The sequence below is a fragment of the Nocardia sp. CA-136227 genome, from assembly GCF_050955695.1.
Taxonomy (GTDB): domain Bacteria; phylum Actinomycetota; class Actinomycetes; order Mycobacteriales; family Mycobacteriaceae; genus Nocardia.
On record NZ_CP192081.1, the window covers coordinates 4273100 to 4384841 of the forward strand.

General features: G+C 69.2%; 111 protein-coding genes and 1 pseudogene (1 of these 112 only partly in view). 56 read left to right on the forward strand and 56 right to left on the reverse strand.

Annotation, left to right across the window (positions count from 1 at the left end; all coding sequences use genetic code 11):
• From ACQP06_RS19620 to ACQP06_RS19690, 15 genes are all read left to right on the forward strand, one after another.
• A protein-coding gene (locus tag ACQP06_RS19620) for a hydrogenase expression protein HypE (RefSeq protein ID WP_433665981.1) crosses the window boundary here: on the forward strand, positions 1 to 1025 show its 3' portion. 31 nt of this gene lie to the left of the window's left edge; the window shows 1025 of its 1056 coding nt (coding positions 32–1056); the start codon falls outside the window, past its left edge; the stop codon is at positions 1023 to 1025.
• Between the two features lie 10 nt (positions 1026 to 1035).
• Positions 1036 to 2832, forward strand: a complete 1797-nt coding sequence (locus ACQP06_RS19625) for a nickel-dependent hydrogenase large subunit (protein ID WP_433665982.1) — start codon at positions 1036 to 1038, stop codon at positions 2830 to 2832.
• A gap of 30 nt (positions 2833 to 2862) precedes the next feature.
• A complete protein-coding gene (locus ACQP06_RS19630) occupies positions 2863 to 3762 on the forward strand; it encodes a NifU family protein (RefSeq protein ID WP_433665983.1) in 900 nt (299 codons plus the stop codon).
• Positions 3759 to 4403: a DUF5947 family protein gene (locus ACQP06_RS19635; RefSeq protein WP_433665984.1), complete on the forward strand. Its 645-nt coding sequence runs from the start codon at positions 3759 to 3761 to the stop codon at positions 4401 to 4403. Before ACQP06_RS19630 ends, ACQP06_RS19635 begins: the two co-directional genes overlap by 4 nt.
• Positions 4400 to 5050, forward strand: coding sequence for a DUF6084 family protein (locus ACQP06_RS19640; RefSeq protein WP_433665985.1), 651 nt, complete (start codon positions 4400 to 4402; stop codon positions 5048 to 5050). Before ACQP06_RS19635 ends, ACQP06_RS19640 begins: the two co-directional genes overlap by 4 nt.
• Positions 5047 to 6432 carry a hypothetical protein gene (locus ACQP06_RS19645; RefSeq protein ID WP_433665986.1) on the forward strand — a complete coding sequence of 462 codons (1386 nt, stop codon included), beginning with the start codon at positions 5047 to 5049 and terminating at the stop codon, positions 6430 to 6432. Before ACQP06_RS19640 ends, ACQP06_RS19645 begins: the two co-directional genes overlap by 4 nt.
• Positions 6420 to 6539 carry a DUF6893 family small protein gene (locus ACQP06_RS19650; RefSeq protein WP_379277310.1) on the forward strand — a complete coding sequence of 40 codons (120 nt, stop codon included), beginning with the start codon at positions 6420 to 6422 and terminating at the stop codon, positions 6537 to 6539. Before ACQP06_RS19645 ends, ACQP06_RS19650 begins: the two co-directional genes overlap by 13 nt.
• A gap of 4 nt (positions 6540 to 6543) precedes the next feature.
• Positions 6544 to 7020 (forward strand): hydrogenase maturation protease, encoded by a 477-nt coding sequence (locus ACQP06_RS19655; RefSeq protein ID WP_433665987.1) that lies wholly within the window; start codon positions 6544 to 6546, stop codon positions 7018 to 7020.
• A gap of 3 nt (positions 7021 to 7023) precedes the next feature.
• Positions 7024 to 7266: a HypC/HybG/HupF family hydrogenase formation chaperone gene (locus ACQP06_RS19660; protein WP_433665988.1), complete on the forward strand. Its 243-nt coding sequence runs from the start codon at positions 7024 to 7026 to the stop codon at positions 7264 to 7266.
• On the forward strand, positions 7263 to 9566 hold the full coding sequence (hypF, locus tag ACQP06_RS19665) for a carbamoyltransferase HypF (RefSeq protein WP_433665989.1): 2304 nt from the start codon (positions 7263 to 7265) through the stop codon (positions 9564 to 9566). Before ACQP06_RS19660 ends, hypF begins: the two co-directional genes overlap by 4 nt.
• Positions 9567 to 9583: 17 nt before the next feature.
• On the forward strand, positions 9584 to 9907 hold the full coding sequence (locus tag ACQP06_RS19670) for a HypC/HybG/HupF family hydrogenase formation chaperone (protein ID WP_379277316.1): 324 nt from the start codon (positions 9584 to 9586) through the stop codon (positions 9905 to 9907).
• A complete protein-coding gene (gene hypD, locus ACQP06_RS19675) occupies positions 9904 to 11016 on the forward strand; it encodes a hydrogenase formation protein HypD (protein WP_433665990.1) in 1113 nt (370 codons plus the stop codon). Before ACQP06_RS19670 ends, hypD begins: the two co-directional genes overlap by 4 nt.
• On the forward strand, positions 11009 to 12088 hold the full coding sequence (gene hypE / locus ACQP06_RS19680; protein WP_357085510.1) for a hydrogenase expression/formation protein HypE: 1080 nt from the start codon (positions 11009 to 11011) through the stop codon (positions 12086 to 12088). Before hypD ends, hypE begins: the two co-directional genes overlap by 8 nt.
• 86 nt (positions 12089 to 12174) lie before the next feature.
• Positions 12175 to 12885: a DUF6390 family protein gene (locus tag ACQP06_RS19685; protein ID WP_433665991.1), complete on the forward strand. Its 711-nt coding sequence runs from the start codon at positions 12175 to 12177 to the stop codon at positions 12883 to 12885.
• A gap of 62 nt (positions 12886 to 12947) precedes the next feature.
• Positions 12948 to 13499 (forward strand): CAP domain-containing protein, encoded by a 552-nt coding sequence (locus tag ACQP06_RS19690; RefSeq protein WP_433665992.1) that lies wholly within the window; start codon positions 12948 to 12950, stop codon positions 13497 to 13499.
• 225 nt (positions 13500 to 13724) lie between these two features.
• Here the strand turns inward: ACQP06_RS19690 and ACQP06_RS19695 are convergent, their stop codons facing one another.
• Together ACQP06_RS19695 and ACQP06_RS19700 are read right to left on the reverse strand one after the other, a co-directional pair.
• Entirely contained in the window at positions 13725 to 14369 is a 645-nt protein-coding gene (locus tag ACQP06_RS19695; RefSeq protein WP_433665993.1) for a TIGR03085 family metal-binding protein, read from the reverse strand.
• Between the two features lie 82 nt (positions 14370 to 14451).
• Positions 14452 to 14913: a GbsR/MarR family transcriptional regulator gene (locus tag ACQP06_RS19700; RefSeq protein WP_433665994.1), complete on the reverse strand. Its 462-nt coding sequence runs from the start codon at positions 14911 to 14913 to the stop codon at positions 14452 to 14454.
• A 74-nt stretch (positions 14914 to 14987) separates the two neighbouring features.
• Between ACQP06_RS19700 and ACQP06_RS19705 the strand changes: the two genes are divergently transcribed.
• The 3 genes from ACQP06_RS19705 to ACQP06_RS19715 are packed head-to-tail and all read left to right on the forward strand — an operon-like array spanning position 14988 to position 17125.
• Positions 14988 to 15899: an ABC transporter ATP-binding protein gene (locus tag ACQP06_RS19705; RefSeq protein ID WP_433665995.1), complete on the forward strand. Its 912-nt coding sequence runs from the start codon at positions 14988 to 14990 to the stop codon at positions 15897 to 15899.
• A gap of 37 nt (positions 15900 to 15936) precedes the next feature.
• Entirely contained in the window at positions 15937 to 16773 is an 837-nt protein-coding gene (locus tag ACQP06_RS19710; RefSeq protein ID WP_433665996.1) for an ABC transporter permease subunit, read from the forward strand.
• A 16-nt stretch (positions 16774 to 16789) separates the two neighbouring features.
• On the forward strand, positions 16790 to 17125 hold the full coding sequence (locus ACQP06_RS19715) for a hypothetical protein (protein WP_433665997.1): 336 nt from the start codon (positions 16790 to 16792) through the stop codon (positions 17123 to 17125).
• 118 nt (positions 17126 to 17243) lie between these two features.
• Here ACQP06_RS19715 and ACQP06_RS19720 read toward each other — a convergent pair whose 3' ends face one another.
• Positions 17244 to 18308: a sensor histidine kinase gene (locus ACQP06_RS19720; RefSeq protein WP_433665998.1), complete on the reverse strand. Its 1065-nt coding sequence runs from the start codon at positions 18306 to 18308 to the stop codon at positions 17244 to 17246.
• Between the two features lie 262 nt (positions 18309 to 18570).
• Here ACQP06_RS19720 and ACQP06_RS19725 point away from each other — a divergent pair, with 262 nt between their 5' ends.
• On the forward strand, positions 18571 to 19572 hold the full coding sequence (locus tag ACQP06_RS19725) for a zinc-binding alcohol dehydrogenase family protein (protein ID WP_433673371.1): 1002 nt from the start codon (positions 18571 to 18573) through the stop codon (positions 19570 to 19572).
• A gap of 29 nt (positions 19573 to 19601) precedes the next feature.
• On the forward strand, positions 19602 to 20603 hold the full coding sequence (locus ACQP06_RS19730) for a potassium channel family protein (RefSeq protein ID WP_433665999.1): 1002 nt from the start codon (positions 19602 to 19604) through the stop codon (positions 20601 to 20603).
• 31 nt (positions 20604 to 20634) lie between these two features.
• On the opposite strand, the gene ACQP06_RS19735 is transcribed toward ACQP06_RS19730, so the two are convergent.
• Both ACQP06_RS19735 and ACQP06_RS19740 read right to left on the reverse strand, forming a co-directional pair.
• Positions 20635 to 21429 (reverse strand): ABC transporter permease, encoded by a 795-nt coding sequence (locus ACQP06_RS19735; protein ID WP_433666000.1) that lies wholly within the window; start codon positions 21427 to 21429, stop codon positions 20635 to 20637.
• The gene (locus ACQP06_RS19740; RefSeq protein ID WP_433666001.1) at positions 21429 to 22490 is read right to left on the reverse strand and encodes an ABC transporter ATP-binding protein; all 1062 of its coding nucleotides are present in this window, start codon (positions 22488 to 22490) and stop codon (positions 21429 to 21431) included. Before ACQP06_RS19740 ends, ACQP06_RS19735 begins: the two co-directional genes overlap by 1 nt.
• 358 nt (positions 22491 to 22848) lie before the next feature.
• On the opposite strand from ACQP06_RS19740, the gene ACQP06_RS19745 reads away from it, so the two are divergent.
• The 6 genes from ACQP06_RS19745 to ACQP06_RS19770 all read left to right on the forward strand — a co-directional run bounded on the left by ACQP06_RS19745 (position 22849) and on the right by ACQP06_RS19770 (position 27002).
• A complete protein-coding gene (locus ACQP06_RS19745) occupies positions 22849 to 23103 on the forward strand; it encodes a universal stress protein (RefSeq protein ID WP_433666002.1) in 255 nt (84 codons plus the stop codon).
• On the forward strand, positions 23100 to 24617 hold the full coding sequence (locus ACQP06_RS19750; RefSeq protein WP_433666003.1) for an AAA family ATPase: 1518 nt from the start codon (positions 23100 to 23102) through the stop codon (positions 24615 to 24617). Before ACQP06_RS19745 ends, ACQP06_RS19750 begins: the two co-directional genes overlap by 4 nt.
• Before the next feature lie 76 nt (positions 24618 to 24693).
• Positions 24694 to 24945 carry a hypothetical protein gene (locus tag ACQP06_RS19755; RefSeq protein WP_433666004.1) on the forward strand — a complete coding sequence of 84 codons (252 nt, stop codon included), beginning with the start codon at positions 24694 to 24696 and terminating at the stop codon, positions 24943 to 24945.
• A 569-nt stretch (positions 24946 to 25514) separates the two neighbouring features.
• A complete protein-coding gene (locus tag ACQP06_RS19760; RefSeq protein WP_433666005.1) occupies positions 25515 to 25688 on the forward strand; it encodes a hypothetical protein in 174 nt (57 codons plus the stop codon).
• Entirely contained in the window at positions 25634 to 25834 is a 201-nt protein-coding gene (locus tag ACQP06_RS19765; protein WP_433666006.1) for a hypothetical protein, read from the forward strand. Before ACQP06_RS19760 ends, ACQP06_RS19765 begins: the two co-directional genes overlap by 55 nt.
• 16 nt (positions 25835 to 25850) lie before the next feature.
• Positions 25851 to 27002 carry a site-2 protease family protein gene (locus ACQP06_RS19770; RefSeq protein WP_433666007.1) on the forward strand — a complete coding sequence of 384 codons (1152 nt, stop codon included), beginning with the start codon at positions 25851 to 25853 and terminating at the stop codon, positions 27000 to 27002.
• A 52-nt stretch (positions 27003 to 27054) separates the two neighbouring features.
• Here ACQP06_RS19770 and ACQP06_RS19775 read toward each other — a convergent pair whose 3' ends face one another.
• Positions 27055 to 27324, reverse strand: coding sequence for a DUF1918 domain-containing protein (locus ACQP06_RS19775; protein WP_433666008.1), 270 nt, complete (start codon positions 27322 to 27324; stop codon positions 27055 to 27057).
• A 127-nt stretch (positions 27325 to 27451) separates the two neighbouring features.
• The gene (locus tag ACQP06_RS19780) at positions 27452 to 28852 is read right to left on the reverse strand and encodes a wax ester/triacylglycerol synthase domain-containing protein (RefSeq protein WP_433666009.1); all 1401 of its coding nucleotides are present in this window, start codon (positions 28850 to 28852) and stop codon (positions 27452 to 27454) included.
• A 447-nt stretch (positions 28853 to 29299) separates the two neighbouring features.
• Between ACQP06_RS19780 and ACQP06_RS19785 the strand changes: the two genes are divergently transcribed.
• Entirely contained in the window at positions 29300 to 30301 is a 1002-nt protein-coding gene (locus ACQP06_RS19785; protein ID WP_433666010.1) for an Acg family FMN-binding oxidoreductase, read from the forward strand.
• A gap of 254 nt (positions 30302 to 30555) precedes the next feature.
• Here ACQP06_RS19785 and ACQP06_RS19790 read toward each other — a convergent pair whose 3' ends face one another.
• Positions 30556 to 30816 (reverse strand): SHOCT domain-containing protein, encoded by a 261-nt coding sequence (locus tag ACQP06_RS19790; RefSeq protein ID WP_379279490.1) that lies wholly within the window; start codon positions 30814 to 30816, stop codon positions 30556 to 30558.
• 28 nt (positions 30817 to 30844) lie between these two features.
• Positions 30845 to 31606 carry an SDR family oxidoreductase gene (locus tag ACQP06_RS19795; protein ID WP_433666011.1) on the reverse strand — a complete coding sequence of 254 codons (762 nt, stop codon included), beginning with the start codon at positions 31604 to 31606 and terminating at the stop codon, positions 30845 to 30847.
• Between the two features lie 181 nt (positions 31607 to 31787).
• Here ACQP06_RS19795 and ACQP06_RS19800 point away from each other — a divergent pair, with 181 nt between their 5' ends.
• Both ACQP06_RS19800 and ACQP06_RS19805 read left to right on the forward strand, forming a co-directional pair.
• Complete coding sequence (locus ACQP06_RS19800; RefSeq protein WP_433666012.1) at positions 31788 to 32498, forward strand: SRPBCC family protein; 711 nt, start codon at positions 31788 to 31790, stop codon at positions 32496 to 32498.
• Entirely contained in the window at positions 32495 to 33493 is a 999-nt protein-coding gene (locus tag ACQP06_RS19805) for an Acg family FMN-binding oxidoreductase (protein WP_433666013.1), read from the forward strand. The genes ACQP06_RS19800 and ACQP06_RS19805 overlap by 4 nt, the downstream gene beginning before the upstream one ends.
• A gap of 268 nt (positions 33494 to 33761) precedes the next feature.
• On the opposite strand, the gene ACQP06_RS19810 is transcribed toward ACQP06_RS19805, so the two are convergent.
• The 8 genes and pseudogenes from ACQP06_RS19810 to ACQP06_RS19845 form a co-directional block, all read right to left on the reverse strand.
• Positions 33762 to 35120: a wax ester/triacylglycerol synthase family O-acyltransferase gene (locus tag ACQP06_RS19810; RefSeq protein ID WP_433666014.1), complete on the reverse strand. Its 1359-nt coding sequence runs from the start codon at positions 35118 to 35120 to the stop codon at positions 33762 to 33764.
• A gap of 19 nt (positions 35121 to 35139) precedes the next feature.
• Positions 35140 to 36027, reverse strand: a complete 888-nt coding sequence (locus ACQP06_RS19815) for a universal stress protein (protein ID WP_433666015.1) — start codon at positions 36025 to 36027, stop codon at positions 35140 to 35142.
• A gap of 31 nt (positions 36028 to 36058) precedes the next feature.
• On the reverse strand, positions 36059 to 36649 hold the full coding sequence (locus ACQP06_RS19820; RefSeq protein ID WP_433666016.1) for an Rv1733c family protein: 591 nt from the start codon (positions 36647 to 36649) through the stop codon (positions 36059 to 36061).
• 79 nt (positions 36650 to 36728) lie between these two features.
• Positions 36729 to 38073: pseudogene (locus ACQP06_RS19825) on the reverse strand (SulP family inorganic anion transporter).
• 54 nt (positions 38074 to 38127) lie between these two features.
• Entirely contained in the window at positions 38128 to 38562 is a 435-nt protein-coding gene (locus ACQP06_RS19830) for a hypothetical protein (RefSeq protein WP_433666017.1), read from the reverse strand.
• Positions 38563 to 38564: 2 nt separating this feature from the next.
• Complete coding sequence (locus tag ACQP06_RS19835) at positions 38565 to 39326, reverse strand: sigma 54 modulation/S30EA ribosomal C-terminal domain-containing protein (protein ID WP_433666018.1); 762 nt, start codon at positions 39324 to 39326, stop codon at positions 38565 to 38567.
• 98 nt (positions 39327 to 39424) lie between these two features.
• Positions 39425 to 41794, reverse strand: a complete 2370-nt coding sequence (locus tag ACQP06_RS19840) for a phosphoketolase family protein (protein ID WP_433666019.1) — start codon at positions 41792 to 41794, stop codon at positions 39425 to 39427.
• Positions 41791 to 42726, reverse strand: a complete 936-nt coding sequence (locus ACQP06_RS19845) for a universal stress protein (protein WP_433666020.1) — start codon at positions 42724 to 42726, stop codon at positions 41791 to 41793. The genes ACQP06_RS19840 and ACQP06_RS19845 overlap by 4 nt, the downstream gene beginning before the upstream one ends.
• Positions 42727 to 42956: 230 nt before the next feature.
• Here ACQP06_RS19845 and ACQP06_RS19850 point away from each other — a divergent pair, with 230 nt between their 5' ends.
• A complete protein-coding gene (locus ACQP06_RS19850) occupies positions 42957 to 43163 on the forward strand; it encodes a hypothetical protein (RefSeq protein ID WP_433666021.1) in 207 nt (68 codons plus the stop codon).
• On the opposite strand, the gene otsB is transcribed toward ACQP06_RS19850, so the two are convergent.
• Positions 43148 to 47083: a trehalose-phosphatase gene (otsB, locus tag ACQP06_RS19855; protein ID WP_433673372.1), complete on the reverse strand. Its 3936-nt coding sequence runs from the start codon at positions 47081 to 47083 to the stop codon at positions 43148 to 43150. The two genes, ACQP06_RS19850 and otsB, sit on opposite strands and share 16 nt — an antisense overlap.
• A 172-nt stretch (positions 47084 to 47255) precedes the next feature.
• Here otsB and ACQP06_RS19860 point away from each other — a divergent pair, with 172 nt between their 5' ends.
• From ACQP06_RS19860 to mgtA, 3 genes are all read left to right on the forward strand, one after another.
• Positions 47256 to 48254: an Acg family FMN-binding oxidoreductase gene (locus ACQP06_RS19860; RefSeq protein WP_433666022.1), complete on the forward strand. Its 999-nt coding sequence runs from the start codon at positions 47256 to 47258 to the stop codon at positions 48252 to 48254.
• Positions 48255 to 48327: 73 nt separating this feature from the next.
• Entirely contained in the window at positions 48328 to 48975 is a 648-nt protein-coding gene (locus ACQP06_RS19865) for a response regulator (RefSeq protein WP_433666023.1), read from the forward strand.
• A 339-nt stretch (positions 48976 to 49314) separates the two neighbouring features.
• Entirely contained in the window at positions 49315 to 51999 is a 2685-nt protein-coding gene (gene mgtA / locus ACQP06_RS19870; RefSeq protein WP_433666024.1) for a magnesium-translocating P-type ATPase, read from the forward strand.
• 38 nt (positions 52000 to 52037) lie between these two features.
• Here the strand turns inward: mgtA and ACQP06_RS19875 are convergent, their stop codons facing one another.
• Positions 52038 to 52436 carry a pyridoxamine 5'-phosphate oxidase family protein gene (locus ACQP06_RS19875; RefSeq protein ID WP_433673373.1) on the reverse strand — a complete coding sequence of 133 codons (399 nt, stop codon included), beginning with the start codon at positions 52434 to 52436 and terminating at the stop codon, positions 52038 to 52040.
• 480 nt (positions 52437 to 52916) lie between these two features.
• On the opposite strand from ACQP06_RS19875, the gene ACQP06_RS19880 reads away from it, so the two are divergent.
• The 7 genes from ACQP06_RS19880 to ACQP06_RS19910 all read left to right on the forward strand — a co-directional run bounded on the left by ACQP06_RS19880 (position 52917) and on the right by ACQP06_RS19910 (position 61731).
• The gene (locus ACQP06_RS19880) at positions 52917 to 55187 is read left to right on the forward strand and encodes a heavy metal translocating P-type ATPase (protein WP_433673374.1); all 2271 of its coding nucleotides are present in this window, start codon (positions 52917 to 52919) and stop codon (positions 55185 to 55187) included.
• Positions 55188 to 55380: 193 nt separating this feature from the next.
• Entirely contained in the window at positions 55381 to 56259 is an 879-nt protein-coding gene (locus ACQP06_RS19885) for a DUF302 domain-containing protein (protein WP_433666025.1), read from the forward strand.
• A gap of 82 nt (positions 56260 to 56341) precedes the next feature.
• On the forward strand, positions 56342 to 56896 hold the full coding sequence (locus ACQP06_RS19890) for a flavodoxin domain-containing protein (protein ID WP_433666026.1): 555 nt from the start codon (positions 56342 to 56344) through the stop codon (positions 56894 to 56896).
• Positions 56897 to 56924: 28 nt separating this feature from the next.
• Entirely contained in the window at positions 56925 to 57404 is a 480-nt protein-coding gene (locus ACQP06_RS19895; RefSeq protein WP_433666027.1) for a DUF2267 domain-containing protein, read from the forward strand.
• Positions 57401 to 57577: a hypothetical protein gene (locus ACQP06_RS19900; protein WP_433666028.1), complete on the forward strand. Its 177-nt coding sequence runs from the start codon at positions 57401 to 57403 to the stop codon at positions 57575 to 57577. The genes ACQP06_RS19895 and ACQP06_RS19900 overlap by 4 nt, the downstream gene beginning before the upstream one ends.
• On the forward strand, positions 57570 to 59879 hold the full coding sequence (ppsA, locus tag ACQP06_RS19905; protein WP_433666029.1) for a phosphoenolpyruvate synthase: 2310 nt from the start codon (positions 57570 to 57572) through the stop codon (positions 59877 to 59879). The genes ACQP06_RS19900 and ppsA overlap by 8 nt, the downstream gene beginning before the upstream one ends.
• A 124-nt stretch (positions 59880 to 60003) precedes the next feature.
• Positions 60004 to 61731 carry a sensor histidine kinase gene (locus ACQP06_RS19910; RefSeq protein WP_433666030.1) on the forward strand — a complete coding sequence of 576 codons (1728 nt, stop codon included), beginning with the start codon at positions 60004 to 60006 and terminating at the stop codon, positions 61729 to 61731.
• Between the two features lie 66 nt (positions 61732 to 61797).
• On the opposite strand, the gene ACQP06_RS19915 is transcribed toward ACQP06_RS19910, so the two are convergent.
• The 4 genes from ACQP06_RS19915 to ACQP06_RS19930 all read right to left on the reverse strand — a co-directional run bounded on the left by ACQP06_RS19915 (position 61798) and on the right by ACQP06_RS19930 (position 66042).
• Positions 61798 to 62697 (reverse strand): universal stress protein, encoded by a 900-nt coding sequence (locus tag ACQP06_RS19915; protein WP_433666031.1) that lies wholly within the window; start codon positions 62695 to 62697, stop codon positions 61798 to 61800.
• A gap of 36 nt (positions 62698 to 62733) precedes the next feature.
• Positions 62734 to 63732, reverse strand: coding sequence for an Acg family FMN-binding oxidoreductase (locus ACQP06_RS19920; RefSeq protein WP_433666032.1), 999 nt, complete (start codon positions 63730 to 63732; stop codon positions 62734 to 62736).
• 78 nt (positions 63733 to 63810) lie between these two features.
• Positions 63811 to 64758 (reverse strand): universal stress protein, encoded by a 948-nt coding sequence (locus ACQP06_RS19925; RefSeq protein WP_433666033.1) that lies wholly within the window; start codon positions 64756 to 64758, stop codon positions 63811 to 63813.
• Positions 64759 to 64824: 66 nt separating this feature from the next.
• On the reverse strand, positions 64825 to 66042 hold the full coding sequence (locus ACQP06_RS19930; RefSeq protein ID WP_433666034.1) for a Rieske 2Fe-2S domain-containing protein: 1218 nt from the start codon (positions 66040 to 66042) through the stop codon (positions 64825 to 64827).
• A gap of 201 nt (positions 66043 to 66243) precedes the next feature.
• On the opposite strand from ACQP06_RS19930, the gene hsaA reads away from it, so the two are divergent.
• Complete coding sequence (hsaA, locus tag ACQP06_RS19935; protein WP_433666035.1) at positions 66244 to 67407, forward strand: 3-hydroxy-9,10-secoandrosta-1,3,5(10)-triene-9,17-dione monooxygenase oxygenase subunit; 1164 nt, start codon at positions 66244 to 66246, stop codon at positions 67405 to 67407.
• Positions 67408 to 67424: 17 nt separating this feature from the next.
• On the opposite strand, the gene ACQP06_RS19940 is transcribed toward hsaA, so the two are convergent.
• Complete coding sequence (locus tag ACQP06_RS19940) at positions 67425 to 68384, reverse strand: acyl-ACP desaturase (RefSeq protein WP_433666036.1); 960 nt, start codon at positions 68382 to 68384, stop codon at positions 67425 to 67427.
• 144 nt (positions 68385 to 68528) lie between these two features.
• Positions 68529 to 69290: a sigma 54 modulation/S30EA ribosomal C-terminal domain-containing protein gene (locus ACQP06_RS19945; protein WP_433666037.1), complete on the reverse strand. Its 762-nt coding sequence runs from the start codon at positions 69288 to 69290 to the stop codon at positions 68529 to 68531.
• Positions 69291 to 69504: 214 nt separating this feature from the next.
• Between ACQP06_RS19945 and ACQP06_RS19950 the strand changes: the two genes are divergently transcribed.
• Complete coding sequence (locus tag ACQP06_RS19950; RefSeq protein WP_433666038.1) at positions 69505 to 69909, forward strand: hypothetical protein; 405 nt, start codon at positions 69505 to 69507, stop codon at positions 69907 to 69909.
• A gap of 152 nt (positions 69910 to 70061) precedes the next feature.
• On the opposite strand, the gene ACQP06_RS19955 is transcribed toward ACQP06_RS19950, so the two are convergent.
• The 5 genes from ACQP06_RS19955 to ACQP06_RS19975 form a co-directional block, all read right to left on the reverse strand.
• Positions 70062 to 70319, reverse strand: a complete 258-nt coding sequence (locus ACQP06_RS19955; RefSeq protein WP_433666039.1) for a (4Fe-4S)-binding protein — start codon at positions 70317 to 70319, stop codon at positions 70062 to 70064.
• Between the two features lie 156 nt (positions 70320 to 70475).
• A complete protein-coding gene (locus ACQP06_RS19960; RefSeq protein ID WP_357085479.1) occupies positions 70476 to 70679 on the reverse strand; it encodes a cold-shock protein in 204 nt (67 codons plus the stop codon).
• Positions 70680 to 70794: 115 nt separating this feature from the next.
• The gene (locus ACQP06_RS19965; protein ID WP_433666040.1) at positions 70795 to 71541 is read right to left on the reverse strand and encodes a pirin family protein; all 747 of its coding nucleotides are present in this window, start codon (positions 71539 to 71541) and stop codon (positions 70795 to 70797) included.
• 131 nt (positions 71542 to 71672) lie between these two features.
• A complete protein-coding gene (locus tag ACQP06_RS19970) occupies positions 71673 to 72557 on the reverse strand; it encodes an alpha/beta fold hydrolase (RefSeq protein ID WP_433666041.1) in 885 nt (294 codons plus the stop codon).
• Between the two features lie 101 nt (positions 72558 to 72658).
• Positions 72659 to 73141: a nitroreductase/quinone reductase family protein gene (locus ACQP06_RS19975; protein WP_433666042.1), complete on the reverse strand. Its 483-nt coding sequence runs from the start codon at positions 73139 to 73141 to the stop codon at positions 72659 to 72661.
• Between the two features lie 442 nt (positions 73142 to 73583).
• On the opposite strand from ACQP06_RS19975, the gene ACQP06_RS19980 reads away from it, so the two are divergent.
• The gene (locus tag ACQP06_RS19980; RefSeq protein ID WP_433666043.1) at positions 73584 to 74120 is read left to right on the forward strand and encodes a hypothetical protein; all 537 of its coding nucleotides are present in this window, start codon (positions 73584 to 73586) and stop codon (positions 74118 to 74120) included.
• 207 nt (positions 74121 to 74327) lie between these two features.
• Here the strand turns inward: ACQP06_RS19980 and cbiE are convergent, their stop codons facing one another.
• Complete coding sequence (gene cbiE / locus ACQP06_RS19985; RefSeq protein ID WP_433666044.1) at positions 74328 to 75599, reverse strand: precorrin-6y C5,15-methyltransferase (decarboxylating) subunit CbiE; 1272 nt, start codon at positions 75597 to 75599, stop codon at positions 74328 to 74330.
• The gene (locus ACQP06_RS19990) at positions 75596 to 76357 is read right to left on the reverse strand and encodes an SDR family NAD(P)-dependent oxidoreductase (RefSeq protein ID WP_433666045.1); all 762 of its coding nucleotides are present in this window, start codon (positions 76355 to 76357) and stop codon (positions 75596 to 75598) included. The genes cbiE and ACQP06_RS19990 overlap by 4 nt, the downstream gene beginning before the upstream one ends.
• A gap of 67 nt (positions 76358 to 76424) precedes the next feature.
• Here ACQP06_RS19990 and ACQP06_RS19995 point away from each other — a divergent pair, with 67 nt between their 5' ends.
• Positions 76425 to 76853, forward strand: a complete 429-nt coding sequence (locus tag ACQP06_RS19995) for a PPOX class F420-dependent oxidoreductase (RefSeq protein WP_357283913.1) — start codon at positions 76425 to 76427, stop codon at positions 76851 to 76853.
• Positions 76854 to 76874: 21 nt separating this feature from the next.
• Here the strand turns inward: ACQP06_RS19995 and ACQP06_RS20000 are convergent, their stop codons facing one another.
• On the reverse strand, positions 76875 to 78002 hold the full coding sequence (locus tag ACQP06_RS20000; protein ID WP_433666046.1) for a M24 family metallopeptidase: 1128 nt from the start codon (positions 78000 to 78002) through the stop codon (positions 76875 to 76877).
• A 260-nt stretch (positions 78003 to 78262) separates the two neighbouring features.
• On the opposite strand from ACQP06_RS20000, the gene ACQP06_RS20005 reads away from it, so the two are divergent.
• Entirely contained in the window at positions 78263 to 79240 is a 978-nt protein-coding gene (locus tag ACQP06_RS20005) for a 5'-3' exonuclease (RefSeq protein ID WP_433666047.1), read from the forward strand.
• A gap of 78 nt (positions 79241 to 79318) precedes the next feature.
• On the opposite strand, the gene ACQP06_RS20010 is transcribed toward ACQP06_RS20005, so the two are convergent.
• The 14 genes from ACQP06_RS20010 to dop all read right to left on the reverse strand — a co-directional run bounded on the left by ACQP06_RS20010 (position 79319) and on the right by dop (position 94457).
• Positions 79319 to 79726 carry a hypothetical protein gene (locus ACQP06_RS20010; protein ID WP_433666048.1) on the reverse strand — a complete coding sequence of 136 codons (408 nt, stop codon included), beginning with the start codon at positions 79724 to 79726 and terminating at the stop codon, positions 79319 to 79321.
• 137 nt (positions 79727 to 79863) lie between these two features.
• Complete coding sequence (locus ACQP06_RS20015; protein ID WP_433666049.1) at positions 79864 to 80589, reverse strand: DUF4333 domain-containing protein; 726 nt, start codon at positions 80587 to 80589, stop codon at positions 79864 to 79866.
• 112 nt (positions 80590 to 80701) lie between these two features.
• Positions 80702 to 83455, reverse strand: a complete 2754-nt coding sequence (locus ACQP06_RS20020) for a DEAD/DEAH box helicase (protein WP_433666050.1) — start codon at positions 83453 to 83455, stop codon at positions 80702 to 80704.
• Positions 83456 to 83474: 19 nt separating this feature from the next.
• Positions 83475 to 84617 (reverse strand): RNA-guided endonuclease InsQ/TnpB family protein, encoded by a 1143-nt coding sequence (locus ACQP06_RS20025; protein ID WP_433666051.1) that lies wholly within the window; start codon positions 84615 to 84617, stop codon positions 83475 to 83477.
• 64 nt (positions 84618 to 84681) lie between these two features.
• Entirely contained in the window at positions 84682 to 85656 is a 975-nt protein-coding gene (gene tatC, locus ACQP06_RS20030; RefSeq protein WP_433673375.1) for a twin-arginine translocase subunit TatC, read from the reverse strand.
• A 122-nt stretch (positions 85657 to 85778) separates the two neighbouring features.
• The gene (tatA, locus tag ACQP06_RS20035; RefSeq protein WP_357085454.1) at positions 85779 to 86051 is read right to left on the reverse strand and encodes a Sec-independent protein translocase subunit TatA; all 273 of its coding nucleotides are present in this window, start codon (positions 86049 to 86051) and stop codon (positions 85779 to 85781) included.
• A gap of 64 nt (positions 86052 to 86115) precedes the next feature.
• On the reverse strand, positions 86116 to 87147 hold the full coding sequence (locus tag ACQP06_RS20040) for a 2-dehydropantoate 2-reductase (RefSeq protein ID WP_433666052.1): 1032 nt from the start codon (positions 87145 to 87147) through the stop codon (positions 86116 to 86118).
• Positions 87144 to 88136 carry a helix-turn-helix transcriptional regulator gene (locus ACQP06_RS20045; protein WP_433673376.1) on the reverse strand — a complete coding sequence of 331 codons (993 nt, stop codon included), beginning with the start codon at positions 88134 to 88136 and terminating at the stop codon, positions 87144 to 87146. The genes ACQP06_RS20040 and ACQP06_RS20045 overlap by 4 nt, the downstream gene beginning before the upstream one ends.
• A gap of 122 nt (positions 88137 to 88258) precedes the next feature.
• A complete protein-coding gene (locus ACQP06_RS20050; protein WP_433666053.1) occupies positions 88259 to 89251 on the reverse strand; it encodes a helix-turn-helix transcriptional regulator in 993 nt (330 codons plus the stop codon).
• A gap of 133 nt (positions 89252 to 89384) precedes the next feature.
• On the reverse strand, positions 89385 to 90743 hold the full coding sequence (gene pafA, locus ACQP06_RS20055) for a Pup--protein ligase (RefSeq protein WP_357085449.1): 1359 nt from the start codon (positions 90741 to 90743) through the stop codon (positions 89385 to 89387).
• Positions 90744 to 90944: 201 nt separating this feature from the next.
• A complete protein-coding gene (gene prcA / locus ACQP06_RS20060; protein WP_433666054.1) occupies positions 90945 to 91715 on the reverse strand; it encodes a proteasome subunit alpha in 771 nt (256 codons plus the stop codon).
• Entirely contained in the window at positions 91712 to 92572 is an 861-nt protein-coding gene (gene prcB / locus ACQP06_RS20065; RefSeq protein ID WP_357085445.1) for a proteasome subunit beta, read from the reverse strand. The genes prcA and prcB overlap by 4 nt, the downstream gene beginning before the upstream one ends.
• On the reverse strand, positions 92569 to 92763 hold the full coding sequence (locus tag ACQP06_RS20070; protein ID WP_033089305.1) for a ubiquitin-like protein Pup: 195 nt from the start codon (positions 92761 to 92763) through the stop codon (positions 92569 to 92571). Before ACQP06_RS20070 ends, prcB begins: the two co-directional genes overlap by 4 nt.
• Positions 92764 to 92957: 194 nt before the next feature.
• Entirely contained in the window at positions 92958 to 94457 is a 1500-nt protein-coding gene (gene dop / locus ACQP06_RS20075; protein ID WP_433666055.1) for a depupylase/deamidase Dop, read from the reverse strand.
• Between the two features lie 132 nt (positions 94458 to 94589).
• Here dop and ACQP06_RS20080 point away from each other — a divergent pair, with 132 nt between their 5' ends.
• Positions 94590 to 95816, forward strand: a complete 1227-nt coding sequence (locus ACQP06_RS20080; RefSeq protein WP_433666056.1) for a DUF418 domain-containing protein — start codon at positions 94590 to 94592, stop codon at positions 95814 to 95816.
• On the opposite strand, the gene ACQP06_RS20085 is transcribed toward ACQP06_RS20080, so the two are convergent.
• Both ACQP06_RS20085 and ACQP06_RS20090 read right to left on the reverse strand, forming a co-directional pair.
• Complete coding sequence (locus ACQP06_RS20085; RefSeq protein WP_379107098.1) at positions 95813 to 96130, reverse strand: hypothetical protein; 318 nt, start codon at positions 96128 to 96130, stop codon at positions 95813 to 95815. The genes ACQP06_RS20080 and ACQP06_RS20085 overlap by 4 nt on opposite strands.
• Before the next feature lie 23 nt (positions 96131 to 96153).
• Positions 96154 to 96864 carry a TetR/AcrR family transcriptional regulator gene (locus ACQP06_RS20090; RefSeq protein WP_433666057.1) on the reverse strand — a complete coding sequence of 237 codons (711 nt, stop codon included), beginning with the start codon at positions 96862 to 96864 and terminating at the stop codon, positions 96154 to 96156.
• A gap of 93 nt (positions 96865 to 96957) precedes the next feature.
• Between ACQP06_RS20090 and ACQP06_RS20095 the strand changes: the two genes are divergently transcribed.
• Positions 96958 to 97875, forward strand: a complete 918-nt coding sequence (locus tag ACQP06_RS20095) for an AurF N-oxygenase family protein (protein ID WP_433666058.1) — start codon at positions 96958 to 96960, stop codon at positions 97873 to 97875.
• Positions 97872 to 98219, forward strand: coding sequence for a DUF4873 domain-containing protein (locus ACQP06_RS20100; RefSeq protein ID WP_433666059.1), 348 nt, complete (start codon positions 97872 to 97874; stop codon positions 98217 to 98219). Before ACQP06_RS20095 ends, ACQP06_RS20100 begins: the two co-directional genes overlap by 4 nt.
• Positions 98220 to 98238: 19 nt before the next feature.
• Here the strand turns inward: ACQP06_RS20100 and ACQP06_RS20105 are convergent, their stop codons facing one another.
• Positions 98239 to 98928 (reverse strand): TetR/AcrR family transcriptional regulator, encoded by a 690-nt coding sequence (locus tag ACQP06_RS20105; protein WP_433666060.1) that lies wholly within the window; start codon positions 98926 to 98928, stop codon positions 98239 to 98241.
• Positions 98929 to 99055: 127 nt separating this feature from the next.
• Between ACQP06_RS20105 and ACQP06_RS20110 the strand changes: the two genes are divergently transcribed.
• A complete protein-coding gene (locus ACQP06_RS20110) occupies positions 99056 to 99508 on the forward strand; it encodes a nitroreductase family deazaflavin-dependent oxidoreductase (protein WP_433666061.1) in 453 nt (150 codons plus the stop codon).
• A 121-nt stretch (positions 99509 to 99629) separates the two neighbouring features.
• Here ACQP06_RS20110 and ACQP06_RS20115 read toward each other — a convergent pair whose 3' ends face one another.
• Both ACQP06_RS20115 and ACQP06_RS20120 read right to left on the reverse strand, forming a co-directional pair.
• Positions 99630 to 99989, reverse strand: coding sequence for an arsenate reductase family protein (locus ACQP06_RS20115; RefSeq protein ID WP_433666062.1), 360 nt, complete (start codon positions 99987 to 99989; stop codon positions 99630 to 99632).
• A 93-nt stretch (positions 99990 to 100082) separates the two neighbouring features.
• The gene (locus tag ACQP06_RS20120) at positions 100083 to 101717 is read right to left on the reverse strand and encodes a hypothetical protein (RefSeq protein WP_433666063.1); all 1635 of its coding nucleotides are present in this window, start codon (positions 101715 to 101717) and stop codon (positions 100083 to 100085) included.
• A 354-nt stretch (positions 101718 to 102071) separates the two neighbouring features.
• Between ACQP06_RS20120 and ACQP06_RS20125 the strand changes: the two genes are divergently transcribed.
• Positions 102072 to 102287 (forward strand): type II toxin-antitoxin system VapB family antitoxin, encoded by a 216-nt coding sequence (locus ACQP06_RS20125; protein WP_433666064.1) that lies wholly within the window; start codon positions 102072 to 102074, stop codon positions 102285 to 102287.
• On the forward strand, positions 102284 to 102727 hold the full coding sequence (locus ACQP06_RS20130) for a PIN domain-containing protein (protein WP_433666065.1): 444 nt from the start codon (positions 102284 to 102286) through the stop codon (positions 102725 to 102727). The genes ACQP06_RS20125 and ACQP06_RS20130 overlap by 4 nt, the downstream gene beginning before the upstream one ends.
• A 12-nt stretch (positions 102728 to 102739) precedes the next feature.
• Here the strand turns inward: ACQP06_RS20130 and ACQP06_RS20135 are convergent, their stop codons facing one another.
• Positions 102740 to 103195: a hypothetical protein gene (locus tag ACQP06_RS20135; protein ID WP_433666066.1), complete on the reverse strand. Its 456-nt coding sequence runs from the start codon at positions 103193 to 103195 to the stop codon at positions 102740 to 102742.
• The gene (locus tag ACQP06_RS20140; RefSeq protein WP_433666067.1) at positions 103183 to 103308 is read right to left on the reverse strand and encodes a hypothetical protein; all 126 of its coding nucleotides are present in this window, start codon (positions 103306 to 103308) and stop codon (positions 103183 to 103185) included. Before ACQP06_RS20140 ends, ACQP06_RS20135 begins: the two co-directional genes overlap by 13 nt.
• A 303-nt stretch (positions 103309 to 103611) precedes the next feature.
• On the opposite strand from ACQP06_RS20140, the gene helR reads away from it, so the two are divergent.
• A complete protein-coding gene (gene helR, locus ACQP06_RS20145) occupies positions 103612 to 105789 on the forward strand; it encodes an RNA polymerase recycling motor ATPase HelR (RefSeq protein ID WP_433666068.1) in 2178 nt (725 codons plus the stop codon).
• A gap of 149 nt (positions 105790 to 105938) precedes the next feature.
• Here helR and ACQP06_RS20150 read toward each other — a convergent pair whose 3' ends face one another.
• Positions 105939 to 106853 (reverse strand): MBL fold metallo-hydrolase, encoded by a 915-nt coding sequence (locus ACQP06_RS20150; protein WP_433666069.1) that lies wholly within the window; start codon positions 106851 to 106853, stop codon positions 105939 to 105941.
• 15 nt (positions 106854 to 106868) lie between these two features.
• On the opposite strand from ACQP06_RS20150, the gene ACQP06_RS20155 reads away from it, so the two are divergent.
• Positions 106869 to 107471: a helix-turn-helix domain-containing protein gene (locus ACQP06_RS20155; protein ID WP_433666070.1), complete on the forward strand. Its 603-nt coding sequence runs from the start codon at positions 106869 to 106871 to the stop codon at positions 107469 to 107471.
• A gap of 242 nt (positions 107472 to 107713) precedes the next feature.
• Here ACQP06_RS20155 and ACQP06_RS20160 read toward each other — a convergent pair whose 3' ends face one another.
• Positions 107714 to 108331, reverse strand: a complete 618-nt coding sequence (locus tag ACQP06_RS20160) for a DUF4145 domain-containing protein (protein WP_433666071.1) — start codon at positions 108329 to 108331, stop codon at positions 107714 to 107716.
• 1473 nt (positions 108332 to 109804) lie between these two features.
• On the opposite strand from ACQP06_RS20160, the gene ACQP06_RS20165 reads away from it, so the two are divergent.
• The 3 genes from ACQP06_RS20165 (at position 109805) to ACQP06_RS20175 (ending at position 111711) form a co-directional block, all read left to right on the forward strand.
• Complete coding sequence (locus ACQP06_RS20165; RefSeq protein WP_433666072.1) at positions 109805 to 110755, forward strand: light-mediated development protein DET1; 951 nt, start codon at positions 109805 to 109807, stop codon at positions 110753 to 110755.
• Positions 110756 to 111100: 345 nt separating this feature from the next.
• Positions 111101 to 111283: a hypothetical protein gene (locus tag ACQP06_RS20170; RefSeq protein WP_433666073.1), complete on the forward strand. Its 183-nt coding sequence runs from the start codon at positions 111101 to 111103 to the stop codon at positions 111281 to 111283.
• Positions 111284 to 111330: 47 nt separating this feature from the next.
• Positions 111331 to 111711: a tyrosine-type recombinase/integrase gene (locus ACQP06_RS20175; protein ID WP_433666074.1), complete on the forward strand. Its 381-nt coding sequence runs from the start codon at positions 111331 to 111333 to the stop codon at positions 111709 to 111711.
• Positions 111712 to 111742 lie beyond the last annotated feature (31 nt).

Below are 111742 nucleotides of genomic sequence, written 5' to 3' on the forward strand. Positions count from 1 at the left end.
AGACGCTGATCCACGTCCTGTGGATCAACGCAGGCCTCAGTTGTGACGGTGACTCGGTGGCGTTGACTGCCGCCACCCAACCCAGTGTCGAGGAGATCGCTCTCGGATCCCTTCCGGGACTGCCGAAGGTCGCCGTCCACTGGCCGTTGATCGATTTCGAATGTGGCCCCGCCGGGGGCGCCGATGACTTCCTGGAATGGTTCTTCAAGGCCGACCGCGGTGAAATCGAGCCGTTCGTGCTGGTCGTGGAGGGCTCCATTCCCAACGAGCAACTGCACACCGAGGGCTACTGGTGCGGGTTCGGCAACAATCCCGAGACCGGTCAGCCCATGACCACCAGCGAATGGCTGGATCGCTTGGCGCCCAAGGCAACCGCGGTCGTGGCGGTGGGCACCTGCGCCACCTACGGCGGCATCCACGCCATGGCGGGCAATCCGACCGGAGCCATGGGCGTCCCGGACTATCTGGGCTGGGACTGGAAGAGCAAGGCCGGGATCCCGATCGTGTGCGTGCCGGGCTGCCCGATCCAGCCGGACAATCTCTCCGAGACTCTGACCTACCTGCTGTACATGGCGACGGGCCAGGCGCCGATGATTCCACTCGACGAAGCGCTGCGCCCGAAATGGCTTTTCGGCGCGACCGTGCACGAGGGTTGCGACCGGGCCGGCTATTACGAGCAGGGCGATTTCGCGCACGAATACGGTTCGCCGAAGTGCATCGTCAAACTCGGCTGCTGGGGTCCGGTCGTGAAATGCAATGTTCCCAAGCGCGGTTGGCTCAACGGCGTGGGCGGGTGCCCGAATGTGGGCGGTATCTGCATCGGCTGCACCATGCCCGGTTTCCCGGACAAGTTCATGCCGTTCATGGACGAACCACCGGGCGGAAAGCTGTCCTCCGCCGCCTCCGGACTGTACGGATCGGTGATCCGCAGCCTGCGCCACATCACGGCGCGCACCGTGGACAAGGAGCCGCACTGGCGGCATCGAGGCACCGAGCTCGAGACGGGTGCGCGACGCACCTGGTAGGAGAATTCCGATGACTCAGATCATTCCGGAACCCTCGCACAAACTCATCGAGCCCGATTCGCTCGTGGAAATGGCGTGGGATCCGATCACCCGCATCGTCGGCAGTCTGGGCATTTACACCAAAATCGATTTCGCGAATCGCGAAGTGGTCGAATGCCACAGCACGTCGTCGATCTTCCGCGGCTACTCCATCTTCATGCGCGGCAAGGATCCGCGTGACGCGCACTTCATCACCAGCCGCATCTGCGGCATCTGCGGGGACAATCACGCCACCTGCTCGTGCTACTGCCAGAACATGGCCTACGGCGTGAAGCCACCGAACCTCGGCGAATGGATCGTGAATCTGGGCGAGGCCGCCGAATACATGTTCGACCACAATATCTTCCAGGAGAATCTGGTCGGCGTGGACTTCTGCGAGAAGATGGTCTCCGAGACCAATCCCGGCGTGCTCGCGCTGGCGGAGAAGACCGCCGCGCCGCACTCCGACGCGCACGGCTATCGCACCGTCGCCGACATCATGCGCGCGCTCAATCCCTTCACCGGCGAGTTCTATCGGGAGGCGCTGCAGGTCAGCCGGTACACGCGAGAAATGTTCTGTCTCATGGAGGGACGTCATGTCCACCCGTCGACGCTGTATCCCGGCGGTGTGGGAACCGTGGCGACGATCCAGCTGATGACCGACTACATGACGCGGCTGATGCGGTACGTGGAGTTCATGAAGAAGGTCGTGCCCATGCACGACGACCTGTTCGACTTCTTCTACGAGGCCCTGCCCGGCTACGACAAGGTCGGTCTGCGGCGCACGCTGCTCGGCTGCTGGGGCTCCTTCCAGGACCCCGAGTTCTGCAACTTCTCCTACCGTGACATGGAGGACTGGGGTCGGCACATGTTCGTCTCACCGGGCGTGGTCGTGGACGGCAAGCTCCTCACCACCTCGCTGGTCGACATCAACCTCGGCCTCCGAATCCTGCTGGGCAGTTCGTATTACGAGGACTGGACCGATCAGGAGATGTTCGTGACCCAGGATCCGCTGGGCAATCCGGTGGACCGGCGGCACCCGTGGAACCAGCACACCAACCCTCAACCGCAGAAACGCGATCTGGAGGACAAGTACAGCTGGGTGATGTCGCCGCGCTGGTTCGACGGCACCGACCATCTGGCCCTCGATACCGGCGGCGGACCGCTGGCCCGGCTGTGGGCCACCGCGCTGGCCGGGCTGGTCGACATCGGCTACGTGAAGTCCACCGGCCACAGCGTGCAGATCAACCTGCCCAAGACCGCCCTGCGCGGGCCGGTCGAATTCGAGTGGAAGATACCGGCTTTCGGCTCGAACACCATCGAGCGGAACCGGGCTCGCACTTATTTCCAGGCCTACGCTGCTGCCTGCGCCCTGCATTTCGCGGAGCAGGCGCTCGTCGAGATCCGGGCGGGCCGGACCAAGACCTGGGAGGCGTTCGAGGTCCCCGACGAGGGCATCGGATGCGGATTCACCGAAGCGGTCCGCGGGGTGCTGTCGCATCACATGGTGATCCGCGACGGCAAGATCGCCAACTATCACCCGTACCCGCCGACGCCCTGGAACGCGAGCCCGCGCGACAGCTTCGGCACGCCGGGTCCGTACGAGGACGCGGTGCAGGGTCAGCCGATCTTCGAGGAGAACGACCGGGAGCACTTCAAGGGGATCGACATCATGCGCACCGTGCGCAGTTTCGATCCGTGCCTGCCGTGTGGCGTGCACATGTATCTGGGCGGTGGCAAGTCGCTGGACCTGCTGCACTCCCCCACCCAGACGCCCGTCACCGAGTGACGAGGACCCCGACCGTGAGGAGGGACATCGATGGGAGACGATCGTCCGGCGGCGCGCGACGACCATTGGCGGCACGCCGGCGACCGGATCGAAGACCTCCTCGACGCGAGCTCCGCGGGCGGGCCGATCGCCCGCGAGCGCGCCGAACAACTCGTCGGTGAACTCGTCGAGTTGTACGGCGCCGGGCTGCACCGGATCGTCGAATTGCTCGCCGACGACGCGGTGCGGCGGCTGGCCGCGGATGAACTGGTGGCCAGTCTGCTGATCGTGCACGGGCTGCATCCCGACGACGTCCCCACCCGGGTGCGCGCCGCGCTCGACAGCGTCCGCCCCTATCTCGGCTCCCACGGCGGCGATGTCAGCCTGGTCCGGGTCGAGGACGGTGTGGTGTGGCTGGAGCTCTCGGGCAGTTGCCGCGGCTGCCCGTCGTCCTCGGTGACCCTGGAACTGGCGGTCGAGGAAGCCGTCCGTGCCGCGGCGCCGGAGATCGAGCGCATCGAAGTCGTTGCCGCGCAGACCGATTCGACCGCGGCCGTGATTCCGGCCGAGTCCCTGTTCACCCGGGTGCACGCCGCGCCCGCCGCCGACTGGGTCGCGGTGCCCGAGCTGGCGGAACTGCGTCCGGGCGAGGTCGCCGGATACGAGGTCGCCGGGCAGGCCCTGCTGGCCTGCCGCGTCGGCGACAACCTGCTGGTGTACCGCGACACCTGCCCGGCGTGCGGCGGCTCGCTCACCGGCGCCCAGCTGCATCGGCGGCCCGGGTACCCGGTCGGCGACGCCGTGCTGCGCTGCCCGTCCTGCCGGGCGCACTACGACGCCGTGCACGCCGGGGACCGGCTGGACGGCGAGGGCCACCTGCGGCCCCTGCCGGTGCTGCTGCGCGACGGCGTGCCCACGGTGGCGGTGCCCGCGCTGGAGCCCACCGCATGAGCGCCTCGTTCTCGGTGCTGCGCCGACTCGCGAACCGGCCCGATCCCGGACCGGCCGGTGAGCGCTGCGAGATGTGCGCCGAGCTCATCGGCGCGCCGCATCGGCATGTGGTCGATGTGGAGAGCCGCCACCTGCAATGTGTCTGCACCAGTTGCTATCTGCTGTTCACCGAGCCGGCGGCGGCGCTGCGCTACCGCGCGGTCCCGGACCGGTATCTGGCGTTCGGGCAGACCGCGATCACGGCCGCCGAGTGGGACGCGCTCGAGATTCCGGTGGGTCTGGCGTTCCTGTTCGCGAATTCCGCGCAGGGCCGGACGGTCGCGTTCTATCCGGGCCCGGCCGGCGCGACCGAGTCGGAATTGCCGCCCGAGCACTGGCGGGACCTGTTGCGCAACCATCCCGAGCTCGACGTGCTGGCCGACGATGTCGAAGCGTTGCTGATCCGGATGCCCGGCAGCGCCGGCCGCGAGAGCCCCGGCGACTGCCTGCTGCTGCCCATCGACACCTGCTACGAGTTCGTCGGGCGAATGCGGTTGCTGTGGAAGGGATTCGACGGCGGCTCCGAGGCCCGGCACTACATCGACGAGTTCTTCGCCACCATGAACGCCCGCGCTCTCGCCCGGGGCGGTGGGCGGCCGTGAGCCCCGCCTACTCGATCACCTTCGCGGTGCTCGACATCAAACCCGAGCCCTACGCCATCGGGCCGACGCTGTCGGCGCGCGTCGGGATCGCCGCGCTCGGCGAGGAACCGGTGCACGCCATCGCCTTACGGGCCCAGGTCCGCATCGAACCCAATCGGCGCGCCTACACCGAGGCCGAGGGCAGCGGGCTGCTCGACCTGTTCGGCACCCGCGACCGCTGGCACGACACCCAGCGAACGTTCCTGTGGATGCACACCACGACGACGGTGCCCGGCTTCACCGGCGGCGCCGAGGTCGATCTGCCGCTGCCGTGCACCTACGACCTCGAGGTGACCGGATCGAAGTACCTGCACGCCCTGCGGGACGGGACGGTGCCGCTGTTGTTCCTGTTCAGCGGGACCGTGTTCTTCAAAGGCGCGTCGGGTTTCTCGGTGCAGCAGATCCCGTGGGATCGCGACGACCGCTTCAACATGCCCGTGTCGGTGTGGCGGCAACTGATGGACACCCACTACCCCGACACCGGCTGGGTGCGGATGCGACGCGAGACCGTCGACGCCCTCACCGCCTACAAGTCCGGGCACGGATTCCTCGACTACGACCAGGCGGTCACCGAACTGCTGTCGGCCCCGTCGCGGGAGCCGTCGTGAGCGGGCACGAGCCCGGCAGCGTCCGCGACCAGGCGCGGGCGGTCGCCGATGCCGTGCTGTACGAGGGCTACCTGCTGTACCCGTATCACGCGAACGCGCGAAAGAACCAGTCCCGCTGGCAATTCGGGGTCCTGGGTCCCGAGGGCGCGGACGCGGCGGGCTTCGGTGAGGAGTCCGCGCTCGCCGCGCAGTTCCTGGTCGACGCGGGCCCCGCCGCGACCCTGCGCCTGACCGTCCGGTTCCTGCAACTGCAACGCCGCACCGTCGAGGACGTCACCGGGCAAACGGTGCCGGAACTACGCGCGGGCGCACGAGTCTGGACCGGCTGGGACGAGGCCGTCGAGCAGGAGATCGACTCGGGGCCGAGACCGTTGTCGGACACCACGTTCCGCATCGACGTGGACGGCGGGGTGGACATCGAGGACTTCGCCGACGACGACGGCACCCCCTTCGGCAGCCTCGTGCGCACCCGCCGCACCCTGACCGGTCTGGCCGAGACCGTCGTCGAGCCGGTCGGCCGCTATCAGCGGATCAGTGTCACCGTCCGTAATCTCGGTGTCCCCGCGATCGACAAGGACGACGCCGTCACCCGATCCTTCCTCGGCGCGCACGTGCTCTGCGAGCTGCGCGGCGGGGTCTTCCTGTCGCTGATCGACCCGCCGGAGGACGCCGTCGACGCGGCCGAGGCCTGCACCCAGCGCCGCTGCTTCCCCGTGCTCACGGGTCCCGAGGGCACCGAGGACCTGCTGCTGATCTCACCGATCATTCTCTACGACCATCCCCGCATCGCCGAGCAGAGCGCCGGTCCGCTGTTCGATTCCACCGAGATCGACGAGATCCTGACCTTGCGCGTGCTCACCCTCACCGACGAGGAGAAGGATCAGGCCCGGGCCACCGATCCGCGCGCCGGCGAGCTGATCGACCGCTGCGAGGCCATGACACCCGAGAGCATGCAGGGGCTGCACGGACTGCTCCGCGACGACAGCCTGCTGCGCGACGACAACCAGCTCGTGGACGCCGTACCGGGATCGCCACGCGTCCTGCCCGCCCTCGACCCGGACACCCCGTGGTGGGATCCGTTGTCCGACAACGCCGTCGACCCCGACTCCGACACCGTCGTGATCGGCGGCACGCCCGTCGCCCGGGGCAGCCGGGTGCGGTTGCATCCCTCCCGCCGCGCCGACGCGCAGGACCTGTTCTACGCGGGCCGCACCGCGCGCGTCGCCTCGGTGCACGAGGACGTCGACGGGCAGCTCCACCTGGCGGTGGTCGTCGAGGACGATCCCGCCGCCGAGATGCACGAATGGTACGGCCGCTACCTGTATTTCGCGCCCGACGAAGTCGAACCGATCGAGAAAGGAATCCCGCCATGGAAATCGTAGGTGTGATCGCCGTCGTGCTCGTGGCCCTGGCAGCGCTGTTGGTGGCAGCGGTCGGCATCCGGTCGATACCGGATGTGCGCCGATACTTGCGAATCCGGCACATGTAGCGGGGTGATTCCCACGACGAGAGTGCTGGTCGCCGGCATCGGCAACATCTTCCTCGGAGACGACGGGTTCGGCTCCGAGGTGGTGCGGCGCATGCCCGCGAGCAGCGAACCCGAGGTGCGCGTGACCGATTACGGCATCCGCGGCCTGCACCTGGCCTACGACCTGCTCGACGGCTGGGACGCGCTGGTGCTCGTCGACGCGCTGCCCGACCGCGGCGCGCCCGGTCAGGTGGACGTGTTCCACGCCGATCCGGGCGGCGGCGCCGTCGGCCTCGACGCGCACGCCATGCACCCGGACGCGGTCTTCGCCGTAGTACGGGCGATGGGCGGAACCATCCCGCCGACGGTGATCGTGGGCTGCCAGATCAGCTCGGTCGCCGACCGCATCGGCCTGACCGAACCCGTGGCCGCCGCGGTGGACCCCGCGATGGCCGCCGTCGAATCCGTGGTGACCGCGCTGCGGCACCCGCAGGAGGTGTGAGCGATGTGCCTGGGCATCCCCGGCCGCGTCGTCGGACCGGTCGAGGGCTATCACGGTCAGATCGCGCTGGTCGACGTCTCCGGCGAGCAGCGGACCGTGAATGTCGGCCTGCTGGAGGATGATCCGGCCGAGCCCGGCGACTGGGTGATCATCCACATGGGGTTCGCGGTCGAGAAGACCGACGCGGCCGGGGCCGCCGCCGCGCTGGCGGGCCTGCGGCTGATGGGGTCGGGTGAGGAGCCGTGACCGGGGCCCGGGTCCGGCGGCGGATCATCGTCGGCGGCGTGGTGCAGGGCGTCGGGTTCCGGCCCTTCGTGTACACCACGGCGGCCGAGCTGGCGCTGACCGGATCGGTGTGCAACGACAGTTCCGGGGTGGTCATCGAGATCGAGGGCGCGGCGGACGGCGTGGACGCCTTCGTCGCTCGCCTGCGGGACCGCCCGCCGCCGCTGGCGGTCGTCGAGACCGTCGAGCAGACCGCGATCCCGGTCCGCGGCGGGACCGGATTCCACATTGCCGGCACCACCCGGGGCGAGGGGCGCACCCTCGCGTCGCCCGATGTCGCGATCTGCGCGGAATGCGCCGCCGAACTCCAGGATCCGGCCAACCGGCGCTACCGGCATCCGTTCATCACCTGCACCAACTGCGGCCCGCGGTTCACCATCATCGCCGCGCTGCCCTATGACCGCCCGCAGACCTCGATGGCCGGATTCGCCATGTGCGAGACCTGCGCGCGCGAGTACGCCGATCCCGGCGACCGCCGCTTCCACGCGCAGCCGATCGCCTGCAACGAGTGTGGGCCGACCCTGACCTTCTCCGACCCCGAGGCCGGGGAGCCGTTGCGCGCGGCACGGAACATGCTGCGCGACGGCGGAATTCTGGCCGTCAAGGGCATCGGCGGCTATCACCTGGCCTGCGATGCCGCCGACAGCGCCGCGGTGACGGAGCTGCGCCGCCGGAAACGTCGCGGCGACAAGCCTTTCGCGGTCATGGTGCCCGATCTGGCGACCGCCGCGGCCATCGCCGAGGTGGATGCGACGGCCGCCGCCCTGCTCACCGGCCCGGCCCGGCCCATCGTGCTGCTGCCGCGCCGGACCTCCGCGCCCGAGGACCCCGACGCGCCGCCGCTGCCCGTGGACGCGGTCGCGCCGCACAACCGCGATCTCGGGGTGATGATCGCCTACACGCCGCTGCATCTGCTGCTGTTCGGTCTGCCCGGCGACGCCCCCGGCCCGCGCGTACTGGTGATGACGTCGGGCAACCTCGGCGGAGAACCGATCTGCCACACCGACTCCGACGCCCGGGAACGACTGTCCGGGCTCGCCGACGCCGTCCTGTCCCACAACCGCCCGATCCTGGTGCCGTGCGACGACTCGGTGGTCAAGGTGGTCGACGGCGTCGAGGTGCCGTTCCGGCGCTCGCGCGGCTACGCGCCGCTGCCGCTCGCCCTGCCGATGCCCGCCGCGCCGACCCTCGCCGTGGGCGCGGACCTGAAGAACACCTGCGCCGTCGCCGACGGCCGCTACGCCTGGCTGAGCCAGCACATCGGCGACATGGACGACGTCGCGACCCTGCGCGCGTTCACCGCCGCCGAAAGGCATCTGGAGAAACTCACCGGCGTCGCCCCGCAGCAGCTCGCCGCCGACGCCCACCCCCGCTACCGGTCCACCGCCTGGGCCGCCGAACACGCGGGCACCCGGCCGATCCGGCTGGTGCAGCACCATCACGCGCACGTGGCGGCCGTCATGGGCGAGCACGGCCTCGACGCGAGCGCGACCGTCCTCGGATTCGCCTTCGACGGCACCGGTTACGGGCCCGACCGCGCCATCTGGGGCGGGGAGGTGCTCGCCGCGAGCTACAAGGGTTTCCGCCGCCTGGCGCACCTGCGCTACGTGCCGCTGGCGGGCGGCGACCTGAGCGTGCAGCGGCCGTATCGAATGGCGCTGGCGCACTTGCGGTCCGCGCACCTCGACTGGTCGCCGGATCTGCCGTGCGTCCAAGCCTGCCCGCCGCGCGAGCGGCAGGTGCTGGCGCATCAGCTCGACACCGGGCTGGGCTGTGTGCCCACCTCCAGCATGGGCCGATTGTTCGACGCCGTCGCCTCGCTGTGCGGGGTGCGGCACGAGGTCGACTACGAGGCGCAGGCCGCCATCGAATGGGAGGGCCTGTCCCGTGACGCCGACCCGGGCGAGGTCCCCTACCGGTTCGCCCTGCCCGGCAACCCCGGCGACGAGACGGCCGCCATCGATCCGGCGCCCGTGCTCGCCGCGGTGATCGCCGATGTGCGCGGCGGGGTGCCCGCCGATGTCGTCGGCGCGCGGTTCCACGCGGGCGTCGCGCATCTGGTCCTGGATCTGGCGTTACGCTACGGCGATCCGGAGCAACCGGTCGCGTTGTCCGGCGGCGTGTTCCAGAACGCGCTGCTGCTCACGACCGTGCTGCGGCTGCTGCGCGAGCACGGTTTCCACGTCCTCACCCACCATCGCGTGCCACCCAACGACGGTGGGATCGCGTTCGGCCAGTTACTCGCCGTCGCGGCGAGCTGAGCGGAAGGAGAACAGCGATGTGCCTGGCAGTTCCCGGCAAAGTTCTCAGCGTCCACGAGCGGGACGGCACGCGGATGTCGGTGGTCGACTTCGGCGGCGTCCAGAAGGATGTCTGCCTGCAGTACATCCCGGACATCGCCGTCGGCGACTACGTGATCGTGCACGTCGGCTTCGCCATCCAGCGGCTCGACGAGGAGTCGGCCATGCAGACGCTGGCCGAGTTCGAACACCTCGGCGTGCTGAAGGAGGAATTCGGCGACGGATTCGCGATCGCCGCAGCCCAGGCCGGAGTGGCCAACCCGGACACCACCCCGACCGCCGATCCGGAGGTGACACCATGAAATACCTCGACGAATTCAGTAATCCGGAACTGGCGAAGCTGCTGCTGGATCGGATCCGCTCCACCACCACGCGGCGCTGGTCGATCATGGAAGTCTGTGGCGGGCAGACGCATTCGATCATCCGCCACGGCATCGACCAACTGCTGCCGGAGCAGATCGAGATGATCCACGGCCCCGGCTGCCCGGTCTGCGTGACCCCGCTGGAGTTGATCGACAAGGCGCTGGCCATCGCCGCCCAGCCGAATGTCATCTTCTGCTCGTTCGGCGACATGCTGCGCGTGCCGGGCAGTTCCAAGGATCTGTTCCGGATCAAGAGCGAGGGCGGCGACGTCCGCGTCGTCTACTCACCGCTCGACGCGCTCGAACTCGCCCGCGCCAACCCCGACCGTCAGGTCGTGTTCTTCGGCATCGGGTTCGAGACCACCGCCCCGGCCAACGCCATGACCGTCTACCAGGCGCAGAAGCTCGGCGTGCACAACTTCTCGCTGCTCGTCTCGCACGTGCTGGTGCCCCCGGCGATCGCCGCCATCATGGAATCGCCGAGCTGCCGGGTCCAGGCCTTCCTGGCCGCCGGGCACGTGTGCACGGTGATGGGCACCGCCGAATATCCGCCGCTGGCCGAGAAGTACCGGGTTCCGGTGGTGGTCACCGGATTCGAGCCGCTCGACATTCTCGAGGGCATCCGGCGCACCGTGGACCAGCTCGAACACGGCCGCCACGAGGTGGAGAACGCCTACCGCCGCGCGGTCACCGCCGAGGGCAATCCGGCCGCCAAGGCCATGCTCGAGGACGTCTTCGAGATCACCGATCGCGGCTGGCGCGGCATCGGGGTGATCCCGCAGAGCGGCTGGCGGCTCTCGCCGCGCTACCGCGAGTTCGACGCCGAACACCGGTTCGCGGTCAGCGATCTGCACACCGAGGAATCGCCGATCTGCCGGTCGGGCGAGGTGCTGCAGGGCCTGATCAAACCGCACGAGTGCGCGGCCTTCGGCAAGGAGTGCACACCGCGTAATCCGCTCGGCGCCACCATGGTGTCCTCCGAGGGCGCCTGCGCGGCCTACTACCTGTACCGGCGGCTGGACCTGCCCGCGGAGGTGGCTCATGCCTGACGTGGTCGGAACTGGCAATGGCGCCGTCGATTTCGAGAACTGGGTGTGCCCGATGCCGTTGCGGGACTCACCCACCATCGTGATGGGGCACGGTGGTGGCGGCGCGATGTCCGGCGAGCTGATCGAGCATCTGTTCCTGCCCGCGTTCGGGGCGGCGGCGCAGGCCGGGCTCGGCGACTCGGCGGTCGTGACGGTCGGCGAGACCCGGCTGGCGTTCAGCACCGACTCGTTCGTGGTGAAGCCGTTGACGTTTCCCGGCGGATCCATCGGCGATCTGGCCGTCAACGGCACGGTCAACGATCTGGCGATGTCGGGCGCGCGGCCGCTGGTCCTGTCGACGGCGTTCATCCTCGAGGAAGGCACGCCGCTGGTGCGGATCGCGGAAGTGGCGTCCGCCATGGGCACCGCGGCGCTGGGCGCCGGCGTCGCGCTCGTCACCGGCGACACCAAGGTCGTCGACGCCGGGCACGGGGACGGCATCTACGTCAATACCGCGGGCATCGGCGTGCTCGATCCCGGAGTCGACATCCGGCCCGAACTCGCCGCGCCGGGGGACGTGGTGATGGTCAGCGGGGAGATCGGATTGCACGGTGTCGCGGTACTGTCCTGCCGCGAGGGACTCGAGTTCGGGACCACCGTGTGCAGCGACACCGCTCCCCTGCACGGTCTGGTCGCGGCGATGCTGGCGACCGGCGCGACCGTGCACACCATGCGCGACCCGACACGCGGTGGACTGGCCGCCAGCCTGAACGAGATCGCGCGCGCCGCGGGCGTGGGAATCGCGCTGGACGAGAACACGATTCCGATCCCGCCCGGGGTCCGCGACGCGTGCGGGCTGCTCGGACTGGACCCGCTGTACGTGGCCAACGAGGGCAAGCTGGTGGCCTTCGTGCCCGCCGCGGACGCGGATCGAGTACTCGCCGCCCTGCGCGCGCACCCGCTCGGGGTGCACGCCGCGATCATCGGCCGCTGTGTGGCCGAGCATCCCGGCATGGTGACCGCGCACACCGCGCTCGGCGGCACCCGAGTCGTCGATCTACCCGCAGGAGAACAGCTTCCCCGCATCTGCTGACCCCCTACTCATGGAGGCCCGCCATCACCGTCCCCCACCCCGATTCCACCCGGTCCCAGCCACCCGCCCCGGGGGCCGGGGAGACGATGTTCGCGCGTTACGCCTACCCGCCGAACGCGCTGGGCTACTGCGGACCACCCGACACGACGGCTCTGTCCGACGGATCGCCCGCGCTGATCCGCGCCGCCGCCCGCCGCTTCACCGGCGCCTGGCCCTACCTCCAGGTCATGTCTGCCATGACCGGCATCGCCGACCCCCTCGACCTGCGCCTGGTCGAATCCTATTGGCACGGCGGCGGAATCGGATCGACCCTCGATCCGGCAGCCTTCTGCGCCGAACTGCTCGCCATCCTGGGCCCGGCCGCAGGCCTGTACTGGACCCACCTGACCCCCCGGCTCGCCCCCGAAGCCGCCCCCAACCACTGCTTCCACGTCTTCGGCGTCTACCCGTGGAGCCGCCTGCTCGGCACGGCGGCAACCCCCACCGCCCTGGAGGTCCTCGACAAATGCCGCATCACCCCGGCGCGCGTCGCGGCCCGCGACGGCTCCCGCGTCCGGCTGGAAGCCAGCCACCTGACCTGGGACGGCCACCACCTCGACCTGGGCCCACCCGGCACCCGCACCGCGACCCTCACCGCCGACGGCCGCCTGACGACGGACCCACGACCCGGCGATCACGTTGCCCTCCACTGGGATCGTCTGACGGCGCTGCTGGACAGCACCCAAACCGCGAACCTGACCGACAGCACCCTCCGACAGCTGGCCGCCACCAACCATCGCCTAGACATCGACACATAGCCGTGTCGGTACCGCCGACCGCTATCGAAACATCCGGGAGCAACACGACAATGGGAGCATCAGTGGTGTATTTCAAGCGATCCGCCACCGTCATCACCTGCGTGATGGCCGGGGCAGTGCTTTCCCATGCCACTGCCCTGTCGGACCCGCCCGTGTGGATCGGAACCGGCTCGTCCCAGGGACCCGACGTCGGTTCGGCGCAGCCGCCCGCTCCGTCCGATCCACAGACCGACGCGGCGCGAGCCGGTGTGCTCGAACTCGTGAACAACGAACGCGCGCAGCACGGATGCGGCGCACTACGGCCCGACGGGCGCCTGCAGAACGCGGCACAACGCCATTCCGATGATATGGCCGCTCGCAGCTACTTCGATCATCGCGACCCTGACGGGTGGATGCCGCACCAGCGAGTCGTGGCCGCCGGCTATCTGTGGCGCACCATCGGCGAGAACATCGCCCACGGCCAGGCCGACGCCGCCGAGGTGATGGCCGAGTGGCTGTCGCGCCCCGGCCACCGCGGCAATATCCTCAACTGCGCATACACCGATATCGGCATCGGAGTCCACTTCGGCACCGACGGACCCTTGTGGACACAAGATTTCGGCGCCCCGCTATGACCCGCCACTCCGATCACGGTGGGATCGTCACTGCCCAGGATTCCTCCATCTCTCAAAGCAACTCGTCGATCGCGTCCACGTCGTCGAGGTCATCCGCGACGAGCAACGCCCGCTCCTGCTCCGCAGTAATGGCGAAGTGCACTCCCAACATGGATTCGACAGTCCTCCGAGCGAATCGACGCAGCTTCACGAGACATGTTCGACCAAGGAGGTTTTCCGGAGGTCTCACATGCCGAAATGCGTTCGCTCGACGGCGGCGACGGCCTGTTCCGGTCCGGTCACCTCGATCCGTGCCGCGGCCCGTCGACCGAACAGATACAGCAGAAGCTCTCCTGGGGAACCGCTGAGCCGAACGGTAGGGCCGGCGCGGTGGATCGTTCGAGTGTGGGCTGTTCCGGTCCAGGCGATCTGCAGGTCGACCCCACGCAATCGGCGGCTCAGGTAGCGGCTGCCGCGATCGACGTTTCGCCACAGCGCGGCGTCCATCGCAGGGGGCAGGGTGCGAGGCCCCAGGGCATTGGCCCGGCGCAGGTCTTCATGGTGGACGAAGAACTCGTTGAGGTTCGCCAGTGAGCGGACCCAGCCGACGCGGAAAAACCCGCGAGGCGGACCTGACCGGATTCGGGCGACCAGCCATCCGAACTCGTGTCGCCGTGACAGCCGTACCCGTCGCCGCTCGGCCACCCGTTGGAACGGTCCCGGCAGTACCAGGCAGGGGCCGGCGAGGAGGTCATGCTCACGCAGCACGAGGTGGGCGGCGAGGTCTCGCGCGGTCCAGGTTCCGAGCAGTGTGGGCGCCTCGGCGCCGAGCGTCTCGAACAGGTCGCACAGCGCACGCCGTTCCCGGGAATCGAGCGGAATATCCACCATTCCTCATGGTGACAAACTGGTCCGGTTCCCATGCCTGGAACGGTTTCCGATTACATGAAGATCCGAGCTGCCCGGAGAGCTGTCAGCGGCGGTATTGCTCGCGCCAGCCGTCGATGAGCGGCGGCAGCTCACGTTCCATGTAGGCGTAGAAATCCTGCATCTCGTGCAGCCTGGCCGCGGTCGGACTGTCGTTGCCGGTGACGTCGAGGCCGTCCTGGGCGGCCTCGCGCATCACCTCGAGCATGATGTTCTGCTGCGAGAACAGATCCGCCCACACACCTTTCGGGAATCGGTAGTGCTCGCGCCGACTGCCGGGAGCCGGTACCCGTTCGACCATGGCGGACTGGGTCAGCTGCTTGATCGCGGTCGACACCGCGCCGGTGCTCACCGACAACTGCTCGCACAGGTCGGCGGCGGTCATCGTGTCCTGCTCGGTATACAGCAACGCCGTCATCACCCGCGCGGTGGTCTTCTGCATCCCGCCCTGGGCCAGGGTCAGCGCCAGCCGTTCGGCCGCGTCTCGAAGTCGCTGCTTGGAATCCACATCCCCCACAGTACAGACAACTCCGAGAATTTTGAATCTTCACACATCTCTGAAATTTCGATAAGTTGTGAGGCATGCTCAACGCCATCGAAATCCGCGACCTCACCAAGACCTACGGCAGCCGCCGCGGTCTGGCCGGGCTCACCCTCGACATCCACCGCGGAGAAGTATTCGGCTACCTCGGCCCCAACGGCGCGGGCAAGTCGACCACCATCCGGCTGCTACTCGACCTCATCCGCCCCACCAGCGGCACCATCAGCGTGCTAGGCCTCGACCCACGCCGCGACGGCCGCGAACAGCGCCGCCGAATCGGCTACCTCGCAGGCGATTTCGTTGTCGACGGACGGCAAAGCGTGCGCGAATGCCTGCGCTTCCTCGCTCAGCTCAGCGGCGGCGTCCCGGTCGCGCGTATCGACGAGCTTACCGACCGGCTGGGCTTGGACCAGACCGCCACCATCAAAAACCTGTCCAAGGGAAACCGGCAGAAACTCGGCCTGGTGCAGGCGTTCATGCACACCCCGGAACTGCTGATCCTCGACGAACCCACCTCAGGGCTGGACCCGCTGCTGCAGCAAACCTTCCTCGACCTCGTCACCGAAGCGGCCCGCAACGGGCAGACGGTGTTCATGTCCAGCCACATCATGGACGAAGTCGAAGCCGTCGCCGACCGCATCGCCATCCTGCGCGACGGAAAGCTGGTCGCCCTCGACACCGTCACCGACCTACGCGCCTCAGCCACCCGACGCATCGAGATCCGCTTCGCCACACCGGTTTCCCTCGACCAGTTCCACGACCTGCCCGGCGTGAGCGAACCCGAACTCGACACCACCGGCACCATCCTGTCTGCACGGCTCACCGGCACCCCGGACGCGGTCGTCAAAGCCGCAGCCCACCACACCGTTACCGCACTGCGCACCAGCGAACCGCACCTCGACGAGATCTTCCACGACCACTACACCGACCCCACCCCGCGCAACGCCGCGTGACCCGCCCAAGCACCGACTCCCGAGGACAACGATCGTCATGACCATCATCACCGACACCACACCGAACGCTGAGACCAGCACTGTCATCCACACCGAGGTGCTCGTCAAAACCTTGCGCGATGGCAGGCGCGGCCTCACCGGCTGGGCCCTCGGCATCACCGCCGCAGCCACGATCTACGCCGGGTTCTACCCACAAATGGCGAAAAATGGTGCCGCGCAAGCCCAGAACCTGCCCGAAGGGTTGCGCGAGGCACTACGGATGGACGACATCACCTCCGCACCCGGATACCTCGGATCAACCGTATTCGGACTGATCGTGCCGCTGGCGGCAATGTTCTTCGGCGCCGCGGTCGGTGCCCGCGTCACCGCCGCGGACGAGGAAACCGGAACCCTGGACCTACTGCTCGCGCACCCCCTCACCCGCACATCGCTGATCCTGCAGCGTTTCGCCGCTCTGGTCCTGGCCGCGGTCGGCATCAGCGCGCTCATCTGGCTGGCGATGCTCGCCATCCGCAGCGGCGCCGACCTCACCACGATCACCCCCACCCGCTTCGCGGCCCAATGCGCGAACCTGGCCCTGCTGATGATCGTGTTCGGCGCTCTCGCAACCGGAATCGGCGCGGCCACAGGGCACCGAGGCGCCACGTTCGCCCTCACCGCGGCCGTCGGCGTCGCCGGCTACGCAATCCATTCCTTCGCCACACAACTCGGCATCGACGCAGCCGCCAACCTCTCGCCGTTCCACTACTACATCGACGGCGAACCCCTGCGACACGGATTCCAATGGACCGACATGGCCGCACTCGCCCTCACCGCAACGGTTCTCGTGGCCGCTGGCACGTACCGCTTCAACAACCGCGACCTCCGAAACTAGAAGGATCGCGGCCAGGGTGCGAGGACCCGCTGACCGCGGCGCCGATCGGTTCGACCAGATCCTTCTCTATGTCGTGGGCCTGATAGTCATCTGCTCGGGAGAATTCGGCGCGACCGGTGACGACGTCCCGGATGACATCGCCGATGCATATCGTGCTGCGTTGCCCGAAGCGCTGACTCTGGCCACCGAGCAACTGGCTACCCCTCAGCCGACAGCCACCACCCGCTATCTACTCGCCGCCACCGCGGCTCTGCAGGGGCAGGTCGACCTGGGCGAATTCCTCAACGACCTGTATCCGGGTGCCGAATGCGAATCCTGCGGGGAGTCCTACTACCCCGCCGGGCGCCCATGATTCACCAACCGGGACGGACCAGACCGGTTTCGTAGGCGTAGACGATCGGGCTGGGAGCTCGAGAAGGTGGTGAATCCGGTCCGCACCATGGCCTGGTCGTCGACAAGAAGAACGGTGATCATCGGCGTGCGTCGGATTCGATCGGAAGCGTTGCGGTGACCACGAATTCGTCACCCATGCGCCCAGCCTGGAAGGTGCCGCCGAGCATGGCGACGCGTTCTCGCATGCCGATCAGGCCGTGCGCGCACGAGGTGCGGGAGAACTCCGGCCGGTGTGACCGCGAACCGCCGACTCGATTGCGGACTCGCAGATGGCGGCCGTCACCGGAGTGCGTCAATTCCACCGCGATAGCGGTTCCCGCCCCGTGCCGCATCGCATTGCTGACCGACTCCTGCAGGATTCGGTACGCGGTGAGTCCGACCGTCGCGGGCACATCGCCCACTATGTCGGGTGCGGAGCCCGGTGCGACACCCGACACAGCGACGGTGACTTCGAATCCGGCATGAGACGCGGTGGCAACCAGCTCCTCGAGCAGATGCAAGCCCGGCTGTGGCGCGCTGGGGCCCGCGTCGCCGTGATCGCGCAGGATCCCGAGGACCTGGCGCATCTCCACCAGTGTCCGCAGCGACAGTGCCCGGATCTCGGCCAGTCCCTCCGCCAATCGGCCCGGATCGGCCTCGGCTTGCAGCGGCACCGCCTCGGCTTGGATGGCGATCACCGAGATGTGGTGCGCCACAACGTCGTGCAACTCGCGGGCGATTCTGGCTCGTTCGGCCAGCACAGCCTGCTCGGCCAGCGCGTCCTCGGCGCGCCGTTCCTCGTCCGCCAGTTTCCCGGTGGCCAATCGTCGCGCCCGGACATTGTGGCCGAACAGGACCGCGACCGTCAGCGCGATGGCGGCCGGCAGCGCGGTCCTCGAGTCCACGAGTGCCGCTACCGCGATCGAGATCAGCCATACGCCCGCGGTGACCTCGCCGCCGCTGCGGACCGCGGCGGAGTAGGTCACCAGCACCGCGACCGTGATCACCCCCGGCGTGTGGGGCGGGTGCAGGAAGTCGCCGACGATCCACGCACCGGCGAGCACGGCCACCACTGCGAACCGCCAGGCGGCCAAGGGCCAGCGGGTGCGCAGTGCCAGCGGCAGGGAGCAGCTCAGCGAGACGAGTACCCAGATAGCGCGCATCAACCGGCCCGGACGCGGCGGCCGAACCTTCCATGTAGGCGACTCCCCCGGCGAAGCACACGAAAGCCAGCACGCAGTGGTGATGAACAGCATGATGCTTTGCAGGGTTATGCGCATTTCGGATCCATTTCGAAATCCAAGGCTCGAGGCTGCGAGCTCGGCATGATTGAAGATTCAAGCGAATTGAACTTTTTCAAACGGGGTTTTGACGTTCACAATGAAGGGACTCCGTCGACGCCGAAGGGGGTATCCGATGAACTCGATGCGAGCGTGGCGGGTGCGGAAACCGGGCCGGATCGACGGCGAGCCGTTGAAGGCGGAGCCCATCCCGGTGCCGGAGCCCGGTCCGGGCGAATTGCAGGCGCGGGTGCTCGCGTGCGGGGTGTGCCGGACCGATCTGCACGTGACCGAAGGCGACCTGGCCGTGCACCGACCCGATGTGGTGCCGGGCCACGAGGTGGTCGGTGTGGTGACCGCGCTCGGGCCCGACCCCGGGACCGAGTTCCACGTCGGTGACCGGGTGGGGATCGCCTGGCTGCGGCACACCTGCGGGCGGTGCCGGTTCTGCCGCCGCGGTGACGAGAACCTGTGCCCGCGTTCGCGATACACCGGCTGGGATGCCGACGGCGGCTACGCCGAGTACGCGGTGGTTCCCGCCGACTTCGCGTTGCCACTGCCGACGGGCTACGCCGATATCGAACTCGCTCCCCTGCTGTGCGCCGGGATCATCGGCTATCGGGCGCTGCGGCGCGCCGCGCTCCCGCAAGGCGGGCGGCTGGGGATCTACGGGTTCGGCGGCAGCGCGCACCTCGCGGCGCAGGTGGCCCTGGCCCAAGGCGCGCAGGTGCATGTCATGACCCGCGACTTCGCGGCCCAGCGGCTCGCGCTGGAGCTCGGTGCGACCTCCGCGCAGGGAGCGGTGGAACCGCCTCCGGAACAACTGGATTCGGCGATACTCTTCGCACCGGTCGGCGAGCTGGTGTTGCCCGCGCTCGAGGCCCTCGATCGCGGCGGCGTCCTCTCCATCGCGGGTATCCACCTCTCCGACATCCCGTCGCTGAACTATCAGCGACATCTGTTCCAGGAACGCGAGATCCGCTCGGTGACCGCGAACACCCGCGCCGATTCGCGCGAGTTCCTGGCCTTCGCCGGCGCGCATCACCTGGAGGTCATCGCGCACCCGTACCCGCTGGCGGAAGCCGATCGCGCACTGCGGGATCTGGCGCACGGGCGGTTCGCGGGCGCGGCCGTCCTGGTTCCCTGAACCGGCGCCGGTACTGCCACACTGCACGGGTGACCCTGTTGCGCCGCGTCATTCGCGTTCTGTCGGCCTTCCTGCTGGTGACAGCCGTCGGTACGATCGGCTACCGGTTACTGGGTTTCGGATACCTCGACGCGCTGTACCAAACCGTCACCACGATCACGACGGTCGGTTTCCGCGAGGTCCATCCGCTCGGTCCCCTCGGCCAGGTATTCACCATGGCGCTCATCCTGTTCGGCGCGGGCACCGTGTTCTATATGTTCGGTGTCCTGCTCGAGGCACTCATCGAAGGTCATGTACACCAACACCTGGAACGGCGGCGCATGAACAACCGGATCGAACGACTGCGCGGACACGTCATCGTCTGCGGCTGGGGCCGCGTCGGGCATTCGACAGCGCAATACCTCAGCGGTCTCGGCAAGGAGATCGTGGTGGTGGATCGTGACCCGCAACGCCTGGAGAACCTCGAATTCCCGTACATCCTGGGCGATGTCACCGATGACGCCGTTCTGGAGGCCGCGGGCATCCGGCACGCCCAGGCCCTCATCGCCGCCCTGGACAGCGATGCCGACAATGTCTACGTCACCCTGTCGAGCCGGGCGCTGCGCGGCGATCTCATCATCATCGCCCGCGCCCGCACCGAGAGCTCCAAATCCAAACTGCTGCGCGCGGGCGCCAATCGCGCGGTCAATCCGCAGCTCATCGGCGGCAGTCGCATGGCCGCCTTCGCCCTGCAACCGAATGTCGCCGAATTCCTCGATGTGGTCATGCACGACGAGAATCTCGAATTCCGCATCGAGGAGATCGAGATCGGCCCCGACTCACCGCTGCTGGACCGCACCGTCGCCGATGCCGTGCCCCGGCACGGTGGCGGCGCGCTCGTCCTCGCCCTCCGCGCCGACGCCGGCCGATTCGTCGCGAACCCCGTCGGCGACAGCCGGCTTCGGCTCGGAACCGTCCTCATCGCGCTCGGTACCCAGCCGCAACTCGATTCGATCCGTGACAGCACCCGGGCCACCGACGGGGCGAGGTGACCTCCCGACCGAACCGGCCGTCCAGGCTCCCTCACACCCCCGAGATGTCCCGGCGGGTGAACACCGGCACAGCCAGCGCCAGGAACACGACGGCGGCCGCGATCAGGGCGAGATGACCCAGGCGCACGCCACCGCCCATCGGGCCGTCGGCGAGCGCCTGGTGAAACGGCGACCACGGTCCCCACGGCCGCACCGCCTCCACGATCCTCGAGGCCGCGAACAGTACGTAGGCGCCGACGGCGGCGACACTCGCGCCCGTGAGGGCCACCCGCCGTCGGCCGGTGGCCGCGCCGATCGCCAGGGCCAATCCTCCGAACGGCGCGGCCAGTGCGATCATCGCGACCGAGCCGGTCGCGGCCGCGCCGATGCCGACCTGCATCCCGAACACCGCGGAACAGCCGATCACGGCGGCGAACAGGACGGCTCCGAGCACGGTGAGCCCGGTCAGCAGCACCGCGCTCTGCTCCAGCAGCAGGCGCGTCGGCGTCACCCGGGTGATCAGCAGCACCTCCAGCGTGCCCGACTCCTCCTCGCCCGCGATGGCGCGAGCGCCGCGCGAGATCGCGAACACCAGGAACAGGATGGGCAGCATCACGCTGTACAGCTCGGTATTGAGAAATCCGGTGCCGCTGGTGAATTCGTCGATCGCGAAGAGCTCGCGCAGGGATTCCGGATAGCTGTCCAGCATCTCCTTCAGGCCCGGGATGCGTGAGATCGACGGCCACAGCGCCGATTCCAGCAGCACCAGCGCCACGATGCCGATGCCCCAGCCGATCAGGCCGCGACGTTGATCACGCAGACATTTCAGATACACCGTGGCGAACATCAGCGATCCTGTCCGTAGTAGGTGAGGAAGACGTCCTCGAGGTCGGGTTCGTGGCTGACGATGTCGGACACGCCGTACGGGGCGACGACCTTCAGTAGCTCCGCCGTCGATCCGTCGACCTCCAGGTGCAGGACGTGGCCGGCCCCGGGCTCCACCGATCGGACCCCGTCCACCGCCCGCAGCAGCGTCGGATCCGGTAGCGCCGCATCGAAAGTCAGGTCGATCCGGCGCAGCGACTGCGCGGTCAGCTCAGCGACCGACCGCACCTCCACCAACCGGCCGTGACGCAGGATCGCGACCGTGTCCGCGACCGCCTGCACCTCCGAGAGCACGTGCGAGGACAAGAACACCGTGCGCCCGGAATCCCGGACTTCGCGCAGCATCGTCAGGAATTCCCGCTGGACGAGCGGGTCCAGGCCCTGCGTGGGCTCGTCGAGCACCAGCAGGTCCGGCTCGGTCATGAAGGCCTGCACGATGCCGACCTTCTGCCGATTGCCGTGCGACATGGCGCCGATCCGCACCGAGGTGTCGAGATCCAAGCGCTCGACGAGGCGCTCGAGCACCGCGGCTTCGACGCCGCCACGCAACCGGGCGAGGTAGCTCAGGTACTGCCGGGCGGTCAGGTCCGGATAGGCGACGAACTGGCCTGGGAGATAACCGATATGGCGCTGCGCTCTCGACCGCTCGCGCACGACGTCGGCCCCGGCCACGGTGATCGAGCCGCGTGTGGGGCGCATCAGTCCGACCAGCATGCGAATGGTCGTCGTCTTGCCCGCGCCGTTGGGTCCCAGGTAGCCGAAAACCACACCGGCGGGAACCTCGAGGCTCACCTCCGCCAGCGCGGGCGAGCGGCCGTAGGACTTGGTCAGGTCCCGCATCACGATCATCACCGGAGTCTGCCCGGGCCGCCGCGCGGTGGCCGGTAGCGGCACGCCACTCGGCGCCGAACCGTGAGGATGGTCCTTCGGGAATTCGCGCCGGTAGGAGGTCTGGGAGCCGTCCACCCCGACGACGATGGGCCACGGGTTCGAATCCGATCGGGGGGCCGCGGTGTCCGGCATGATTCCTCCTGGTCACGATGGATGTATCGAGCATCTCGCCGGCGCGGATCGGGTCCCAGAGACCAAGGTCACGGCCCGTCCGGGTCCTCGGGCTCCGATTCCGGGGCAGCCCGGCCGTCCAGAGGCGCCGCGGCGGCTGCTGATCGGCGAGGTTGTCGCGGGTGGTGGCCGGCCGATGTCAGGACCGACATCGGCCATCTACTCGGGTTCCGGCGGGAAATGTTCTGACGCAGCCGATTTCACGCCCGGTCGGGGTCGAACGGTAGGGCACGGGGTAGTCCCCGGCCGGGACCGTCGTCGTCTCGGGAGGGACCGAAGTCCTCTGTTTCCCCGGCGACCCGAGCGCGACGCTGAAGGCATGGATACCGACTGCCGGCGCGACTTTCCCGACGTCGGATTCCGGCCGGTGACCGTGGTCGGTGATGTGCCGAGCGCGGTCGAGCGGTTCAGCGCCACCGCCCAGCTCGTGGTGGTCACCCACGATGGCGAGGCCATCGCGCCCACGCGGCTCGGCCGGACGACCCAGGATCTGGTCTGCCATGCGTCCTGCCCGGTGCTGGTGCTCCCCGACGGACCCGCCCCGGACGTGAACTCCGAAGCGGTCCAGCGATGACCGCCACGACCGAGCCGCCACTCGACAAGGCCGACCGGACCCAGCTGTCGCCGGAGATGCGAGAAACCCACACCGGGCTCGTGGTGCTGTTCGGCGACCGCGCGTACAAGGTGAAGAAGCCGGTCTCCACCGACTTCCTGGATTTCTCCACCGTCGTGGCCCGCGACCGCGCGCTGCGGCGGGAACTCGAACTGAACCGGCGCTGGGCCGCGGACGTCTACCTGGGACTGGCCCATCTCACCGATCCGCTGGGCGGTCCGGCCGAACCGGTGCTGATCATGCGGCGCATGCCCGAATCACGTCGCCTGAGCACACTGGTGGCCACCGGGGAGATCGGACGCGATCACCTCGCCGAACTGGCCGTGATGCTGGCCCGATTCCACCGCACCGCGGCCCGCGGCCCCGCGATCGATCGCGCCGGAACGCCCGACGCGCTGCGCCGGCGATGGGAAATTCTGCTGGACGGCTTGCGATCCCAGCCGCCGGACGAGCTCGAGACCGCAGTCGTCACCCGGATCGAGCGGCTGGCACTGCGATTCCTCGACGGCCGCGCGCCGCTGCTGGCGGGGCGCATCGCCGCGGGCCGGATCCTCGACGGTCACGGCGATCTGCTGACCGAGGACATCTTCGCGCTGAGCGACGGATTCCGGATCCTGGACTGTCTCGACTTCGACGACTCCCTGCGCTACGTCGACGGTCTCGACGACGCCGCGTTCCTGGCCATGGATCTCGAATTCCGCGGGCGGACAGCGCTGTCGGAGGCCTTCCTCGACGAGTACCTGCGTGCCGCGGGCGATACCCCGCCCGCCTCGCTGCGCCACCACTATCTCGCCTACCGGGCCACCGTGCGCGCGAAGACCGATCGCATCCGGTCCGCACAGGGCGAACCGGAATACGCGGCCCACGCCCGCCGGCACGTGGATCTGGCGCTGCGGCATCTGGCAGCGGGCGCGGTGCGGCTGGCGCTCGTCGGCGGACTGCCGGGAACCGGAAAGTCCACCATCGCAGCGGCTTTGGCGCACGAGACCGGCGCGGAGGTCATCTCCAGCGATACCGTGCGCGCGGAGCTTCGCGCCCGGGGAGCGATCACCGGAACCGCCGGCGTCCTGGACGAAGGGGCATACGTCCCCGAGGCGAAGGCGCTCGTCTACTCACGCATGCTCGAACTCGCGCACCACCGACTCACCCACGGTGTCTCGGTCATCCTCGATGCCGCGTGGATCGACGCGAAGGAACGCGCCCGCGCCCTGGCCCTCGCCACGCGGACCCATGCCGATCCGATCGAACTGCGCTGCGCATGCCCGCCGCCGATCGCCGCCGCCCGCATCGAAAGCCGCCCCCGCGGCGACTCGGACGCCACCCCGCACATCGCGAACGCCATGGCCGCCGGCGCCGCACCCTGGCCGACGGCCACACCGCTGGACACCACCGCACCGATCGACGCCACCATCGCACGGGCGTTGCTCGTGTGGAACGTGACCGGCACCGTGCGCGAAATTCCCCGAACCGCGTAGCTGACCTCGAGCTGACCGATACCGTTGTCGAACGGTTGTCGTGGCTCTTCCGGAGCCCTGAAAGGTTCGGTGTCGTATGACCGCTTTGGGCCGCGATCAGGACTCGACGTTCTTCGGATTCATCCAAACTTCCGACGGCGAATGGCTCGCCATCGACGACAACGGCACACCGGTTCCAATCGAGGATGCCGAGGAGTGGGCGCTGGAAGTCGCCGCCGAGCGCGCCGAACTCGAAGCGATGCGCCACCGGCAACTCGGGCTACCCGTGGTGGACGTGGAGCCGCTCGCGGTATACGACAGAGAACCGCGTGACAGTGATCTGTGTTAGACCCACCGGCACGTCGGATTCCCTTCCCGCGTATCCACGGTTGGCGGGAGTGGTTGCATCGCAGAGGCTACAGCCGCCATGCCCCCTAGGACGTATCACGTCACCACGATGAAGCGCTGGCGGATCCCTGGGACTCGAATTTGGTTGCGGCCTCTCGACCTCGAACGGGCCGATCGGGTGCCGCGCAGATCGATCCCATCGTCCGCCCGGCCGACGAACCAGAAATACCCCGTCCAGACAGCGGCGCGCGGACTCCCAGGTGAATTCCCGGCACGCCATCTCGTACGCCATGAGATTGGCTTCGGCTCGCTCGCGCGCGGTCTTGTCGATCGGTTCCCAGCGCATCGTCTCTCGCACCGGCCTGCCCTGGTGGTTCGCGGTCTTCATCGGTGCCTCCCGTAACCAGTCAACGACCGCGACCCCGGCGGGTGGCAGGGCGTAAAGACCATCGCCGCGAGGACCTCCGTCGCCGGTGCTGTGGCACGAGTCCTCTGCCCGGTGCGTCGGTGCGCGGCGCAGGCTCGAGCCAGTACTCGACTGCCCGATCACCGTTCGAAAGGCCGTGTCCGATGAGCCATCACACCGATCCGTTCGCACCCAGCGTGCACACCGCCCACGAATGGCTGGCGGCCGTCGCCGAGGGCATCGATGCCGAGGACCGCTTCGTCGCCCACCGTGCCCTGCGGGCGTGGCTGCACACCGTGCGCGACCGCCACAGATCGAGGCGCTCGAACGCCGCGTGAACGCGCTCACCGAGGCGGTGACGGCGCTGGTGCACGGACTCGAGTTCCCCGCCGAGGGCGAATTCGACACCGGCGCGGGGTTGTCGGCGGCGCAACGCGCCCACCGGATCCTGCTCGCCGAGGGCCTCGCCGGCCCCGGCCACTGACCCGGACGAGGACATCATGCCGATCCGATCCACCCTCCCGCTCGGCCACGTCGCCGGCATCCGCCTCGGCGCGCACTGGTCGGCCGGGGTGACCGTGGGACTGTTCACCTGGGTGCTGGCCTCCTACCTGCACGGCACCGCCGGCACCGGAATCATCTGGGCGGCAGCGGTTCTCGGGGCGCTGACGCTGATCGCGTGCCTGCTCGCCCACGAGCTGGCGCATTCGATCGTGGCCACACGGCACGGAGTCCGGGTCGAACGCATCGTGCTGTGGCTGCTGGGCGGGGCGTCCGAGCTCGCCGACGAACCCCGCGACGCCCGCACCGATCTCCGGGTCGCGCTGGCCGGGCCGGCCACCAGCCTGCGGCTGGGCATCGTGGCATACGGCGCGGCGGCGCTCGCCGCCGTCTTCTCTCCCGGCGGGCCGGTGACCGCCACCCTGCTCTGGCTGGCCACGGTCAATGTCGTTCTCGCCGTGTTCAATATGCTGCCCGGAGCGCCCCTCGACGGCGGCCGGGTGGTGCGCGCGCTGTTGTGGCGCCGCAGCGGTGACCGTCTGCGCGCCGAGACCACCGCCGCCCGCATCGGCCGATTCGTCGGCATGATCCTGGCCGGTCTCGGCGTCGCCGAGATCCTCGCCGTCGGCGACTTCGGCGGCCTGTGGCTGATGCTGCTGGGCTGGTTCCTCTACACCGCCGCCAACAGCGAACTGATGCTCGCGGGTCTGCGACACCGCTTGGGCGACACCACGATCGGCGAGATCATGACACCCCATCCGATCTCGATCCCCGCCGATCGCACCGTCGAACAACTGCTCGGCTCGGACGTCGTCTACACCCATCACCGCGTCTTCCCCGTCGTCGACGCCGACGGCCGACCCCGCGCCGTCCTGGCCTGGGCCGATCTGCTGCGCCCCCGCACCGCCGTCCACCCCGGCCTGCGCGTGTCCGAATTGGCCCGCCCCCTCCAGCCCGCCGCGATAGCCGGGCTCGACGCTCCCCTCAGAGATGTGATCGCCCGAATAGTCCTGCGCCCCGATCTGGACGCCATCGCCGTGGTGCACCCCTCTGGCCGGCTCGCGGGCGTGGTCACCGCCACCGACCTCGCCCTCGCCTGCGACCGCTCGGCCCTCGGCCTGCCCGCCCACCCCACGCAGACCTCCTCCTGACCACCACCCAAGCTCGCGAGTGGTTGGACTCCGCGATGCCGTGCCAGTCAGCTCACGCCGGGCGGAGGTGCGGATTCGGGCGGTGCTGCATTGAGGACAGGCGCGCGGACTCGAGATCTTCCCGGGTTCGCAGGTCCTCGGCGCTCAGCACGTAGGAGTCGGGCCCCGGAAAGATCAGGGTTCGGTGCCCGGTATCGGTCCAGTGCACCAGGTAGGGCGGTTCCCCGTCCTTGCCGTGGACTTCCTCGATGAGACCGCGGCGAGGCGTGCCGCCGGTGGTGCGATGCTCGGCGATCAGCCAGTCGCCCTGTGTAGCAAACATGATTCGAACCTTCCTGTCTCCTCGGCACTCGATGTCATCCTCGTCCGGCTCCCGATTCGGGGGAAGGGCCGGAGGTCCCGGCGCGGAGGTCAGGCGGCACTGACGCCGCGACGCTGTTCCTGGCGGCTCAGGATTGATCCACCGGCGCCGGGCTTTCGTGTCCACCGCCGTCGAGCTCGGCGACCACACGGAATCCGCCGGCCAGACACTCGGCCAGCACCGCCGGATCGGGCACCGCGGCGGTGTCGGAATTGATTCCGATACAGCAGGTTCCGGTGTGCGAGATCAGAGTGATGTTGAACGCGGTGCCGGTCGTGGGCCCGAAGGCGAAGACGCGCTCGACCTTCGCGCCGGCGACATAGAGCGCGACCGGGGACCCCGGGACGTTGGAAGCGATGAAATCGACGTGTTTGAACATGCTCGTGAGCAGGCCGACCGGCAACCTGTTGAAGGCGGCCGCGACGGCGTTCGACAGCGGGATCGCGGGTTCGCGTCGCCACCGCTCGACCGTGCTGCCGAGGGCGCGCATGAGATCGACCACACCGTCCACAGCGACGGGGACAACGAACCGGGCGATGGTGATGCGGTTGCCGCCGACCGGATCGCCGGTGCGCCGCAGGCTGATCGGCATCGCCACCCGTAGCTGCTCGACCTGATGCCCGTGCCGGCTGTGGTAGACGCGCAAGCCGATCAGAATCGAAGCCAGAAAGGCGTCGTTGACCGTGCAGCCCGCCCGGCGCGCCGCGCCGTGCAACGGCTCCAGCGGCACCTCCAGCACCGTCAGCCGCCGCCCCAGACTCCGCCCGGTCATCTGGGGTGACAGCGTTCTGGTGATCGGCCGGGCGAACCGGAGCAGCGATTCGGCCATCGCGACACCGTCGCGGACCGCACCGACAGGGTTGGTGACGGCCCGCCGGGCGATCGGCGGTAACGCCGCCCAGCCCGCGCGCACCAGGTCCGCGCCCGCCGACCAGTTCCACGCGACGATGTCGCCGAGCACCCCGCCTTCCGATCGCGCCGGGGCGGGGACCGATGCGTGCGCGGTGCCCGCACGGCTGAAGTCCAGGATCTCACCGGCTATCTGGATGCCGCCGACACCGTCGGTGAGGCTGTGGTGCACCTTCAGCACGAGCGCGCCCCTCCCCCCGTCCAAACCGCCGAGCACGGTGAGCCGCCACAGCGGCCGGGCCGGATCGAACGCGGACATGACCTCGGTGCGGGCGAACTCGATCACCGACGCCAGGTCCGCGGGCTCCGGAAGGGCGAAGTGGCGAACATGCCAGCGCAGGTCGAAATCGGGATCGGGGGTCCACCGCGGCGGTGTGAGCCCCCACGGCGCCGCGACCAACCGGTGTCGGAATCGCGGCACCACTCGTGTCCCTCGATCGAGCATGCGCAGCAACCGATCCCAGTCCGGTTCGGTGTCGAGGAGCATCACCGTCACGATCGTCGAACGCAGATTCGGGTCCTGTTCCATGCTCCATGCGAACAGGTCCGACTGGGTCATGTGCGAGTCGTGTGCGGTCATTGTCCCTACCATCCCGGAATGCGCGAATCCTTTACTCGCCGGGCGATTTCACTGTCTTCACTGTGACGGGCCGACCGGGTGATCGGCAGGGGCGAAGGTCATCCCGACAGCGAGCCTTCGGCCACCGCGGCCCCGGCTCGGGGAGTGCCGGAGCGACGACCGGATGGGGACCATCGGCCCTACGGCACGGAATGCCGCCGCGCACGACGCTGGTCGACGCCGGGCTGGAACTGTCGGACAAGCCCGACAGCGACCAGCGGTGATTCACACCGCGAGCACCCATCCGTGAGGGACGCGCGGTGGTCGCGGCCGTTGGGTCGGCGGCCTCCGGGCGGTGTCACCGGTTCCGGTCGTCGACCACCGCCGGGCAGCCGGGTGCCGAAATACCCTGTCACACAGGAAGAACGACCGTATCCGCCGGATTCGGACCACCCCGACACTGATGATATGAGCGTCAACGATGATGTAGGCGGCCGCCCGGCGCCCGATCCGGTCACAGTCTCCGCGGTGATCGAGCTGGCGGCGCGGGCGCCGTCGGTGCACAACTCCCAGCCCTGGCGGTGGCGGTTCGACGGCATCCACCTGAATCTGTTCGCGGACGCCGAGCGCCTCCTCTCGGCCGCGGACCCGCTCGGACGCCAGCTGGTGATCAGCTGCGGCGCGATGCTGCATCATGTCCGGGCGGCCTTCGCCGAGCGCGGCTGGCACACCGACATCGTCCGGGTGCCGCAGGCGAAGCGCCCGGACCACCTGGCGGCCATCGGATTCCGGCCGTGGGTGGATCCGCCACCCGAGAACCGCGCGCACGCGCACGCGATCGCCCGGCGCCGGACCGATCGGCTGGCGCTGCTGGAGCCCAGCGGCTGGGAGGACCTCGTTCCCCGGCTGCGCCAATTGGCCGCGGCACAGGACGTCCGGGTCGACGTGCTCGCCGAATCCGCTCGCCCACGGCTCGCCGCCCTGTCCCGCGAGTACGCGACCCTGCGCGGTCACGACCAGTTCTACGACCTCGAACTCCATGCGTGGGCAGGGAATTCCGACACACGCGACGGCGTTCCGGCGGCGGCCCTGGCCTCGGACGCGGAGTTCGCCCGGGTCGGCGTCGGCCGGGTCTTCCCGGCGGGTTTGCGTTCCACCCGCCGCGGTCCGCGCACCGACCACGCCCGGCTCGTGGTCCTCAGCGCGTTGCCGGACTCGGTCCCGCAATGGTTGCGCATCGGCGAGGCCCTCTCCGCGGTACTGCTCGAGTGCACCGCCGCCGGCCTCGCCACCTGCACCCTGACCAACATCACCGAATTGCCGCCCGGCCGAGACCTTCTCGCGCGCATGATCGGCGGTCCCGGCATTCCGCAAGCGGTCATCCGGATCGGCTCCGCCCCACCCGATGAGACCCCCACGCCCCCGCTGACCCCCCGTCGCCCGGTCACGGACATCCTCACCGTCGGGTGAGGCCGCGGCCGGGCCGGGTGGAATCACATCGTCATCGGGTGCAGGATGCCCTGCTGGTGCAGCCACATCATGACCGTGTGGCACATCCGCATCAGCGGCGACGACATATGTTTCCCCACCCGAACGCGAGGAGTTGAGATCGATGGACATGAACACCATGGAAGACCACTGATCCGTCGGTCGCGACGATGACCGACGGATTCAGCTGTCCGCCTGGGGAATCGGCGGCAGCGCTCGCCGGGTCGGTCCGCTGCTCATTGCCGCGCACCCGATGCCCGCAGCGCGGTGAGCCGCGACGTGTACTCGGCCTCGTCGATCTCGCCGCGCGCGAAGCGCTGCGCGAGAAGTTCTTGCGGCGACGGGGATTCGTAGCGCGGCGCGCCGTCCCGGTCGGGGACCGCGAACCGGATCGCCAGGACGATCCCGCCGATGACGAGAGCCCAGAAGATCAGCATTCCGACGCCCATCCCGGCGTAACCCCAACCACTCAAATCGTGGTCGTTCCAATACATCATGGCGACGCCTCCTTCTGTCGTTCCGCCATCACCGGTAGTCGGCACCGGATGCTTCGAGGACCCCGGCCTGGCCGGTGGTCGCGCCGCCGTCGACCACGAATTCCGAACCGGTGGAGAAGGTCGCCTCGGTGACCAGGAATCGCACCATCGCGGCGACCTCCGCCGGCTCGCCGAACCGCGGCAGCGGCTGGGTGGCGGCGACGGACTCGTCCATCCCGGCGGTCATCGCGGTGTGGATCGGGCCGGGGTGCACCGAGCACACCCGGATGCCGGACGAACCCAGTTCCAGCGCAGCGGCTTTGGTCAACCCGCGCAGCGCCCACTTGCTCGCGACGTACCCGCTGATCCCCGCGTAGCCCATGAGCCCGGCGGTCGAGGACACATTGACGATGGTCCCGCCGCCGGCGGCGCGCAGGCGGGGCGCGGCCAGCCGCATCCCCAGCCAGGACCCGACGACGTTGACCTCCAGGACATGCCGGAACAGGTCGGGCGATTCCGTTTCCACGGTCCCGAAGTCGACGATTCCGGCGTTGTTCACCAGCGCGGCGAGTGGGCCGAATTCGCGTTCGGTCTCCTCGATCACTCGCTGCCAGCGGGCCTCGTCGGTGACGTCGAGGTGATGGAACCGCACCTGCGGCGCGAAGCTCTCGGCGAGTTTCAATCCCTCCTCGGTCAGCAGGTCGGCGATGACCACGCCGAAGCCCGCCTTCACCAGTTCCGCGACCACCGCCGCCCCGATTCCCCGCGCCCCGCCCGTGACGATGGCGCTCCGGTCCGCGAACTCGGTCATGGCTGGTCCTCCGATCCGTGCGAAATCCGTTGTTCGGTCACAGCATCCCGCGTGCGCCCACCGGCCCGAGACGGCCGAAAGTCACCGGTTGTGAGGGCGATTGCCGGGCCTTCGGTCCCTGCGGTAATCGCATCGGGCGGCCCAGGATCGATATCGACGCCCATCGAGAGGAATCCACCCCATGAGAACAGCGACCGCGACCGGCATCGGCATGGCCTCGGCCCTGGCCGGACTGGCGATCGGCTATCGGCTCTTCGCCCGGAAGACGTGCGTGACCTGGGGCTCGACCGCCGAGGAGGTCGCTCGCGTCATGCCCGGTGACGAGCTGCTCCCCGATGCCGGCACCGTCACCACCCGCGCGATCACGGTCGCGGCCACGCCCGAACAGATCTGGCCCTGGCTGGTGCAGATGGGTCCCGGCCGCGGCGGGGCGTACACCTATGACAGGATCGAGAACCTGCTCGGCCTGGACATGCACAGCGCCGACGAAATCCTGCCGGAGTACCAGCGGCTCGCGGTCGACGACGTGCTGCCGATGGGCGCGTCCGGTCCCGGCATGCGGGTGGCCGTGCTGGACGGCCCGCACGCCTTCGTCCTCGCCTCGACCGACCATCACTGGGTGTGGGCGTTCGGGCTGTATCCGACCGCCGAGGGCACCCGGCTGATCAGCCGCAATCGCATCGCGCTCCCGGACGCCGGTCTGCCGCGACGCCTGTTCTACATGCTGATCATGGAGCCCGGCAGCCTCGTCATGGAGGCGAAGATGCTGCGCGGGATCAAGGAGCGCGCCGAACGCACCGTCGCGCCACTCACCCCGGTGACCAACGTCCCTGACCAGCGGGCGGAAAGCCCGTATGTTCCGCGCCGGCCGGCGAGAACACTCGGAGGATGACCACCATGAACGCCACCCCGCTCGTCCCCGACCATCGCACCCTGATGTCCGCGATGCGCCTGGCGTCGCGCGCGCCCTCGGTGCACAACACTCAGCCCTGGCACTGGCGCTTCGACGGCGCGCACCTGCACCTGCACACCGACCCCGACCGGGCGCTCGTCACCGCCGACCCGCAGGGCCGGCAGCAGGTGATCAGCTGCGGGGCCATGCTGCACCATGTGCGCACCGCGTTCGGCGCGCACGGCTGGCACACCGACACCACACGCTTGCCCGACCCGTCCGATCCGGGCCGCCTCGCCGAGATCGGCTTCCGGCCCTGGCCCGACCCCCCGGCCGGGCTGGTGGCGCGGGCGCGCGCGATCGACCATCGCCGCACCGACCGCCTGCCGCTGGACCCGCCCGAGCACTGGGATGACGTGGCCCGCCGGCTGCGCATGCTGGTGTCCCCGCATTACGTGGACATGGAAGTTCTCGACGAATCCGTGCGGCCCAGGCTGGCGGCGGTGTCCGAGCAGGCGGCCGCGCTGCGCCGGCACGACCAGATGTACCAGGCCGAAATCGGCTGGTGGGCCGGTCATTCCGGTTTCCCCGAGGGGGTCCCCACCGACGCGCTGATCTCCGACGCCGAGCGCGCCCGGGTCCGGGTGGGACGGACGTTCCCCTCCGCGCCGCACTCCGCGCGCCGTCCCGACATCGAGGACCGGTCGCGGCTCGTCGTCCTCAGCACCCCCGCCGATTCGGCCTCCGACTGGCTGGCCACCGGCGAGGCGCTTTCGGCGATTCTGCTCGAATGCACCGTGGCCGGTCTGGCCACCTGCGCCCTCACCCACATCACCGAATTGCCCACGGGCCGAAACATTCTCACCGGATTCCTGCCCCGGCCCGGCCACCCACAGCTGGTCGTGCGCATCGGCGCCGCCCCCGCCGACGAACCCGAGCACCCGCCGACACCGCGTCGACCCCTCGCCGACACCCTGACCATCGACCGGCACTGACCCGGTCACGATCCTCACCGCGCAGCTCTACAGCCCCGGCGATATCGTCGCGATCGGCCTGGCCGACAGCCGATTGGCCGCCGCCGCGATGATCGCCCGCACTCCCGGATCCGGTCAGGTGGCGAGGATCGCGAGCAGGATCGCGCCGGCCAACACCACCACGAGCGCTGTCGCGAAGGCGATGAGGGCCCAGTGTTCTTGTGTGCGCGGGAATTTGATTGTCACGGCAGTTCTCCTTCGGCGGTGGCTTCGGCCCGGTGGGAACCGCTCAGCCGACCGGGTGTTGTGGCCTGGCCCGCGCCGCGGCGAGCAGGTCGGCGATGGCGGTGTGGATTCCGTCGGCAATCTTCTCCAGATCCGGGGTCGAGTCGTAGTCGCCGGTGATGCCGAAGGTCAGTTGGTCGCCGTAGCTGAGGATGGCGATGCCGGTGCGCAGGCGCATGGCGATGGGGATGGCCGGAATCAGTTCCAGCACTTCGCGTCCCAGCACCGACAGGGTACGGCGGGGGCCGGGGATGTTCGTCGCGACCGCGGTCACGCCGCGCTGCGGCAGGCGCGACCACAACCGCATGCCCCAGGCGACCGGCGCGAACGGTAGCCGCCCGGCCAGGTCGAGCAGTGACTTCTCGGCCTGCGCGGCGCCGCTCGACTTGTGCCGGGCCATACGCTGATGGATGGTGATCAGGCGTTCCACCGGGTCGTCCAGATGCAACGGCAGCAGGGACAGGACCGCGGAAACACGATTGTCCAGCAGGGATTTCGCATCGGCGGCCCGCATCGACACCGGCACCAGAATGCGCACCGTCTTGCCCGTGGGTTGCTCCCCGCGGCCCAGCAGGACGCCCCGATACGCCGAGGTCACCGCGGCGAGGACGACATCGTTGACCGTCGCGTCGAGACCGCGGCCGATCTCGCGGATCTCCGTGAGGGAGGCGCGGGCGATCGTGTAGCGCCGCTGGCGCCCGATCGGGCCGTTGAGCGAGGAGGCCTCGGGTACCGAGACGAACGCGGCCACCACCGGGATCAGGCTGCGCATCATCCCGACCGCGTAGCGCGGCACGTCCAGCGGCAGTCGCAGCCCGGCGACGACGCGGTCGAACCAGTCCGGTCCCGCGGCCGTGTCGGCCGGGGGCGCCGCCCGCAGCCGCGGATCGGATTCCTGTGCATCACACAGCCTTTCGAACAGACTCACGCCGGAGACGCCGTCGACGAGGCTGTGGTGCGCTTTCACGATCAGCGCCCAGCGCGCATCCGCCAAGCGCTCGACGACGACGCATTCCCACATCGGATGATCGCGATCCAGGCGTTCGACGAGCTCGCCGGCGACGAACTCGCGCAATACCGTCTCGTCGGCGGGTTCGGGCAGGGCGGCCCATCGAATGTGGTGGGCCAGATCGAAGTTCGGGTCCTCCTCCCGGACCGGGGCGGTCAGATCCAGCGGCGCGCGCCGGATTCGCTGTCGCAGGCGCTGGTTCGCCGCGACACGCTCGGCCAGCATCGCCGCGAACTCGGCTCGTGCGGGTGGCCGCCCGGCCAGGATCGCCACCGCCGCGATGCCGAGGCTGACGCGGCGGTCGGCATCCTCGAGTTCGATGAATCCCGCGTCCAGCGGCTGTAATTCGGTCATGACCGACACCTGATCCCGGTTATGCGCGGACGACGATCGTCGGGGTTTCGACGTTGTGCAGAACGGTGGAACTGGTGGATCCGAGCAGCATGCCCGTGAAGCCACCCCGGCCGCGGCTGCCGACCACGACCAATTGCGCGTACTCCGACTCCCGCAGCAGCGCCTGGTGCGGGCGTTCCATCACCAACAGGCGACGGACCGCAACGCCAGGATAGCGTTCACCGAATCCGGCGAGCCGCTCGGACAGCAGTTCGTTCTCCTGCACGCGCAGCGGCTCCCAGCCGATCAGCGGCACGTACGAGCCGAGAATGTCGGTCCAGGCGTGCAGTGCGGTCACCCCGACCTTGCGCGCGGCGGCCTCGGCGAAGGCGAGTTCGAGCGCGGGCACGCTGTTCGGTGTGCCGTCGACGCCGACCAGCACCGGCTTCTCGGCGGAGAGCGGATCGGTCGCCGCGGTCGCGTGGATCACCGCCACCGGGCATTCCGCGTGCCGGACGACCGCATCGGCCACCGAACCGAGCAGCCCGGCGCGGATCGCGCCGAGACCGCGGCTGCCCACGACCACCGTTCGCGCGGTCCGGGACTGCTCGATCAGGTGTCCCACGATGGGTTCCCAGATCACTTCGGTCGTGATGGTGACCGCCGCCTCCGGCGCTCCGGCGCGGGCGACGCGACTGGCCTCATCCACGATTCGCTGCCCGTCCCTGGCCAGGAACTCCCGATCGTCGGGCCCGAGCACGTCGACCGGGACCTCGCCGACAGGCAGTGAGATCGAATTGACGATGTGCAGCTCGCAGCCGTGCAGTCCGGCTGCCACCGCGGCCCACACGGCGGCCTGATAGGAGGTGGCCGACCCGTCGACGGCGGCGATGATCCGTGCGGCCCGGGGTTCGAGAGCAGCGGTCATGGTGGGTGTCCTTTCGATTGATCCGGGGGGCTTACCTGCCGATGGGACGGTCGAGCCCGCGTAGCTCGGCTTCCCAGTGCAGGCCGTGCAGGCGTTCCAGCAACCGGGTCAGACACCAGAGCATCGCCAGCAGCGCGAAGCCCACGCCGACCAGCAACGCGAGGCCGGTGCCGATGCCGTCGAGCACCGCCGATCCGGGTTGCCGGGGCGAGGCGCCGGGCAGGCCGTCGGCTCCGAGCCAGGTCTGCACGGTGGAGCCGACCTTGGTGTCACGGCGCGCCTCGACGGTTCCCTTCCCGAGGCTCCCGTCGTGTTTCCACTGGATCTGGACCTCGTAGTGCGCCGCCTGCGCGGGCCCGGCGGCCGCCACGGTCTGCTTCGGCTCGGTCAGCACCGTCGCGAGCACCTCGGTCTTCGCGGCGTTCTCGGCGCTGATCCGCTCGGCGGATCCGCTGTAAGCCGCGGTCCCGACAGCGGCCGCCACCGGGATCGCCAGCAGGAACAGGGCCACGGCCAGTAGGTGGCCCAGCGCCTCCCAGCGATCCGAGGCGCGCATGAGCGGGTTCGAGTTCCACGGTCGCAGCCGCCACACCCGCCACGCCAGTGAGCAATTGCGCGACATGGTCTTTCACCTCGCCTCCGGAGAACCGATCCGTCCATCCAGCATCGCGTGACCGAGCCCACCGGAGACGGGCCTAAAGTCACCGATCCGCCGGTCCGAGGTCGTCGGTCTCGCGCCGATAGGCGGCCAGGGCGGTCGGCAGTGTCGGGAACAATCGCTCGGCGCCGATGCGGTCGGTGAGTCCGGCGGCATCGAGGGCCGCGCGCAGATCCTTCTTGACCCGCGCCATCGCGAAAACGATGCCCCGGGTATGCAATTCGGTTCTGAGCTGCTCGACGGCGTCGAGAGCGGTCAGGTCGACCTCGACATTGGCCTCGGCATTGAGGACGAACCAGCGGATCGGGTCCGCCGCGTCGTCCACGGCCGCCAGCGCACGGCGGCGGAAGTCCTCGGCGTTGGCGAAGCACAGGGGTGCGTCGTACCGGTAGATCACCAGCCCGGGAACGGTCGTCGCCTCCGGATAGTCGTCGATGTCGTGTGCGACTGCCACTACAGCTGACCGGAAATCCCTGCGAGACACCGGCGGTCAGGTTGACCGCGCCCATCGCGAACAGTTCCCGGTTCGCGTCGACGGCATCGCCGTGGCGGGCCGCGAACGCCCGCGCGACCAACACCATGTCGGAGAACCCGACCAGGGCGATGCCGACGGCGGGCAGCAGCAGCCTGCCCACGTCGCCGGCGGCGATGTCCGGCAGGCTCGGCGCCGGTAGCCCCGACGGGATCGCGCCGACCACCCGAATTCCGTGCTCCCGCAACGAGAAGACAGCCACCACCGCCGTCGCTCCCAGTACGGCGATCAGCGGGCCGGGAACCCGCGCGGCCCACGTCGACGTCAGCAGTAGCACCACGAGCGTGGAGGCGGACAGAGCGACTGTCGGCCAATGCAATTCATCGAGGTTCGAGGCGAAGGACCGCAACTGGGCCGACAGGGACTCCCCCTCCACACGCACCCGGCTGACCCGCCCGAGCTGGCCCACGATCATGACGCCCGCGGTCCCTGCCAGGTACCCCACGAGCACCGGTTTCGACAACAGATCGGCGAGCACCCCGAGCCGGGCCGCCGCACCGGCCACACAGCAGACTCCGACCACCAGGGCCAGCATGGCCGCGAGCGCCGCGTACCGGCTGGAATCCCCCGCGGCCAGCGGGGCCAGCGCCACCGCCGTCATGAGCGCGGTCGTCGACTCGGGCCCGACCGACAGCTGCCTGGACGTCCCCAGCAGGACGTACACCGCCAGCGGCCCGAGCGTCGCCCACAAGCCCGCGATCGGAGCCAGACCCGCCACGGTCGCGTAGGCCATGACCTGGGGAATCAGATAGGCCGCCACGGTGACTCCGGCCACCGCGTCCGACCGTAACCAGGCCCGCCGATAGCCCCGGAACTGTCGTGTTCCGGGCAGCCACCGTTCCGCGGCCGCGCCCATCACTGCACGGTACCGCGCGCGATCACCCCACCGCGGGTTTCGAGACGAGCGCGCTTACGGCATCACACCGGTCAGGACCAGCACGCCCGCGGTGAGCAGGGCGACCGCTTTCACCACTTCCAGCGCGACGTAGGCATAGTGGCCGCGCGACCGCGGGCCCTCCGCGCCGGCGAGTACCGCGTCACTGCGCCGGGTCAGCCGGGGACGGACGAACAGCAGCTGGATCGCCAGCGCGACGATCGCCACCGCGAGGGTGATCGTTGTGGCGAGTCCGGGCGGATCCGCCCAGACCGCCGCGAGAATCAGTATGGCGAACAGGGATTCGACGCCGTTGAGGGCACGGAAGACCAGGCGGCCGATGCCCAGGCCGATCGCCAGGGTGACGTTCGGGGCACGGAACTTCAGCGGCGCCTCGATGAACGAGATGGCCAGCACCATGCCGAGCCACAGGAAATCGGCGGCGGTGAGGAAGGCACGGGCGGTGGTCATGGCTATCTCCCTCTCGAGACATCCGGTCCCGCGACGAGTCCCAGATCACCGTCGTAGCGGCGGTACAGCAGGCGGCCGCGGTGGTCGGACGGGTCGGTGAAGAACAGGAACGGCAGGCCGTAGGCGCACAGCCGGGCCGCCGCCTCGGCTTCGGTGAATTCCCTTGTCGGACGGGGGTTCATGGTGACCGGCCGCCAGGTGGCAGAGGCCGGCGGACGCGTTCGCCGTTGCCGGGCCATCCGGACGCCCAGTGGCCCCGCCCAGTACACGATCGCGTCCTCGCCGGTCTCGACGTCGGTGAACAGATGGACGTCATAGTCCATGGCATCCATGGCCGCGGCCGCGCCGACCGGATCGAGGACCTGAAGACAGCACTGCTTGCGCCGGACGATGGGACGCGCGTCGCTCACGGCCGCCAGCGGCGCGCGGCCGGGATCGGGAGACCACCGCGGTTCGGCCTTGCCGGTGAGCCGGTCGAGTTGGCGGTCGAGGCGCTCGGCGGCGAAGGTGAGTGCGAAGCCACCCGGTCCGTCGGCCTGCACCCGAATCGCGTTGCCGGCGAACCGCGCATTCACCTCCGCCACGGTCGTGTTTCCGAAACTCCCGTTCCGGGTGAGCCGGACAGTCGCGGGCGACTCGAGGTGGTGGCGGCGCAGCACCCGCCGGATCACGCGGTCGGCCCGGCTCTTCTCGGCAGCGGTGATCGGACCGGACGACTGCACCGCGACCCCGGGCGTCATCGTCGCCACTCGCTTCGTATTCATCGAAGAATGCCCCTCGTTCCTTGCCGATTCCGCCGAATGACAACGCCCATGCCATCATCCGGCGATCGGCCCGGAACAGGGTCCAAGGTCCTCCCGGGTCACTTCCCGGCGGGCCACCGCCAGTCGGCGATCTCGGGCGGGTCGATGCCGTGGTGGCGGGCATAGGCGTCGGCGGCTTCACGCTGCGTGGTCAACCGCTCGGTCAGGGGCGCGAGCCGGTCGGCGAGGCGGGGCACCTCGGCGAGGGCGGCGGCCGCGAGGGTGAAGCGGTCGATGCCGTTCATCGCGCACATGCTGAACGGCGTGGTGGTGGTGCCGTTGTCGGTGAAGCCGTGGACGTGCATGCGATCGTGGCCCGGACGACGGTAGGCGATGCGGTGGACGAGCCACGGATAGCCGTGGAAGGCGAAGATCACCGGGGCGTCGGTGAAGACGGCGCGATAGTCCTCGTCGGCGATGCCGTGCGGGTGACGATCCGGCGGGAACAGCCGCGCCAGGTCCACGACATTGACCACACGAACCGCCAAGTCCGGCACCATGTCCCGCAGCAACGCGGCCGCGGCCAGGGTCTCCTGGGTGGGGACATCGCCCGCACAGGCCAGCACGACCTCGGCGGGACGACCGGAATCGCTGCTCGCCCACTGCCAGACACCGAGCCCGCGTTCACAGTGCACGCGCGCCGCGTCGTCGTCGAGGTATTGCAGCGCGGGCTGCTTGCCCGCGACGACGACATTGACCCGGCCCCGGCTGCGCAGGCAGTGGTCGAAGACGTGCAGCAGGCAGTTGGCGTCCGGCGGCAGATACACCCGGCTCACCTCGGGCCGCTTGCTCAGCACGTGGTCGATGAAGCCGGGATCCTGATGGGAGGCACCGTTGTGATCCTGCCGCCACACATGCGAGGTGATCAGGTAGTTGAGGCTGGGAATGGGCTCACGCCAGTCGAAGTCGGCCGCCATGTGCAGCCATTTCGCGTGCTGCACCACCATCGAGTCGATGACGTGCGCGAACGCCTCGTAGGTGGAGAACACGCCGTGGCGGCCGGTGAGCAGGTAACCCTCGAGCCAGCCCTGGCACAGATGTTCCGAGAGCACCTCGAAGACGCGGCCGTCCGGAGACAGCCGATCGTCGCCCACGATGCGTCGCTCGCGCCAGCGACGGCCGGTGACCTCGAGGATGGCGTCCAGACGGTTGGAGGTGTGTTCGTCCGGGGAGAAGAACAGCAGATTGCGGGGGTTCTCGACCAGGGCGTCGCGCAGATAGCGGCCGAGCACGCGGGTGGCCTCGGCCGATTCTGTTCCGGGCGTTGCGAATTCGACCCGGTAGTCGGTCGGGCACGGGAGCCGCAGGTCGACACTGTCATGCCCGTGTGCGGCGCGGTTCGCGCTCATGCGCAGGTGCCGCGGGTGCAGGTCCGCGATCCGGCCGACCGGGTGGCCGGCGGCGTCGAAGAGCTCCTCGGGCCGGTAGGAGCGCAGCCAGTCCTCCAGTTGCGCAAGGTGTTCGGGGTTCTCTCGGACGCCTGCCAACGGCACCTGGTGGGCCCGGAAGGTGCCCTCCACACGGACGCCGTCGACCATCGCCGGACCGGTCCATCCCTTGGGGGTCACCAGCACGATCATCGGGCGGCACGGGTCGCGCGGCCCGAGCCCGCGCTCGGCGTCGTCGCGGATCTCGCGGATTCGTTCCATCGCCTCGTCGAGCACCGTCGCGTAGCGTTCGTGCACTTCGGCCGGATCGGCGCCCTCCACGTACATCGGCTCCCACCCTTGCGCGGTGAGCAGAGCGTCGAGGTCCCCGCGCGACATACGTGCCAGCAGTGTCGGATTCGCGATCTTGTAGCCGTTGAGGTGCAGGATCGGCAGCACGGTCCCGTCGGTCACGCGGTCCAGGAACAGCGATCCGTGCCAGCTGGTGGCCAGTGCCGCGGTCTCGGCCTCGCCGTCGCCGATCATGCAGGCCACCACCAGATTCGGATTGTCCAGGGCCGCTCCGGTGGCGTGCGCGAGCGAGTAGCCCAGTTCGCCGCCCTCGTGGATGGACCCCGGCAGATGCGGCGAGGCGTGACTGGGCACGCCGCCGGGGAAGGAGAACTGCCGGAACAGTTCCCGCATTCCGGCCAGATTCTGCCCCACCTCCGGATGCCGCAGCGAGTAGGTGCCTTCGAGCCAGGTCGCGGCGGTGAGCGCCGCCGCGCCGTGCCCGGGGCCGAGCACGAACAGCATCTGCTGCCCGGTGCGCATGATGACGCGGTTGAGGTGGGCGTAGGTCAGGGTCACCCCGGGCACGGTGCCCCAGTGCCCGATCAACCGCGGCTTGATGTGTTCGGGCCGCAGCTTTTCGGTCAGCAGTGGGTTGTCCATGAGGTAGATCTGGCCGGCGGCCAGATAGTTCGCCGCCCGCCACCACGCGTCCAGATCGACCAGGTCGTCCCGGATGCGGGTCGCGGAACCGGGCATGGTCCTCGTCATCGCTTCGTCTCCTCGGGGTCGGCGTGCACCACCATCACCGGGCAGTGCGCGTGCTGTACCAGGTGGTGGGCGGTGGATCCGAGGAGCAGGCCCGCGAATCCGCCGCGGCCGCGGTTGCCGACCACCATCAGTTGCGCGGTCTTCGACAGCTCGGTGAGCTGGGCCGCGGGCCCGGCGGTGCAGACCTCCCGGGTCACCTCGACGTCCGGGTACTTCTCCTGCCAGCCCGCCAGCCGCTCGGCCAGCACGGCCGTCTCGACATCGTCGAGGTTCCCGGTCATCGAGGTCACCTCGCCGGCGAACTGCCCGGTGTCCCAATCGCTCCAGGCGTGCATCGCGACCAGGCCGGTGCGCCGCTCGGCGGCCTCGGCGAACGCCGCGGCGATGGCGGCCTCGCTGGTCCGGCTGCCGTCCACACCCACCACCACCGGCCCGGAGGTCCGGACCGCGTCGCCGGTGTCGGGGTCCGGCCGCACCACGATGACCACGCCGTGCGCGTGGCTGGTGACCGCCAACAGGGTCGAGCCCAGGTGCGCGAGGGTGCCGGCGGTGCCGGACGCGCCGATCACCACCGCGAAGGCGGTCGCGCTGTCCTCGATCAGCAATTGGGCGGCGGTGTCGCCGGACATGGACGCCGAGAGCGGGACCTGGGGGTCGTACTCGCCCGCGGCCGTCACCGCGCGCGCGACCATCGCCCTGCCCGCCGCTTTGACGCTGTCGATCAGCGGCTGCGTGGCGACCGCGTAGGTTCCCACGCCGCGGCTCACGCCGACCAGGTCCAGCCCGTGGACGATGTGCAGCCGCCGCCGATGCTGCGCGGCGTACTCCACCGCCCACCGCAGCGCCCGTGCCGCACCGTCCGAGCCGTCCACCCCCACGACCACGGGCGCGGAGGCCAGCCGATGCGGATCGTCGTACTGCTGCTCTGTCATCGTGACCTCCGGGGTGAGGTGAAATCATCGGCGCCCGAACCGGGCTGGTCCTCTCACGGTAGAAATGCCCCCGCCCCCGCTGCTGCGGGCGATCGTCCTCGAACCGGGGACCAAAGGCCTCTGCGCTGCCGTCCGCGATCACCGAACCGGGACTTCGCCGCCGTTGGTCACTCCCGGGTCGGGAACAACGGCCCTGCTGCCCGCCTCGCGCCGGGACGAGACTGATCACCATGGATTCTCCCGCACCACCGCACGCCGTGGCGATAGCGGCGCTGGTACTCGGTTCGGTGATGGTCGTCGTGATCCCCGCGGCTACCGACTCTCTGACCGCCTGGGCGCGGTTGTACGGCGCGGTGCTGGTCTACCTCGCGTTCGCCGAATACCTGGCGGTCGCGGTCGGGCTGGTCCGCTGGGGCGCCGCTCAGCTGCGTTCCTGATCGCGGCCCGCCACGAAATCCCGCGCGTCCAGCGGTACCCGCACGGTCGCCCCCGCCGCCAGCATCTCGGTGACGCCGTCACAGTGGATCTCGACCGGATCGGCGCGTCCCGGATCCGCAGCGACCTCCAGCGCGCGAGCGGTGATCCGGATCGCCAGACGATGTCCGCGATAGACGATCGAATAGCGCAGCTCCCCCAGCTCCGACGGCCAGCAGGGGTTGAAGATCAGCCGGTCGGATCGGATCTCCATCCCGGTGAAGCAGCGCTGCACCAGGTCGATGCTTCCGGCCATGGCTCCCAGGTGAATTCCCTCCTCCGTGGTGCCGCCCTGGATGTCGGCCACATCGGAGTCCAGCACCCGGTCGAAGAACTCCATCGCCCGCGCCCGGTGCGCGCGAGCCAGCACCCAGGCGTGGACCAGCGCGCTCAGGGTGGAGCCGTGCGACGTCCGGGCCAGGTAGTAGTCGATGGTGCGGGGAATCATCTCCCCCGGCAGTTCGTATCCGAGGCGCTCGAGCAGGTCGCGCAATTCGTCGGCCGAGAGCAGGTAGAACAGCATCAGCACGTCGGCCTGTTTGGCGGCCCGATACCGGTTGACGTCATCGCCCTCGGCCTCGAGGATCCGATCGAGCCGCTGGATCTCGCCGTAGCGCTGTCGATAGCCATCCCAATCGAGTTCGGCCAGGAGCTCGTACCCGTCGAACTGACTGAGCACACCGTCGTGGAACGGCACGAACATGCGGCGGCTGACGTGCTCCCACCGGGCCAGCTCTCGCGGCGAGACGCGCAGTGACTCCAGCAGTTCCGCGCGGGCCCGCGGCGTCAGCCGGTCCAGGGCTTCCTGAGCGCGCACCAGCGTCCACACCGCCATCATGTTCGTGTAGGCGTTGTCGTCGACACCGGTCCCGGGCGCGGTGGGCGAACCGGTGTGGAATTCGTCGGGCCCGATCACACCACGCAGGTGAAAGCGATCGTGGCGCGGATCGTACTCGGCCGCACTCGCCCAGTATCGGGCGATCTCGACCAGCAGTTCGGCTCCGTAATCGGTGAGGAATTCGATGTCACCGGAAGCCTGATAGTACTGCCACACGGTGTAGGCGATCGCGCTGCCGATGTGATGGGCGCGCGGGCTCGGATCCGGATTCCAGTGCCCCGACAGCGGATTCAGATGCAGCAGTTGACTCTCCTCACGGCCGTCGGAGCCCGACTGCCACGGGAACATCGCTCCGCGCTGACCCGCCGCGGCCGCGGCGCGGCGCGCCTCCGGCAGCCGCCGGTAGCGGTAGCGCAGCAGCGCCCGCGCCAGGCGTGGGAAGCGCGGGTTCACGACCGGGTAGACGAACAGCTCGTCCCAGAAGACGTGCCCGCGGTACGCCTCGCCGTGCAGGCCGCGCGCCGGGACGCCGACATCGAGATCCGCGGTGTGTGGTGACAGGGTTTGCACCAGATGCAGCAGGTGCAGCCGGAGCACGCGGGTCGCCCGATCACCGCCGTCGAGGTCGATGCGCAGCCGATCCCACAGGTGTTCCCAGGCGGCCGTGTGGGATTCGAGCAGATCCGCGAACCCGCCGGCCGCGTGCAAGGACCGCGCGGCCTCGTCGTCCGGGGCCGAGACGGCGTGGTCGCGACCGGTGACCACGGCCGCGATCTTCTCCAGCACGACGGTGTCCCCCGTGGTCAGCACGACACCGTGGTCGTGTCCGATCGAGTCCTCCGATTCGACGAGTTCGGTTGCGGGGCACAACTTCACCCCGTCACGGTGCAGGGTTCCGCGCGCGGCGGTCGCCACCGGAATTCCCGACTGCCCGGTACGCACGACCAGCAATACCGATTCCGGCGACAGTTCGCGCGCCGACACCGGCACGAGATGATCACCCGACAGGTCGCGATACCGGGCCACCAGCGCATTGCGCACGCCGCCGTCCACTGTCGAGCGGAAGATCACGGTGCCCGACCAGTTCTCGGCGGTCACCTCCGTCTCCAGCGCGCACAGATGCGGGGCGTGCATGGCCGCGAAGCGACGCTGCCGCACCCGCGTGACCCGCCCGGTGGCGTCGCGGAAACGGAACCGCCGCGACAGGACCGCGCGGCGCAGATCGAATTCCTGCCGATAGGACAGCAATTCGACGGAGTCGATGTCGAACCAGTCGCCGTCGCCGACCCGGAAGGTCACCGGCAGCCAGTTCGGCAGGTTCACCAGGCTCTCGTTGTCGACGGTACGCCCGGCGACCTGATCGAAGAGCCGGTTGTAGGTCCCCGCGACATACGTCCCCGGATAGTGATGCTCGCTCGCCGCGCGGTCGGGCGCCGCGCCGCGGGTGGCGAGGTAGCCGTTGCCGACCGTGCACAACGCCTCCCGCAGCCGCTCGTGCGCCGGGTCGTAGCCGTCGAAGGCGAGCACCCACGAATCCGACACCGCCCCGGACGATTCGGCTTCGAACAACCCGGCCAGGTCGTCGAGGAACACGCGCACGCCTTCCGGGCCCGACAGCGCGAACCGGGCGGCGGTCCGGCGGTCGCCGTTCTCGTCGTGGCGGACGACCACCGGCAGTCCCTCGGCCTCGATCGAGTCGAAGGCGTCCTCGTCGGTGAGATCGTCGCCCACGTAGATCGGCAGGGTGGAGGTGGTGAGGTGGCCCAGGATCCAGTGCAGCGCGGTTCCCTTGTCCCAGTTCACGTCCGGTCGCAGCTCCACGACCTTCCGCCCGCCCGTCACCCGCAGGCCCCGGTCGTGGGCTCGAGCGTGAACCGCGGCGGTCACCGCGGGCACCTGTTCCGGCGACACGCGCCGGTAGTGCACCGCGACGGCGAACCGCTTGTGCTCCACCAGAATTCCCGGGACGTCGCCGAGTGCCCGCTCGAGTTCCGCGGCCGCCGCGGCGAGAGCCGCCTCCGCACCCGGTGCCGCGTCGTGCACATAGGTCGTTCCGTCCGGGGCCAGCAGCTCGAATCCGTGACACCCGGCGTACCAGAGTCCCTCCACGCCCACCCGATCGCGCAGGTCCGCCAGTTCACGCCCGCTGATGATGGCCACCGGGCACCGCGTCGCCAGCCGCTCCAGGGCCGCTACCGCGCCGTCGACCAGGGTCGCGGCGGCCGGATCGGGCACGATGGCCGAGAGCGTGCCGTCGAAATCGAGCAGCACCGAGGCCTTTTCGGTGTCGAGTAGGTCGCCCAGGCGCGCCACGGCCGCCTCGGGCAGTTCCGACATCCGCCGGAAACCGTTGCGCAGCCCCACCTGTCCGAGATCGGCGACCACGACATCGGCGCCGTGTTCGGCGAGCCGGTCCCCGTTCCCGCCCCGATCGACGCCGATCACCAGGCCGAAACCACCCGCGCGCCCGGCGGCCACGCCGGCCTCCGCGTCCTCCACGACAATGGTCCGCGCCGGTTCGGCCCCGAGCCGGCGCGCGGCCTCGAACAACATCGCGGGATCCGGTTTGCCCGCCAACCCCAGTTCGTCGGCGACCACCCCGTCCACGCGCACACCGAACAGATCACCGATGCCGGCCGCACGCAGGACCTCGGCGCAGTTGCGGCTGGCGGAGAAGACCGCGACGCCGAGTCCCGCGGCCTGCAAGCGGCGCACCAACGCCACCGTGCTCGCGAACGCGGGTATCCCGTCTCGGGTGAGCCGATCCAGGAACAGCCGGTCCTTGCGATTGCCCAGCGCACAGACGGTCTCCACGTCATCACCATCGCCGGGATCCCCATAGGGCAGTGAGATACCGCGAGCGGCAAGGAAATTCGTGACGCCCTGGTATCGGGGGACGCCATCGACATATCGCAGATAGTCGTCGGCGGAGAACGGTGACCTATCCTCGCCGGGCACGATGGGACGGTGTGTCAGGAAATCGTCGAAGGTCTCCTGCCACGCCGCCGCGTGGACCGCAGCACTGTCGGTCACCACGCCGTCCATATCGAAGATCACCGCATCGTGACGCCGCGCATCGATCAGCGGCGTGGCCTGTGTGTGCTCGTCCACCCCTTCAGCGTGCGTCGCGCCCGGCGTGTCGCCAAGGGTCCTGTAGCACCGCACCGAGGACCAATGGCCCCTGCGGCCATGACCGCGCGCGTCCTAGCGTGAGTCCATGAGCCCACTACCCAGCGGCGACACGATCGAGCAGGCCGTCCGGCTGTCCGGTCGAGCGCCCTCGCTGCACAACAGCCAGCCCTGGCGCTGGGTCTTCGACGGCGCCGCCCTGCACCTGTACTCGGTCCGCGAGCGCATGCTGCCCGCCACCGACGCCTCCGGACGGCAACTGCTCCTCAGCTGTGGTCTGGCCCTGGGTCACCTGCGGTCCGCGCTCGCCGCGGCCGGGTGGCAGACCCGGGTCGCCTACTTCCCGAATCCGACGCGCCACGAACACCTGGCGACGGTCACTTTCGAGCCCGCGCGCATCGTCACCGACGCCGACCTGGATCGCGCTGCCGCCATCGAGGTCCGCTACACCGACCGGCTGCCTTTCAGCGCGCCGAACGACTGGCGCGACTTCGAACCGGTGCTGCCGGTGATCGTCGACCCGCGCGACGCGGTGATCACCGTGCTGCCGCCCGAGGCCCGCGCCGAGCTGGCCCACGCGTCGCGGCTCACCGCCGCGGTGCGCCGCTACGATTCCAGCTATCAGGCCGAATTGCAGTGGTGGGCCGGGCATTCACTGGCAGCGGAGGGCATCCCTCCGGAAGCTCGGATCTCGACCGAGGAGCGTGAGCGCGTCGAGGTGAGCCGGGTCCTGCCCGCCATCGGGGGCGAATCGCGCCGCACCGAGATCGACGAGGACCGATCGGTCGTCGTGGTCCTCTCCGGCGGCGACAGCGCGATCGAATTCCTGCGCTGCGGTGAGGCACTGTCGACGATTCTGCTCGAGTGCACGGTCGCCGGCTATCACACCTGCCCGCTCACCCATGTCACCGAACTGCCGCGCAGCCGTGCCATGATCCGGGCACTCACGGGCCGCGAGGAGCAGCCCCAGGTCCTCGTCCGGATCGGGAGCGTCCCCGTCTCCGAGCGGCGGCAACCCCCCACGCCGCGACTGCCGCTCACGCAGATCCTGGCCGTCACCGCACCCGCCACCGCGGTATCGGAGTGAGTTCCGGCGTTTCCGGGCCGCGAGGCCCGCGAGCTATCGTTGACCTGACCACCCAAGAAGATGGGAACCGGCCATGACCACCGTTTTCCTCGTGGACGACCACGAGATCGTCCGCCGGGGGCTCGTCGACTTGCTCGAGAGCGACCCCGACATCACCGTCGTCGGCGAGGCCTCCGACGCCGCCCAGGCGCTGGCGCGGATTCCCGCCCTCAACCCCGATGTCGCGGTGCTCGACGTTCGGCTGCCCGACGGCAACGGCATCGAATTGTGCCGCGATCTGCTATCCCGCCTGGACGGGCTGCGCTGCCTGATCCTCACCTCGTTCACCGACGAGCAGGCCATGATGGACGCCATCCTGGCCGGGGCCAGCGGCTATGTCGTCAAGGACATCAAGGGCATGGAACTAGCCAAGGCCATCAAGGAGATCGGGGCCGGCCGCTCACTGCTGGACAATCGCGCCGCCGCCGCCCTCATGGACCGGCTGCGCCGCAGCACGCAGACCGACGGCCCGCTCACCGGACTCACCGAACAGGAGCGCAAGCTCCTCGATCTGCTCGGCGAGGGCCTGACCAACCGTCAGATCGCCGAGCGGATGTTCCTCGCCGAGAAGACCGTCAAGAACTACGTCTCCCGGCTGCTCGCCAAGCTCGGTATGGAACGTCGTACCCAGGCCGCCGTCTACGCCTCCAAGCTGCGCGGCGACCACCCCCATCCGGTGTAGCCCGAGATCGACGACCCCCGGGGCCGGAGCGATTACGCAGCGAAGGCGCCCGGAAGGGCGTCTCCGGCTGCGCCGGTCCGGTCACCGTCTCCCGTGACTGCAGGTGTCACGTCGCGGCGGAGACTCGATTCGACCGGTGTACAGCGCAATCCGGTGTGCGGACCACCCATGCCTCGCTCCTGGAGCCACCCCTGCCCCCGGGGATCGACCTGCCAATCATGCGGGGCACCGCCCGGTCGCCGCAGCGGCGGCAAGTCCTCGGCTACAGGGCCTTTGGTCCTCGACCCGCGTGCGGCCGGGCCCTATCGATTCCCGCGTTCCAGCGCAACCCTCGAAGGCATGTCGATGCACGCTCGCGCGACTGTCGCGAATACCGGCCCGCGCCAACCGGTTCACTCCCTCTCGGCCACGCTCGCCGCGTCGCGACCGATCGAGCAGGTGATGACCGCGCTGGACAGCGGCGATACCGGTCTGACCGAAGCCGAGTACACCCGCCGGGCGGGCGTGTTCGGCCCCAATGCCGTTCGGAACCATCGGGTTCGGCTCGGATCGGTCGTCACCAGGCAATTGCGTTCCCCGCTCCTGCTGCTGCTCGCCGTGACAGCCGCGGTCGCCTTCTTCCTCGGCGAGCGCACCGACGCGGTGGTCATCGGCGTGATCGTGGCCATGTCGGTGGGTCTCGGCACCGTCAACGAGTTTCGCGCCGGGCAGGCCGCCGACGCGCTGCGCGACCGCATCCGGCACCGGGTCGTGGTGGTGCGCGACGATGTGGCCCGATCGATCGACCTGGTGGAACTGGTGCCCGGAGACATCGTCGATTTGCGGGCCGGGGAACTGGTGCCCGCGGATCTGCGGCTGCTGTCGTCCACCGGGCTGCACTGCGATGAATCGGTGTTGACCGGCGAGCCCGAACCGGTGCGCAAGTCACCGGACGCGGTGCCCGCGGGCAGCCCGATCGCGGAACTGACGTCCTGTGCGCTCATGGGTACGGTGGCCGCCTCCGGCACCGGCCGCGGCATGGTGATCGCGACCGGTGGTGACACCGAATTCGGGCGTATCGCGGCCGGTTTGGCGCACCGGGAGCCCGAGACCGAGTTCCAGGTCGGACTGCGCCGGTTCTCGATGCTGCTGGTCCGAGTGGCCGCCGTCCTGACGATCGGCATCTTCGCGGTGAACCTGGTCCTGCACCGTCCGCTGCTGGACGCGCTGATGTTCTCGCTGGCGATCGCGGTCGGGATCTCACCCCAGCTGCTCCCCGCGGTGGTATCCACCGGCCTGGCGGCCGGGTCGCGACTGCTGGCCCAGCGCAAAGTGCTCGTGAAGCGGCTGGTCTGCATCGAGGACCTCGGCGATATCGAAGTGCTGTTCACCGACAAGACCGGGACGCTGACCGAGGGCCGGATCGAGTTCCTGCGCGCGGTCGCCGCGGACGGGGCGGACAGCGCCGACGTCATCGCGCTCGGCCTGGTCTGCACCGACGGCTCGATCGAGAACGGCGCTCTGGTCGGCGGCGACGCGCTCGACACCGCACTGTGGGCGGCGCCGGGCGCGCCCCGGGCAGCGGTGCGGGAGTATTCGTGGTCGGCGACACTGCCTTTCGATCATCGGCGCCGCATGGTGTCGGTGCTCGTCGATTCACCCGCGAGCGGACGCGTCATCGTCACCAAGGGCGCGCCCGAGGCCGTACTCGCCCGCTGCGAGCAGGTGCCCGAGTCCGCGATCAGAGCCCTCGACGCGGAGTTCGCGGCCGGGCACCGGGTGGTCGCCGTGGCCACCCGTGCCGCCCCCGGGACGACTTCGTTGAGGGCCGCCGAGGAGACCGGCCTGCGGCCGGCCGGCTTCCTGGTCTTCCTCGATCCGCCGAAATCCTCTGCGGCCGCGGCGATCAGCCGCCTGACAATGCTGGGAATCACGGTCAAAGTGATCACCGGTGATCATCCGGGCGTGGCCGCGCAGGTGTGCGAACGATTGGGTCTGCCGGTGAACAGCGCCCTCTCCGGCGCCGAGGTGGACCGGCTCACCGACCGCGAGCTCGCCGAGAAACTGCCCACCACCACGGTTTTCGCGCGCATCGACCCCGAGCAGAAGGCGCGCATCGTGCGCGCGCAACGCTCGCTCGGCGTCGACGTCGCTTTTCTCGGCGACGGCGTCAACGACGCGCTCGCCCTGCACGCCGCCGATGTCGGCATCTCCGTGGACGCGGCCACCGATGTGGCCAAGGACGCCGCCGATGTGGTGCTGCTGGAGAAGGACCTGCAGGTGCTCGCTGACGGCGTCACCCAGGGCCGCCGCGTCTTCGCCAACACCATGAAATACGTCCTGATGGGAACGTCCAGCAATTTCGGCAATATGTTCAGCGCGGCGGGCGCCTCGGCGTTCCTGCCCTTCCTGCCGATGCTGCCCTCGCAGATCCTGCTCAACAATCTGCTCTACGACGCCGGGCAGCTCGCCATCCCCACCGACCATGTCGACGAGGAGCAACTGGCCCGCCCGTCGCGCTGGGATATCGCGCTGATCCGGCGGTTCATGCTGGTGTTCGGCCCGATCAGCTCGATCTTCGACTTCGCCACCTTCGGCGTCATGCTGTGGGTCTTCCACGCTGGCGAAACCCTGTTCCACACCGGTTGGTTCGTCGAATCGCTGGCCACCCAGACCCTGGTGTTGTTCGTGATCCGTACTCGCAGAACGCCGTTCTTCCGCAGTCATCCCAGCGTCGTGCTGCTGGCCGCCGCTCTGATCTCGGTCGGGATCGGCGCGCTGCTGCCCGTGACTCCGCTGGCGCCCGCGCTCGGTTTCGCGCCGCTTCCCGCCGGATTCTTCGCCGCCCTCCTCGTCATGATCATGGTGTATCTCGCGCTCGCCGAGGCCGCGAAACGCTGGTTCTTCCGAACGCCCCCGCCCGTCCCCACCGCCCGCGACCGCCGCACCGATCACCGATTGCGCCGTCGCGCAGCACGTTTCGCCGCCGGAGCCCATTCCGGGCCGGGGACTTCCGCACAGCCGGTACAGGCATCTGGTCCCTAGAGCCTCCGTGGCCGGGTGCGGCGTGCTTCACGCATGAACTAGCCCGCCCGCTTCGCCACGAGCCGCACCCCGGTCACCAGGGTCGGCTCGATGGCGACGATGGAATCCATCGTCCCGTCCACCCACGGCTGCAGCATCTCCTCATACCGGGCGACGCGTTCGGGATCGGTCACCGGGCGGGCGATACCCGTCACCACCACCGACCATCCGAGCTGCTCGACGGGATCGATGTCATCGGCTTCGTAAGCTACGACGACATTCTCGTCCGCGCGCACCGTCGAGGTGAGGCGTGAGGTGAGGCGAGTTCGCACGATGACGATCTCGCCATCCTCGACCAGGTGGTTCACCGGCCGCACGGCGGGCAGCGCGTCACGGGTGAAGATCACCCGCCCGAACGGCACGCTCGCCAGCAGCCGCAGCGCCTCGTCCCGCCCCATGGCCACGGTCGCGCGGGGACCGAACGAACGCTCGGCGGGCCCGTTCACGCGAAAGCTCCGGACACCCGGCGCGCCCGCGGGCCGAATGCCTCCGGCCACAAGCGCATTCGGACCGATAGAGCTTCGTAGGCGCGCATGAACTGACAACCCTTTCTCACGGCCCCTGGCATGATGCGTTCCCCCGGATCAATGTCATCACCGATACCCGTCGGCCCCACAGGGTCGAAGGTCCCATCTCGGACGTCCTTCCGGCACCGGGCGCGTTCAACGAACACCCAACCCGTTCCGGACTGCGGGCCGCGCGGTCGATCACCGGCCGACGGGTCCAAAGGCAGTCTTTCCGAGGGACTGTGGCCCTGTGGTGTGCCGCGTTCGTGCGATGCACTTCAGAGGAACACGATCCCGGCGGGAAGGGAGCATCCTGTGCCCGATCCAGAAGAACGACACCGGTGGGAGCGGTACACCGGTGTCGCGAGCGCGTTGCTGCTGGCCGGCACCATCGTGCCGCTGCTGGCGGGTGTGATCGCCCGGGTGGCCGGTGCGATCACCGTCGCCGACTGGTGCTGGGCCGCGGGCACGGTGGTGGCCATAGTGCCCGCGCTGTGGTGGGTGGTCTCGGCGCTGCGGCGCGGGCGGGCGGGCGTCGACCTCATCGCCGTGCTGTCGCTGGGCGGCACGCTGCTGGTCCACGAATACCTCGCCGGGGCGTTGATCGCGGTCATGCTCAGCGGCGGGCACGCCCTCGACGCGGCGGCCGAACGCCGGGCGACGCGGGATCTGCGAGCGCTCCTCGAACGGGCCCCGCGATCGGCGCGGCGCCGACGCGGAGCGGTGGTGCGGGTCGTCGGCCTCGACGAGATCACCGCGGGCGACATCCTGGTCATCGCTGCCGGAGAAGTGGTGCCGACCGACGGCAGGATCCTGGATTCGGTTGCGGTACTGGACGAATCGGCGTTGACGGGGGAACCGTTGCAGGTCGAACGGGCCGCCGGGGAACCGGTCCGCAGCGGCGTGCTCAACGCCGGTGCGGTATTCGAGATGCGGGCCACCGCGACCGCCGAGGAGAGCACCTACGCCGGCATCGTACGGCTTGCCCGGGAGGCCGGGGCCGACACCGCGCCCACCGTCCGCCTGGCCGACCGCTACGCCGCCTGGTTCCTCCCCCTCACCCTGGCCGTCGCCGCCGCGGCCTACTGGTTCAGTGGTTCCCCGACTCGCGCGGTGGCGGTGCTCGTCGTCGCCACGCCTTGTCCGCTGTTGCTGGCCGCGCCCGTCGCGATCGTGTCGGGACTGTCCCGCGCCTCCCGCGTCGGCGTCGTGGTCCGCGGCGGTGGGGCATTGGAGAACCTCGGCCGCGCAACCACTCTGGTGATGGACAAGACCGGAACCGTCACCGCCGGGCGGCCCGTCGTCACGGAGGTGGCCGCGGCCCCCGGCACGGATCCGGCGTCGCTGCTGCGGCTGGCCGCCTCGGTCGATCAGCTCTCACCGCACGTGCTGGCCGCGGCGATCGTGACCGAGGCGCTGACGCGGGGCCTGCGATTGGAGGTCGCCACCGAGGTTTCCGAGCGGGCGGGGCACGGCGTGAGCGGCGTGGTCGACGGTCGCCGCGTGCAGGTCGGCAAGCTGCCCGACGCCGCGGCCGTTCCGGGCTGGGCCCGGCCGGTCATGAATCGCGCCCGGCTCGATTCCGCCGCGATCGCCTGGATCACCGTCGACGACGACCCGCTCGGGGCCGTGCTGCTGCGCGACCCGTTGCGGCGGCACGCGCCCCGCACGCTGCGGCGACTGCGCGAGGCGGGACTGAACCGGCTCGTCATGCTGACCGGTGATCGCCCCGAACCCGCCCGGGAAGTCGCCACCGTGCTGGGCCTGGACGAGGTGTACGCGAACCAGAGCCCCGCCGACAAGGTCGAGGCCGTCCGGCCGGAGAGCGACGAGCACGTGACGGTGATGGTCGGCGACGGCATCAACGATGCCCCGGCGCTGGCGGCGGCGACGGTCGGCGTGGCCATGGGCGCACGCGGATCGACCGCGTCGTCGGAGGCCGCCGACATCGTTCTCACCACCGACCGGTTGGACCGGCTCGCCGATGCCATGGACATCGCCCGCCGCTCGCGCCGCATCGCGGTGCAGAGTGCGACCGTCGGGATGGGGCTGTCCCTGCTGGCCATGGTCGTCGCGGCGGGCGGGTGGCTGCCACCCGCGGCGGGCGCGCTGCTCCAGGAGGCGATCGACGTCGCCGTCATCCTGAACGCGCTGCGGGCCTTGCGCTCCGGTCCCGCGAGCGGGCACGCCGTGCCGGTCGACACCGACGAACTGCTCCGGCATTTCGCCGCCGAACACGAGACCCTGCGCGACACGCTCGCGTCGCTGCGGGCGGTGGCCGATCGAATCGCGGAACGCCCCGATGCCGAAGCGCTGAAGGCGCTCGAGACCGCGCACCGCTTCCTGGTCGAGGATCTGCTGCCGCACGAGCGCGCCGAGGAGACGAAGCTCTACCCCGCGCTGGCCGGGCCGCTCGGCGGATCCGAGGCGACGGCGACCATGAGCCGGGCGCACGCCGAGATCCAGCGATTGACCACGAGAATCGGGACCCACCTCGAATTGGCCCGGGCGCGTGGCGATTTCGATCCCGACCAGATCGACGATCTGCTCGCCTGCCTCTACGGGCTGCACGCCGTCCTGCGCCTGCACTTCCTGCAGGAGGAGGAGAACTACTTCGTCCTCGCCGCCGACGAACGGCTGTGATGGTGGCCGGCGTGCGCGGAGCTCTCGACCTCGCGCGCAACTCCACGGTGGGCATGATCCCAGGACCTCGGCCTCTCGGACACTCGGCACGGCAAGGTCATCGACTTGTTCCCGCCCTGCCGGGACCTTCTCCTCTGGAACCACGACCGGCCGATGCGCAGGCTGATGGGACTGCTATCGAAGGAGGCGTGCGATGGAATACCGGGTCAACGTGTGCGAGACACCGCCGCAGGCGATCCTGCGCATCCCGTTGGAGATCCGCCCGGACCTGTTGAGCGAGGGCATCGTCAGCGGGATGGGCCAACTGAGCGAGGTCGCCGAGAAGGCGGGTCTCACCGCGAACGGCGCACCGACGATCACCTTCCATCGGGAGCTACCTGCCGAGGACGCCATCGTCGTCGACTTCGGGCTGCCGATCGAGGCGGCCCCGGCGCTGGGACCGAGTTCCGGGGCGGAACTGGTCATCCAGTCCCCGATCCTGGTGGCCCGCACCAGCCACCGTGGCGGCTACGGCGATATCGACGCGGCCTATCGCGCCCTGCGGGAGTGGCTGCGGCTGGCCGGTTATCGTCCCGTGGGCCCGCCGACCGAGGCATATCTCGTCGGGCCGGACGAGGTGAGCGATCCCCGGCTGCTGATCACCGAGATCCGGATCCCGGTGGCGCCCGCCCCGGCCATCGCGGTCCATCTGGCCACCACGTTCTCCGAAGCGGTGGACCGAACCCGGACAGCGTTGCGAGAGCGCGGATTCGAGGTCGTCACCGAATTCGACGTGCAGGCGTCGCTGCGCGAGCGGACCGGCGAGCACATCGAGGAGTACCTGATCCTCGGCGTCTGCAATCCCCAGCTCGCGGGTCTGGCCCTGGCCACCGACCGCGAGGCCGGGCTCCTGATGCCCTGCACCGTGGTCATCCGCGCCGAGGACACCGGCGTCCTGGTCGAGGCCGTCGATCCGACCGTGCTCGTCCAGGTCCTGGCCCGGCCCGAATTGGCCTCCTCGGCCGAGGAGATGCGCCGGATGCTCGCCGGGGCGCTGTCGGGACTGGATCAGCCCGCCGCCGCGGCGGGCTGACGGCGAGGCCGGGACCATGGTCCCGACCGACGCGGGTACGAGTCCTCTCACCGAATTTCGCCCGCACGAGCACGCTCGACACATGGAGACCACAGCCCCCCGCATCGCCGTCGTCTACGCCTCCGCGCAAGGGTCGACGCGCGAGATCGCCGATTTCATCGGCGCCTCGCTCTCGGCCCGCGGCGCGACCGTCGAGATCGCCGACGCCGAACACGCCCCCGACCCGACCCGCTTCAACGCCCTGATCCTCGGCAGCGCCGTCCACGACCGCGCCCTGCTGCCGGAGCTGGAGGGCTTCGTCCGCGACCACCGTCATGAACTGCGCGCACGGCCGGTCTGGCTGTTCAGCGTCGGCCTCGGCCCCGCCCTGGTCGGCCCGATCGGGCACCTGATGGGCCGGGCCGTCCCGAAGCGGATCGCCGAGGTCCGCGACGCGGTCATGCCGCGCGGATACCGCGCGTTCGCCGGTCACTACGAACGCGCGGGCGTCTCACTCCCGGCCCGCGCCCTGTATCGCCTGCTCGGCGGCAGCCGCTACGGCGACCTGCGCGACTGGACCGCCATCACCGCCTGGATCGACACCGTCGCCCAGGACCTGAAACTGCCTCGGCCGCAGGCCATCCCGACCCACCCCTGACCTTCCCTCCGCGAGAGAGTCCACGCCGATGAGCCATCACACCGACCCGTTCGCGCCCACGATCCATACCGGCCGCATCTGGCTGCGCACCATCGCCGACCGCCTCGGCACCGACGACCGGATGGCCGCGCACCAGGCGCTGCGCGCCTGGCTGCACACGGTGCGCGATCGCCTCGACATCGGTGCGGCAGCGCATCTGAGCGCACAACTGCCCACGCTGCTGCGGGGCGTCTACTGCGAGGGCTGGATGCCCGGGCGGGTGCCGGTGCCGCACGATCCGCCGTCGTTCCTGCTCCAGTTCGCCCGGTCGGCGGACCTGTCGGAGGAGGAGGCGCGGCGGTCCGCCGCCGCGGTGACCGACGCGCTGGCGCAACTGTTCTCCCCCGGCCAGCTCGACCACGTCCTCGCCCAGCTGCCCGCCTCGCTGTGCCGCGTGCTGCTCGGCTCCGACTTCGGCGGCATCCTCACCGCGGCAGGCGTTTTCGAATCCCCCGAGGCCCGTCCGTGACCATCCGGCACGCTCCCCTGTTCGTTGTCGCACTGCCCTTCGTCATCACCGGCCTCGAACTCGCCGGCGCAGCACCGACGGTGCTGCTGGGCGCGTTACTCGTCCTCACCATCCCGATCCTGCTGTTGCTGCTGCTGCCGGGGTCGAAGAACACCTGGAGTAATCATGGGTGACTATGTCGCTACCTTCGACGAACTGCGACTGACCGACGCCGACCGCGCCGGCGGCAAGGGCGCCAATCTCGGCGAACTGGTCGCCGCGCGGCTACCCGTGCCAACGGGTTTCGTCGTCCTCGCCTCCGCCTACGAGGAGGTGATCCAGACCGGCGCGCACGGCCCCGAACTCGACGAGTTGCACACTCGGGGGCTCACTGTGGCGGCCGGGGCTTCGCGCATCGACACGCAGCAGCTCGACGAGCTGTGCCACCGCATGCGCGAACTCGTCCACGACACCCCGATCCCGCCCTCGGTCCGCGACGCGGTCCTGTCGGCGTACCACCGGCTCGGCGACAACGTCGCGGTGGCTGTCCGATCCTCGGCCGTCGGCGAGGACAGCGCGAACGCGTCATTCGCGGGAATGAACGTGTCGCGCACCAATATTCACGGCGACGACGCGGTGATCACCGCCCTGACCGACTGCTGGGCCTCCCTGTTCACGCCGCGCGTGCTGACCTATCGGGCGCGACGCGGCATGCACGATCGACCGGAGATGGCCGTGGTCGTCCAGCGCATGGTCACCGCCCGCTCGGCGGGAGTCGCGTTCACCGCCGACCCCGCCACCGGCTCGCTCGACCGCATCGTCATCGACGCGGCGCGAGGCCAGGGCGAGGTGGTGGTGTCCGGGGCGGTCACACCCGATACCTATGTCCTCGACGCCGCGGGGCCGACACTGCTCACCGGCCAGATCGGCCGTCAGAGCTTCGTCATCGTGCCGGGTCCCAGCGGCGACCGGCGCATCCAGCTCTCCGAATCCGAGGCCCAGGCCCCCGCGCTCACCGAGGACCAGGCTGTCGCCGTGGCCCGGCTCGCGCTCGAGGTGCAGGCCCACCACGGCGGCCGCCCCCAGGATGTCGAATGGGCCTTCGACGACGAGCACCTGTGGCTGGTGCAGGCCCGGCCGATCACCGTGCTACCCGACGACGCCGACGCGAAGCCACCCATGGCGCATACGGTCGAGGGCCGGGTCCTGGTCCGCGGCCTGGCCGCCGCGCCCGGCCGCGCCAGCGGACCGGTCCGCGTATTGCGTTCGCCGGCAGAGGGTTCCGCCCTCGGGGACGGTGAGATCCTGGTCGCTCCGATGACCAACCCCGACTGGCTGCCGACGCTGTCGCGGGCCGCCGCGGTGGTGACCGACAGCGGCGGCATGACCTGCCACGCCGCCATCGTGGCCCGCGAACTCGGCATTCCGTGCATCGTCGGAGCCCGCACCGCGACCGCTCAGCTGGCCACCGGCGAGGAGGTCACCGTCGACGGTTCCGCGGGCCAGGTGTACACCGGAAACCCGCTCCCGGCCTCGATCACGGCCGTCCCGCGCCCGGTCGCCCCGGTCGCCGCACCCGAGGCCACCGCGACGCGCGTCTACGTGAACCTGGCGCTGCCCGAAGCGGCCGAACGCGTCGCCGCCACCGGTGCCGACGGCGTCGGCCTGCTGCGCGCGGAGGTCCTGCTGACCCAGGCGCTGGGCGGGCGGCACCCGCGTGACCTCATCGCCCGCGGCGAGGACGAGAAGTTCATCCAGAGCATGACCGCCTCGATCCACCGGATCAGCTCCGCGTTCGGCACCAGGCCGGTCATCTATCGCGCCAGCGATATGCGCAGCAACGAATTCCGCGCACTCGAGGGCGGCGGCCGCTACGAACCCACCGAGCACAATCCGATGATCGGGTTCCGGGGCTGCTACCGCTACGTCCGCCAACCGGAGATGTTCCGGCTGGAGCTGGCCGCCCTGGCGCGTGTGCGCGAGCAAACCCCGAACGTGCACTTGATGATTCCGTTCGTCCGCACCCGCTGGGAGCTGGAGGCCTGCCTGGAGCTCGTCGACGCCAGCCCGCTCGGCCGCCAGCGCGGACTGCACCGCTGGATCATGGCCGAGGTGCCCTCGGTGGTGTACCGCATGCCCGAGTACGTGGGACTGGGGATCGACGGGATCTCCATCGGCAGCAACGATCTCACCCAGCTCGTGCTCGGTGTGGACCGCGATTCCGAGGAGTGCGCCGAACTGTTCGACGAATCCGACGAAGCCGTGCTCGACGCCATCGAACAGATCGTCACCAGCGCGCGCACGCTGGGCATCACCTCCTCGCTGTGCGGCCAGGCGCCCTCCACCAAACCGGAATTCGTGGAGCACCTGGTGCGGGCCGGGATCACCTCGGTCTCGGTCTCCCCGGACGCGGTCGAGCGCACCCGGCGCGCGGTCGCGGCGGCCGAGCGCCGAGTCCTGCTGGACCACGCGCTATCCATGCCTTCCGGCAGGTGATCGCGGCTCGGCCTTCGATGTACGGGACTCGCGGCGCTCCGCACTAGAATCGGGACCGACCTAGAATCGGGGCAGGCCGTAACGGACAAATCGTGCGCGGATCCCTCACGTACAGGAAGACGATATGACCGTTGAGCCCCAGGACGGCTCCTACTCGGTGCGCGATACCCTCTCGCAGCTCCGGCTACGGGAATTGCTGGTAGAGGTCAAGGACCGGGTGGAGCTGATCATCGACGCCCGCGACCGCATGGACGGTCTGGTCGAGGCCATGCTCGCGGTCACCTCGGGGCTCGATCTCGATCAGACCCTGCGCACCATCGTGCACACCGCCATCAGCCTCGTCGACGCCCGCTACGGGGCTCTGGGCGTACGAGGACAGGATCAGCACGGGCAGGATCCGCTCGAGCAGTTCATCTACGAGGGCATCGACGAGGCGACCCGCGCCGAGATCGGCGAACTGCCCGAGGGCCGCGGCGTGCTCGGGCTGCTGATCACCCAGCCCAAGACCATCCGCCTGGACAACATCGCCGACCATCCCTCGTCGGTGGGCTTTCCGGCCAACCACCCGGCGATGCGCACCTTCCTCGGCGTCCCGGTCCGGATCCGCGACGAGGTCTTCGGCAATCTGTACCTGACCGAGAAGGCCGGCGGGCAACTGTTCACCGAGGACGACGAGGTGATCGTGCAGGCGCTCGCCGCGGCCGCGGGCACCGCCATCGACAACGCGCGGCTCTACCAGTCCAGCCGCACCCGCCAGGCCTGGATCGAGGCGACCCGCGATATCGCCACCGAGTTTCTGGCCGGAACCGCCCCCCAGGAAGTTCTCGCACACGTCGTGGCGCACGCGCGATCGCTCACCGACTCGGTGTGGGCCTTCCTGGCCGTCGACGACGAACCCGACCGCGACCCCGGCGATGTGGAAGGCCTGCGGATCAGCCAGTGTTCGGGCCCCGACGGCAAGACGCACAGCGGATTCGTCCGGACCTCCGGGACGGTGGTCGGGCAGGCGTTCCGGAAGGGCCTGCCCCAAAGCCTGGACCGCAGTGACGATCTCGGCCTCGACATCGCGCTCGACGCCGGGCCGGCGATGGTGCTGCCGCTCCACGCACAGGACTCGACGTTCGGGGTGCTGGTCATGGTCCGCCCGGCCGGGGCTGCCCCGTTCTCGGACGAATTGCAGGGGTTGGCGGCGGCTTTCACCGATCAGGCCGCCCTGGCCATCCAGCTGTCGGAAGCGCAGCAGCGCATGCGGGAACTCGATGTGCTCACCGACCGCGACCGCATCGCCCGGGATCTGCACGATCATGTCATCCAGCGACTGTTCGCGGCCGGGCTGAGCTTGCAGGGCACCGTGGCCCGCGCCCGGTCCGCCGAGATCCGGGAACGGATCTCCGACGTCATCAACGACCTCCAGGATGTGGTGCAGGAGATCCGCACCTCCATCTTCGACCTGCACGGCGGCGCCGAGGGCAGCACCCGGCTGCGGCAGCGGATCGAGGACGTCATCCGCAAGCACACCGCCGACACCGGACTGCGCACCTCGTTGCGCATCTCCGGACCGCTGTCGGTGGTGGCGGCCGAGTTGGCCGATCACGCCGAAGCCGTTGTGCGCGAAGCGGTCTCCAACACGGTCCGGCACGCGCACGCCGAGACGGTCGCCGTGACCATCGACGTCTCCGACGATCTCACCGTGCTGATCGCCGACGACGGCCGCGGCATTCCCGCCGCCATCACCCCCAGCGGTCTGCAGAACCTGGCCCGCCGAGCCGAACAGCTGGGCGGCACGTTCTCCTTCGGCAGCAATCCCGACGGCGCGGGGACCCTGCTGCGCTGGGCAGTGCCGTTGCAGTGACCGGACCCGAGCGCGGGTGCGCCGCCGACCCCGTACCGGGTTGACCGCGCATCCGCTGCGGCCGGATCACTCGCCGCGCACGACGATGATCGGGCAGTCCACGGCGTGCAGCAGGGCATTGCTGGTGGAGCCCAGCAGCATGCCGAGGAACCCGCCCCGGCCGTGGCTGCCCACGACCACCAGCTGCGCGTGCTCGGCCTCGTCCACCATCGAGCGAACCGGCCTGTCCTTCACCAGGATTCGCCGGACGGGCACATCGGGGTAACGCTCGGCGTATCCGGCCATCTCCTCGGCGAAGGTCGCGTGCTCCTGCTCCTCGACCGTCTCCCAGCCCGCCATCGGCATATAGGGCCCGCTGACGTCGCTCCAGGCGTGCAGGGCGGTCAGGCCGGTCTTGCGCAGCGACGCCTCCTGGAACGCGAGCTCGAGCGCGGCGACGCTGTTCGCGGATCCGTCCACGCCGACCAGCACCGGCTGCCGGGCCGAGATCGGATCCGCCGCCGCGGTCGAGTGGATCACCGCGACCGGGCAGCGCGCGTGGTGGGTCACCGCGGTGGTGACCGAGCCCAGCAGTCCGCGCCGCAGCGCTCCGAGCCCGCGGCTGCCGAGCACCACCATGCGAGCGTGCCGCGAGAGCGCGATCAGATGCGCGATGATCGGCTCGGTCGTGACCTCCGAGGACATCGGAACGCCTTCGCCGGGCAGTGTCTCCGAGGCGATCCGGGTCGCCTCGCCGACGACCCGCTCGCCTTCGGATTCCAGCCACGCCATGTCCTCGGCGCTGAGCACGACGGTCGGCGACGGCCCGACCGGCGCGCAGATCGAGGTGACGATCCGCAACGGGCAACCGTGCCGCGCGGCGTCGAGCGCCGCCCACGCCACGGCCTGGTACGAGACGGCCGATCCGTCCACCGCGACGACGATCGCGGGATTCGGATCCGCCTGCGGGACAGTGTTCTCGGTCATGATGATCTCTCCTGTTTTCTTGTCCGTAGCGGGTTCTCAGCTCTCGCCGGACGGGATCACGGGCTCGAGCGGCCGCACCACGTCCTCCAAGGGCAGCCGGGGTGTGGCCGGTACCGGATCGGCGCTGGTCGCCGCCCAGCCCAAGCGAATGATCAATTGCGGATAACCGAAATCACCCAGCAGATCCCGGCGGATCCTCGACCGCACTCCGGCGATCTCGAGCGGCTCACTCAGCGCGCAGGTGGCCAGTCCGCGCACCGTGGCTTCGAGCAGCACCGCGCTGGCCGCTTCGCCGGCGCCCAGCCAGGCGTTCAGGTCGTCGGCGGCGGTGCACACCAACAGCATGCGGGCCTCCTCGTCGGTGTCACGAACCACCGCCTCGCGCAGGCGCGGGTCGCCGAACGGCCGCACGGTCGGGTCCGAGGACGCGACCGCGTTGCGCGCGGGAACGCCCTGCGGGTCGGCGTGATGCCCGCTCCACTGCGCCAGTTCGGCGCTGTAGGCCGCATCACCACGGTGTGCGGTCGCCGCGTCGACGAACGCGCGCAGCAGGCGGGCGTGCTCACCGTTCGCGTCGACTTCGCGGACCTGGACCCCGGATGCCTCCGCACCGGCGGCGGCGATCGCCGACACCTGCGCCGACGGCACCTCCCACGAGGTGAAGCGGCGACGGTCGCTGCGTCGCTGCGCGATCGCGCGGGCCGCCCGGACGGCTGTCTCGTCGACGGTGCCCGGCCGCAACTCCACCGATGCGAGGTGCCGCGGTTCCGCGGGGTTCGGGAACCGGTGCACGACCGGCTCCCAGCCGAACGCACGCAACGCGACCTGCAGATGGTGCAGTGCCGCACCACAACTCACGACGAGCTCACGACTGTCGGGGTCGGTGTAGGGCAGGCGCCGGCTGTCGTCGGCGTACAGGTGCACCGTGGTGTCCCCGACCCGCCACAGCCACGGCTGGGTGTTGTGCACCGACGGCGCCCGCACCGCCAGCGCCAGGGCGGCGCGGACGGTATCGGGATCGGGGTGTTTCGACATCGCTTGTCCTTCCTCGGAATTCGCGTTGCTGTTGCCTTCAGCATGGCCCGATCACGGGCGGCCGGTGACGGCCGAAGGTCACCGTCCCGCGGGTTCTTCGGCCCGGTTTCGCGAGGGCTGACGGACCACCACCACCGGGCACGGCGCGGTGTGCAGCAGGGCGGTGCTCACCGAGCCCAGCACCATGCCGGTGAACCCGCTGCGGCCGTGGCTGCCGACCACCACCAACTGGGCCGACTCGGCATGGTGGAGCAATACCCGAGCCGGGGTGTCCCAAGCCACCACCCTGTGCACCGTCACCTCCGGCCACCGCGCGGCGTATCCGGCCAGCGCCGATCCCAGCAGCACGTCTTCGGTCTTCTCGATCGACTCCCAGCCCATGACGGGCGCGTCGAAGCCGGTGGCGTCGTTCCACGCGTGCACCGCGATCAGGTCCACCTTGCGGCGCGCGGCCTCCTCGAAGGCGAACTCGACGGCCGGAGCGCTGTTCGGCGATCCGTCCACGCCGACCACCACCGGCTTGGCCACCGACTCCGGCTCGGTTTCCGAAACACCGTGCACGATGACCGCCGGGCACTGCGACTGCCGGGCCACCACGGTGCTCACCGACCCCAGCACCGCCCGCCGCAGCGCACCGAGCCCCCGATTGCCGACCACCAGCACCTGGGCCCTTCGCGAACGGTCGAGCAACGCCGTGGTGATCATGTCGAAGATGAGTTCGGTTCCGATGTGGAGGCTTTCGCCGGGCACGGTGTGGCGGGCGATCCGCGCGGCGTCGGCCAGGACCTGCTCCCCCCGCACGCGCAGATCTCGCGTTTCGTCGGGCCCCAGCTCCGCCGCTCCGGGCACGATCGGATTCGCGTACGAGGTGACGATATGCAGCCCGCACCCCCGCAGATCCGCTTCGGCGGCGGCCCAGGCCACCGCCTGATACGAGATCTCGGACCCGTCCGTGCCGACGACGACCCCCAGGTCGTCGTCACCGGCGGGGTCGAAAGTCGTTGCGGGGCGGGCGCTGTCTTCCATGGCATCTCCTGAATCGGTGGTGCCCCGAGCATCCCGCCCGCGCCGGATCGGCCACAGAGAACAACGTCACACTCCGGCGGGACGTCCTCCCCCACCGCCCGGGGACCCGGCCGCCACCCCGGACTCGCGCAGGTTCGCTGCCACTTCGGCCTCCCACACCTCGTTGGCCCGGGACGTGTCGACCTCGAATTCGAAGCGCTGCCGCGATCTCGGGTCGACGGCGGCGACATCGGTGTAGAACTGCTCGTACCAGCGTCGCAGCTGGTAGATCGGCCCATCCTCGTCGCACAGCAGCGGATTCTCGATCTTGGTCTTGTGCTTCCAGATCTCCACGTCCTGCAGGAAGCCCGCGGCGATGCCCTCGGTCATCTTGGCGGCCAGGCGGTCGGCCGCGTCATCGGACAGGCCGCGCGGCTTCTCCAGGCTGACGCCGTACTGCAGGACGAACGAGTCCTGGCCGACCGGGTAGTGGCAGTTGACCAGGACGCTGCTCACCTCGAACCCGCCGTAGTTGTTGAGCAGTGTGTTGATCATGTACGAGGGCCCGAAGTAGGACGCCTGCGATGTCAGCAAGGTGTCGCCGCCGTACTTGGCGCCGGTCGCCACGTCGGGGCGACCCTTGGTCTCCAGGTACTGGGTGGCGACCTCGCCCTCGAAGACGTTCTTGAAGAAGGTCGGGAAGGCGTAGTGGATGTAGAAGAAGTGCGCCATGTCCACGATGTTGTCGATGATCTCGCGGCAATGGGAGCCCTCGATGCGGATCGAGCGCCAGGTCCACGGCGTCCAACCGGGGTTCATGGCGTCGAGGTTGCCGCCCGCGGCGTCGATGTACGCACCCGGGGCGTAGGGGATCGTCACCCCCGGCGCGGGCGGATTGCCTTCGTGGTCGTGCCACACGAACAGCTGGCCATTGCGTTCGAGCGTGAGCCACGAGCGCGTGCGAGCCAGAGGCGGGACCCGCCGCGCATAGGGGATGTCCTTGCACTTGCCGTCACCGCCCCAACTCCAGTCGTGGAACGGGCACGCGATGTTGTCGCCCTTGATCTTTCCCGTCGCGAGGTCCCCGCCGAGATGGCGGCAGTAGGCATCGAGCGCCCGCAGTTCGCCCGTGCTGTCGGCCCAGACGACGAGCTTGGTCCCGAACGCCTCGACCGGATGCGGTCGACCGTCGCGGAAGGAATCGGCGAGGCCGAGGCAGTGCCATCCCCGGGCGTACCGGCTGGGCGCGGAGCCCACGTCGATGTCGCGGACCTTGCCTCCGTAGCCCTGAGGGTTCGCCACCATCACACACTCCTCGCAATTAGAACATGTTTCAGAACAGCGTCAGCTTCGAACACGATCGACCACGGCGACAATGGCCTAAAGTCCCTACTATTCGGTCATTTGCTCCACTAGCCCTTGCCGGAACCGTGCTCGATATTGACGAGAACGTGTTCTACAAATGGCGGCCGGACAGCCGCCCGACAGTCAGGAGCATTCCGCGACATGACCCAGGAAATCACCGACCGCGTCGCAGCGGCACTTCCGGCACTGCGCGAACGAGCCCATGAAACCGAGCGGCTGCGCCGGATCCCGGACCAGTCCATCAAGGACCTCCAGGAGACCGGGTTCTTCACCTTGCTCCAGCCCCGTCAATGGGGCGGAACGGCAGCCGACCCGGTCCTCTTCTACGACACCGTGCGCACGATCGCGAGCGCCTGCGGTTCCACCGGGTGGGTGGCCGGCATCCTCGGCATCCACAACTGGCATCTGGCACTGTTCGAGCAGCAAGCGCAGCAGGATGTCTGGGGTACGAACACCGACGCCCGCATCGCCTCCTCCTACGCGCCCCTGGGCGCGGGCACGAAGGTCGCGGGCGGCTACCTGGTGACCGGGGCGTGGGCGTGGTCGTCCGGCTGCGATCACGCCGACTGGGTGTTCGTCGGAGGCCCGATGCTCGACAACGGCAAGCCCGTCGACTTCGGCTCGTTCCTCATCCCTCGCGACGACTATCGCATCGAGGACGTCTGGCATGTGGTCGGACTGCGCGGCACCGGATCCAATACCGTGGTCGTCGAACGGGTCTTCGTCCCCGAACACCGCTTCCTGAGCTTCCAGACCATGAGCGAGCTGAAATCGCCCGGCCTGCAGGTCAATCCCGATCCGGTGTACCGGATGCCCTGGGGCACCATCCATCCCACCACCATCTCCACGCCCATCGTCGGCATGGCGTACGGCGCCTACACCGCGCACGTCGAGCATCAGGGCACGCGGGTGCGCGCGGCGTTCGCGGGCGAACAGGCCAAGGACGATCCCTTCGCCAAGGTGCGTATCGCAGAGGCCGCCAGCGATATCGACGCCGCCTGGCGGCAACTGTCCGGCCACGTGTCCGAGGAATACGCCCACCTCGTCGCGGGCCGCGACATCCCGTTCGCGCTGCGGGCCGCCGCTCGTCGCGACCAGGTCCGGGCCACCGGGCGGGCCATCGCGTCCATCGACCGGCTGTTCGAGGCCGCGGGGGCGACGGCACTGACCGAAGGTACGGCGCTGCAGCGGTTCTGGCGCGACGCGCACGCCGGGCGAGTCCACGCGGCCAACGACGCCGAGCGGGTCCACGTCATGTACGGCAACCACGCCTTCGGGCTGCCGCCGGGCGACACGATGGTCTAGCCCGGCGGCGTTCACGGTCAGACCCGGGCCGCGTCCCGCGCGAGTGCGCGGTCGCGCTGTTCCTCGAAACGCGGAATCTGGTTGTTCGCCAGGTTGTCGAGGAATCCCGCGAGGCGTTCCCGGGCCTGTTCGCCGCGCGGCCCGAAATCGTCGCGGCCGAAGATGTTCCACTGCCGCATGACCGGCTCGAGCACTTCCTCGAGATGCTGGCGCAAATCGTAGATGCCGTGCTTGGCCATGAGCACGCCGTGCCGCCGGAAGTTCGGCATCCCGGCACCGGGCATGCGGAAGTTCTCCACAATCAGATCGATGGCCTCCATCGCCTGATCGGGAACGAGATCCAGGGCGGCACCGCACAGGGTGCGGTAGAAGATCATGTGCAGGTTCTCGTCCAAGGCGACGCGCTGCAGCATCCGATCGGCGATCGGGTCGTCGCACACCGCGGCGGTATTGCGGTGGCTGATCCGCGTTGCCAGCTCCTGGAACGACACGTACGCGACCGAATACAGGAATCCCGCCTGCCCCTGTGCGGTGAGCTGATCGACGGGCGGGGCGAAACCGTTCGTCATGTGCGCCATCCGGTCGTTCTCGAGCGCGACGGGATCGACGCCACGCGTCACGACGAGATAGTCGCGCAGCACGATGCTGTGCCGGGCTTCCTCGGCGGTCCATCGCCCGACCCAGGAGCCCCAGGCGCCGTCCTGCGAGAAGTTCTCCGCGATCTCCCGGTGGTACGAAGGCAGATTGTCCTCGGTGAGCAGATTGGTGATCAGCGCCGCCTTCGCCACCTCGGACAGCTGCGATTGCTCGGGCTCCCAGTCGGTTCCGCCCAGTTGCGCGAAGTTCCGGCCTTCGTCCCACGGGATGTAGTCGTGCGGATGCCAGTCCTTGGCCATCGACAGATGCCGGTTCAGCGCCGCCGCGGCATCGGATTCGAGTTCGGTCAGGATCTCCAGCTGAGTCAGATCTCGCGCCAATGGATTGTCCGCCTTTCATTTCCGGAAACAGGAATGGGAGTGGGTGAAGCACGGCCGCCTACCCCGCATGCGCGTGCGAAGCGGACACGCATCGGGGTGTGACAACCGATATGGGAAGAGAACTGTGAGGCTCGAGGCTCGCGGTTACCCGCCGTCAGCGGTGACGAGACCCAGATCGCCGTCGTAGCGGCGGTACAGCAGCCGACCGCGACCGGTGGCCGGATCGGCGAAGAACAGGAACGGCAATCCGCTCTCGCAAACCCGCTGCACCGCATCGGCTTCGGTGAGGGTGGGGGCCGGGCGGGGGTTCATGACGAACGGGCCGGCCACATCGCCGTCCGCGCGCGGCGGATGGACACTGCGTTGGCGCGTGAGCCGGAGCCCCGAGGGACCGGCCCGGTAGACGACGGCGTCCTCGCCGGTTTCGATGTCGGTGAACACGTGGGCGTCGTAGTCCATCCGGTCCATCATCATGGCCGCGTGCGACGGCGAGAGAGTCTGCAGCGGAACCGATTTGCGGCGGGCGACGATTCCCGGCCCGGGCGCGTCCAACGGTCGACGATCAGGCTCGGGCCAGGTGCGCGGCTGCCATGCCGTGCGCAGAGCCAGAATCCGGCGTTCCAGCCGCACGACCACCGGCAGGGCGTCTCCCGCGCCATGGGTCAGTGTCTGAACCCGCACCGGGATTCCACCGACCGACAGATTCACCTGAGCCAGATAGGGGCCGATATCGCAGTTCGGCCCGGTGATCCGCAGCCGCGCACCGTCTTCCGCCCGCATCCGCCGCAGCTGCCGGCCCACCGCCCCGGCGTACCGCTCGCCTTCGAGCACCGGTACCCGGCCTCGGGCGACGACGACCACTTCCGGAAAAGCCATCGAGGTCCACGCCTCGGACGCCCGTAGCATCGCACCACCTCCACCCTCTCGGCACACCGGACACATCACCGTTCCTGCCGAGAGTGCCGGTCCTCGCATGGTGCCGAGAAGGGCCGAAGGTCACCGATGCGCGGACTTTCTGCATGGCCTTCTTCTGCGATCAAGGCGGAGTGGAGTTGCCTGGCGGCTGCGGTTCCGGCGGTCCTGGGACGGCTTCACCCGGTCGCTGCTGGGACTGTCGTTCGTGCGGTTGATCCTGCTGGCGACCCCGTTCAACAACTGGGACAAGGACGAAACCCCGGAAGGCTACGGCGTCGACCGCAACGTCCCGCTGCTGGCCGTGGGCGCGAGCGAGATCTACCTCATGCGCCGCGAGGCCACCCGCACCGGCGACCGCACCTTCCGTTTCCTCTCCGACGCCATGGCGGCCTCCTTCGCCTGCTACCTCCCGGTCATCCTGTGGGCCCGCCGCATCCCGCAACTGGGACTGCTGATGATCCCCAAGACCATCGCGTACCTGGCCATGGCTTTCCGGGTCTACCGCGACTTCTTCAGCGGCGCAACAGAATCGGCGAATCCAGAGTCACAGCGGTTCGATCGCCCCGATTCCCGTGATCAGGGGAAGGTCCTTCACTCCGAGGGCCGTTGACCAGAGCCACCGCGGCACGCTGCCGGGCTGCGCCCGGCATTATTGTTAGCCTTGGCAATTAACTACTCGGAGGGCCGCCACCGTGTTCCTCGCCGCCGCCATCGGCGCGATCCCGGCCGCGGCCGATCCGGTCGACACCACGCGGGTCCGAGCTACTCCGGCGGGGCGGTGCGGGTGCGGCCGTCGTCGGTGCGGTAGCCGAGGGCGTAGCTCGGGCAGCGGTCGATCACCTCGACGATGTCGTCGACCGAGGCGGCGGACGGGTCGATCCAGGGGCGGCGGTCGCGGTCGAAGACCGAGGGGAGGCCGTGGATGCACTCCTGGGCGTGGCGGCAGCGGCCCGGCTCCCAGGTGATGGTGACGCCGGGGGCGGAGTACTCGCGAATCGCGTCCGACTTCTCGTGGGGCATGGGATCTCCTTCAGTCGGCGGAGCCTGGGCGAAGGTGGTGCGCACTTCCCGGATCAGCATGCCCGAACGCTCGCTGTCGAGGTTGCCCCGGGGTGGCCGGACGCGGGCACAAAAAAGCCCGCGCGGTGATGCGCGGGCTTCCTCGTGGTCGACGACTTAGATGGCGCGGACCTGCTGGGCCTGCGGGCCCTTCTGGCCTTCGCCGATTTCGAACTCGACGCGCTGACCCTCATCGAGCGACTTGAACCCGGAGCCGGTAATCGCGGAGTAGTGGACGAAGACATCGGCGCCGCCACCGTCCTGGGCGATGAAGCCGAATCCCTTTTCGCCGTTAAACCACTTCACAGTGCCTTGCGTCATTACTGAATGCGTTCTTTCTGTAGCGAGCCGGGCGATCAGTTCGACAGCCCGTTCTCAGCCTTAAAGAATGCCACCTTTCGGAAATAATCTCTAACAATCGTGCCTGAGCACACACTCAGGCAAGTGCGGTATGCATCTCCCAGATCAGCACCTCGGCAGGCTCGAGCGCGGTCACAATGTGCCCGCCACCTGCGGATATGCGCACCGCATCGCCCTGCGACAGCCTGCCGGAGCCCTCGAAATCCACCGATCCGCGGGCCACGAAGACATGGCCGTACGGCGCGTCGGGGACCTGGATGGCGTGGCCGGGGTCGAGCCTCGCCACATGGAAGGCGGCTCCACTGTTGCCGATCGCGATGGCCGTCCGATCGCGGTCCCGGCGCATCCCGGACGCGACGGTGACCAGACTGTTACCGGTCAACCGGTCGGCGATATCCAATTCCTGATAGCCGGGGGTCACCCCGGACTCGTCGGGCGGCACCCACATCTGCACGACATGCAGCCGCTCCCGCTCCAGATAGCCCGCGCCATTGCGCTCCGAATGCATGATTCCGGCGCCCGCGCTCATGCGCTGCGCCATGCCGGGATGGATCAGGCCGGAATTGCCCGCCGAATCCTGGTGCACGACAGTGCCTTCCAGCACCCAGGTCACGATCTCCATATCCCGGTGCTGATGGGTGTCGAACCCCTCGCCGGGAGCGACGATGTCCTCGTTGTGGATCAGGAGCAGGCCGTGCGCGTTCGCCGCCAGATCGAAGTTGCCGGTCGCGGGAAACGACTGCCGGGAATCGAGCCACCCGCTCCGCCACCGCCACCGATCCGCGGCCGGGACCACCCGGACCTCCGATTCACGCACCGCCATCGCTCACCTCCACCAGCCGACCCCTCCCGCCTCTGTAAGCCGGACGGGCGGCCGGGCATTCCCGGCCGAGCCACGCCTCACACCGCACCACGGCGGTGATCGCCGGCGTGGCCCGGCGCGGGCGCGGCGGCTCAGGACAGATCGGCCCGCAAGGAGGCCAGTATGTCGGCGGACCGTTCGACGAACAGCAGGTGGCCGGCTTCGGGCACGAGGTGCAGGCGGGCTCGCGAGAGGGCCGCGGCCAGGCGGGTGCCATCGGCCGCGGGGACGTTGCCGTCGGCTTCGCCGTGCCAGACCTGGACGGGGGCGGTCACCTCGGTCAGGTCGAAACCCCAGTCACGGGTGAAGACCAGGCGGATGTCGGCGGCGAAACCGCGGCTGCCCTGTTCGAAGCTGCGGCGCAGGTTTGTGTCGAGTTTGGCGGAGAGCTCCGGGTCGGCTTCGACACGGTCGCGGTCCACGGGGGCCATCTGCGAGACCAGGCCCGCGACGCCGTTGCGGCGGCGGATGACCACCGACATCTCGAGGGCCATGGGGTGGACCAGGAATGGGACGCGCCGCAGGACGTTCAAACCCTTGCGCCGGCGCAGCGCCACCGGGTCGAGATCCTCGGCGGCGGGTTGTTCGCTAGTCGGGGCGGGAGCGGACACGAGGGCCACGCCGGTGACGCGATCGGGCAGGCGTGCGGCGATGGCGAGGGCGAACGGGCCGCCGCCGCTCACGCCGATCACACCGAAACGGTTGAGGCCCAGCCGGTCCGCCAGGGCGGCCACGGTGGCCGCCCAGTCGGCGACCTGCTCCCCCGCCGGTAGCGAGGATTCCGCCATGCCGGGGCGGTCGACCGCGATGACGCGGACCCCGGCGGCGGCTCCGGCTTCGTCGAAAGCCTCACCCTCGACATGCGTTCCGGGGACGCCGTGGCAGTACAGCACCGGCATCCCATCCCCCGCACCGTACTCGGCGTAACTCACCCGGCAGTGCGGCAAAGCAATCGTTCGCGACACGGCAGCACTCACGTCGGCCAGCCTAGGCGAAACCCGCCCCCAACAGGTCAAACAACGTTGTTCCACACGGGGGCAGGGCAATTCGGACCGAACGGACAGCCCGGCGCGGGACCTCACCGCGGCTCGAGCAGCACCACCGGAATCAGCCGTCCGCCCGCGCGCTCTTGATAGAACGCGAAGTCCGGCATCGCCGCCACGAACCGCGGCCACCACCGCTCCCGTTCGTCCGCGGTCGCAACGCGCGCCCGCACCGGCCGCGCCGTGCCGCCGACCCGCACGACCGTGTCCGGGTGCGCGAGCAGATTGTGGAACCAGGCGGGATTCGCCGGCTCCCCCGCCTTGGACGCGGCGACCGCCAGCACGTCATCCGCCTCGACGTACATCAGCGGGGAGGTCCGGCGCACGCCGCTGCGCGCGCCGATGTGGTCCAGCAGCAGGATGCGGCCACCCCGCCAACCCGGCACGCGCCCGCCGATCCGGCCGCGCGACCACCGATAGACGCGCACGTGCACTCTCGTGGATCGACGACCCAGGTAGATGCCGCGACGATTCGCGAATCGCGAACCGGCCGAGACCATTCGACCGAACAGCGCCATACCGTCAGTAAACACGACACCCGGCCCCCGAGCCCGGCCCCCAGCCAGACCGACCTGTTCCGCCCACCGGGGATTCGAGACACGTCACCAATGCGCCTGCGTCCCACTGACGCCGCCTCGAGCGACTTTTCCGTTACCGGCGCACATGCGCCTGACCAGTGTCGTTGCCGGATCCGCGAAACACCGGGACTATCGAAGAGGAGGGCTCAGTGCCGTCGAGATGCGTTGGGGCAGGGTGGCCCGAAGGTGACGAGTGGCGAAACTCAATGAGCGGCCCAGTGTGTCGCTCTTGCGCGGACCGGTTGGACCGACCGACAGTGAGAGGGTCGCCGCCTGATGAGCGAATACACGGCAAACGCCGTGTTGGTGCCGAACCGCACCGGCTCGCGCGCGCCCGACACCGAGCCCTGGCAGAGGAACCGGCACGGAAGGATCGAAGGCGATGACCGATATGACCATCGACGCGGCGGTCGGCCGCACCCCGTTCGCACGACCCACGGTGGCCGTGTCGGCCATACCGGACCGGACCATACCGGCCCAGGCCGCGGCGGCACGGCCGTCGACGGTCTGGGAGAAGGCCAAGACCGCACTGGTCACCCGGACTCTCGGACACCGCCAACTGGTCACCGCCCCGCGGCTGGTGATTCCCTTCGGCGACAACGGCCTCGCTTTCCGCGTCTCGTCGTTCGCCGCGGAAGCCGAGCAACTCGCCCTCGACCCCCGCGTCCTGGTCCAGCCCGGCGACTGGCGCGGCAACCCGGCCGTCGGCAGCCGTCAGCTCATGGGCCACGCCAACCTGGTCCCCGAGGGTGATCTCCTCACCAAGGTGGAGGCGGCGATCGACGCGAAGTACGGCTGGCGCACGTCACTGGCCAAGGCCGCCCACCGCCTCGCCAACGGCTCCGCCCCCTACGGCAATATCGTCGTCCTGGTCACCGTTTTCGAACCCGGCCCCCTCGCACTCCCTCCGGTCGGCTGACCGCGCGGGCCGACGCCGCATCCAACCACCTCGTCACACTCAACCCACGCCGCGCCCAAACTCGCGGCGTGGGTGGCCGCGCGTCACGCACCGCCTCGCATCGCGCCGATTTCGAGGCGACGCGCACCGCACGTCAGGAACCTGCCCACGACACCGCCGACATTGCGGCGCCTATTTCGCTGCGCACCATGGAGCCTCGCGGCGTGGCTAATCTTGTGGCGCGGCGGGTTTCGTCGTCACCCAATGGGTGACGGGGAGTTGGGGGCGCCAGGCGGTGAAGCCGCCGAGGGGTTCGGCGCGGTAGATCTGGAAGCGGCGCAGGATGCCGCCGTGCTCGTCGGCCAGACGCAGGAGCAAGCTGTCGGATTCGGCGGTCACGGCGCTCGCGACCAGACGGCCGCCGGGACGCAGGCGGGACCAGCAGGCGTCGAACATTCCGTCCTGGGTCAGGCCGCCGCCGATGAAGATCGCGTCGGGGGCCGGGAGGTCGGCGAAGGCGTCGGGGGCCGGGAGGTCGGCGAAGGCGTCGGGGGCCGGGCCGTGGACATCGACGCCGGGGACGCCGAGGGCGGCGGCATTGGCGGCGATCTGCTTGCGGCGGCTCTCGACCCGTTCGAACGTGACCGCCCGGCAGGACGAGTGCGTGCGGCACCATTCGATCGCGATGGTGCCGGACCCGCCGCCGACATCCCACAGCAGTTCGCCGGGCGCGGGGGCCAGCGCCGACAGGGTGAGGGCCCGCACCTCCGATTTGGTGAGCTGGCCGTCGCCGTCGTACACCTCGTCGGGGAGGCCGGGCAGGCGAGTCAGCCGCGGTGCCGACGGGTCCGCCACGCAGTCGATCGCGATGATGTTCAACGCGTCACCGAGAGGGTGATCCCAGCGGGTGGCAGTGCCAGCCACCAGGCGTTCGGCGGGACCGCCGAGCTGTTCCAGGACCGTGAGAGCCGACTCGCCGAATCCATTGCGCGCCAGTAGCTCCGCCACCGCGGCCGGGGTGTGCTCGTCGGAGCTCAGGACGAGAATCCTGCGGCCGGACGACAATTCCGGGAGCACGGTCTCCACGCGACGGCCGACCGCGCTGACGACCGGCGTCGCATCCAGCGCCCAGCCCAGGCGGGCGCACGCCAGCGACACCGACGACGGCTGCGGCAGCACGCGCAGCGCCTGGGCCCCAACCAGTTTCGTCAGGGTCACGCCGATGCCGAAGAACATGGGGTCACCGCTGGCGAGGACACCCAGCTTGCGGTCCGCGTACTCGCGTAGCAGGCCCGGGAGGGCGGGCACCAGCGGCGAGGGCCACGCCACCCGCTCCGCACCGGTCTCGCCCTCGGGGATCAGCGCCAATTGCCGTGTGGAGCCGAGCAGTACGTCGCAGGCGGCGATCTCGCGCCGCGCCGGACCGCCCAGGCCGTCCCAGCCGTCGGCCCCGATCCCGATCACGGCGATCGGGACCGACGGCACGGGCAGGTCGGTCATCGGCGGGCCCGCCGCCACAGCGCGTGCGGGGTGAAGCGCATGGCGATGAACAGCAGCCGAATGCGCCGCGGCACATCGACGTTGCGGGCGCGCCGGTACAGGCTCGCCACCACCGCGTCGGCCACCTGGTCCGGGGTGCTCGACATGATGGCGGGCTTCATGCCCGCGGTCATGCGGCCGATCACGAACCCGGACCGCACCATCAGCAGGTGCACACCGCTGCCCTCGAGCGCCATCTGCAGGCCGGTGGCGAAGCCGTCCAGGCCCGCCTTGGCCGATCCGTACACGTAGTTGGCGCGCCGCACCCGCACGCCCGCGATGGAGCTGAACACCACGATCTGCCCGTCGCCCTGCTCGCGCAGCAGGTTCGCCAGACTGGTCAGCACGCTGACCTGCGCCACGAAGTCGGTCTGCACGATCGCGACCGCGTGTTCGGGATCCTGTTCGGCCAGTTCCTGATCCCCGAGGATTCCGAAGGCCACCACCGCGACACCGATGCGCCCGTGCTCGGCGATGATCTTCTCCAGCAGCGGCTGATGCGAGGCCATGTCGTCGGCGTCGAACTCGACGCAGTGCACCGCCGCCGCCTCCGCGATCAGCAGCTCCTTGGTCTGTGCCTGTAACCGGTCGGCGCCGCGCGCCGCGAGGATGACCTCCCGGCCCGGCGACAGCCGGCGCGCCACTTCCAGCCCGATCTCACTGCGCCCACCCAGCACCAGTACGACGCCCTTGTCGACGTCCCGCGATCCGAAACCCATGGCCCACAGTGTGCCACCCGGGCACCGCCGCCCGATGCGCCCGACGGTGGATTGCTAGCGTCGAATCATGACCAGCACCGCCGCACGCCCCGAACTGTCCCCCGCCGCCGCCGACTTCGTCACCGAGCGTCACCTGGCCACCCTGTCCACGCTGCGCGCCGACGGCACCCCGCACGTCGTCGCCGTCGGCTTCACCTGGGATCCGGAGGCCGGGATCGCCCGCATCATCACCAACGACGGCTCGGTGAAGGTCAACAATGTGCGCCGCTCCGGGTACGCGGCGGTGAGCCAGGTCGACGGCCCGCGCTGGATCACCCTCGAGGGACCGGCCACCGTGCTCGACGACCCGGCCGCGGTGGCCGACGCCGTCGACCGCTACGCCGGCCGCTACCGCCAGCCCCGCGAGAACCCGACCCGCGTGGTCATCGCCATCCAGGTGCAGCGCGTGCTGGCCAGCAGCGTGTTCAAGCCGGGAGCCCCCGCCCTCGGCCACTGACCTGCCGCGGGGGCTCGGCGGTCATAGCCGGGTCAGCCCGTGGGGACGCTTGTTCATCGACTCGCAGCCGTCGGCGGTGACGATGACGATGTCCTCGATGCGGGCACCCCACTGGCCGGGGAAGTAGATGCCCGGCTCGATGCTGAACGCCATGCCCTCCTGCAGGACCAGGTCGTTGCCCGCCACGATGTAGGGCTCCTCGTGCACCGACAGGCCGATGCCGTGGCCGGTGCGGTGCACGAAGTAGTCGGCGAGCTCGGCCGCGGCCAGCACGTCGCGGGCGGCGGCGTCGATGGATTCGGCGGTGACGCCCGGGCGGACGGCCGCCACCGCGGCGGCCTGGGCGCGTTCCAGTTCCGCGAACTGGGCCGCCACCTCCTCGTTCGGCTCACCCAGCACGTAGGTGCGGGTGGAGTCGGAGAAGTAGCCGGGTTCGACCGGTCCGCCGATATCGATGACCACCACGTCACCGGGCTCGATCACGCGGTCGGACACCATGTGGTGCGGGTCCGCGCCGTGCGGGCCGCTGCCGACGATGACGAAGTCGGCCTCGGTGTGGCCCTCCTCGACGATGGCGGCGGCGATGTCCGCGCCCACCTCGGCCTCGGTGCGGCCGGGGCGCAGGAACTCACCCATGCGGGCGTGCACCCGGTCGATGGCCGCGCCCGCGCGCCGCAGGGCCTCGGTCTCGCTGGGGTCCTTGCGCATTCGCAGTTCACGCAGCAGCGGGGTGGCCGAAACCGGTAGCGAGCCAAACTGATCGGCGATGGGCAGCAGGTGCAGGGCGGGCATCACATCGGTGACCGCCACGCGCGCACCGGCATTGAGCACGTTCTTGACGATGCGGTACGGATCGACCCCGTCGACCCAGTCCACGATCTGCAACCCCAGCTCCCCGGCCGCCGACCCCTTCAGCGAGGCCAGCTCCAGCTTCGGGATCACCACCGAGGGCGTCTCCCCGCTGGCCGGGATCACCAGGCACGTCAGCCGCTCGAACGACTGCGCCCGCGACCCCATGAGAAACCGCAGGTCAGGCCCGGGGGTGATGAGCAGCGCGTCCAGATGCGCATCCCTGGCCAACCGCGCGGCGCGCTCCAACCGCGCCCCATAGACCTCCGCCGCGAACCGTGACTCGTCATGAGAGCTCATGCCATCCGACGCTACTCCCCCGCCCCGCCACCCTCCAGCCACCACCGAACTTCGCACCCCCACCGCCGGGTGCCACCACCGCCGCAGCACCCGACCGCCCTGCCGCCGAGCAGCTTTCGACCCGCGAATGCCCCACGTGTGCGCCGCGTCGTACTGTTCGGCCCGCCCGCGGCCCATGCGCCGCAACCAGCCCGCGAGCCCGCCGACTCCCCGCGGCGCTGTCCCCGCGTTGTCGGCGGCGAACGGTAGGGTCGTGCGCTATGAGCAACCCTGCCGCCGGTCCGCTGTTGCTGCTCGATGGGGCCAGTCTGTGGTTCCGGGCGTTCTACGCGATCCCGGAGAAGATCACCGCGCCCGATGGGCGGCCGGTGAACGCGCTGCGCGGGTTCACCGACATGATCGCCGCGCTGGTCAAGCAGCACGCCCCGAGCCGGCTGGTGGTGTGCCTGGATCTGGATTGGCGGCCGCGGTTCCGGGTGGACCTGCTGCCGTCGTACAAGGCGCACCGGGTGGCCGAGGACGCGGGCGAGCCGGTCGCGGGCGTGATCGCGGAGGAAGTCCCCGACACCCTGACACCGCAGGTCGACATGATCATGGAGCTGCTCGAGGCCGCGGGGATCGCGACCGCGGGCGCTGAGGGTCTCGAAGCCGACGACGTCATCGGGACGCTGGCCACGCGGGAGGGCGTCGACGAGGTGATCGTCGTCAGCGGCGATCGCGATCTGCTGCAACTGGTCCGCGATACGCCGACGCCGCCGGTGCGCGTGTTCTATGTCGGGCGCGGCCTGGCGAAGGCCGAGCTGTGGGGTCCGGCCGAGGTGTCGGCCAAATACGGTGTGCCCGAGGACATCGCGGGTCCCGCGTACGCCGATATGGCGACGCTGCGCGGCGACGCCTCCGACGGCCTGCCGGGTGTGGCGGGAATCGGCGACAAGTCCGCCGCCCAGCTGATCACCAGGTTCGGCTCGGTGGAGGCGCTGCGGGAGGCGGCCGCCGACCCGGACTCCGATCTCGCGAAGGGTGTGCGCGCGAAACTCGTTGCCGCCGATGACTATCTGAAGGCCGCGGCCCCGGTGGTCCGGGTCGTCCGCGACGCCACCGTCGAATACTCCGGCCCCGACCTGTTGCCGCTCACCCCGGCCGATCCGGAGCGACTGGCCGCGCTGGCCACCGCCTACAACGCCGAGAGCCCGGTCAAACGACTGCTCACCGCCATGGCCAAGCGCTCCGCCTCCTGACCGAACTCGTTCGCTGTCACACAGCGGTAGCGGGCCACTCTGGTGTGCGATCGGCGGCCGTGGTCGAGCCGCCCGCGATCAGCGGCGAATCGGTCCTACCGGCCAGGTTTCGGGCTTGCCGTCGAGATCGGTGATGGCGGCTTCGGTGAAGTAGCCGTCCTGCACCTTGCGCAGCGTCACGTGGGTGGCGCCGCTGGCCGTGTGCCCGGCCGCGCAGCTGGGCTCGCACACCCGCCGGTATTCGGTGCCGTCACCCTCGGCGGTGTCGGGACCCCAACTGCTCCAGGTGATGTCGCGGACGCTGAGCCCGCCGTCACCGCAGGCGAGCAGCATGCCGCCGGGTTTCTCCACGGTGTGGTTGGTGATGCAGTCGTTCACGACCGGGGCGGGTCCGTCCGCCCCCGCGAACGGCGTGGATGCCAGGCCCACACTCGCGACGACAGCCGCGGTGGCGGTCCAGCCGATGGTTCGAAAAGTCGAGTTCATAACGCCCCCCGATCACGATCAACCGAAAGAATTTCGGCCCACATTACCCGCCGAGCGCGGTCAGACAACCCCTGGCAAACAAATAGGCCCGGCCGCGATCCCAATCGCGCCCGGGCCCAACGACTTTGCCCCGAAAATCAGTTCGGGCGGCCGACCTCGTAGGTGCCGTCATCCTTGGTGATCTTGATGGTGACCTTCTTGCTCTCGCCACCCACCTTGAGCGTGCAATCGAAGGTCTTGTCGACCTCGACCTTCTGCCCCGACGGGCACTTCACGTCCTGCACGTCGTCGATGCCGTAGGTGTCCTTGAGGACCTTCTGCACCCCGGACTGCACGGCGCTGTTGTCGAGCTGGTCCTTGCTCAGCAGCCAGGCCAGACCGCCGCCGACCGCGGCCAGCACCACGACGACCGCGGCCACCACGCCGATGATCACACCGGTCTTCTTCTTGCCCGCGGGCGCCTGCTGACCGGGCTGCGGCCACTGCTGCCCGGCCTGCTGGTTCCAGTCCTGCTGGCCGGGCTGACCCTGCTGCGGCCACTGGGGCTGCGACTGCCCCCACTGCTGATCACCCTGCGGCTGCTGCCACTGCGGCTGGCTCTGCCCCCACTGCTGGGCCGGCTGCTGCGGCTGCGACTGCCCCCAGGGCTGGGCGGGCTGCTGCGGCTGGGACTGGCCCCACGGCTGCTGGCCGGGCTGCTGCTGAGACGGATCGCCCCACTGCGCGGTCGGCTGGGCCGGCTGCTGACCGCCCCACTGCTGAGTCGGTCCGGCGCCGGGCGCGGGCTGCTGTCCGCTCCACTGCAGGGTCGGATCGTTGTTGCCCCCCGCCGGGGCGTCATTCGGTCCGTACGGGCCGCTCATCTGCTTGCCTCCAATAGCAATCCGTTGTACTCACGCTAGCCCCCCGAGCGGGAACACGCGCATGCTCCCGCTGCGGTCGGTACATCCAAGAATCAAAGCACAGTCGTATCTACTACGCCGCGTCCACGGCTACGACACCCCGGCGGATGGCGCGCACCGCCTTGCTGGCCGTCGCCGCCACCTCGACGTCGTCGGCGGTGCTGTGAATCTGGTCGAGCAGGTCGATGACCTGGCGGCACCAGCGCACGAAATCGCCCGCGGAGAGCGCGTTTCCGCGATCCCCGCTGGCGAGCAGGGCGTCGGCGAGGTCGTCGCCGCGCGCCCAGGTGTAGACGCCCGTGACGAAACCGAGGTCGGGTTCCCGGGTGGGCTGCAGCCGGTGCCGGGACTCGTCGGAGCGCAGCTGCGACCACACCCCGATGGTGGCGTCCACGGCCCGCCGGATGGGCGCGGTGGGCCCGGACGCCCCCAGGTAGCCGCCCTCCTGCCGGGACTCGTACACCAGGATCGACACCACCGCGGCCAGCTCGGCCGGGCCGAGCCCGCGCCACAGCCCCTGCCGAAGGCTTTCCGCGACAACCAGATCCGCCTCGGCGTAGATCCGGGCCAGCCGCCGCCCGTCCTGGGTGACCTCGCCGTTCTCGACGTAGCCGCGTTCCTCGAGCAGCCCGAGGATGCGGTCGAAGGTGCGCGCGAGGGAGTTGGTGGTGGCCGCCACCTGCTGGCGCAGGTGCTCGGTCTCGCGTTCGAGGCGGTTGTAGCGTTCCCCGATGCGCGCCAACTGCTCTCGATCCGGCCGCGAGTGTGCCGGATGGTTGCGCAGCGCTCGCCGCAGGGTCTGCAGGTCGCGGTCGTCGGCGGCCTTGGACTTGCCGGCGGTGCGGGGGCGGCGCGGCATGGTGATGCCGGTGCTGCGCAGCGCCGAGGCCAGGTCGCGGCGGACCCGCGCGGTGCGGTGGTCCACGTGCTTGGGCAGCCGCAGCCGGCCCAGCGATTCGGCCGGGGTCGGGAAGTCGGCGGCCGAGACGCGACCGGCCCACTTGTCCTCGGTGAGCACCAGCGGACGCGGATCACCCGGTGTCGCATCGGGTTCCAGGATCACCGCCAGCCCCTGCCGGCGGCCCGACGGAATCGCCACCACGTCGCCGCGCCGCAGCGCGGTCAGCGACGACACCGCGGCCTGCCGCCGGTCGGTGCGGCCCTGCCGTTCCAGGTTCCGTTCCCGGTCCCGGACGCGTTCGCGCAGCTGGATGTATTCGAAGAAGCTCTCGTCCCCGAGCTGCGAGCGCAGCTTGCGCAGCTGCGCCTCGTTGCGTTCGATGCCCCGCACCAGGCCCACGACCGACCGGTCCGCCTGGAACTGGGCGAAGGAACGCTCCAGCAGCGCACGCGATTCCACCGCGCCCATACGATCGACCAGATTGATCGACATGTTGTAGCCCGGCCGGAACGACGACCGCAGCGGATAGGTGCGCGTCGAGGCCAGACCCGCGACCGCGCTGGTATCGACCTCGGGCTGCCACAGCACCACCGCGTGACCCTCGACGTCGATGCCGCGCCGCCCCGCGCGCCCGGTGAGCTGCGTGTACTCCCCCGGCGTCAGTTCGGCGTGGCTCTCGCCGTTGAACTTGACCAGGCGTTCCAGCACCACCGTGCGCGCGGGCATGTTGATGCCCAGTGCCAGTGTCTCCGTGGCGAACACCGCGCGCACCAGTCCGCGCACGAACAGGTCCTCGACGGTGTGCCGGAAGGCGGGCAGCATGCCCGCGTGATGCGCGGCGAAGCCGCGGTGCAGCGCCTCGCGCCACTCCCAGTAGCCGAGCACCTCGAGGTCGCTCTTGGGCAGGTCCCCGGTGTGCTTCTCGATGATCTCGTCGACCACCGCGCGATCGTCCTCGCGGGAGAGGTCCAGGCGCGAGCGCACGCACTGGGCCAGTGCCCCATCGCATCCCGCGCGGCTGAAGATGAAGGTGATGGCGGGCAGCAGCCCCTCGTCGTCGAGCCGGGCGATCACCTCGGGGCGCGGCATGGGCCGGAACGAGCGCCGCGGCCCGCCGCGACCGCGCCCGGGCACACCCCAATTGTCCATCCGGTCAACGGCTTCGCGGTGCTTGATGTAGCGCTGCAGATCCTGGTCCACGACCACCTTGGCGTCGCTGGACTTGGGGTCGAACAGGTCGAACATGCGCTTGCCGACCATGACGTGCTGCCACAGCGGCACCGGCCGGGTCTCGTCGACGATGACCGCGGTGTCGCCGCGCACGGTCTCCATCCAGGCACCGAACTCCTCGGCGTTGGAGACCGTGGCGGACAGGCTGACCAGGCGCACCTCGGGCGGCAGGTGCAGGATGACCTCTTCCCACACCGCGCCGCGGAAGCGGTCGGCCAGGTAGTGCACCTCGTCCATGACGACGTAGGAAAGCCCGCGCAGCGCATCCGATCCCGCGTAGAGCATGTTGCGCAGCACCTCGGTGGTCATCACCACCACCGAGGCGTCCGGATTGATGGACTGGTCACCGGTCAGCAAACCGACCTCGTCGCGCCCGTAGCGGGCGGTGAGGTCGGCGAACTTCTGGTTCGACAGCGCCTTGATGGGCGTCGTGTAGAAGCATTTGCCGCCCGAGGCCAGGGCCAGGTGTACCGCGAACTCGCCGACCACCGTCTTGCCGGCGCCGGTGGGCGCGCAGACGAGCACACTGTGCCCGCCCTCGAGCGCCGCGCACGACTGCCGCTGGAACGGATCGAGCTCGAATTTCAGTTCGGCGGTGAATGCCGCCAGTTCGCCAGTGAGCGACCTTGATTTGACTTCCCCCCGGCCCTCGAAGACCGGGACTTCCGCCCTCGCGGGGGTGCTTTCCTGTTTCATCGACGGTTGCCTTCCCGCATCAGCTGCGGGGCGGTCTCACACCATCTCCGCAGGCCAAGACCGCCAGCCCGGCGGCCTGTATGTTCTTGGCGGCATTCACATCCCGGTCGTGGACCGCACCGCACGGGCATCTCCATTCGCGAACACCGAGTGGCAAGCGATCGACGATACGGCCACACGCCGAGCAGGTTTTGCTCGACGGATAGAACCGGTCGATCGCCACAACGGTGCGGCCGTACCAGTCCGCCTTGTACTCCACCATCGACCGGAACTGGGACCATGACGCGTCCGAGATCGCTCGCGCCAGTGAACGATTCCGAACCAGGTTCCGCACACTCAGATCCTCGATGGCGATCACTTGGTTTTCGCGCACCACACGAGTCGAAAGTTTGTGCAGATGATCCCGCCGCCGGTCCGCGATCCGAGCATGGATGCGAGCGACGTTCGATCGCGCCTTCGCGCGATTGTTGGAGCCCGGCTGCTTCTTCGCCAGCACCCGCTGCGCCTTCGCCAACCGAGCACGGTCCCGCTTCTCGTGTCGAGGATTGGATACCTTCTCCCCCGTCGAGAACGTGTACAGCGACGAAATGCCCGCATCGATTCCGACTGTCACATCCGTCGGCGTGTGCTCGCGGACCAAGTCCTCCACCAGGATCGAGATATGGTAGCGACCCGCACCGTCGCGACTCACCGTCACCTGTGACGGCGCCGCACCCTCGGGCAAGGGGCGAGACCAGCGGATGTTCAGCGGCTCCGACTGTTTCGCCAGCTTGATCCGGCCGTCGCGATAGCTGAAGCAGTTCGAGAAGTAGGTGGCCGAGTCCGTAGACCTCCCCTTCTTCTTGAACTTCGGGTAGCCGGATTGCTTGCGCCAGAACTTGTCGAACGCACCCTGAAGATTCCGCAGTGCCGCCTGCAACGGACCCTTGGAAGGCTCCACCAGCCACTCTGTTCCGGGGTCGCGCTTCCACCCGGTGAGCATCTTGTCCGACTCCGCGTACGACACACGCCGCTGCTCCAGCGTCCACGCGCGAGAGCGTTCCGCCAACGCCCGGTTGTACACGTAGCGGACGCAACCGAACGTTCTCGACAACTGCTCGGCTTGTTCCGAGGTCGGATAGAAGCGATATCTGTACGCCCGCTTGACTCCCCGATTCCCCATGAGTGACATGATAGCGCGCTTGCATGTCACGAGATCGACGCGCGCTACATCCCTCGGTCACGCGTCAGAGGGTATCGGAGTAATCCGACACGACTCCCGTGGTTTTCTCCACCGGTGTGGCGCTGACCGGCTCGGCCCCGGGCACCGGGGTCGCCGCGTCCACGCCGCCGGGCGCGGTGTCGAGCGGGGAGGCCTCGTCGTCGGCCAGCTTGTCCCAGGCCTGCGCGTTGCGGGCCTTGCGCTTGTCGTTGATCCGCGCGACCTGCACCGCGATCTCGAACAGCACGGTCAGCGCGAACGCCAGCGCCAGCATGGAGATCGGGTCCTGCGGGGTCACGATGGCCGCGAACACGAACAATCCGAAGATCAGCCCGCGCCGCCACTTGGTGAGCCGCTCGTAGGTGAGCACCCCGAGGAAGTTCAAACCCACGATGAGCAAAGGCGTTTCGAAGCTGACGCCGAAGATCACCAGCAGCTTGATGATGAAGCTGAAGTACTGCGAACCCGACAGCGCCGTGATCTGGACATTGTTGCCGATGGTCATCAGGAAGCTGAGCGCGTGCGCGACCACCCAGTAGGCCAGCACCGCGCCCGCGATGAACAGCGACGCGCCGGCCGCCACGAACGCGATCGCGTACTTGCGTTCCTTGGCGTACAGGCCCGGGGTGATGAACGCCCACAGCTGGTACAGCCAGAACGGGCTGGCCACCACCACGCCGGCGGTGGTGCCGACCTTCAAGCGCAGCGTGAACTGCTCGAACGGCGCGGTCGCCAGCAGTCGGCAGGCGCCGTCGGAGCTGAGATTGGCCCGCGAGGAGGCCGGGAGCGCACAGTAGGGGCCGCGCAGGATCTCACCGAGGCTCTCGATCCCGAACAGGGTGTGCGAGTACCAGAAGAACCCGAACAGGGTGCCGATGGCGACCCACGCCAGTGCGATGAGCAGGCGTTTGCGGAGCTCCGAGAGGTGCTCCACCAGGGACATGGTGCCGTCGGGGTTCGTGCGGCGCTTGCTGCGCCGAGGATCGAACGGGATGCGAATACGCATGTGAGTGTGACTGCCTCCGCCTTACGGCCACAGAAGACGTGGGCGCGGGTGCGCCCCCGGACCCGGACAACACCACATCCGGGATGAGCCCGCGCTCATCCCGGACGGTGGCCGATTCAGGCCTTCTGCTGGTCGTTCGGCTGTGCCGCGGGCTGCTGCACCGGCTGGGCGGGCGGCAGCTGCGCCGGCGGCTGCACCGGCTGGGCCTGGGCCTCGGGAGCGGCCTCGCCCGTCTTGCCCTCGTTCTGCATCTGGCTGACCTCGGTCTTGAAGATGCGCATCGAGCGACCCAGGCTGCGGGCCGCGTCCGGCATGCGCTTCGAGCCGAAGAACAGCAAGAAGATCAGCACAACGATCAGCAAGTGCCACGGGCTGATGGCGCCTGTCATTCCATTACCTCCAAAGACTTGGTGAGTCCGATGCTACCGGACCCGCATACCGCGAACCTCGTTGTCAACCCTCGTTCGCCGCGTCGTCACCCGCGGCGCCCTCGAGTTGTGCCAGCAATTCGGCTCCCGACCAGGTGCGCCGGTCGCCGTTCTCCGCGGCTGTCACGAGTTCTATCAGCTTCTGGTTCACCGGTGTGGGTATTCCTACCATGGCACCGAGGCTGACGATTTCTCCGCACAGCCAAGGGATTTCGGTGGCGCGCCCGGCGGCCAGGTCGTCGGCCATGGACGAGCGGGCCACCGGATCGATGGCCAGCACACGTCCGGCAACCCGGCGGAAGACGCCGTCGGGGGCGGTCAGCAGCCGCGCCATCAGCTCCGGCGGCAGCGGGGTGAGCCGGGCCGGGCGGATCCGGGCGGCGGCCATGGCGGCCAGCGCCTCGCGCTGGGCCAGGGCCAGGCAGCGCCGGTAGTCGCGGGACCCGAGCTCCTCGCGCAGCGGACGACCCGACAGCGCGTTGATCGGGTTGTTCAGGTTGAGCAGCAGCTTGGCCCATTGGATGGACAGCAGGTCGGCGTGGCGTTTGAAGCCCAGACCCGAGCGGGCGAAGACGCCGGTGAACCGGGTCAGCACCGGATCGTCGGCGATGTCGACGGTGCCCGCGGTGCCGCGGTGGAAGCGGCCCTCGCCACGGTGGACCACGTTGAACATCACCATGCCGGGCAGCACCACGCAGGTGGGCAGGATCTCGCGGATGACCGCGTCGTTGCCGATGCCGTTCTGCAGGCTGAGCACGACGGTGCCGGGCGCGAGCACCCCGGCCAGTTCGGCGGCGGCGGTGGCGGTGCCCGCGGACTTGACGGTGATCAGCACCAGATCGGCCTCGTCGGTGGGCTCGGTGGCCGTCCGGAACGCGGTCGGCTCGACGGTGACGTTCTTGCCGTCGAGGTCGGTGAGCCGCAGGCCGTGCGTGTTCAGCTCGTCGAGGACGCGCGGGCGGCCCACGAAGGTCACCTCGGCGCCCGCCGCGGCCAGCCGCCCACCCACATAACACCCGATGCTGCCCGCGCCGAGCACCGTCACCCGGAAACTCAAGCGGGACCGACCTCCTCGAGCCCGGCGCGATTCCCGAGCCCGGTGTCGTCGAGTCCGGCGTAGGCGGCCAGCGCCGAACTGGACCGCTCGCGCACCGCGGTCACCAGTTCGGCGGGGCCGAGGACGGTGACGCCCGCGCCGAAGCCGAGCAACAGTCGCGCCATCCAGTCCAGGGTGGCGAAGCGCATGGTGGCCTCGAGGCTGCCGTCGGGGTGGGTGGTGACCTTGTGCATCGGGTACTGCTCGAGCACCCACGCGTAGTCGGGGCGAATCAGCAAGCGTGCCAGCGGGACCGCGGGATCGTCGACGAACAGGTCCAGCGCCGCGGACTCGTCGAGGGCGGCCTCGGCCGGCGGGCGCGCGGGCTCGTCGAGCTCGGTGGCCTCCTCGATCCGGTCGAGGCGGAACAGGCGCACGCCCTCGGCTTGCCGGCACCACGCCTGCAGGTAACTGTTGTTGTCCACCAGCACGATTCGGATCGGATCCACGACGCGCTCGGACACCACATCGCGGCTGGCCGAGTAGTAGACCAGGCGCAGCGCGTGGTCGTGCTCGACGGCGGACCGGACGGTCGCCACGGCGGGCGCTTCCACCGGCGCGGGTAGCTCCGGGCCCGCGAATTCCCGTCCGGAGATGGCCGATTCGATCTTCGCGGTGGCCGCGTGCGCGGCGCTCGGATCCACCATGCCGGGCAGATCCGCGATCGAGCGCAGCGCCACCAGCAGCGCGGTCGCCTCCAGCGAGGTCAGCCGCAGCGGACGGTCGATGCCCGCGCTGAAGGTGACCTCGATGCTCTCCTCGGAGAACGACAGGTCGATCAGGTCACCGGGCCCGTAACCGGGCAGACCGCACATCCACAGCTGGTTCAGATCGGTCATCAACTGCTTGGTGGTGACGCCGAGTTCGGCCGCCGCCTCCGCCGCACCGATGCCCGGGTTGGCCTGGAAGTACGGAATCATATTGAGCAGCCGGGCCAGCCGGGTCGACAGGCGGCTGCTCGCCGCCGCGCTCCCCCGCCGGTCCTTGGCCCCCTCCGACGCCCGAGCGCCGTCACCCTTGCGGGCAGTGTCGATCACGCTGTCTCCCCGGCGTTTCCGCGACGCGTCCGCACTCACGCCGTCACCTCCGTCCGCTCCAGCACCGACTTCAGGCGCGCGATCACGTTGTCGCGCAGGTCCTCCGGCGCGAGCACCAGCGCGTCCGCGCCGAGTCCGGTGATGAGCCGAGCCAGCCAGTCCCGCGACCGGATCGGCACCTCCACGATCGAGCCGGGCCGCCCGCCCAGCACCCGGTCCTCCATGACCGGTCCGAGGCGGCGGATCTCCTGGCCACGGCCCTGGGCCACCCACACCGTGGCCGATCCGGTGATCGGCGACTGCGCGGTGACCTCGGCGACCACGGTACGCAGGTCCAGGTCCTCGGGCTTGTGCACGGCATTGGCCGGTCCGTACTCGGTGACGTCCTCGTCGATGCGGGAGATGCGGAACACCCGCTGCGCGGCGCGCACATTGTCGTGCGCGACCAGGTACCAGCGGCCGTGGTGGGTCACCACACCCCAGGGCTGGACATCGCGTTCGACCGGATCCCCGTGCGACTGCCGGTGTTTGAACCGCACCGACCGTCCGGCATCGATCGCGGCGAGCAGCTTGCCGAGCACCGGCTCCGAGCCGCGCGTCCGGGCCGGCACCGCGGGCACCGCCGACACCCCGGCGTCGGGCTCCACGTGAATACCGGCCGCGCGCAGCTTGAGCAGACCGCCCTCGGCGGCCGCCGCCAGCTCCGGCGACTCCCACAACTGCACGGCCACCGCGACCGCGGCCGCTTCCTCGCTGGTCAGATCGATGTCCGGGAGCTCATAGGCATCCCGGTTGATGCGGTAGCCCTCGACACTCGACAACCGGCTCACCGGTCCGATCTCGAGGGGTATGCCCAGATCGCGCAGCTCGTTCTTGTCGCGCTCGAACATCCGGCTGAAGGCCTCGTCGCTCGCGGACTCCTCGTACCCGGCGACCGACTCCCGGATCCGCTCCGCGGTCAGGAACTGCCGGGTGGACAGCAGCGCGATAACCAGATTCATCAACCGCTCGACCTTGGATATCGCCACCCCGTAGAGAGTAATGGGAGTGTCGCCGAGGTGACGCATGGGCGGTCGCGTTTTTCCCCTATCGACCCCGATCCTGCCGGGTCCGGACGCGGAACGGGCCGCGAACCCTCGGTTCGCGGCCCGTTCCCGGTCCTTACATCGAGGCGATGAGCCGGTCCACGCGCTCGTCGACCGAGCGGAACGGGTCCTTGCAGAGCACCGTCCGTTGTGCCTGGTCATTGAGCTTGAGGTGGACCCAGTCGACGGTGAAGTCGCGGCCCGCCTCCTGCGCGGCGGTGATGAAATCGCCGCGCAGCTTGGCCCGGGTGGTCTGCGGCGGCGTGGTGACCGCCGCGTCGACCGCGTCGTCCTCGGTGATCCGCTTGGCCAGACCCTTGCGGGCGAGCAGGTCGAAGACCCCGCGGCCGCGCTTGATGTCGTGGTAGGCCAGATCCAGCTGGGCGATCTTGGGATCGGACAGCTCCATGTTGTAGCGGTCCTGGTAGCGCTGGAACAGCTTGCGCTTGATCACCCAGTCGATCTCGGTGTCGACCTTGGCGAAGTCCTGCGCCTCGACCGCGTCGAGGGTGCGGCCCCACAGATCCACTACCGCGTCGACCTGCGGATCGCGGTCACGGTTGCGCAGGTGCTCGACGGCCCGGGCGTAGTACTCGCGCTGGATCTCGAGCGCCGACGCCTGCCGCCCGCCCGCCAGCCGCACGGGCCGACGACCGGTGAGATCGTGCGACACCTCGCGAATGGCGCGAATCGGGTTGTCCAGAGCGAAGTCTCGGAACGCGACGCCCGCCTCGATCATCTCCAGCACCAGCGACGCCGTGCCGACCTTCAGCATGGTCGTCGGTTCGGCCATGTTCGAGTCGCCCACGATCACGTGCAGGCGGCGGTACTTCTCGGCGTCGGCGTGCGGCTCGTCGCGGGTGTTGATGATCGGCCGCGACCGCGTGGTCGCCGACGACACCCCCTCCCAGATGTGCTCGGCCCGCTGCGACAGGCAGAACGTCGCCGCCTTCGGCGTCTGGAGCACCTTCCCGGCCCCGCAGATCAACTGCCGGGTAACCAGGAACGGCAACAGCACGTCGGAGATCCTCGAGAACTCCCCGGCCCGGACCACGAGGAAGTTCTCGTGGCAGCCGTAGGAGTTGCCCGCGGAGTCGGTGTTGTTCTTGAACAGGTAGATATCGCCGCCGATACCCTCCTCCGCGAGCCGCTGCTCGGCGTCTATGAGCAGATCCTCCAGGACCCGCTCGCCGGCGCGGTCATGAGTGACCAACTGCACCAGGCTGTCACATTCGGCCGTGGCGTACTCCGGATGGGAACCGACATCGAGGTAGAGCCGGGCACCATTACGAAGGAACACGTTCGAGCTACGGCCCCAGGAAACTACCCGGCGGAACAAGTACCGGGCCACCTCGTCAGGACTCAACCGACGGTGACCGTGGAACGTGCACGTCACCCCGAATTCGGTCTCGATCCCCATGATTCGTCGCTGCACCCTATCGACATTACAGCGGAATAGTGCCCGGTAACGGCCTTGTCGGAGCACTGATGCAAACGTATTCACAACGATTTAGCACGGGGTGCAACGCGGCACGCGCTCTACCCTGCGAAAAAGCAAGGCTCCTTTGCACTCTGCTATTGAGAGTGCAAAGGAGCCTTATCCCGAATAGCGGGATTTGCGGGCGTCGCCGGGGCCTTAGGACGGGTCCCCGCCCGACGGCTTGTCGGCTTCGGCGGCCGCCTTCGCGTTCGGCGCCTTGCCGGTGATCAGCTCCGACAGCGCGGAGCCCTGGACCCGGCGGAACGCCCGCCGCGGCCGGGACTGCTCGAGGGTTGCCACCTCCAGGGAGGAGACGCCCACGGTGCGCTGCTTGTCCTTGTCGCCCTCGGGCACGGCCTTCTGCAGCGCGGCCACCGCCGTGGTGATGGCCGAATGCAGGTCCATGCCCGGCTTGTAGGAAGCCTTGAGGGCGGTGGTGATGGGGTCGGTGTTGCCGCCCATCACCACGAATTCTCGTTCGTCGACGATGGATCCGTCGAAGTTGATCCGATACAGCACCGAGTTCGTGTCCTGCTCGGGGAAGCCCACTTCGGCGACGCAGATCTCCACCTCGTAGGGCTTGAGCTGGTCGGTGAAGATGGTGCCCAGGCTCTGGGCGTACAGGTTGGCCAGGAACCGCCCGGTCACGTCGCGGCGATCGAACTGGTAACCGCGCAGGTCGGCCTGCAGGATGCCCCCGCGGCGCAGCGCCTCGAACTCGTTGTACTTGCCGACCGCGGCGAAACCGACCCGGTCGTAGAGCTCACTGATCTTGTGGAGGGTGGCCGAGGGGTTCTCGGCCACGAACACCACGCCCTTGTCGTAGACCAGCACGATGACCGAGCGGCCGCGCGCGATGCCCTTGCGCGCGAGCTCGGTCTTGTCGCGCATGATCTGTTCGGCCGACGCGTAATACGGCAGTGTCATGCTTCGCCGATCCCCTCTGCCGCCAGCGCGGCCCGCTCTTCCACCATCGCCCGGGTGATCTCCTTCAGGCGCTCGTCGGTGACCTCCACGGTGCCCTCGGAGTCGATGACGATGGCCGTCGGGTAGATATTGCGCATGGTGTCCGGACCGCCGGTGGCGGTGTCGTCGTCGGCGGCGTCGAAGAGCGATTCGATCGCGATCCGCAGCGCCCGGTCCTGGTCGAGGCCGCGCGCGTAGGTCTTCTTCAGCGATGACTTGGCGAACAGGGAACCAGACCCCACCGCGGTGTACCCGAACCGCTCCTCGCTGCGCCCGCCGACCACGTCGTAGGACACGATCCGCCCGGACTTGTCCGGGTCCTGCGCGTCCGGGTCGAAGCCGACCAGCAGCGGGACCACCGCCAGCCCCTGCAGGGCGGCGGGGAGGTTGTCGCGCACCATCTTCGACAGCTTGTTGGCCTTGCCGGCGAAGGTGAGGGGAACGCCCTCGATCTTCTCGTAGTACTCGAGCTCCACCGCGAACAGGCGGATCATCTCGATCGCCATCCCCGCGGTACCGGCGATGCCGGCCGCGGAGTAGGTGTCGGTGATGTACACCTTCTCGATGTCACGCTGGGCCAGCAGGTTGCCCTGGGTGGCGCGGCGGTCGCCCGCGATCAGCACACCGCCGCGGTAGCTGACCGCGACGATGGTGGTGCCGTGCGGAGCGATATCCGACGGCACGCCCGGATTCGGGTGCGTGCCGCCGGATCCGATTCCGTTGCCGGGCAACAGTTCCGGAGCGTGTAAACGCAGGTACTCGGAGAAAGAGGATTGGGCGAACCCCAACTGGAGCCGCAGGGGGTCACCTTGGGTCACTGGCCGCCCTTCTGCACATATGCGCGGACGAAGTCCTCCGCGTTCTCCTCGAGCACGTCGTCGATCTCGTCGAGCAGGTCGTCGGTTTCCTCCGCCAGCTTCTCGCGACGCTCCTGTCCCGCCCCACCGTCGCCGACCGGGCCCTCGTCCTCGTCGCCGCCACCGGCGCGCTTGGTCTGCTCTTGTGCCATAGCAGCCGACCTCCTCTGTGATCATCGGCGAGCACCGGAGAAGACCCGATGCTCGTGCCGTCAACAGTACCCACCAGCGGGGACAACATGCCGGATTAAACGTCATTGTGCTGTCCCCGCGATCTCTCCGCCGCCATGTCGCGGACACGAAAAAGGGGTACGGGGTTCAGTTCCCGCACCCCTCTCACGTGGGCCTAGTGGGTCAGCTGGCGCACCAGTTCCGAGGCGGTGTGCACGCCGTCCAGGAGTTTGCCGACGTGGGACTTGGTGCCGCGACGCGGTTCCAGGGTGGGGATCCGCACCAGCGAGTCGCCGCCCAGGTCGAAGATCACCGAATCCCAGCTGGCCGCCGCGATATCCGCGCCGAACCGGCGCAGGCACTCGCCGCGGAAGTAGGCGCGGGTGTCGGTGGGCGGGTTGGTCATGGCGTCGGTGACCTGCTGCTCGGTGACCAGCCGCTGCATGGAGCCGCGCGCCACCAGGCGGTTGTAGAGGCCCTTGTCCAGGCGCACGTCGGAGTACTGCAGGTCGACCAGGTGCAGCTTGGGGGCGGCCCAGGACAGGCCCTCGCGCGAGCGCATGCCCTCGAGCAGGCGCAGCTTGGCGCACCAGTCCAGCAGGTCGGCGCATTCGAGCGGGTCGCGCTCGAGCAGGTCCAGCACGTGGGCCCACTTCTCGATGACGTCCAGCACCCGCGCGTCGTCGTTTCCGGTGCGGTCCATGAACTTCTCGACCCGGTCGAGGTAGATGCGTTGCAGCGCAAGGCCGGTCAGCTCGCGGCCGTCGGAAAGGGCTACGGTGGCACGCAGAGTCGGGTCGTGGCTGATGGTGTGCACGGCGGTGACCGGGCGGGCCAGCTGCAGATCCGAGAAGTCCTCACCGGCCTCGATCAGGTCCAGCACCAGCGAGGCGGTGCCCACCTTGAGGTAGGTGGACCATTCGGCCAGGTTGGCGTCGCCGATGATGACGTGCAGGCGGCGGTACTTGTCGGCGTCGGCGTGCGGCTCGTCGCGGGTGTTGATGATGCCGCGCTTGAGGGTGGTCTCGAGACCGACCTCGACCTCGATGTAGTCCGCGCGCTGGGACAACTGGAAACCGGGGGTGTCACCGGACTGGCCGATGCCCACCCGCCCGGAACCGCACACCACCTGCCGGGAGGCGAAGAACGGGGTCAGGCCCACGATGATCTGATTGAACGGGGTCTCCCGGCTCATCAGGTAGTTCTCGTGGGTGCCGTAGGAGGCGCCCTTGCCGTCCACATTGTTCTTGTACAGCTGCATGCGGGCCGCGCCCGGCACGCTGGAGGCGTAGCGGGCGGCGGCCTCCATGACCCGTTCACCGGCCTTGTCCCAGATCACGGCGTCGAGGGGGTCGGTGACCTCGGGCGCGGAGTACTCCGGGTGGGCGTGGTCGACGTAGAGGCGGGCCCCGTTGGTGAGGATCATATTGGCCGCCCCGACCTCGTCGGCGTCGATCACCGGCGCGGGCCCGTTGAGCCTGCCGAGATCGAAACCGCGCGCGTCGCGCAGCGGCGATTCCACCTCGTAATCCCAGCGTGTGCGCTTGGCGCGCGGCACGCCCTCGGCCGCGGCGTAGGCCAGCACCGCCTGGGTGGAGGTGAGAATCGGGTTGGCTGACGGCTCGGTCGGCGTCGAAATGCCGTACTCGACCTCGATTCCGATGATGCGCTGCATGGCTTCGAGCCTAGGCGAAAGGCGGGCCCCGACGCGGCCGGACTGTCCGGGTCGTTCTCATTCGCGAGTCGTACGCCGGATCGTCCTCGCGGGCGATCCGCCCGGGACCGGCGCGACGGCACAATCACCTGCATGGTCGAATCGGCTCCCCTCCCCCGCCCGCCGCACCCGGTCACCACCGTCGCCGACGACACCGATCCCGCACCCGCCCAACCTGTTTCGAGCCGGGTGGCCGCCCTCGACGTGCTGCGCGGCATCGCGATCCTGGGCACCCTGGGCACCAATGTCTGGATCTTCACCAATGCCGAAGGGCTGCTCGGCTACATCGCGCGCAGCGACGAGCCGCACGGGGCGTGGCTGTGGATCGAGCGATTCCTGCAACAACTCGCGCAGGGCAAGTTCCTGGGGCTGCTGACCATCATGTTCGGCATCGGGCTGGCTATCCAGCAGCGATCGGCGGCGCGGAGTGGGCGCACCTGGCCGGGCAGCTATCCGGTGCGGGCGGGGCTGCTGTTCCTCGACGGCATGCTGAACTTCTTCCTGGTCGCCGAGTTCGACGTGCTGATGGGGTACGCGGTCACCGGCCTGGTGGTGGCGTTCATCCTGGCCACCGGTCCGAAGGCGCAGCGGCGCTGGCTCATCGCGCAGGCGAGCGTGCACATCACGCTGTTGTCGCTGTTCGCGGTGGCGATCGCGGTCGGATCGCCCGATGATTCCGGCCCGCGCCAGGCGCTGGATCCGAATCCGTACGCGGATGGCTCGTTCTGGGATCTGGTGGCGTTCCGGTGGGAGCACCTGCTGGTGTTCCGGCTCGAACCGCTGCTCATCTTCCCGATGTCCATCGCCCTGTTCCTGCTGGGCGCGCGCCTGTTCCGGGCCGGGATCTTCGAGCCGGGCGGCGCGCGAATCCGCAAGCGGCTCATGCTGATCGGGTTCGGCATCGCCGCCCCCGTCGACCTGACGCTGGGCCTGATCGGCGGCGATCTGATCCTGCTGGCCCGCTACGGCACCGCACCGGTGGTCTCGCTGGGCCTGCTGGCCCTGGTCGCCGAGGTGTACGCGCATCGGCCCCGGCCGGGCTGGGTGGGCCGCCGCTTCGGCGAGGTCGGGCGAATGGCGTTGAGCTGCTACATCCTCCAGAACCTGGTGGCGGGATTCCTGTGCTACGGCTGGGGTCTGGGCCTGGCGAGCCTGGTGTCGGCGAACGCCCGGGTGCCGTTCACGGTGGGGATCTACGTGCTGGTGTGCGCGCTCATGCTGACCTTCGCCCACTTCTGGCTGCGGCGCTTCGAGCGTGGGCCGGTCGAGTGGCTGTGGAATCGCAGTTATCTGGCCCTGACCGGCGGGGTGCGGGGCTAGTCGACCTCGTCGATGGAGCGCAGGTAGGGCGCCTGGCCGTCGATGCAGGAGGAGAGCCGGTAGAGCGAATGCGCCGGCACGAAATCGACGAACTGCTCGCTGCCGGAGGAGCCGCCGCCGTCCGAGTCGTGGTACTCGCACTGCATGTAGCCGGAGACCACGTATTCGGTGTCGGTGTCGTTGCGGCAGTCCAGGACGTCGCAGTGCAGTCCGGCGGGAAGTTCGGCGTCGGCGCCGGCGGACGCGGCCGGAGCCAGTGCGGCCCCGGCGATTCCGGTGAACACGGCCAGGCGGGCGAGAGTGCGTGCAGCCATCGGAGTCCTCGGATCGATCGACGTCACGCCCGCGCCGCCTCGGTACGCGAGAGCAGGTCGGCGACGACGGTGTCGCGGGTCAGCGGCACGTCCAGACTACGGGCATTGCCCTCGAGCAGCGACAGCACCGATTCGGTGAGGATGCCCTCGATGTGCTCCGAGGACAGCCCGGGAGCCGCGCGCCAGCTGTTGACCACGCCGTCGACGAAGCCGACCGTGCCGAAGGCCATGGGGCGGGCCCGGTTCCGGTCGATGCCGAAACGGTGCAGGGCGTCGGCGAACAGGTCCGCGAGCCGCCCGCCGATGCGGTCGCGGGCCCCGGCCAGCGCGGTGGAGGATTCGCCGTGCGGGTCGGCGGCGGTGAGGAAGCGGTGCAGGTGCGGATGGCGTTCCACCCAGCCGACGTAGGTGCCGACGGCTCCGCGCACGAGGTCGCGGACGGTGCCGTCGGGGTGCAGGCGCGGCATGAGTTCGGCGGTGAGGCCGTCGAGGATGTGGCGGCGGATGGCTTCGTCGAGGTCGGTGCGGCCGTCGAAGTGCCGGTAGACGACCGGGCGCGGGACCGACAGGCGGTCGGCGATCTGCTGGACGGAGATCTCGGTGCCGTGCTCCTCGATCACGGCCAGCGCGGCGTCGAGCATCTCGACGCGGCGGCGGGCCTTGTGATCATCCCAGCGCGTACTGCGGCCGTCGGCGCCCGGCGGCGCGGGTTTGCTGCGTCGGGTCCCGGTCACGCGCCTCACGATACCCACCTCCGCATTGACCGTGACAGCCTGTACCACTAATCTGAGTGTAACAGCCTGTATCAGTAATAGTCGGGAGCTGTCATGGGCGACAACGCGGTCTCCACGCCTGCGCGCGGCCCCTCCGGGCGCGAATCCTTCGCCCAGCGTTTGCTGGCCGGATCGGTGAAGAAGTCCTACGACCCCGTCGTCGATCTGGACTGGGACGCCCCGCTGGATCCGGACAAGCTCTTCCTGCCACCCGAGGTCGTCTCCCTCTACGGCACCCCACTCTGGGACGCCATGACCCCCGAGCAGCGCCGCGAACTCTCCCGCCAGGAACTCGCCAATGTGCTCTCGGTCGGCATCTGGTTCGAGAACCTGCTCAATCGCCTGCTGCTGCGCGAGCTCATGGCCGGTGACCCGACCTCACGGCACGCGCACTACACGCTCACCGAGATGGGCGACGAATGCCGGCACATGATGATGTTCGGCAAGCTCATCGACCGCATCGAGGCGCGGCCCTACTGGCCCAACCGGTTCGAGCGCTGGATCATCAGCGCATTGCAGCAGGTGCTGCGCGGATCCATGGTGTGGGTGGGGGCGCTGGTCGGCGAGGAGATCTTCGACGCGCTGCAGCGCCGCACCCTCGACGATCCGCAGTTGCAGCCGCTGGTGGCGCGGGCCATGCGCATCCACGTCACCGAGGAGGCGCGGCACATCGGGTTCGCGCGCGACGCCCTGGCACACCGGGTGCCGGGGATGTCGAAGACCGAAATGCATTACACGCGACTGCGCGTCGCGGTGGCCGCTCCCCTGTTCGTGCATCTGATGACCAACTGGCACATGTACGCCCGCGCGGGCATCGAGGACGGGCGGGCGGCGCGCCGGATGGCCCGCGCCAACCCGCATTCGCGGCGCGCGCTCGGGTTGGGTGCGGCGAATCTCGGTGCGTTCCTGGACAAACAGGGCCTGATGGGGCCGATCGGGAAGCGCGTGTGGCGGCGCCGGGGGCTGCTGTGAGATTCCGGCGGGGCCGCCGCGATCCCCGGCCTGCGGCCGAGCCGGACGACTTCACCGAACCCGAACCGGCGGCGGACTATTCGGGTCCGGCGCTCCTGGACGCGCCGGGCATCGAGGTCGCGGTGCGGGTCGCGCTGACCGGGCATCTGGATCCGACCGACGGCCAGTTCCATTGGTACGGGCGGGTTTCCGCCGACAACGGCGCGGCGCTCCCTGAACCCGGGCGGGGTCAGGTCTTCCTGACCGTCCCGGGCCGGGCGCCGGCGCCCGGCGTCCTCCAGGAGCGCGATCCGTGGGGCAATCTGCGCATCGCCGGGATCGGCGCGCCGCCGTTCACGTTGTAGCGCAACACTGTTCGACTCTCTAGCGGGTCAGGCCGATGAAGTCGGCCATGGCCTCGACGGAGTAGGCGAAGAACGGTCCGGCCGGGTCCATGCTGTTGTCGAGCTGGCCGAACAGTTCGAAGGTGACCGTGCCGTAGAGCTGCGTCCACGCCATGACCGCGCGGACGACCGCGACCTCGGGCAGGCCGGGCGCGACCTGCTCGGCGATGCCTGCGGACTGGGCGGCCAGCACCGGATCGACGGGACCCTCGGGCAGCGTGAGACTGGCCGACTTCCACGCCCGGTTGACCACGCCCAGCGCGGCCACCGGCACCCTGGAGGCAGGGCCGACCGTGGATTCCGGGGCCCGGTATCCGGGCACCGGCGAACCGTAGACCAGGGCGTATTCGTGCGGGTGGGCCTTGGCCCAGTCGCGCACCGCGTGCGAGATCCCCCGCCATTGCGCTCGGGGCGTGTCCGCGGCCGCGACCGCGTTCTCGACCGCGTCCGCGATGCTGTCGTACGCCTCGATGATGAGCGTGGTCAGCAGGTCGTCGCGACTGGGGAAGTAGCGGTACAGCGCCGAGGACACCATGCCCAGTTCGCGGGCGATGGCCCGCAGCGACAGCGCGGGGGCGCCGGATTCGGCGAGCTGCCGGCGCGCGGCGTCGGTGATCTCGCGGGTGATCTCGGCTCTGGCCCGGGCGCGGGCGGTTCGGGGGACGCTCATCCCGATAGTGTGCCACGTTTCGGATCACCAGAATATTTCGAGAGCGCCGCTCTTGACATTCCGTGAGGCGTGCATGCACACTGATCACAACAGAGAGCACCGCTCTCGTAGAGTGAAGGAAGATCCCATGGACGCCCACACCGCCGCCACCCGCTACATCGGCCCGACCGGTCTCGACCCCTACATGAACCGCTTCTTCAACATGCTCCCCAAGCTCGGCATCAGCGTCGCGGGCTCGCGGCTGCTGGCGGTGCGCGGCCGCAAGTCCGGCGAATGGCGCACCACCATGGTCAATCTCCTGACCGTCGACGGCACCCGCTACCTGGTCGCCCCGCGCGGCCACACCCAGTGGGTCCGCAACCTGCGCGTCGCGAAGACCGGCGAACTGCGCCTGGGCCGCAAGTCCGAGGCCTTCACCGCCATCGAACTCCCCGACGCCGACAAGATCCCCGTCCTGCGCGCCTACCTCGACCGCTGGGGCTGGGAGGTCGGCCGCTTCTTCGAGGGCGTCACCAAGGACGCCACCGACGCCCAATTGGCCGATATCGCACCGGGATTCCCTGTCTTCGTCCTGAACTGACCGGTCACCCCGATACGAAACGCCCCGGCAAGGCCGCTGCCTTGCCGGGGCGTTTCGCTGTCCCGATGCGAATCCGCGCGCGCCGATCACGGGCTCCGGATCGGTGCGGGCTGGTGGGCCGTCAGCGCAGTTCGTCGAGGGTTTCGTCGTCGCGGGCGACGAAGGCGCGGCCGTCGGCGGTGAAGACGATGGGGCGCTGGATGAGGCGGGGGTGGGTGGCCAGGGCTTCGATCCAGCGGTCGCGGTCGGCGGGGGTGCGCCCCCAGGAGGCGACGCCGAGTTCCTTGGCCTGGGCCTCGGCGGTGCGGGTGATGTCCCACGGTTCGAGGCCGAGTTTGGTCAGCGCGGCGCGGATTTCGTCGGCCGAGGGCGGATTGTCGAGGTAGCGGCGCTCGACGTAGTCCGAGCCGGTTTCCTCGAGCACCGCTTTGGCCGTGCGGCTCTTGGAGCACTGCGGGTTGTGCCAGATTTCGGTCGCCATGCCGCCAGCCTAGGCCGCGGCGCCGACTCCCCCGGTCACCGGCACGGTCAGGACGTACCGACCGGCACGCTCAGGCGCCGGGCGACCCGACGGTCAGAGCCAGTCGACGACCCAGCGGTAGGGGCGCATCCAGTACAGACCACCGTCGGGAATCGGCGCGCCCCAGCGCTGTTCGGCCTGGGTCAGCTGCCAGCGGTATTCGGGAGCGGGTTCGCCGCCGTGGATCTCGAGCAGGTGCCGCCGCCAGCTGCCGATCATGGCGGGGACGACCTGGCGGTCGTTCTCGTAGGCCCACTCCACGTTTCGGGTCATGAGGCTGTCGACCGCGTGGTTGGCGGCGTTCGGGTCGCCGGTGCTCAGCGAGTGCAGGAACGCGGCCACCAGGTTGTAGGCGATGGCGTCGTGCACCGAGGTCTGGCCGTTCTCGAGCGACCAGATGCCCAGGTAGGTGGGCCCCTGCTCGTCGATCCACACCGAATGCGCCTCGCCGACCCGATTGTCGAAGATGAGCGCGGTGAGCAGGCCCAGGGTGGCCTTGCCCATGATGAGCGGGTCCGGCCGCCCGGTGCCGACGGCGTCGTCGATCAGCGCCCGGTAGGCGGAGGCGGCGATCCCCGGGCGGTTGGCGTCCATCAGCGCGTCGGCGGTCGCACCGCCGGCGAGCTGCTCGGCGGGCGGCTGCGCCGGGCCGGCGGCGAGCTGCGGCGCGCCGTCGCCGACCCGCAGGTACTGGGTCGCCATGGCGTCGAGCCCGGCGGCCGGGTCGAGCGGCGGCAGGCCGGGCACCGGGCCGGACTGCGCGGCACCGAAATCGGCTCCCGGCGCACCGGGTTCGAGCTGCGCGCCAGCGGGTTCCAGCGGCGAGAACGCCTGATCAGGCTGTGCCGAGCCGGGTTCGGGGAAAGCCGGGCCGGGTTCGGGGAACAGTGCACTCGGATCCGGGAACAGTGCGCCCGGTTCGGGGAACAGTGCGTTCGATTCCGGGAAGGGTGCGCCCGGTTCGGGCAGTATGGCGCCGGGCTCGATCAGCGGCGCGCCGTTGCGGAGCGGGTCCGCGAGGCCGAGGTCGATGGCGAGCGGGTCGCGCAGGGCGGGGGCGGTCTGCAGATATTCCAGTGCCACCCGGGCGAATTCGTTGTCCTGGGTCTCGAGCCATTCGCGCCCGGCCCGCAGGGTGTCGATCAGGTGTCCGCCGACGCCCTGTTCGATGGCGGCGCACAGCGCGTAGTACCCGTAGCCGCGGTAGTCGTCGTGGCCGACACCCTCGGTGATCAGCAGTTGCGCATATCTACTTGCCAGGTCGTGTCTTTCGATGTCGCCGAGCAGGGTGCAGGCGGTCATGGCCGCCATCAGTACTTCGGCGTGTTCGCCGTGGGCGCGGCGCAGGTCGATGCAACGGTCGGCCATGAGGACGGCGCTGTCGGGCAGGTCCTGCTGGGTGGCTGCCTCGACGGCCATGGAGTACATGGTGGCGAGGGTGGCCGGCGGGATGTCGGCCGGGTAGCGGGCCGGGCCGTGTTCGGCCAGGTGCAGGGCCTGGGCGTAATCGCCCGCGGCGAAGGCGGATCGGAAGCGGTAGGAGACGATCCAGCCGTATTCCTTGGGATCGGGGACCCCGGCCAGCTCGTCGTCGAACGCCGACAACCGCGCCAGCGCCTCCTCGGCCCGGCCGGTCTCCAGCATGCCGCTCGCCTCGTTCATCACCTCGACGAACGCATTTCGATCCATGGCCTACTCGCCTTCCCGCATATGTCAGCCCCGGATCGTATGACCGCACCACGACCCCGCGCGGTCACTGAGGTCAAGGTCATAGTTTGACGCCACCCCACATGACCACGCGTTGTCATCCGCGTGGCACGTTGTGTCACAACGATATTCCCGCACCTCGACACGAACCCGCCTCCCTGCGGGCCACTCTCGTGTCGCGGCCGATCCGTCCTGCCCCCAATCTAACGACAACACACCGAACGAACCCGCAACCACCCTCGGCGCGTCTCGTTGGGCGATTCCGGATCGGCGAGCCGCCGCGCACCGGCGCGGATATACTTCAGGGACGATTTATATATCCCCGTGGAGGTGACCATGACGAAAACCCTGATCGACATTCCGGATGACCTCATGGAACAGGCCCGGCAGGTCACCGGTGGGGCCACGAAAACCGAGACCGTTCGCACGGCGCTGCGCCTCCTGGTCCAGCAACGTCAGCAGCACGACGCCATCGCGTGGTTCGCCGACTCGGCACCCTTCCTACCCGAGGCCGAGCCGACCGGGGAGGCCGAGCCGCCGCAGCCGCGATGACCGGCGGCGGAAATCTCGCGCTGTACCTCGCCGATCACAGTGCGGTATCCCGAATTCAAACCCGCCCGGCCGTGCGCGCGGCATTCGACCGCCTGAACGCCGCCGTCGGTGTCCTGTGCTCGAATGCCGTCACGCTGGACGAGGCCTGCTACAGCGCCCGCAATGCCCAGGACCTGGAACGCATCATCACGATCTATACGGGAGTGTTCCGTTTCCTCCCGATGGATCCCGCGATCGACCGGTTGGTACGCACGATCCGGCAACAACTCTGGGCGCACGGCCACGGCCGTTCCGCCCAGGCGACGGATGTCCTGATCGCGGCGACCGCGGTCCATTACGACGCCACGGTTCTGCACTACGACAGGCATTTCGAACTGATCGCCGACGTCTTCCCGACCCTGCGACACCGGTGGATCGTTCCGCGCGGAACCACGGAGTGACCGCGCGGTCCGTCACAGGACCGGCAGGGTGGTGTCCGAGGCGGGGGTGAAGGTGACGATGCGGCGGCGGGGATCGCCGGGCAGTTCGAGGTTCTCGTAGGCGAAGGTGAGATCGCCGGAGTGGGGGTGACGGACGCGTTTGCCGCCGTGGGTGCGGTGTTCGACGTCGCCGGCGCGCCAGAGGGCGGCGAATGCGGTGCTGCCGGTGGCGAGTTCGTCGATGAGAGCGGTGGTGGCGGGGTCGTCGGGGTAGCGGCCCGCGACGCGGCGCAGCTGGGCGACGGTGGCGGCGGCCACGTCGTCCCAGTCGAGGTAGAAGGCGCGGGCGGCGGGGTCGAAGAACAGTGAGCGGGCCATATTGTCGCCGATCAGGTCGCCGAAGACGTAGTGCGCCAGCGGATTCGCGGCGAGCACGTCGAACAGGTCGGTGATGAGCGCGGCGGGGGCCTTGTCGATCAGGTCGAGCATGCGCAGCAGTCCGGGACGCGGCGCGGCCCCGAGGGCGGCAGTCCGGTGTCCCGCGGATCGACGCGCGCCCGCCGGGACTTCAGGAATTCCGCCAGATCCTCGCGCACGGCCATGTCCGCAGTGTGACACAGGAACCGGGTGGCCCCGGGGGTACGAGGCACGGCGTGCACTGGTTGCCGCCGGCGCGGGCGAGCAGGCTCGGTGGCGAGAGTTCACCACGGCCGACCGGCGCGTAGCGGCTGCGGGAAGGGGAATCGGGGAGGACTGTATCTCTCTCCCCTTTCAACATATAGCGCAGTGGGGGGCTTGCGGCAAGGCCCCCGTGGTGGCGCACAATCGCTGGCCGAGGGCTGCGGCCTGCGCGAATGGCGCGTGGGCGGCGGCCGGGGACCGGCTGGGCGGAAGGTGTGGTGCTGATGTCTGATCAGGGGTACGAGAACGAACTGCGCTCCGAGCGCGAGTACGTGGCCGGGCTGTACGCGCGGTTGGACGCCGAGCGGGCGCGGGTGCGCGGCCGGTACGGCGAGACGCTGACCGTGCGCGGCAATGCGACGGTGCTGGTGGAGCGGGATGCCGAAGCGCGGGCGCTGGCCAAGGAGATGACCCGGCTGGGTGTGGCCGACAACGGCCTGTGCTTCGGCCGTCTCGACAGCGAGACCGGCGAGCACGCCTACATCGGCCGGATCGGCATCTACGACGAGACCAACGAATTCGAGCCGCTGCTGCAGGATTGGCGCGCCCCGGCGTCGCAGGCGTTCTACACCGCGACCGCCGCGACCCCGGAGCACATGCGCCGGCGTCGCCAATTCCACACGCGGGGCCGGGATGTGGTGGATTTCACCGATGAGGTGTTCGGTCGTCCCGGGGACGGGGAGCGCGGTGACGCGGCGTTGCTGGCGGCGGTCAACGCGCCGCGCGGCGAGGGCATGCGCGACATCGTGGCGACGATCCAGGCCGAGCAGGACCGGATCATCCGCCTCGATCACCCCGGTGTGCTGGTGATCGAGGGCGGGCCGGGCACCGGCAAGACGGTGGTGGCGCTGCACCGGGTGGCGTATCTGCTGTACACGCAGCGGGAGCAGATGGAACGCAACGGCGTGCTCGTGGTGGGCCCGAATACGGCTTTCCTCAGGCACATCGGGCGGGTGCTGCCGTCGCTGGGCGAGACCAACGTGGTGTTCACCACCACCGCGGATCTCATGCCCGGCGTGCACGCAACCGCCGAGGACATTCCGGAGGTGGCTCGGCTCAAGGGCGCATTGGGCATTCTCGCGGTGCTGAAGGCGGCGATCGCGGACCGGCAGCAAGTGCCCGCGGAGCCCGTGTCCCTCGAACTGTCGGATGTGACGGTCCGCATCGGCGCGGATATCGCGGACTGGGCGCGGTCGGAGGCTCGCGAGAGCGGCCTGCCGCACAATCTGGCCCGCGCCACGTTCGTGGAGGTGCTCACCTGGGCGCTGACCGAGCGCGCGATCGCCCGCATCGGTCAGGGCTGGCTCACCCGCGAGGACCGCGAGGCGTGGGAGAACATGCGCACCGACCTGCGCACCGAACTCGCCGAGCACGAGGGCTTCACCGCGCTGCTCGACGAGCTGTGGCCGGCGCTCACGCCGGAACAGCTACTGGCGGAACTGTTGTCGTCGACCGACCGTCTGCGCGCGGCGGGCGCCGACCAGTCGCTCTGGCGGGCCGGGGGCGAGGCGTGGACGGTCTCGGATGTCCCGCTGCTCGACGAGCTGGCCGACCTGCTGGGCCGCGACACCTCCGCCGAGGAGGCCGCGGCCGAGCGGGAACGCAAGGCGCAGGCCGCCTACGCCGAGGGCGTGCTGGATCTGCTGGTGAACCGCGCCGACCACATGGACGACGAGGACCACCTGTTCGCCACCGACATGCTGTACGGCGAGGACCTGGCCGAGCGTTTCATCGAACGCGACACCCGCGAACTCGCCGAACGCGCTGCCGCGGACCGGGATTGGACCTACCGGCACATCGTGGTCGACGAGGCCCAGGAGCTGTCGGCCATGGACTGGCGGGTGCTGATGCGCCGCTGCCCCGGCCATTCCTTCACCGTGGTGGGCGATCTCGCGCAGCGTCGTTCCGCGGCGGGCGCGACGTCGTGGGCCGAGATGCTGGACCCGTACGTTCCGGGCCGCTGGCAGTACCGCTCGCTCACCGTGAACTACCGCACCCCCGCGGAGATCATGGCCGTCGCCGCCGCCGTGCTCGCCGACTTCTCCCCCGACGTCACCCCACCGGATTCGGTCCGAGCCTGCGGCGTCCAGCCGTGGGCCCGGCAGCTCTCCACCGACGACATGCCTTCGGCCATCGAGGAATTCGTCCGCGACGAGGCCGGCCGCGAGGGCACCAGCATCGTGATCGGCCCGCCCGGCATGCCGGGCACGGTCCCCGCCTCGGAGACCAAGGGCCTCGAGTTCGACGCCGTCCTGGTGGTCGAACCCGAGCACATCCTCGCCGACGGCCCGCGCGGCGCGGCCGAACTGTACGTCGCCCTCACCCGCGCCACCCAGCGCCTCGGCGTCCTGCACCGGGGCCCGCTCCCCCGCGCCCTGGCCGGTCTCTACACGTCGAAGTAGAGCCAGGACTTCCATCGGGTTCTGCACAGAAGCGTTGAGACACTGCTTCTTTGCGCCCGGGAAGCGCCTGATCGGCTGGACCCCGTTCTGATCGAGCCTGCCCTCCTCGGGCAGCCATCGCGAGCGCGCCCCGGAGCGGGCAGGCTCGATCAGCCGATCGGTGGTGCGAGGTATTCCAGCGCATATCCCTCGCCGGAGGGGGTTACGCGGGCGATGCCGGGTGAATCGAGGTGGGCGCCGGCTACGAAATGGCGTGGCCGGGTCAGTTGTTCGAGGAGGGCCGCGCGCGCGGCGCGGGCCTGGGACTGGTTGCCGTCGAACTCCCAGGACACGGTCGGCCGATCGAATTGCAGCGTGGGAACGTGAACGGTGTCGCCCCAGACGAGAAGGTGGCCGGTGCCGCTCCTGACCTCGTAGACGGTGTGACCGGGGGTGTGGCCCGGTGTCGGGATCGCGGTGGTCCAGTCGTTGATCGCGACCTGTTCCGTCACGGGGACGATTCGGTCGCGGATCGGTTCGAGCCGCCCCGTGAACACCGAGGTGTCGCCTGCGCCGATCCATACCCGTTCGAGTTCGGTGAACGCCTCGGAACCGTCCGGCGCGATCAGGCCGCTCACATGGTCTTCGTGGTTGTGGGTGATGGCCACATCGGTGACTTGCGCACGGTCGATTCCCGCTTCGCCGAGTGCTTCGTAGATCAATCCCATGGTGGGGTCGTGCCAGACGTTGGACGCGCCGGTGTCGATGAGCACCGACCGTGTGCCGTCGGTGACGAAGAAGGCGTTGACCGACAGCCGCAAGTTGTCGCCGACCAGCGGCACGCCGGCCGGCAGCTCTTCGAACGCGCATCCATCCTCGTCGCGGAGCCGGGTCGGCGGCATGTCGATGTACCCGTCTCGCAACGAGATCACCCGCAGATCGCCGAATTCGAAGGTGGCGTGGTGCCGGCCACTCGAGATCAAACGCATGGAACCTCCGTCATGTCGGGCGCATATCGCCCGTCTCCTATAGAAGACTCTGTCTTCTATAGGAGAAACATACACTGTGGGCGACGAGATACCCATCGATCGAGGAGCACGGTGGTCGAGCAAGACGGATCCGAACCACAGCACGGTGACGACCTGGCCGGCGCGTTCGGCGGTAACGTGCGGCGACGCCGCGAGGAAGTGGGCCTGACGCTGGAGCAGCTGTCCCTACAGTCGTCGGTCAGCCGGGCGATGCTGTCCAAGGTCGAACGCGGTGAGAAGAGCCCGACGATCGGCGTCGCGTCCAGGATCGCCCACGCGCTCGACGCGTCGCTCTCGGACCTGATCGGTGGCGCGACGGCGACCGCATCGGGCGTGGCCGTTGTCATGCGCAAGAACGATCGCCCCGTTTTCCGCGACCCGGAAACCGGCTTCGAGCGGCACATGGTGTCAGCGGCCCCGGGCGTGGGCGGAGCCGAGATGGTTGTCCACTATCTCCCAGCACAGGTCTCCACCGGGCTCCTGCCCGCGTATCCACCGGGTACCGAGAAACAACTCGTGGTGCTCGGAGGGACACTGACCGTCGCGATCGGCGGGATCAACGAGACCTTGAACGCGGGCGACTCCCTGTTCTTCCAGGCCGACGCGGACCACGGCTTCGCCAACCGAACGAACGCGCCCTGCGAATACATCATGATCATCTCGCGCAGAACCTGATCGGCCCCGGCCATCACCCGAACAGACCACCACTTCCGGGGTTCGACCAGGTTCGCGCGGGTCGGGCTCAAACGTCGAAGTAGAGCTCGAACTGGCTGCTGGGGGTTTAGGTTCGTTGGTTGGTGCCGATGTCAGCCGGGCAATCTGCTGATCAACGATTGATAGCGTTTGCAGGAAGCGGTGCCGGTGGAGGCTGCTGCGGACGTACTGCGGACGTTGTGGACACCTGTTCGAGCCTGTCGTTATGACTGGGCCTGCTTGTTCTGGCGAGCCCTGAATGCATCGAAGCGAGCGCGAAGAACGTAGAGATGATCGAGCAATGCTTCTGCGAAATCCAACGCATCCTGAGCGTCCTGAGAGGAGCCCTTGTCTCCTGTGAAGTGCGCTCCCTTGTTGCCGACAACTCGCAGCAGGTCGGCCCACTGGGCTAACAGCCCGTCGATCTTCCCCTGCTCCTGGAGTTCCTTGAGGCTCTGAGCCAGAGTCTTCTTCGTTGCCCCTTGGTCGGCGCATGTTCCTTCCAGGGTTCGGCGCACCATGACCAGGGTTGCGCCGTATGCCTTCGCCTCGAAGCACTTCTGAGCTTCCTCGAACTCATCGCGGAGGGCGTCTGGGACGCTGTCGCTGAGCCGTCGCTTCGATGGGTAGAAGATCTCGGGTCGATCGCGGTTGAACTCGTCGTCCCAGAGCACGGCGCATTGGACGACGGGAGCTAGGCACTCCTGGTGGGTGCACATCAGCAGGGCGAACTCATTGGGTGGAAAGTTCTCGCCGTCATCCTGCACGACCTTGCCGTGTACATCACTTCGGGATGCTTCGCCGCAGAGCGGGCAAATGAAGGCCCGTGCTTCGTTGGTCACAACGGCCAGTATTCAGCGGCAGGGCGGATCCTGTGGCCGCTTCGTCCCGAAGAAACGGGCATTGATCTCAGGCGGTCACAGCTGCGGCGGTTCGGCCCGCTCGTGACCGATTGGTGCGTCTCAGCTGTACTGCGGAGTCCAGGGGCGTTCGGGCTGTTTCGCTGCGTTCGGTGATGTCGAGGAGCATCCGGTGCCGCTGCGGACTGGTTGCGGACCGGATCGGTTCTCTCCGGCTCAGGTCCGCTTTCCGAGTCCCGGCAGGCCACCGCTGACGGTGTGGATCGAACTGCCGCCGCCCTGGCTGACGGTAGCGCGGGCTGGTTGCCCAGTGCGCTTCCGGTATCTGGCCCTTGCGATCTGTTGTTCCCGTACGCATTTGACGCATGTGCTGAAGCTGCTGGTCGGAGTGACAACGTTGCTTCTAATCACGGTTCGTCCGCACCGTGTCATGTCCCCGGTGGCCGGATGCCTCAAGTGGCGAAGACCGCCAAGTCCGATCCAATGATCCCGCGGGTATTTCATGGTTCCTCCCTTTGCTCGGATCGTATCGGTCAAATCGGCCTTCGGCGCGCCCTATGGCCCGGTGACTTTTCTCCTCCCTGCTTCCTCATACAGGCCGCCCTCAGCGGAAGGAGGTCGGGTCAAGGGCGCTTTTTCCCTTGACGCGGCCTCCTGGAGCGAGACAATCGGGCCGATGAGGAAGCAGGGAGCCCAGCCGCAGCGTGGTCCATCTCGGGAAGGTGCCGGCACCTGACTCGGCGAGGTGGGATCGACCGGTGTCCTCAGTTGATCGGGCCGGGACTCGTACGTCCAGGACGAGACTGGGCGGCTCCCTTCCCTGATCCTGTCTCCCTTCCCACTCGCGGAAGTTCTTGGCCTGGAGAGCGATTCAGGCACTAATGCGGTGCGTGGCGTGTGCCGCAACGCGCCGACGCGCCCGCGGCGAGCGAGGTACGAGGGAGCTGCGGTTGCGCGTCGTAGCGCGGGGCGGCGCGCGTAAGCGCGCCGCTCTTGAGTCTGTATAGCTAAATTGGGCAAAGCGTGGGATCGCAACCGGAGATGCCTACGGAGACGGGAACCAGGGGGCGGGTAGACGACCTATCCGCGGATCGCGGAGGCGGACACCTCTCGGACGACTCGTGCTTGTGGAAACTGAGGCCAGCGGCGTGCGTCCAATCGAGCATGGATCACGAACGACGGCAACGACTTCAGTGCGCTGGCTACAATCCCGACTGCCCCGCCGACCGGTGGCGGTTCCATCAGATCCGGATGCTGATCATTCTCACGATGGTCACCGGCAACTGGATGACAAGGCGAAGTCCGGTACGCCGTCACCAGCGCCGGGTAGCGAAGCGGGTCCGGGCACACAGAACGAGATGCCGGCGGCGATTGCTCCTCAGTCGGCATCCGGCCACGAGTTCGGTCGCCGTCAATGGATGTAACGAAACGCCGCACCATTCATACTGATGCGGTATGGAGCAGAGAACGCCCATCGATCATGTGGTCACTGTGACGACAGAAAGCGGCGGTAAGCCAGAGCGGGTCATGCTGGAATCCCGTGCCGCACAGAAGGTTTATGTCAGGGCGGTCGATCCGTGCGACCCCGAACCTGACCCCGTGCCTCTGTACGAGGGGGACCAGCTGATCATGATGACTCACATCTCACACCTGAGTATCCACACGAGCCCTACAGGAAGCGACGGCTTTCTAATGCCACAGAGAGTCGTTCCTATCCGCCGCGAAGAAGGCAAGGTGTACGCACGTCCCTTGGCACACGGGGAAACCGATGACGGTCGGCGCGTACACATATACCCGGGTGAGGAACTGGTGCTGGAGCCCAGGGTCGAGCTCGATGCTGTCGACGAGTGGGAAGGCGCCGGTGTCAGCGGCTACGTCCCGCTGACACCGGTGCTCTTCACCTGGATGCAAATGGCTCCGCCGCCCGCCGTCAGTACCGCCCGCTACCTCTTGGCGGCAGCCCGTCGACTCGATCTGGCACAGATGCTGTTTTCGCAGGTTGACGAATACCGTCAAAGTGAGCACGAGGGCGCACCTGCAACACGCCGCGCAATTTTCGCCCTCATCGGAGCTACAGAACTGGCCCTCGTCTCATTGGCGCGGGCAGTGGACATGTGCGTGGAGGCGTCCAGCAAAATCGGCACATCGGTACCAGTACCAGCAGATGTCAGCTCGCGCGCCGATGCGGTACGCGCTATCCGCAACGCCTATGAACACATCGAGGACCGAGCGCTGGGCAACGTCCACGGTCGACCTCACCCTGATGCTGCAACCATCTTCGATCATTACGAAATCGTCAAAAATGGAGCGATCGTCTACGGAAACCACCGCCTAAGCCTTGAGACGGACATTCCGCCGATCATCGCCGCGGTGCGCCGATTCCTCAAGGATGTGGCTGGACACTAGGGCGCGTACTTGACCCGAGCGCTCACAGTCCCCAGGTTCCGGCCTACCCGCCGGATGCTCAGCCCAGCGAGCGAGCCAGCTCAGCGAGCGCGCGTATAACTTCGGCTGTGTCCTGCCGGCGAGCCCGCCGAAGACCTCGACACCTCAGCATCAGAATCGTCACCAAGCGACCGGTGTAGCGGACGCTCCAGAACGTCGCAGCTGCCCATCCCAGGTCGGAAAAGTGCATGACTGTACCTCTCGATGAGAGGACCAGTCACGCGAGAAATTAAGGTGGCCCACGGTGTTAGGCCGGCACAGCGCGTGAAGTTAGTCCGTTGACCGACCGGAACCCAGAAGCCGTATGTGGTGACCACGGAGCAAATGTGGCAGCTGCACGATGCGATGCCGGCACACCTGCGGGCGGCGGTCCTGCTGGGAGTGTTCGCGGGCCTGCGGGTCGCTGAGATCTCGGCGTTGCTGGTCGGCGACATCGACTTCACGCGGGGGTCGTCTACCCGAAGCGGCAATGGCCAGCCAAGCCGTTGAAGACGGACAAGAGCACCACACCGGTGCCGATACCGCGGGAACTGGCGTTGCTGCTGTCGGCCTCGTTGAAGCAGTGGCCACACGATCACATGGTGACCAATGGGGAAGGGAAACCCGCGCCGCCGTGGCTGATTCAGCGGAAGCTGCGGGAGCTCCGGAACTCCGGGACGGTGGCGGGCCTGCCCGAGGAATTCAGTGTGCACGATCTCCGGCACTACTTCGCATCGCTGCTGATCTCCAAGGGCGCGGACGTCAAGATGGTGCAGGCGCGGATGCGGCATGCCAGCGCGCGAACGACGCTCGATACCTATGGGCATCTGTGGCCGGACGCAGACGAGTCCACCCGTTTCGCGGTCGGTGAAGTGATCGCGGAACGGATGGACTCGTTGGCTACTGCGGACGAGCTGCGGACGGAAGACCTCGGTTAGAGGCTCCGCCGCAGATCAGAGCGGCAGAACG

Bases quoted from the DNA above. Each gene is read 5' to 3' on its own strand.
- ACQP06_RS20085 (WP_379107098.1), bottom strand. From the start codon at position 96,130: ATGGCTGCACGCACTCTCGCCCGCCTGGCCGTGTTCACCGGAATCGCC.
- hsaA (WP_433666035.1), top strand. From the start codon at position 66,244: ATGACCCAGGAAATCACCGACCGCGTCGCAGCGGCACTTCCGGCACTG.
- ACQP06_RS19725 (WP_433673371.1), top strand. From the start codon at position 18,571: ATGCGAGCGTGGCGGGTGCGGAAACCGGGCCGGATCGACGGCGAGCCG.
- otsB (WP_433673372.1), bottom strand. From the start codon at position 47,083: ATGGACGGCGTGGTGACCGACAGTGCTGCGGTCCACGCGGCGGCGTGG.
- ACQP06_RS20125 (WP_433666064.1), top strand. From the start codon at position 102,072: ATGACGAAAACCCTGATCGACATTCCGGATGACCTCATGGAACAGGCC.
- ACQP06_RS19830 (WP_433666017.1), bottom strand. From the start codon at position 38,562: ATGACCACCGCCCGTGCCTTCCTCACCGCCGCCGATTTCCTGTGGCTC.
- ACQP06_RS19815 (WP_433666015.1), bottom strand. From the start codon at position 36,027: ATGACCGCTGCTCTCGAACCCCGGGCCGCACGGATCATCGCCGCCGTC.
- ACQP06_RS19895 (WP_433666027.1), top strand. From the start codon at position 56,925: ATGAGCCATCACACCGACCCGTTCGCGCCCACGATCCATACCGGCCGC.
- prcA (WP_433666054.1), bottom strand. From the start codon at position 91,715: ATGACACTGCCGTATTACGCGTCGGCCGAACAGATCATGCGCGACAAG.
- ACQP06_RS19710 (WP_433665996.1), top strand. From the start codon at position 15,937: ATGACCATCATCACCGACACCACACCGAACGCTGAGACCAGCACTGTC.
- ACQP06_RS19805 (WP_433666013.1), top strand. From the start codon at position 32,495: ATGACCACCATGAACGCCACCCCGCTCGTCCCCGACCATCGCACCCTG.
- ACQP06_RS20115 (WP_433666062.1), bottom strand. From the start codon at position 99,989: ATGGCGACCGAAATCTGGCACAACCCGCAGTGCTCCAAGAGCCGCACG.
- ACQP06_RS20000 (WP_433666046.1), bottom strand. From the start codon at position 78,002: ATGAGCTCTCATGACGAGTCACGGTTCGCGGCGGAGGTCTATGGGGCG.
- ACQP06_RS19995 (WP_357283913.1), top strand. From the start codon at position 76,425: ATGACCAGCACCGCCGCACGCCCCGAACTGTCCCCCGCCGCCGCCGAC.
- ACQP06_RS19975 (WP_433666042.1), bottom strand. From the start codon at position 73,141: ATGGCGCTGTTCGGTCGAATGGTCTCGGCCGGTTCGCGATTCGCGAAT.
- ACQP06_RS20140 (WP_433666067.1), bottom strand. From the start codon at position 103,308: ATGGCCGTGCGCGAGGATCTGGCGGAATTCCTGAAGTCCCGGCGGGCG.
- ACQP06_RS19955 (WP_433666039.1), bottom strand. From the start codon at position 70,319: ATGCCCCACGAGAAGTCGGACGCGATTCGCGAGTACTCCGCCCCCGGC.
- ACQP06_RS19740 (WP_433666001.1), bottom strand. From the start codon at position 22,490: ATGCCGGACACCGCGGCCCCCCGATCGGATTCGAACCCGTGGCCCATC.
- ACQP06_RS20025 (WP_433666051.1), bottom strand. From the start codon at position 84,617: ATGGGGAATCGGGGAGTCAAGCGGGCGTACAGATATCGCTTCTATCCG.
- ACQP06_RS20105 (WP_433666060.1), bottom strand. From the start codon at position 98,928: ATGAGCGTCCCCCGAACCGCCCGCGCCCGGGCCAGAGCCGAGATCACC.
- ACQP06_RS19630 (WP_433665983.1), top strand. From the start codon at position 2,863: ATGGGAGACGATCGTCCGGCGGCGCGCGACGACCATTGGCGGCACGCC.
- ACQP06_RS20135 (WP_433666066.1), bottom strand. From the start codon at position 103,195: ATGCTCGACCTGATCGACAAGGCCCCCGCCGCGCTCATCACCGACCTG.
- ACQP06_RS19920 (WP_433666032.1), bottom strand. From the start codon at position 63,732: ATGTCGAAACACCCCGATCCCGATACCGTCCGCGCCGCCCTGGCGCTG.
- ACQP06_RS19965 (WP_433666040.1), bottom strand. From the start codon at position 71,541: ATGGCGGTGCGTGAATCGGAGGTCCGGGTGGTCCCGGCCGCGGATCGG.
- ACQP06_RS19635 (WP_433665984.1), top strand. From the start codon at position 3,759: ATGAGCGCCTCGTTCTCGGTGCTGCGCCGACTCGCGAACCGGCCCGAT.
- ACQP06_RS19915 (WP_433666031.1), bottom strand. From the start codon at position 62,697: ATGACCGAGAACACTGTCCCGCAGGCGGATCCGAATCCCGCGATCGTC.
- ACQP06_RS19850 (WP_433666021.1), top strand. From the start codon at position 42,957: ATGGATTCTCCCGCACCACCGCACGCCGTGGCGATAGCGGCGCTGGTA.
- ACQP06_RS19760 (WP_433666005.1), top strand. From the start codon at position 25,515: ATGAGCCATCACACCGATCCGTTCGCACCCAGCGTGCACACCGCCCAC.
- ACQP06_RS19780 (WP_433666009.1), bottom strand. From the start codon at position 28,852: ATGACCGCACACGACTCGCACATGACCCAGTCGGACCTGTTCGCATGG.
- ACQP06_RS19865 (WP_433666023.1), top strand. From the start codon at position 48,328: ATGACCACCGTTTTCCTCGTGGACGACCACGAGATCGTCCGCCGGGGG.
- mgtA (WP_433666024.1), top strand. From the start codon at position 49,315: ATGTCGATGCACGCTCGCGCGACTGTCGCGAATACCGGCCCGCGCCAA.
- ACQP06_RS19930 (WP_433666034.1), bottom strand. From the start codon at position 66,042: ATGGTGGCGAACCCTCAGGGCTACGGAGGCAAGGTCCGCGACATCGAC.
- ACQP06_RS19670 (WP_379277316.1), top strand. From the start codon at position 9,584: ATGTGCCTGGCAGTTCCCGGCAAAGTTCTCAGCGTCCACGAGCGGGAC.
- ACQP06_RS19735 (WP_433666000.1), bottom strand. From the start codon at position 21,429: ATGTTCGCCACGGTGTATCTGAAATGTCTGCGTGATCAACGTCGCGGC.
- ACQP06_RS19650 (WP_379277310.1), top strand. From the start codon at position 6,420: ATGGAAATCGTAGGTGTGATCGCCGTCGTGCTCGTGGCCCTGGCAGCG.
- ACQP06_RS19795 (WP_433666011.1), bottom strand. From the start codon at position 31,606: ATGACCGAGTTCGCGGACCGGAGCGCCATCGTCACGGGCGGGGCGCGG.
- ACQP06_RS19755 (WP_433666004.1), top strand. From the start codon at position 24,694: ATGACCGCTTTGGGCCGCGATCAGGACTCGACGTTCTTCGGATTCATC.
- ACQP06_RS19860 (WP_433666022.1), top strand. From the start codon at position 47,256: ATGAGCCCACTACCCAGCGGCGACACGATCGAGCAGGCCGTCCGGCTG.
- ACQP06_RS20015 (WP_433666049.1), bottom strand. From the start codon at position 80,589: ATGAGCGGCCCGTACGGACCGAATGACGCCCCGGCGGGGGGCAACAAC.
- ACQP06_RS19685 (WP_433665991.1), top strand. From the start codon at position 12,175: ATGTTCGCGCGTTACGCCTACCCGCCGAACGCGCTGGGCTACTGCGGA.
- ACQP06_RS20110 (WP_433666061.1), top strand. From the start codon at position 99,056: ATGGACGCCCACACCGCCGCCACCCGCTACATCGGCCCGACCGGTCTC.
- ACQP06_RS20130 (WP_433666065.1), top strand. From the start codon at position 102,284: ATGACCGGCGGCGGAAATCTCGCGCTGTACCTCGCCGATCACAGTGCG.
- ACQP06_RS19785 (WP_433666010.1), top strand. From the start codon at position 29,300: ATGAGCGTCAACGATGATGTAGGCGGCCGCCCGGCGCCCGATCCGGTC.
- ACQP06_RS19625 (WP_433665982.1), top strand. From the start codon at position 1,036: ATGACTCAGATCATTCCGGAACCCTCGCACAAACTCATCGAGCCCGAT.
- helR (WP_433666068.1), top strand. From the start codon at position 103,612: ATGTCTGATCAGGGGTACGAGAACGAACTGCGCTCCGAGCGCGAGTAC.
- ACQP06_RS19875 (WP_433673373.1), bottom strand. From the start codon at position 52,436: ATGGGGCGGGACGAGGCGCTGCGGCTGCTGGCGAGCGTGCCGTTCGGG.
- ACQP06_RS20080 (WP_433666056.1), top strand. From the start codon at position 94,590: ATGGTCGAATCGGCTCCCCTCCCCCGCCCGCCGCACCCGGTCACCACC.
- ACQP06_RS19705 (WP_433665995.1), top strand. From the start codon at position 14,988: ATGCTCAACGCCATCGAAATCCGCGACCTCACCAAGACCTACGGCAGC.
- ACQP06_RS20070 (WP_033089305.1), bottom strand. From the start codon at position 92,763: ATGGCACAAGAGCAGACCAAGCGCGCCGGTGGCGGCGACGAGGACGAG.
- ACQP06_RS20120 (WP_433666063.1), bottom strand. From the start codon at position 101,717: ATGGATCGAAATGCGTTCGTCGAGGTGATGAACGAGGCGAGCGGCATG.
- ACQP06_RS19810 (WP_433666014.1), bottom strand. From the start codon at position 35,120: ATGACCGAATTACAGCCGCTGGACGCGGGATTCATCGAACTCGAGGAT.
- dop (WP_433666055.1), bottom strand. From the start codon at position 94,457: ATGCAGCGCATCATCGGAATCGAGGTCGAGTACGGCATTTCGACGCCG.
- ACQP06_RS19925 (WP_433666033.1), bottom strand. From the start codon at position 64,758: ATGGAAGACAGCGCCCGCCCCGCAACGACTTTCGACCCCGCCGGTGAC.
- ACQP06_RS19750 (WP_433666003.1), top strand. From the start codon at position 23,100: ATGACCGCCACGACCGAGCCGCCACTCGACAAGGCCGACCGGACCCAG.
- ACQP06_RS19960 (WP_357085479.1), bottom strand. From the start codon at position 70,679: ATGACGCAAGGCACTGTGAAGTGGTTTAACGGCGAAAAGGGATTCGGC.
- ACQP06_RS19820 (WP_433666016.1), bottom strand. From the start codon at position 36,649: ATGTCGCGCAATTGCTCACTGGCGTGGCGGGTGTGGCGGCTGCGACCG.
- ACQP06_RS20165 (WP_433666072.1), top strand. From the start codon at position 109,805: ATGGAGCAGAGAACGCCCATCGATCATGTGGTCACTGTGACGACAGAA.
- ACQP06_RS20095 (WP_433666058.1), top strand. From the start codon at position 96,958: ATGGGCGACAACGCGGTCTCCACGCCTGCGCGCGGCCCCTCCGGGCGC.
- ACQP06_RS19890 (WP_433666026.1), top strand. From the start codon at position 56,342: ATGGAGACCACAGCCCCCCGCATCGCCGTCGTCTACGCCTCCGCGCAA.
- ACQP06_RS20010 (WP_433666048.1), bottom strand. From the start codon at position 79,726: ATGAACTCGACTTTTCGAACCATCGGCTGGACCGCCACCGCGGCTGTC.
- hypE (WP_357085510.1), top strand. From the start codon at position 11,009: ATGCCTGACGTGGTCGGAACTGGCAATGGCGCCGTCGATTTCGAGAAC.
- ACQP06_RS19660 (WP_433665988.1), top strand. From the start codon at position 7,024: ATGTGCCTGGGCATCCCCGGCCGCGTCGTCGGACCGGTCGAGGGCTAT.
- ACQP06_RS19800 (WP_433666012.1), top strand. From the start codon at position 31,788: ATGAGAACAGCGACCGCGACCGGCATCGGCATGGCCTCGGCCCTGGCC.
- ppsA (WP_433666029.1), top strand. From the start codon at position 57,570: ATGGGTGACTATGTCGCTACCTTCGACGAACTGCGACTGACCGACGCC.
- ACQP06_RS19990 (WP_433666045.1), bottom strand. From the start codon at position 76,357: ATGGGTTTCGGATCGCGGGACGTCGACAAGGGCGTCGTACTGGTGCTG.
- ACQP06_RS19695 (WP_433665993.1), bottom strand. From the start codon at position 14,369: ATGGTGGATATTCCGCTCGATTCCCGGGAACGGCGTGCGCTGTGCGAC.
- ACQP06_RS20020 (WP_433666050.1), bottom strand. From the start codon at position 83,455: ATGAAACAGGAAAGCACCCCCGCGAGGGCGGAAGTCCCGGTCTTCGAG.
- ACQP06_RS19885 (WP_433666025.1), top strand. From the start codon at position 55,381: ATGGAATACCGGGTCAACGTGTGCGAGACACCGCCGCAGGCGATCCTG.
- ACQP06_RS20005 (WP_433666047.1), top strand. From the start codon at position 78,263: ATGAGCAACCCTGCCGCCGGTCCGCTGTTGCTGCTCGATGGGGCCAGT.
- ACQP06_RS19945 (WP_433666037.1), bottom strand. From the start codon at position 69,290: ATGCTACGGGCGTCCGAGGCGTGGACCTCGATGGCTTTTCCGGAAGTG.
- ACQP06_RS19910 (WP_433666030.1), top strand. From the start codon at position 60,004: ATGACCGTTGAGCCCCAGGACGGCTCCTACTCGGTGCGCGATACCCTC.
- ACQP06_RS19720 (WP_433665998.1), bottom strand. From the start codon at position 18,308: ATGCGCGCTATCTGGGTACTCGTCTCGCTGAGCTGCTCCCTGCCGCTG.
- tatA (WP_357085454.1), bottom strand. From the start codon at position 86,051: ATGACAGGCGCCATCAGCCCGTGGCACTTGCTGATCGTTGTGCTGATC.
- ACQP06_RS19835 (WP_433666018.1), bottom strand. From the start codon at position 39,326: ATGAATACGAAGCGAGTGGCGACGATGACGCCCGGGGTCGCGGTGCAG.
- ACQP06_RS19840 (WP_433666019.1), bottom strand. From the start codon at position 41,794: ATGACGAGGACCATGCCCGGTTCCGCGACCCGCATCCGGGACGACCTG.
- ACQP06_RS19745 (WP_433666002.1), top strand. From the start codon at position 22,849: ATGGATACCGACTGCCGGCGCGACTTTCCCGACGTCGGATTCCGGCCG.
- cbiE (WP_433666044.1), bottom strand. From the start codon at position 75,599: ATGACCGACCTGCCCGTGCCGTCGGTCCCGATCGCCGTGATCGGGATC.
- ACQP06_RS19770 (WP_433666007.1), top strand. From the start codon at position 25,851: ATGCCGATCCGATCCACCCTCCCGCTCGGCCACGTCGCCGGCATCCGC.
- ACQP06_RS19790 (WP_379279490.1), bottom strand. From the start codon at position 30,816: ATGATGTATTGGAACGACCACGATTTGAGTGGTTGGGGTTACGCCGGG.
- ACQP06_RS19775 (WP_433666008.1), bottom strand. From the start codon at position 27,324: ATGTTTGCTACACAGGGCGACTGGCTGATCGCCGAGCATCGCACCACC.
- ACQP06_RS20150 (WP_433666069.1), bottom strand. From the start codon at position 106,853: ATGGGTATCTCGTCGCCCACAGTGTATGTTTCTCCTATAGAAGACAGA.
- ACQP06_RS19845 (WP_433666020.1), bottom strand. From the start codon at position 42,726: ATGACAGAGCAGCAGTACGACGATCCGCATCGGCTGGCCTCCGCGCCC.
- hypD (WP_433665990.1), top strand. From the start codon at position 9,904: ATGAAATACCTCGACGAATTCAGTAATCCGGAACTGGCGAAGCTGCTG.
- ACQP06_RS19980 (WP_433666043.1), top strand. From the start codon at position 73,584: ATGACCGATATGACCATCGACGCGGCGGTCGGCCGCACCCCGTTCGCA.